Source organism: Alphaproteobacteria bacterium (assembly GCA_016699305.1).
Taxonomy (GTDB): Bacteria; Pseudomonadota; Alphaproteobacteria.
The window spans coordinates 1722428-1837770 of record CP064970.1; the positions used below are offsets into that span (position 1 = coordinate 1722428).

The 115343-nt window shown below is 53.8% G+C and carries 104 protein-coding genes, 3 tRNA genes, 3 rRNA genes and 2 pseudogenes (2 of these 112 running past the window's edge); 72 read left to right on the forward strand and 40 right to left on the reverse strand.

The genetic code is table 11. The features are described from left to right. A protein-coding gene (locus IPI58_08215) for an Mrp/NBP35 family ATP-binding protein (GenBank protein QQR70089.1) crosses the window boundary here: on the reverse strand, positions 1-613 show its 5' portion. The gene continues 146 nt to the left of window position 1, outside the view; 613 of the gene's 759 nt are visible here — the first part of the coding sequence; the start codon lies at positions 611-613; its stop codon lies off the left edge, out of view. A 456-nt stretch (positions 614-1069) separates the two neighbouring features. Between IPI58_08215 and hflK the strand changes: the two genes are divergently transcribed. Next, complete coding sequence (gene hflK, locus IPI58_08220) at positions 1070-2251, forward strand: FtsH protease activity modulator HflK (GenBank protein QQR68811.1); 1182 nt, start codon at positions 1070-1072, stop codon at positions 2249-2251. Positions 2252-2275: 24 nt separating this feature from the next. Then, on the forward strand, positions 2276-3169 hold the full coding sequence (locus tag IPI58_08225) for a protease modulator HflC (GenBank protein ID QQR68812.1): 894 nt from the start codon (positions 2276-2278) through the stop codon (positions 3167-3169). Between the two features lie 11 nt (positions 3170-3180). On the opposite strand, the gene IPI58_08230 is transcribed toward IPI58_08225, so the two are convergent. The 4 genes from IPI58_08230 to IPI58_08245 all read right to left on the reverse strand — a co-directional run bounded on the left by IPI58_08230 (position 3181) and on the right by IPI58_08245 (position 7330). Further along, on the reverse strand, positions 3181-3966 hold the full coding sequence (locus tag IPI58_08230) for a hypothetical protein (protein ID QQR68813.1): 786 nt from the start codon (positions 3964-3966) through the stop codon (positions 3181-3183). A 176-nt stretch (positions 3967-4142) separates the two neighbouring features. Beyond that, positions 4143-4958 (reverse strand): YmdB family metallophosphoesterase, encoded by an 816-nt coding sequence (locus IPI58_08235; GenBank protein QQR68814.1) that lies wholly within the window; start codon positions 4956-4958, stop codon positions 4143-4145. Between the two features lie 120 nt (positions 4959-5078). Next, complete coding sequence (locus IPI58_08240) at positions 5079-6716, reverse strand: HAMP domain-containing protein (protein ID QQR68815.1); 1638 nt, start codon at positions 6714-6716, stop codon at positions 5079-5081. Positions 6717-6826: 110 nt separating this feature from the next. Beyond that, positions 6827-7330 carry a Cache 3/Cache 2 fusion domain-containing protein gene (locus IPI58_08245; GenBank protein ID QQR70090.1) on the reverse strand — a complete coding sequence of 168 codons (504 nt, stop codon included), beginning with the start codon at positions 7328-7330 and terminating at the stop codon, positions 6827-6829. 567 nt (positions 7331-7897) lie between these two features. Between IPI58_08245 and IPI58_08250 the strand changes: the two genes are divergently transcribed. Next, on the forward strand, positions 7898-9184 hold the full coding sequence (locus IPI58_08250; protein QQR68816.1) for a hypothetical protein: 1287 nt from the start codon (positions 7898-7900) through the stop codon (positions 9182-9184). A gap of 66 nt (positions 9185-9250) precedes the next feature. On the opposite strand, the gene IPI58_08255 is transcribed toward IPI58_08250, so the two are convergent. Together IPI58_08255 and IPI58_08260 are read right to left on the reverse strand one after the other, a co-directional pair. Beyond that, the gene (locus IPI58_08255) at positions 9251-10711 is read right to left on the reverse strand and encodes a UDP-N-acetylmuramoyl-tripeptide--D-alanyl-D-alanine ligase (protein ID QQR68817.1); all 1461 of its coding nucleotides are present in this window, start codon (positions 10709-10711) and stop codon (positions 9251-9253) included. Between the two features lie 6 nt (positions 10712-10717). Continuing rightward, a complete protein-coding gene (locus IPI58_08260; GenBank protein ID QQR68818.1) occupies positions 10718-11623 on the reverse strand; it encodes a 4-(cytidine 5'-diphospho)-2-C-methyl-D-erythritol kinase in 906 nt (301 codons plus the stop codon). 136 nt (positions 11624-11759) lie between these two features. Here IPI58_08260 and IPI58_08265 point away from each other — a divergent pair, with 136 nt between their 5' ends. Further along, positions 11760-13076: an isoprenylcysteine carboxyl methyltransferase gene (locus IPI58_08265; protein ID QQR68819.1), complete on the forward strand. Its 1317-nt coding sequence runs from the start codon at positions 11760-11762 to the stop codon at positions 13074-13076. Positions 13077-13131: 55 nt separating this feature from the next. Here IPI58_08265 and IPI58_08270 read toward each other — a convergent pair whose 3' ends face one another. Beyond that, the gene (locus IPI58_08270) at positions 13132-15045 is read right to left on the reverse strand and encodes an ABC transporter substrate-binding protein (GenBank protein QQR68820.1); all 1914 of its coding nucleotides are present in this window, start codon (positions 15043-15045) and stop codon (positions 13132-13134) included. Between IPI58_08270 and motA the strand changes: the two genes are divergently transcribed. The 4 genes from motA (at position 15044) to IPI58_08290 (ending at position 18250) form a co-directional block, all read left to right on the forward strand. Beyond that, the gene (motA, locus tag IPI58_08275) at positions 15044-15907 is read left to right on the forward strand and encodes a flagellar motor stator protein MotA (protein ID QQR68821.1); all 864 of its coding nucleotides are present in this window, start codon (positions 15044-15046) and stop codon (positions 15905-15907) included. The two genes, IPI58_08270 and motA, sit on opposite strands and share 2 nt — an antisense overlap. Positions 15908-15921: 14 nt before the next feature. Further along, the gene (gene motB, locus IPI58_08280; protein ID QQR68822.1) at positions 15922-16920 is read left to right on the forward strand and encodes a flagellar motor protein MotB; all 999 of its coding nucleotides are present in this window, start codon (positions 15922-15924) and stop codon (positions 16918-16920) included. 238 nt (positions 16921-17158) lie between these two features. Beyond that, the gene (locus IPI58_08285) at positions 17159-17545 is read left to right on the forward strand and encodes a response regulator (protein QQR68823.1); all 387 of its coding nucleotides are present in this window, start codon (positions 17159-17161) and stop codon (positions 17543-17545) included. A 27-nt stretch (positions 17546-17572) separates the two neighbouring features. Next, positions 17573-18250: a chemotaxis protein CheZ gene (locus tag IPI58_08290; protein ID QQR68824.1), complete on the forward strand. Its 678-nt coding sequence runs from the start codon at positions 17573-17575 to the stop codon at positions 18248-18250. Positions 18251-18254: 4 nt separating this feature from the next. On the opposite strand, the gene IPI58_08295 is transcribed toward IPI58_08290, so the two are convergent. Both IPI58_08295 and IPI58_08300 read right to left on the reverse strand, forming a co-directional pair. Beyond that, positions 18255-18800, reverse strand: a complete 546-nt coding sequence (locus tag IPI58_08295; protein ID QQR68825.1) for a hypothetical protein — start codon at positions 18798-18800, stop codon at positions 18255-18257. A gap of 254 nt (positions 18801-19054) precedes the next feature. Then, positions 19055-20284 (reverse strand): LL-diaminopimelate aminotransferase, encoded by a 1230-nt coding sequence (locus IPI58_08300; GenBank protein ID QQR68826.1) that lies wholly within the window; start codon positions 20282-20284, stop codon positions 19055-19057. A gap of 337 nt (positions 20285-20621) precedes the next feature. Between IPI58_08300 and IPI58_08305 the strand changes: the two genes are divergently transcribed. After that, entirely contained in the window at positions 20622-21518 is an 897-nt protein-coding gene (locus IPI58_08305; GenBank protein QQR68827.1) for a cation diffusion facilitator family transporter, read from the forward strand. On the opposite strand, the gene IPI58_08310 is transcribed toward IPI58_08305, so the two are convergent. The 4 genes from IPI58_08310 to IPI58_08325 form a co-directional block, all read right to left on the reverse strand. Then, positions 21500-23143 carry a tetratricopeptide repeat protein gene (locus IPI58_08310; GenBank protein QQR68828.1) on the reverse strand — a complete coding sequence of 548 codons (1644 nt, stop codon included), beginning with the start codon at positions 23141-23143 and terminating at the stop codon, positions 21500-21502. The genes IPI58_08305 and IPI58_08310 overlap by 19 nt on opposite strands. Continuing rightward, positions 23140-24090: a (d)CMP kinase gene (locus IPI58_08315; protein QQR68829.1), complete on the reverse strand. Its 951-nt coding sequence runs from the start codon at positions 24088-24090 to the stop codon at positions 23140-23142. The genes IPI58_08310 and IPI58_08315 overlap by 4 nt, the downstream gene beginning before the upstream one ends. Before the next feature lie 21 nt (positions 24091-24111). Then, positions 24112-25602 carry an IMP dehydrogenase gene (gene guaB, locus IPI58_08320; GenBank protein QQR68830.1) on the reverse strand — a complete coding sequence of 497 codons (1491 nt, stop codon included), beginning with the start codon at positions 25600-25602 and terminating at the stop codon, positions 24112-24114. 105 nt (positions 25603-25707) lie between these two features. After that, positions 25708-25947, reverse strand: coding sequence for a hypothetical protein (locus tag IPI58_08325; GenBank protein ID QQR68831.1), 240 nt, complete (start codon positions 25945-25947; stop codon positions 25708-25710). A 476-nt stretch (positions 25948-26423) separates the two neighbouring features. Between IPI58_08325 and yajC the strand changes: the two genes are divergently transcribed. From yajC to IPI58_08345, 4 genes are all read left to right on the forward strand, one after another. Further along, a complete protein-coding gene (yajC, locus tag IPI58_08330) occupies positions 26424-26843 on the forward strand; it encodes a preprotein translocase subunit YajC (protein QQR70091.1) in 420 nt (139 codons plus the stop codon). A gap of 50 nt (positions 26844-26893) precedes the next feature. Next, the gene (gene secD / locus IPI58_08335) at positions 26894-28480 is read left to right on the forward strand and encodes a protein translocase subunit SecD (GenBank protein QQR68832.1); all 1587 of its coding nucleotides are present in this window, start codon (positions 26894-26896) and stop codon (positions 28478-28480) included. 4 nt (positions 28481-28484) lie between these two features. Further along, positions 28485-29756, forward strand: coding sequence for an insulinase family protein (locus IPI58_08340; GenBank protein QQR68833.1), 1272 nt, complete (start codon positions 28485-28487; stop codon positions 29754-29756). Between the two features lie 114 nt (positions 29757-29870). Beyond that, a complete protein-coding gene (locus IPI58_08345; GenBank protein ID QQR68834.1) occupies positions 29871-30338 on the forward strand; it encodes a cache domain-containing protein in 468 nt (155 codons plus the stop codon). Between the two features lie 23 nt (positions 30339-30361). Here IPI58_08345 and clpA read toward each other — a convergent pair whose 3' ends face one another. Then, positions 30362-32749, reverse strand: coding sequence for an ATP-dependent Clp protease ATP-binding subunit ClpA (gene clpA / locus IPI58_08350; protein QQR68835.1), 2388 nt, complete (start codon positions 32747-32749; stop codon positions 30362-30364). Between the two features lie 67 nt (positions 32750-32816). Further along, positions 32817-33152: an ATP-dependent Clp protease adapter ClpS gene (gene clpS / locus IPI58_08355; GenBank protein ID QQR68836.1), complete on the reverse strand. Its 336-nt coding sequence runs from the start codon at positions 33150-33152 to the stop codon at positions 32817-32819. Positions 33153-33657: 505 nt separating this feature from the next. Here clpS and IPI58_08360 point away from each other — a divergent pair. From IPI58_08360 to IPI58_08585, 46 genes and pseudogenes are all read left to right on the forward strand, one after another. Further along, positions 33658-35145 (forward strand): 16S ribosomal RNA (locus IPI58_08360). Positions 35146-35353: 208 nt separating this feature from the next. Beyond that, positions 35354-35430: transfer RNA gene (locus IPI58_08365), tRNA-Ile, on the forward strand. A 43-nt stretch (positions 35431-35473) separates the two neighbouring features. Beyond that, positions 35474-35549: transfer RNA gene (locus IPI58_08370), tRNA-Ala, on the forward strand. A 282-nt stretch (positions 35550-35831) separates the two neighbouring features. Next, positions 35832-38579, forward strand: a 23S ribosomal RNA gene (locus IPI58_08375). A 98-nt stretch (positions 38580-38677) separates the two neighbouring features. Further along, positions 38678-38792 (forward strand): 5S ribosomal RNA (rrf, locus tag IPI58_08380). The 16S, 23S and 5S rRNA genes sit together here with 3 tRNA genes alongside, the layout of an rRNA operon. Before the next feature lie 226 nt (positions 38793-39018). After that, positions 39019-39095: transfer RNA gene (locus IPI58_08385), tRNA-Met, on the forward strand. A 388-nt stretch (positions 39096-39483) separates the two neighbouring features. Further along, positions 39484-39921 (forward strand): DUF2924 domain-containing protein, encoded by a 438-nt coding sequence (locus IPI58_08390; GenBank protein ID QQR68837.1) that lies wholly within the window; start codon positions 39484-39486, stop codon positions 39919-39921. After that, a complete protein-coding gene (locus IPI58_08395) occupies positions 39918-41330 on the forward strand; it encodes a recombinase family protein (GenBank protein ID QQR68838.1) in 1413 nt (470 codons plus the stop codon). The genes IPI58_08390 and IPI58_08395 overlap by 4 nt, the downstream gene beginning before the upstream one ends. Further along, positions 41260-41685: a hypothetical protein gene (locus tag IPI58_08400; protein QQR68839.1), complete on the forward strand. Its 426-nt coding sequence runs from the start codon at positions 41260-41262 to the stop codon at positions 41683-41685. Before IPI58_08395 ends, IPI58_08400 begins: the two co-directional genes overlap by 71 nt. Positions 41686-42101: 416 nt before the next feature. Beyond that, positions 42102-42671, forward strand: a complete 570-nt coding sequence (locus IPI58_08405; GenBank protein QQR68840.1) for a sigma-70 family RNA polymerase sigma factor — start codon at positions 42102-42104, stop codon at positions 42669-42671. Between the two features lie 80 nt (positions 42672-42751). Further along, entirely contained in the window at positions 42752-42979 is a 228-nt protein-coding gene (locus tag IPI58_08410) for a hypothetical protein (GenBank protein QQR68841.1), read from the forward strand. Next, positions 42980-45085: an AAA family ATPase gene (locus IPI58_08415; protein ID QQR68842.1), complete on the forward strand. Its 2106-nt coding sequence runs from the start codon at positions 42980-42982 to the stop codon at positions 45083-45085. Between the two features lie 288 nt (positions 45086-45373). Continuing rightward, a complete protein-coding gene (locus tag IPI58_08420; GenBank protein QQR68843.1) occupies positions 45374-45784 on the forward strand; it encodes a helix-turn-helix domain-containing protein in 411 nt (136 codons plus the stop codon). A gap of 116 nt (positions 45785-45900) precedes the next feature. Continuing rightward, positions 45901-46275 (forward strand): DUF3489 domain-containing protein, encoded by a 375-nt coding sequence (locus IPI58_08425; protein ID QQR68844.1) that lies wholly within the window; start codon positions 45901-45903, stop codon positions 46273-46275. A gap of 109 nt (positions 46276-46384) precedes the next feature. Continuing rightward, positions 46385-46882, forward strand: a complete 498-nt coding sequence (locus IPI58_08430; protein ID QQR70109.1) for a hypothetical protein — start codon at positions 46385-46387, stop codon at positions 46880-46882. Positions 46883-46892: 10 nt separating this feature from the next. Then, complete coding sequence (locus tag IPI58_08435) at positions 46893-47120, forward strand: hypothetical protein (GenBank protein QQR68845.1); 228 nt, start codon at positions 46893-46895, stop codon at positions 47118-47120. 2 nt (positions 47121-47122) lie between these two features. After that, a complete protein-coding gene (locus IPI58_08440) occupies positions 47123-47443 on the forward strand; it encodes a hypothetical protein (protein QQR68846.1) in 321 nt (106 codons plus the stop codon). 120 nt (positions 47444-47563) lie between these two features. Then, complete coding sequence (locus IPI58_08445; protein ID QQR68847.1) at positions 47564-47887, forward strand: helix-turn-helix transcriptional regulator; 324 nt, start codon at positions 47564-47566, stop codon at positions 47885-47887. Between the two features lie 71 nt (positions 47888-47958). Continuing rightward, a complete protein-coding gene (locus IPI58_08450) occupies positions 47959-49167 on the forward strand; it encodes a HipA domain-containing protein (protein ID QQR70092.1) in 1209 nt (402 codons plus the stop codon). Positions 49168-49548: 381 nt separating this feature from the next. Further along, positions 49549-50064 (forward strand): annotated as a pseudogene (locus IPI58_08455) (DNA cytosine methyltransferase). Positions 50065-50870: 806 nt separating this feature from the next. Then, positions 50871-52127: a site-specific DNA-methyltransferase gene (locus IPI58_08460; protein ID QQR68848.1), complete on the forward strand. Its 1257-nt coding sequence runs from the start codon at positions 50871-50873 to the stop codon at positions 52125-52127. Positions 52128-52133: 6 nt separating this feature from the next. Further along, entirely contained in the window at positions 52134-52679 is a 546-nt protein-coding gene (locus tag IPI58_08465) for an elements of external origin (protein ID QQR68849.1), read from the forward strand. A 46-nt stretch (positions 52680-52725) separates the two neighbouring features. Beyond that, the gene (locus IPI58_08470; GenBank protein QQR70093.1) at positions 52726-54666 is read left to right on the forward strand and encodes a phage terminase large subunit family protein; all 1941 of its coding nucleotides are present in this window, start codon (positions 52726-52728) and stop codon (positions 54664-54666) included. Between the two features lie 11 nt (positions 54667-54677). Next, on the forward strand, positions 54678-54908 hold the full coding sequence (locus IPI58_08475; GenBank protein QQR68850.1) for a hypothetical protein: 231 nt from the start codon (positions 54678-54680) through the stop codon (positions 54906-54908). Positions 54909-54917: 9 nt separating this feature from the next. Continuing rightward, complete coding sequence (locus tag IPI58_08480) at positions 54918-56459, forward strand: phage portal protein (GenBank protein ID QQR68851.1); 1542 nt, start codon at positions 54918-54920, stop codon at positions 56457-56459. Next, complete coding sequence (locus tag IPI58_08485; GenBank protein ID QQR68852.1) at positions 56456-57664, forward strand: S49 family peptidase; 1209 nt, start codon at positions 56456-56458, stop codon at positions 57662-57664. Before IPI58_08480 ends, IPI58_08485 begins: the two co-directional genes overlap by 4 nt. 35 nt (positions 57665-57699) lie before the next feature. After that, complete coding sequence (locus IPI58_08490) at positions 57700-58074, forward strand: head decoration protein (protein QQR68853.1); 375 nt, start codon at positions 57700-57702, stop codon at positions 58072-58074. 38 nt (positions 58075-58112) lie between these two features. Next, positions 58113-59153, forward strand: coding sequence for a major capsid protein (locus IPI58_08495; protein QQR68854.1), 1041 nt, complete (start codon positions 58113-58115; stop codon positions 59151-59153). A gap of 11 nt (positions 59154-59164) precedes the next feature. Next, the gene (locus IPI58_08500; GenBank protein ID QQR68855.1) at positions 59165-59539 is read left to right on the forward strand and encodes a hypothetical protein; all 375 of its coding nucleotides are present in this window, start codon (positions 59165-59167) and stop codon (positions 59537-59539) included. Beyond that, positions 59536-59850, forward strand: coding sequence for a hypothetical protein (locus IPI58_08505; protein QQR68856.1), 315 nt, complete (start codon positions 59536-59538; stop codon positions 59848-59850). Before IPI58_08500 ends, IPI58_08505 begins: the two co-directional genes overlap by 4 nt. After that, positions 59840-60487, forward strand: coding sequence for a hypothetical protein (locus IPI58_08510; protein ID QQR70094.1), 648 nt, complete (start codon positions 59840-59842; stop codon positions 60485-60487). The genes IPI58_08505 and IPI58_08510 overlap by 11 nt, the downstream gene beginning before the upstream one ends. Beyond that, entirely contained in the window at positions 60484-60912 is a 429-nt protein-coding gene (locus tag IPI58_08515; protein ID QQR68857.1) for an acyl-CoA transferase, read from the forward strand. The genes IPI58_08510 and IPI58_08515 overlap by 4 nt, the downstream gene beginning before the upstream one ends. Before the next feature lie 29 nt (positions 60913-60941). Beyond that, positions 60942-61883, forward strand: a complete 942-nt coding sequence (locus tag IPI58_08520; GenBank protein QQR68858.1) for a hypothetical protein — start codon at positions 60942-60944, stop codon at positions 61881-61883. Further along, positions 61880-62218 (forward strand): hypothetical protein, encoded by a 339-nt coding sequence (locus tag IPI58_08525; GenBank protein ID QQR68859.1) that lies wholly within the window; start codon positions 61880-61882, stop codon positions 62216-62218. The genes IPI58_08520 and IPI58_08525 overlap by 4 nt, the downstream gene beginning before the upstream one ends. A 200-nt stretch (positions 62219-62418) precedes the next feature. Continuing rightward, positions 62419-62574, forward strand: a complete 156-nt coding sequence (locus tag IPI58_08530; protein QQR68860.1) for a hypothetical protein — start codon at positions 62419-62421, stop codon at positions 62572-62574. Then, positions 62571-65126 (forward strand): phage tail length tape measure family protein, encoded by a 2556-nt coding sequence (locus IPI58_08535; protein ID QQR68861.1) that lies wholly within the window; start codon positions 62571-62573, stop codon positions 65124-65126. The genes IPI58_08530 and IPI58_08535 overlap by 4 nt, the downstream gene beginning before the upstream one ends. Then, positions 65126-65725 carry a DUF2460 domain-containing protein gene (locus IPI58_08540; GenBank protein QQR68862.1) on the forward strand — a complete coding sequence of 200 codons (600 nt, stop codon included), beginning with the start codon at positions 65126-65128 and terminating at the stop codon, positions 65723-65725. Before IPI58_08535 ends, IPI58_08540 begins: the two co-directional genes overlap by 1 nt. Then, positions 65722-66564, forward strand: coding sequence for a DUF2163 domain-containing protein (locus IPI58_08545; protein ID QQR68863.1), 843 nt, complete (start codon positions 65722-65724; stop codon positions 66562-66564). Before IPI58_08540 ends, IPI58_08545 begins: the two co-directional genes overlap by 4 nt. Continuing rightward, positions 66554-67021, forward strand: a complete 468-nt coding sequence (locus tag IPI58_08550) for a peptidase P60 (protein QQR68864.1) — start codon at positions 66554-66556, stop codon at positions 67019-67021. The genes IPI58_08545 and IPI58_08550 overlap by 11 nt, the downstream gene beginning before the upstream one ends. Beyond that, positions 67021-70266 (forward strand): phage tail protein, encoded by a 3246-nt coding sequence (locus IPI58_08555; protein QQR68865.1) that lies wholly within the window; start codon positions 67021-67023, stop codon positions 70264-70266. The genes IPI58_08550 and IPI58_08555 overlap by 1 nt, the downstream gene beginning before the upstream one ends. Before the next feature lie 9 nt (positions 70267-70275). After that, on the forward strand, positions 70276-71007 hold the full coding sequence (locus tag IPI58_08560; protein ID QQR68866.1) for a hypothetical protein: 732 nt from the start codon (positions 70276-70278) through the stop codon (positions 71005-71007). Positions 71008-71017: 10 nt separating this feature from the next. Beyond that, entirely contained in the window at positions 71018-72031 is a 1014-nt protein-coding gene (locus IPI58_08565) for a hypothetical protein (GenBank protein ID QQR68867.1), read from the forward strand. Continuing rightward, entirely contained in the window at positions 72031-72867 is an 837-nt protein-coding gene (locus tag IPI58_08570) for a hypothetical protein (protein ID QQR68868.1), read from the forward strand. The genes IPI58_08565 and IPI58_08570 overlap by 1 nt, the downstream gene beginning before the upstream one ends. Positions 72868-72939: 72 nt before the next feature. After that, positions 72940-73173, forward strand: a complete 234-nt coding sequence (locus IPI58_08575) for a hypothetical protein (protein QQR68869.1) — start codon at positions 72940-72942, stop codon at positions 73171-73173. 15 nt (positions 73174-73188) lie between these two features. After that, positions 73189-73860 (forward strand): structural protein P5, encoded by a 672-nt coding sequence (locus IPI58_08580; GenBank protein QQR68870.1) that lies wholly within the window; start codon positions 73189-73191, stop codon positions 73858-73860. After that, entirely contained in the window at positions 73860-74099 is a 240-nt protein-coding gene (locus IPI58_08585; GenBank protein ID QQR68871.1) for a hypothetical protein, read from the forward strand. The genes IPI58_08580 and IPI58_08585 overlap by 1 nt, the downstream gene beginning before the upstream one ends. 155 nt (positions 74100-74254) lie before the next feature. On the opposite strand, the gene IPI58_08590 is transcribed toward IPI58_08585, so the two are convergent. From IPI58_08590 to IPI58_08655, 14 genes are all read right to left on the reverse strand, one after another. Then, a complete protein-coding gene (locus tag IPI58_08590) occupies positions 74255-76480 on the reverse strand; it encodes a copper-translocating P-type ATPase (protein ID QQR68872.1) in 2226 nt (741 codons plus the stop codon). 12 nt (positions 76481-76492) lie between these two features. Beyond that, the gene (locus IPI58_08595; GenBank protein ID QQR68873.1) at positions 76493-76777 is read right to left on the reverse strand and encodes a metal-sensitive transcriptional regulator; all 285 of its coding nucleotides are present in this window, start codon (positions 76775-76777) and stop codon (positions 76493-76495) included. A 144-nt stretch (positions 76778-76921) separates the two neighbouring features. Then, positions 76922-77152, reverse strand: coding sequence for a hypothetical protein (locus IPI58_08600; GenBank protein ID QQR68874.1), 231 nt, complete (start codon positions 77150-77152; stop codon positions 76922-76924). A gap of 115 nt (positions 77153-77267) precedes the next feature. Beyond that, entirely contained in the window at positions 77268-77495 is a 228-nt protein-coding gene (locus IPI58_08605; GenBank protein ID QQR68875.1) for a DUF2933 domain-containing protein, read from the reverse strand. A 12-nt stretch (positions 77496-77507) separates the two neighbouring features. Further along, positions 77508-77999 carry a hypothetical protein gene (locus tag IPI58_08610; GenBank protein QQR68876.1) on the reverse strand — a complete coding sequence of 164 codons (492 nt, stop codon included), beginning with the start codon at positions 77997-77999 and terminating at the stop codon, positions 77508-77510. 24 nt (positions 78000-78023) lie between these two features. Further along, on the reverse strand, positions 78024-78908 hold the full coding sequence (locus IPI58_08615; GenBank protein ID QQR68877.1) for a hypothetical protein: 885 nt from the start codon (positions 78906-78908) through the stop codon (positions 78024-78026). A gap of 11 nt (positions 78909-78919) precedes the next feature. Then, entirely contained in the window at positions 78920-79405 is a 486-nt protein-coding gene (locus IPI58_08620; protein ID QQR68878.1) for a hypothetical protein, read from the reverse strand. Between the two features lie 11 nt (positions 79406-79416). Continuing rightward, complete coding sequence (locus tag IPI58_08625; protein ID QQR68879.1) at positions 79417-82539, reverse strand: efflux RND transporter permease subunit; 3123 nt, start codon at positions 82537-82539, stop codon at positions 79417-79419. A 33-nt stretch (positions 82540-82572) separates the two neighbouring features. Further along, a complete protein-coding gene (locus IPI58_08630) occupies positions 82573-83565 on the reverse strand; it encodes an efflux RND transporter periplasmic adaptor subunit (GenBank protein QQR68880.1) in 993 nt (330 codons plus the stop codon). After that, a complete protein-coding gene (locus IPI58_08635; GenBank protein ID QQR68881.1) occupies positions 83565-84800 on the reverse strand; it encodes a TolC family protein in 1236 nt (411 codons plus the stop codon). The genes IPI58_08630 and IPI58_08635 overlap by 1 nt, the downstream gene beginning before the upstream one ends. Before the next feature lie 54 nt (positions 84801-84854). Then, positions 84855-85460 (reverse strand): sigma-70 family RNA polymerase sigma factor, encoded by a 606-nt coding sequence (locus tag IPI58_08640; GenBank protein QQR68882.1) that lies wholly within the window; start codon positions 85458-85460, stop codon positions 84855-84857. Then, positions 85438-85875: a periplasmic heavy metal sensor gene (locus IPI58_08645; protein ID QQR68883.1), complete on the reverse strand. Its 438-nt coding sequence runs from the start codon at positions 85873-85875 to the stop codon at positions 85438-85440. The genes IPI58_08640 and IPI58_08645 overlap by 23 nt, the downstream gene beginning before the upstream one ends. Further along, positions 85875-86219: a hypothetical protein gene (locus tag IPI58_08650; GenBank protein QQR68884.1), complete on the reverse strand. Its 345-nt coding sequence runs from the start codon at positions 86217-86219 to the stop codon at positions 85875-85877. The genes IPI58_08645 and IPI58_08650 overlap by 1 nt, the downstream gene beginning before the upstream one ends. A 47-nt stretch (positions 86220-86266) precedes the next feature. Beyond that, positions 86267-86467, reverse strand: coding sequence for a helix-turn-helix domain-containing protein (locus tag IPI58_08655; protein ID QQR68885.1), 201 nt, complete (start codon positions 86465-86467; stop codon positions 86267-86269). Between the two features lie 89 nt (positions 86468-86556). Between IPI58_08655 and IPI58_08660 the strand changes: the two genes are divergently transcribed. Genes IPI58_08660 through IPI58_08675 form a run of 4 tightly spaced genes read left to right on the forward strand, consistent with a single transcriptional unit; the run spans position 86557 to position 90373 of the window. Next, positions 86557-87471 carry a hypothetical protein gene (locus IPI58_08660; protein ID QQR68886.1) on the forward strand — a complete coding sequence of 305 codons (915 nt, stop codon included), beginning with the start codon at positions 86557-86559 and terminating at the stop codon, positions 87469-87471. Continuing rightward, the gene (locus tag IPI58_08665) at positions 87468-87920 is read left to right on the forward strand and encodes a hypothetical protein (protein QQR68887.1); all 453 of its coding nucleotides are present in this window, start codon (positions 87468-87470) and stop codon (positions 87918-87920) included. The genes IPI58_08660 and IPI58_08665 overlap by 4 nt, the downstream gene beginning before the upstream one ends. Before the next feature lie 7 nt (positions 87921-87927). Further along, positions 87928-89949 (forward strand): hypothetical protein, encoded by a 2022-nt coding sequence (locus tag IPI58_08670; protein QQR68888.1) that lies wholly within the window; start codon positions 87928-87930, stop codon positions 89947-89949. Between the two features lie 37 nt (positions 89950-89986). Next, complete coding sequence (locus IPI58_08675) at positions 89987-90373, forward strand: hypothetical protein (protein QQR68889.1); 387 nt, start codon at positions 89987-89989, stop codon at positions 90371-90373. Positions 90374-90764: 391 nt separating this feature from the next. Here IPI58_08675 and IPI58_08680 read toward each other — a convergent pair whose 3' ends face one another. The 10 genes and pseudogenes from IPI58_08680 to IPI58_08725 form a co-directional block, all read right to left on the reverse strand. Continuing rightward, positions 90765-91121: a hypothetical protein gene (locus IPI58_08680; protein ID QQR68890.1), complete on the reverse strand. Its 357-nt coding sequence runs from the start codon at positions 91119-91121 to the stop codon at positions 90765-90767. 12 nt (positions 91122-91133) lie between these two features. Further along, entirely contained in the window at positions 91134-91862 is a 729-nt protein-coding gene (locus tag IPI58_08685) for a hypothetical protein (GenBank protein ID QQR68891.1), read from the reverse strand. 4 nt (positions 91863-91866) lie between these two features. Beyond that, a pseudogene (locus IPI58_08690) lies at positions 91867-94409 on the reverse strand (N-6 DNA methylase). 14 nt (positions 94410-94423) lie between these two features. After that, positions 94424-96961: a DEAD/DEAH box helicase family protein gene (locus IPI58_08695; GenBank protein QQR68892.1), complete on the reverse strand. Its 2538-nt coding sequence runs from the start codon at positions 96959-96961 to the stop codon at positions 94424-94426. A gap of 183 nt (positions 96962-97144) precedes the next feature. Further along, entirely contained in the window at positions 97145-97684 is a 540-nt protein-coding gene (locus tag IPI58_08700) for a hypothetical protein (protein ID QQR68893.1), read from the reverse strand. Between the two features lie 196 nt (positions 97685-97880). Further along, complete coding sequence (locus tag IPI58_08705) at positions 97881-98573, reverse strand: hypothetical protein (GenBank protein ID QQR68894.1); 693 nt, start codon at positions 98571-98573, stop codon at positions 97881-97883. Beyond that, positions 98570-99142, reverse strand: a complete 573-nt coding sequence (locus IPI58_08710; GenBank protein ID QQR68895.1) for a hypothetical protein — start codon at positions 99140-99142, stop codon at positions 98570-98572. The genes IPI58_08705 and IPI58_08710 overlap by 4 nt, the downstream gene beginning before the upstream one ends. Beyond that, positions 99129-101699 (reverse strand): DUF927 domain-containing protein, encoded by a 2571-nt coding sequence (locus tag IPI58_08715; protein QQR68896.1) that lies wholly within the window; start codon positions 101697-101699, stop codon positions 99129-99131. The genes IPI58_08710 and IPI58_08715 overlap by 14 nt, the downstream gene beginning before the upstream one ends. Further along, entirely contained in the window at positions 101696-101998 is a 303-nt protein-coding gene (locus IPI58_08720; GenBank protein ID QQR68897.1) for a hypothetical protein, read from the reverse strand. The genes IPI58_08715 and IPI58_08720 overlap by 4 nt, the downstream gene beginning before the upstream one ends. After that, the gene (locus tag IPI58_08725) at positions 101988-102224 is read right to left on the reverse strand and encodes a helix-turn-helix domain-containing protein (GenBank protein ID QQR68898.1); all 237 of its coding nucleotides are present in this window, start codon (positions 102222-102224) and stop codon (positions 101988-101990) included. The genes IPI58_08720 and IPI58_08725 overlap by 11 nt, the downstream gene beginning before the upstream one ends. Before the next feature lie 1477 nt (positions 102225-103701). On the opposite strand from IPI58_08725, the gene IPI58_08730 reads away from it, so the two are divergent. The 9 genes from IPI58_08730 to IPI58_08770 form a co-directional block, all read left to right on the forward strand. Next, the gene (locus tag IPI58_08730) at positions 103702-107451 is read left to right on the forward strand and encodes an RHS repeat protein (protein QQR68899.1); all 3750 of its coding nucleotides are present in this window, start codon (positions 103702-103704) and stop codon (positions 107449-107451) included. Between the two features lie 3 nt (positions 107452-107454). Further along, positions 107455-107754 carry a hypothetical protein gene (locus IPI58_08735; GenBank protein ID QQR68900.1) on the forward strand — a complete coding sequence of 100 codons (300 nt, stop codon included), beginning with the start codon at positions 107455-107457 and terminating at the stop codon, positions 107752-107754. A gap of 35 nt (positions 107755-107789) precedes the next feature. After that, the gene (locus IPI58_08740; GenBank protein ID QQR68901.1) at positions 107790-109238 is read left to right on the forward strand and encodes a hypothetical protein; all 1449 of its coding nucleotides are present in this window, start codon (positions 107790-107792) and stop codon (positions 109236-109238) included. After that, positions 109226-109759, forward strand: coding sequence for a hypothetical protein (locus IPI58_08745; protein ID QQR68902.1), 534 nt, complete (start codon positions 109226-109228; stop codon positions 109757-109759). The genes IPI58_08740 and IPI58_08745 overlap by 13 nt, the downstream gene beginning before the upstream one ends. Positions 109760-109763: 4 nt before the next feature. Further along, positions 109764-111317, forward strand: a complete 1554-nt coding sequence (locus IPI58_08750) for a hypothetical protein (GenBank protein ID QQR68903.1) — start codon at positions 109764-109766, stop codon at positions 111315-111317. Beyond that, positions 111314-111862 carry a hypothetical protein gene (locus IPI58_08755; protein ID QQR68904.1) on the forward strand — a complete coding sequence of 183 codons (549 nt, stop codon included), beginning with the start codon at positions 111314-111316 and terminating at the stop codon, positions 111860-111862. The genes IPI58_08750 and IPI58_08755 overlap by 4 nt, the downstream gene beginning before the upstream one ends. Beyond that, complete coding sequence (locus IPI58_08760; GenBank protein QQR68905.1) at positions 111831-112703, forward strand: RHS repeat-associated core domain-containing protein; 873 nt, start codon at positions 111831-111833, stop codon at positions 112701-112703. The genes IPI58_08755 and IPI58_08760 overlap by 32 nt, the downstream gene beginning before the upstream one ends. Before the next feature lie 726 nt (positions 112704-113429). Beyond that, complete coding sequence (locus IPI58_08765; protein QQR68906.1) at positions 113430-115214, forward strand: RHS repeat-associated core domain-containing protein; 1785 nt, start codon at positions 113430-113432, stop codon at positions 115212-115214. A 1-nt stretch (position 115215) separates the two neighbouring features. Then, a protein-coding gene (locus tag IPI58_08770; protein QQR68907.1) for a hypothetical protein crosses the window boundary here: on the forward strand, positions 115216-115343 show its 5' end (the start). Its footprint extends 247 nt past the window's final position; only the first 128 of its 375 coding nucleotides appear in the window; its start codon is at positions 115216-115218; the stop codon falls past the right edge of the window.

The following is a 115343-nucleotide window of genomic DNA, read 5'->3' on the forward strand; positions in this document are numbered from 1 at the left end:
TGCCCAAACGCCGCGCCTCGTCCCGTACGCCGCCATGGCCGAAAATATCGCTGGTTTCCCCGCAATGCGGGCAACGAAAACCGCTCATATTTTCGACCAGCCCTAAAACGGGAATGCCCAGGCGTTCGAACATCCGCAATCCCTTACGCGCATCGGCCAGGGCCAGGTCTTGCGGCGTGGCCACCACCACCGCGCCGGATAGATTGGCTTGCTGACACAAGGTCAAGGCCGCGTCCCCCGTGCCCGGGGGCATATCCATAATCAACAGATCCAGATTTTCCCAGGCGACATCGCGCATCAATTGCACCAAAGCGCCTTGCACCATCGGTCCGCGCCAAATGACCGCCGTTTCTTCTGGCACCAGAAAGCCGATGGACATCACGACCACGCCATGCGCCTGCAAAGGGATGATGCGTTTATCCGAGTCGGCTTGGGGGCGTGCATCGCGCAAGCCGAACAGCATCGGCACCGAAGGGCCGTGAATATCGGCATCCATCAGACCAACCTTGAGGCCGTTTTTCGCCGCCGCCACGGCTAGATTCGCCGCCAAGGTGGATTTGCCCACGCCGCCCTTGCCCGAGGCCACCGCCACGCGAAATCGCACGCCGGGCATCTCAATGGGGGCGAGTTGGGCGCGGCGTTTATCCTGCGCCCCTGCCACAGGCGGCGCTTTTCGCTCTTGCGTCAACAACACGCGCGCCGCGCGTAAGCCTGGCAAAGCCTGAAGTGCGTTCTGGGCGGCGGCGCGTACGGATTCAAAATCTTCCGGGGACTGATCTTCGGGCACGGATAGGGCGACGGTCACCGCGCCTTCATGCGCGGTCAACCCGGCCACATGATCCTGCGCCGTTCCTTTTCCGACCGGAATGTCAGCCAAGGCCGCGCGAATGGAAGCCTCAAGCGCGGAAGATGAAGACTCGCTCATGCGCATAGTGTCCCTGGTTTTGCGTTGCCGGTTATCCTTGCCATCAAGGGGCGGAATATGTCTATCTTACGTCTAAGAACATGGCACGCATGTGCCCGAAAGCAAGGACTTCCTACCCGGACGACGATTGAACGAGGCAACGGCATGAGCGATCAACAAGACAAAGGTCCGTGGGGGCCATGGGGCAGCAACGGCAATAACGGCGCACAAGGTGGCGCGCCCAAGCCGCCGCCGCGTCGGCCCAGCAATGACGGTCCCGGACAACAGCCGCCTTTGCCGCCGGATATCGAGCAGTTGTTGCTCCAAGGCCAGGCGAAGCTGCGCCGCTTGATGCCCGGCGGACGTCCGCCGCGTTCCAATACAAGCTGGATTTTCCTGCTTTTGGGCGGATTGGCTGCTGCATGGCTGCTCAGCGGCATCTATTTCGTGCGCGAGGGCCAGCAGAGCGTGGTGCTGTGTTTTGGCAAGCCCATCCGCACCGAAGAATCCGGCATGCGCTATCATCTGCCCGCGCCCATCGAAATGGCGTTGACCGCCGATGTGTCCCGTTCGCGCGGCATCGAGATTGGCTTTAAAAGCGACAGCCGGGGCGGCGAGCGCGGCGTGCCCGAAGAAAGCCTGATGCTGACCGGGGACGAGAACATCGTGGAAGTCAAATATGTGGTCTTCTGGCAGGTCCAGAACCTCACCGACTTTCTGTTCAACATCCGTCCTCCTTTGGACAGTCGTGGTCCGGATCCGGACGCCACCATCAAAAAGGTGGCCGAAAGCGCCATGCGCGAGACCATCGCGCGCAACCGTCTGCAACCGGCCATGACCGATGCCCGCACGCAGATCGAGGACGACACCAAGCGCATGATCCAAAAGATCATGGATGATTACAAATCGGGCATCCTGATTACCCAGGTCCAGCTGCGTCAGGTGGACCCGCCCGCCCAGGTCATCGAATCCTTCAATGACGTGCAAAGCGCGCGTGCCGACAAAGAGCGTCTGGAAAACCAGGCCATGACCTACACCAACGACATCCTGCCCAAAGCGCGGGGCGAAGCGTCGCGTATCCGCCAAGAGGCCGAAGGCTACCGCGAACAGGTGGTGAATGTGGCCAAGGGCGAGGCCGAACGCTTTGCCAAGGTCTGGCAGGTCTATACCCTGTCCAAGGACACCACGTCGCGGCGCCTGTATCTGGAGACGATGGAGCAGGTATTGCGTCAAACGCCCAAGGTCATCGTGGATGGCAAGGCCGCTCCCGGTGCCGCGCCCTATATGCCCTTGGCTTTGCCTGCCGCCGCTCCCGCTCCTGCCGCTGCTGCGCGCGCCACCGAATAATTCTACATTGAACCGAGGCCTGACATGACTTCCACCTCTGCCAATCCCCGCCCGCCTGCGGCGTTCCTGATAGCCCTTCTGGTCGCCGCGCTGCTGTTCGTGGCGTCCAATACTCTGTTCGTCGTCGGGCCGATGAATCAGGTATTGGTGCTGCGTTTCCGCGAAGCTCAGCATGTGATCCGTGAGCCGGGACTGTATATGAAGATGCCCTTGCTTGAGGATGTCGTTTGGTTGGACAAGCGCGTGTTGGACTTGTCACCATCCGGCCAACAGGTGACTTTCGCCCAACAAAAGCGCCTGGACGTCGACGCCTTCGCGCGCTGGCGCATTACCGATCCTCTGGCATTCTATCGTACCTTGGGGATCGAGGAACGCGCTTTGAATCAATTGGGGACCATCGTCAACTCGTCCGTTCGCCGCGTCTTGGGCGGCCAGAAGATGGAAGACGTGCTTTCCGAACGTCGCGCCGGAATTATGGAGGCGATCCGCCAGCAGGCTACGCAAGAGGCCTCGCGTTTTGGCATTGAGATCGTCGATGTGCGCATCCGCCGCGCGGATCTGCCCGATGACGCCACCAAGGCCGTTCTAGCGCGGATGCGTTCCGAACGTCAGCAAGAAGCCGCCCTCACTCGCGCCTCAGGCGAGGAGGAGGCGCAAAAACGCCGCGCCAATGCCGACCGCGAACGCACCGTGATCCTCTCGCAAGCGCAAAAAGACGCCGTGGTCATTCGTGGCACCGCCGAAGCCGAGGCGTTGCGGATCGTCGCCGAGGCCACCAACCGCGACCCGCAATTCTATGCCTTCCACCGCAGCCTGCAGGCCTATCGTGAAGCGCTGACTCCCGGCACCACCACCTTGCTGCTGTCCCCCGAGGGCGAGTTCTTTCGCTTTTTCAAGGACGCGCCGGGAAAGCTTTAAACATTCATCGGCTAAGGCTTAAGAGACTTAGGCCGCGTCCAATGCGCCGGACAGGCGCGGTGCGGTTGGTTGCTTAGATTCCATTGGAGATAAGGCACGGGCTGGCCTTGTGAGTTTGTGGAAATTTTTTGATCCGCGCCACTCCATTTCAATGTGCTTGGTGGAATCGCGTCGCGGCAATGGGCGGGGATCGCCAGAACCGTTGTTGCGACATTCCGTTGGAACAATTCGTCTAGAACGAAACCCAGCATCGCATCGGCGGCTTGTGTATGGGGATAATGATCCGAAGGTTGGAACAAGAAATTCTCAATCAGGGCCGTCTGCCGCAACTCTGCAGTTTGATTGGGGGGACAAATGCCCTGTTCCACCAGAGTCCAGACAGGATGATTATCTAAGAAAAGTTTATGTCCCAAACGCGTAAGAGTACCATAAATTTCTTTGCGGTTTGGTGCGTGGGTATATTTAGGCAAGAAGCGTTCTGCCACGGTCGAGAAGGCTACAGCTTCATTACGCTCTTTCTGGTCCAATATCCGCAGACTCACCAAAGCATGGAACGTGCTTTGGTTTTGAGGGCACAAACCTATGGCCAGCAGAAATTTCTGGGCGTCTTTGCCCAACATGCTTTGATAGCCAAGGATGGCCGTATCACGCCGCCGGACGAGCGGGGATTGGCCCAAAGAAGTGGCGTTTTGGGCCAGTCTTATCTCCGCATCAGCAAAGGCCGTGGCGTGGCGCGCGTTATCCGCCCAATACGCCAACAGCGCGGGAATCTGCTTATGACGATGCTGCGTACCCATGATGAAAGTCTCCTTGATGGCCTTGAGGTAGGAAAGTGGCCGAATCTAGGAAAAAAATCAGCTCGTTGCCAAGACGATTATTACATTCGCTCTAGCGAGATAGTGTGGTCACGGAAATTAGAAACGTGAGAGGATGGAGCGCAGCACCCGACATTCGTAGGTCGCCAGTGGGACGTTTACCAATCCGGCATGGCGGGGGCCAATCGACCGCCCAGGCGGATGGGGGCGATGCGGGCGCATAGGCCGTCGGTGCGCGTTTCGATCAGGACGCCGCATAACGTGGCTGGGCCTTCGGCGGGTCGATAGCGTTCACCGGGAATCTTACGAATGAAACCGTGCAGCGCGATTTCCTTACGCACGCCGATGGCGCTGTCATAATCCCCGCACATGCCCGCATCGGTCTGGAATCCCGTGCCGCCAGGCAGGATTTGGGCGTCCGCCGTCGGGATATGGGTATGGGTACCGATGACGGCGGTGACGCGGCCATCCAGGAAATGGCCCATGCACATTTTTTCGCTGGTGGCCTCGGCGTGGATATCCACCAAAATGGCCTGGACCGTTTGTCCCAGCCGGTGCGCGCCAAGCAGGCGGTTCATGGCGGCGAAGGGATCGTCCACCAACGGGTCCATGGTCACGCGGCCAATGGCCTGAGCCACCAGGATGCGCTGACCGTCAGGCAAAGTGACCAGACAACTGCCGCGCCCTGGCGTGCCTTCGGGATAGTTCAAGGGACGCAGCAAGAAGGGGTCGGCGTCGATAAAGGACAAAATCTCGCGCTGTTTCCAGACGTGATTTCCCATCGTAAGGACGCTGATGCCCGCGCCGCGCAACTCGCGCGCGTTTTGCGCCGTCAGGCCCGAACCGCCCGAGGCGTTCTCGGCATTGGCCACCACCAGATCAAGGCGTAGCCTGGCTTTTAGATCGGGGACTGCGCTGGCCAAGGCTTCGCGCGCGGTGCGCCCGAATATGTCGCCAAAGAATAAGATTCTCATGCCGATATCCCAAGTGTTCTTGCGGCAGGTAGCTTAGCGTTTTTCCATCTGTGCCGATATAGCGCGGTTCAGATAAACCGATCATGACGATCCGATGGCTGGGTGCGTAGATTCTTCATCTCAGCCCTTCGATAATACACTCACCATGTTCTTCGTTTTCTCAATCTCGTTTTGCAAGACATCGCCTTGCTGGGATAGCGCCCCCGCCGACTTCAACACCTGTTCGGCGGCAGAGGTTGTCTCTTCGGCGGTATGCGACACCTGGCCGATGCTGCTCGAGACTTCCCTTGATCGGTTTGACGCCTCTTGCACATTGCGGGCGATTTCGTTGGTGGCCGTTTGTTGCTGCTCGACCGCCATAGCAAGGCTCGAATTGATCTCGTTGATATGGCCGATGGTGCCGGCAATATCCTTCAATGCGCCCACGGCATCCGAGGTGGCTGATTGGACTGCCGCGATATGGCGTCCGATCTCATCGGTCGCTTGCGCTGTTTGGCCCGCGAGCGTCTTAACTTCGTTGGCGACCACGGCAAAGCCTTTTCCCGCATCGCCTGCTCGGGCGGCCTCTATCGTCGCGTTCAAAGCTAATAAATTCGTCTGGGACGCGATGTTGTTGATCAACGCGGCGACCTCTTCGATCTTGCCAACCGCCTGAGCGAGCCCCGCCACCAGCTGATCCGTACGCGCGGCTTCACTCACCGCATCTTTTGAAATATTCCTGGACTGGGTAACCTGGCGCGATACTTCGCAGATGGACGAGGAAAGCTCCTCGGCGGCCGAAGCGACGCTTTGCACGTTCCTGGATGCCTGTTCGGACGATTCCGCCACGGAATTTGACTGCTGCTTCGTTTGCTGGGCGTTCGCGGACATGGTGTTTGCCGTTTTTTGCATCTGGGCCGAGGATTCGATGATGGAGACCACCACGTTCTTGACCGACGATTCAAAGTGCTTGGCCAATGTATCGAGCGCCGTCTTTTTGTCCTGTTCCGCTTTCTGGCGATCGATTTCCTGCTGTTGGCGCAACCGCTCGGTTTCAAGCCCATTGTCCTTGAACACCTGGACGGTTTTGGCCATGGATCCGATTTCATCGCCGCGTGTCAGGAACGGCACCTGCTCGGCGAATGATCCTTTGGCCAGACTGACCATCCTGCCTTCAAGCTGGCGCAGTGGGCGAACAATGGACAGGGTCAGTAAGGCGGCAAACGACACGCCCAACACGACCATCGCCAGGCCGAGGGCCACGACGATGTTTTGGGCCATGCGCGCGTGGCTCAACGTATTCTCTTTCACCTCAAGCGTTCTTTGGCCGACCTGTTCCAGTAAGAGGTCGAGTTGCTTTTCTTCCTCGATAGCGGCTTTGCGCATGGGAAGGGCGGCGACGATCCGCGCTTGGCCGGCAGGTGCTGCGACGGCGGTTCGAAACAGGTGTTGGTAATCGGCGGCGCTTTTTGTGAATTTATCGGCGATCTCGATCAAATCGGGGGCATGCGTGTTCGCGGCGAGTCCGCCGATCAGCTTGCCTTTTTCTTGTATTTTTTCCGCAAGATCGTTGATGGTTTTGACCAGACTGGCATCGTCGTTATAGAGCGCGTCTTTCTCGCGGCCTCGAGCCTGGAGCAGAGCGATCTTGGCCGCATTGCCATGTTGCATCATGGCAATTTCATTATCGACCAAGGCCGAGAACGTCGATACGGTGGACGAGACGGCGTATCCGGCCACAACGGATAGCAAGAGGACGCCGATCACAACAGCCAACATAACCAGGGAAATTTTTCGCGAGATAGAAAGCGTATCTAAGCGCATTGGCAATCTCCATCACATGTACGAACGGCACGAATCCCTGGCTATCATCTTGTCATCCTCTTGGCTTATTCCATGGGATAGCCGACATAGTAGATGCCGATTACATCTCCGGTCTCTGATTTGATGGGTTCGTATCCCGTGTCATATATCTTGCCCAAGATATCGACCATGCCATAGAAGCTGTTGCCTTGTTTGATCGCGGCATAGGCCGGCCCTGAAGCATCAAGCGGCGATCCGATGGCGCGCTTGTCGTCCCGCATCACATTCGTGCTGACGCGCACATAACCATCACCTTTTTTGGCGAACAAGGTCGCCGTGCCGCCGTGTTTGGCCTTGACCGCATCAACCACGGTAAAATCGCCGTTGACCTTGGCGGCACCAAAGAACAAATTTTCACCGTCAAGCTTAGGCTTGCCCAGCTCGGCGGTAAGCGCCTTCAATGTCTGCATGGATTCCTTGACTTTGGGGTTTTCGGCAGCGCCTGCCGTTAAAGGAAGCAGCGCGAAGGCAGCCAGAAGCATCACAAGCGCCGTGAGTCTTCCAAAGGCAAGGACGGCAGAACGCGGCATGGAAGCCATAACCATCTGAATGCTAAGATTCTTTTCCATATACGCTCTCCTGGATGGTTTGATGTCGGCAGATTCTATGCCGCCGCTACACAAGAATAACTCACACAAAAATGCTAATTTCTTATTAATGCTTCCTGTTCTTAGGCACTGCTAGTAAAAAATCGAAACCCCGATGTCCCTGTCATGCGATAAAAAATGGATAAACGGATGTCCGCTGAGGCCAGCAGATCGTCAAATGCGACGACAAGGGACGTGGCATGATTCGATGCTTTCGCGGACGGGACGCATATTTGGCCATAAAATGCCCGACAATTTCGACCAATCCCGGCATATTTGTTGCTTGGATGCCACAGGAGGCTTTCTGTCTCCATCAAGCCTGGCCGTATACTGGGGCGCAAGCGGTTAAGCGTCTTGTGACCGAGCTGTGCTGGCGTTAAACTCCGGCACGATCCGTTTTAGGACAGGGTGCGATTCCGTGCTCAGCCTAAAGCGTGGTTCTGCCGGTGCGGCCCCTTTATGGGACCCCGTTTCGGTGGGCCGAGAGATAAACAATGAGGGATCAAGCCCATGCGGACAGTCTGGCGTCGCCTGTTTTTGACCGGATTGCTGGCTTTTGCAGCCGGCATTTTGCCGCCTGCAGCCATGGCTGATGAGCCAAATGCCGCACCGCCCCCCACGCCCTTGCCTGCCATCGCCTCGCCTGTGGCCGATTTCGGACAACCTTCGGGATCGATGGTATCGGCGCGGGTCTTTGAATTGCGTGACGACGTATCCCGCTTCAAGGCCGCCGTGGACACCAGCGCCAGCGAATACAAATCGTTGCGCGGCGTCGGTGCGGCAGGTGCCGTCCAGTATCACAGCACTGTGGCCGCCATCGTGGCGCGCCTGCAGGCCGGCACCACGCGCAGCAACCCCATCTTGATGCGCCAATGGGAAGAGGCCGAAGCCAGCCTGGGTGAGGTCAACTCCTCGCTCTCGCGCCTCAACGCGTTGCTGAATCAGGTGTCGACCAATGGCTCGATGGCCTCGTTCCTGGTCGAATCCGTCCGCGCGGCCCTGACCTTGGGCGGTGCCGTGGACGAAGACCACGATCAGCTCAACGCCCTACGCGATGAAGTCAGCCGTCAGATCGTAGTGCTGGACCGTTTGCGCGACGAGATCACCGCCGACATTCAGCGTCAGACGCATTATCTGGTCACCGAACGCGCGAATCTGCAGGCGTTGGCCTTCCAGATCTCTCGTGGCCAAATGATCGGCTCCAGCTTTTCCAACCGCGCCATCACGGTGGATTCTTCGCCCTCGCCCTCGATGGTGACCCTGCCGACTGAGGCCCCTGCCCCTGCCGCATCGCCTGTGGAGCCTGTTTCCCGCGCACCGGTGGTGGATTCAAGCAAATCGCCGCGCAGCAAGAAGTCGACCAAGAATGAGCCGGTTGTCGAGGATGAACCTACGGCAGCAAAGTCCAGCCTACCTACCCAGGCAACGGCTCCCGCAGGTGACAGCGTGGCCATCACGAATGAGCGTGCCGCCACCGGTGTCGATGCGGCCAATATCGGCAAGCTTTTGGTCTTAATCCGCTTTAATCAGCCGCAGGTGGATTACGAGCAACCCTTGTTCGGTGCCATCAACAACGCCCTCGACCGTCGCCCTGAGGCGCAATTCACCCTGGTCGCGGTGTCCCCCAGCGTGGGCGATCCGGTGGCCGTGGCTCGCTCCAATGACGATGCACAGCGTTATGCCGACGATGTCCGCCGTTCCCTGGTCCAGCTGGGCCTGTCCCCCGCGCGCATCTCGCAAACCGTGGCCAGCAGCAACAACGCCCTGACCCCCGAAGTGCATGTCTATGTGCGCTAAGGCCTCTTAGGGTTATTCAAGAAAAGGGCGTCTTTCGGGACGCCCTTTTTTTGATATATCAACGCCCTAAACAGAGCCATTGAACTCCGGACAGGCCGAGCAGTGGATGTATTTTGTGCATCTGACTTTTAAACAGGTGCTGATTTGATCTTCAAGGGCCAAAGCGACTCGTTCGAGATGCGAGAATCGCGAGCCTTTGACGAATATATTCACCGGCCCAGAAGCATTAGATTTTTTAAGCTCGGCCAAAGCCTCGGACCAATTCGTCGTGACGCGCAGATGCTCCGGGTCGAAACCTGACTGCGCGGCGGCCTCTTGCCAATTCGCGCCGGTGCTGCCCACGGTGATAACTTGGCGCACGCCCTTTGCGGCGGCGGCGGCCAAAACCTGCCGATAGGATTCGGTCATAAAGGTGCCGACCTCGCCGATATCGCCAAGGACCAAAACCGCCGCGCCTGTCATCCCGGATACCCATTCAATGCCGTTGAGCATCGAGGCTTGGCTGGCGTTATAACTGTCATCCACGATCTGCCCGCCCGCAAAGGCGCGGATTCGCATGCGGCTTTCCACCGTCACTTGGCCAAGAATTTGGGCGATCCTGTCCGGCGCGATTCCCGCCGCCACCCCCGCCGCGACACAGGCCAAGGCCGCATACATGGTGCCTTGATCGCCGGGTGTTATATGCACATGGATGGTGGCCGCATCGGGCGACGTGGCAATCTCGATATCTTGCCCGTCCCCCACACTCTGGCGCGATACCGCGCGGATATCGGCCTCGGGCGACGTGCCAAACCACAAGGTTTTGAGTCCCTGCACCTGAAGCCATGCGCGTCGTGACGCCAATTTCTCGTCATCGGCGTTCAAGACGGCGGTGCCACCTGGGCGGATTCCATCAAGAAATTTGGCCTTTTCTTCTAAGATTCCGTCTTTCGAGCCGAAATGCTCGATATGCGCCATGCCGATATTGGTGATGATGCCGATATCGGGAGCCACCATCTGCGCCAGGGCCGACATTTCCCCAGGGGTGTTGATGCCGATCTCGATGCAGGCATAGCGCGTTGCCGCCTCGATCCCGCATAGGCTTAAAGGAACGCCGAATTCGTTGTTAAAGCTTTTCCGGCTATAGACCGTGGGCGCCAAGGCGGAAAAGACTTCGCCGACGAAATTCTTCGTGGTCGTTTTGCCCACGCTGCCGGTAATGGCGACCGTCAGCGGGTTATGCATCTGGCGCAAGGAATGCGCCAAGCCATGCAAGGCGCGCAACGGATCGGCCACGCGCACCAGACGCGTCTCTACCGCATCCTCATAAGCTTCGCAGACGACGGCCAAGGCCGCGCCCGCCGCCAATGCTTGGGGGACATAATCGTGGCCGTCCAGATTCTTGCCCCGAACCGCAAAGAAAATCTGTCCCGGCGTCACGGTGCGGCTGTCGATGCTGATCCCGACGAAATCCTGGCCAAGCACGGCCTCATCCGTCTGAACCTGACAAGCCCCCATTCCCGCCAGCGCGTCATTCAATGTCATCATGATATCTTACAATACTCCGTTGGGTGAGGGATGGGTGTGTACGGCGCGGACCCACCAGTCGGGACGGCTCTTGGCCAATTCTTGCGCCGAAGATTGGGCGGATTCACCGTGTTCGAAAATTCCGAAACAGGTCGTGCCGCTGCCTGTCATGCGCGATAACAGACAGCCTTTTTGCCCGCCAAGCGCCTGAAGAACCAAGTCCAATCCCGCGTTTAATGAGATGGAGGCTGGCGTCAGATCATTACCTGTCTCGTGTTCCAGCCATGCCATAAAGTCCTGTGCTTTGCTCGGATATGCCTTGATGGCCGAATCGTAAATCCTGTTGGCGGAAAAGACCTCTTTGGTGGACAGACCGAAATTCGGACGCGCCAAGACCATATGCAGCGCGGGAATGTCTGCGGCGAAACGCACATTCTCACCAATGCCGCTAACATATAAGGGAAGCGGGCCGTGCAGACACATCGGTACATCCGCCCCCAGCATGGGGGCCATTTTCAAGATGCGCGAGTCAAGCCGGGGCACGCCCCAGAAAGCCGCCAGAGCCCGCATGGTGGCCGCCGCATCGGCCGAGCCGCCGCCCAATCCCGCTTGCATCGGAATATTCTTGGTGACCTGGATCGCCATATCCAACGACTTGCCATAACATCCCGCCATCATCCGCGCCGCGCGGGTCACGATATTGCGGTCCGGATCCTCCTGCTGCAAAGCCTGGGCATAGGGGCCGTCCAGAGTCAGCGAATAGCCACAAGCAGGGCGGATGGTGACATCATCGCCCATATCGGCGGCAAAGACCGCCAGGGTGTTCAGCAGATGGTAACCCGCATATTCCCCGCTGCCTTTGCCCGTCACATGCAAGAACAGATTGATCTTGGCGGGTGCGGTTTGCGTGGCGGACTGTTCCGATTCGCTCATCTGTCTGTTTTTCCCGACCTTAACCGATGGTTTCTGATGAACTTTTCTAACCTATCGTGGCCAAGAATAACAGTTGCCAGCATGGGATGGTTTGCGCTGCAATAGATTCGCGTTTTTATCCTGACCTTGCAAGGGCATGACCGACTCTACTCCGCCCGCTCCGACCCGCATTCGTCGTCCTACGTCTTGCGTCAGTTTATGGGCCACGCCTATCGGCTTGGTCTTGCTGCTGGTCCTGGCCGCAGCGGCCATCGGCATCGGCGCGCCGCCTGTTGCGACTTGCGCCGTTGCCGTTTTGCTTTTGACCGTCGTTCTTGGCGGCATGGAGATAGGGCGGCATCCTCCGCCCGCGTATCGCCGTCGGATGAACCTGCCGCGCGTTGCCTGCAAACTGTTGGGCATGACGCTGACCCTGGCCGTTCTGGCCTTTGGTTATTGGCTTTTCCCGCTTTATCGCTGGCCGTTGTATCAGCCTTTTTTCGAGGCGCTGGAAATGTTCTGGCCGGTTTTTGCCGTGTTGGTCACGCCCTATTTCCTGGACGTCGATCGGCGCATGAAAGACCCTTATGACGCCTATTGGCTGATCGGTCGCATGGCGCTGGGACGCCTTCCCGAGCGCGGCTCAGGCCCGATTCTACGCCGTCATGTCCTAGGCTGGCTGGTCAAAGGCTATTTTCTGCCCTTGATGTTCGGCGATCTGGCTCATGGGGCCATATGGCTGTTTCAGTTCTCGTGGTCGCATCTCTTGTCCTATCCCTTCGTCACTTTCTTCACGGCCATCTTCCAGGCCTGTATGGCGATCGAACTGGCTTTTGTCGCCACGGGATATCTGGCCAGTTTGCGCCTATTCGACGCGCATATCCGCTCGGTCGATGAGACACTATTGGGTTGGCTGGCCGCCTTGGCCTGCTATGCGCCCCTGTTGGAGGTAACATTTACCCAATATCTCGGTTACCGAGACGGGGATGGATGGGCCTTTTGGCTGCAGGACCACCCCACTCTATTGGTCGTCTGGGGCAGTTTGATCTTGGTTCTGATGGTGCTGCACACATGGTGCGACTCCGTTTTTGGCGTGCGTTTTTCGAATCTTACCCATCGCGGCGTCATCACGAACGGTCCCTTTCGCCTGGGTAAGCACCCGGCCTATGTCATCAAAAATCTGCGCTGGTGGATGGTCTCTTTGCCCTTCCTGTCCATGCAAGGCGTCGATGGAGGGCTACGTCAAAGCGTGTTGCTGGCGCTTGTGGGGGCGTTATACGTCCTGCGCGCATGGACCGAGGAACGCCATCTCTCGCGCGATCCCGCTTATGTGGCTTATGCGCTATGGATCGACCGGCACGGCCTGTTGTCATGGGTCGGCACGCTCTTTCCACGCCTGAGCTATGCCCATATCCACCAAGACGCCGTTTTGCGCGCGCAGCGTCACCTTGACACCGCTCACAAAGATCTATGAAGCGGCATCAGCCGCTGTGATTGAGTTTACGGATTCCAAGCATTGTGAAGCATGCCTAACTCCCTCGCCTTTGCTTTTGCGCCACGCCTGCGGCCTTGGCGGGATCGGACCACCAACTGTCTTCGACTCCCAGGGCATAGGGGGCCTGGTTGGCGGGGCGGCCAAAGCGGTCCCAATGCGCCACGCGCCATAATCCGCTGTGCCAATGTGGGATGACATAGAAATTCCAGCCCAGGACGCGGCTTAGCGCCCTTGAATGGGCGATAAGGCCCGGGCTGTCCTGGGCGCGGGTCAGACCTTCTACCAACGCGTCGATCACGGGGTCCTTCACCCCTGCCATATTGCGGCTGCCTTCTTGATCCGCGCGGGCGCTGGTCCAGTATTCGCGCTGCTCGTTCCCCGGCGACAGGCTGGGCGGATAGATGCCGATTACCATGTCAAAGTCGAAGCCTTGCAGGCGTTTTTGGAATTGCGCGCTGTCCATCAGGCGAAAGCTCATCTCGATCCCTAGGCGCTTCAGGTTGCGCGCATAGGGCAAGATCCAGCGGCCAAAAAGCGGGCTTTGATCGATGATCTCAAAAGCAAAGGGGCGGCCATCGGCGGCGTTGACCAATCGGCCGTCTTTGACCACCCAGCCTGCCTCGTGCAACAGATCGCGCGCGCGTTTAAGCGCATCGCGGTTCCATCCGCTGCCATCGGTGACGGGCGGAGTCCAAGCGGGGCCGAAGACTTCGGGCGGCAGACGGTCGCGATAGGGTTCCAAAACGGCGATCTCACGCGCATCGGGCGGCTGCGTGGCCAGCATCTCGGTATTCGCAAACAGGCCTTTGGTCCGGCGATACAGCCCATAGGCCAGAATGCGGTTGGACCATTCAAAGTCAAAGGCCAGCCCCAAAGCCTCGCGCACGCGACGATCGGCAAAAAGCGGGCGGCGGGTATTAAAGACGAAGCCTTGCAGCGAAGCGGGCAGGGCGTTATAGATCTCCACGCGCCGGATCGCCCCGCTTGTCACGGCGGGCGCGTCATAGCCGGTGGCCCATTGCTTGGCCACGTTTTCGACCCGCAGGTCATAGCGCCCCGACAAGAAGGCTTCGAGAGCGACGGTGGAATCGCGGAAATATTCCTGGCGGATGATATCGAAATTCCACCGCCCGCGATTGACCGGCAAATCCGCGCCCCACCAGTCTTTGACTCGCTCAAAGATCACGCTGCGCCCCGGTATGGTGGCGCGGATGCGATAGGGGCCGCTGCCCACCGGCGGCTCCAATGTCGTGACGGTAAAATCGCGTTTCTCCCAATAATGCCGGGGCATCACGGGCAATTCGCCAAGGATCAAGGGCAATTCGCGGTTTTCGGGATGCGCCAAGGTAAAGCGCACGGTGTGCGGGTCCAAGGCCTCGACCTTGGCGACATCGTGATAATAGCTGCGCCAGGCGGGCAAGCCCTTATCGCGCAGAGTCTCAAAGCTCCAAATAACATCCTGGGCGGTGATGGGTGCGCCATCATGGAAACGCGCCCCAGGCCGCAGATGGAACGTCACAAAGCTGCGATCGGGTGCCACCTCGACGTTGTGGGCGAGATAGCCATAGGCCGCGCTGGGTTCATCCGCGCTCTTTTCCAGCAAAGTCGCGTACAGCATCGACAAGCCCGAAGCCGGATCACCTTTGATGATAAAGCCGTTCAAGCTGTCGAAGGTGCCCACCTCGGGCAGACGCAATTCGCCCCCCTTGGGCGCGTCCGGGTTCACATAGTCGAACTGCTTGAAATCCGGCGCATATTTTAGATCGCCATAAAGGCTCAGCCCGTGTCGAGCGGCGGGGAATTCGTCACCGCGAGATTGCAACGGTATCAGAATTATCAAGAAGATAGCGAGGATCAACACTCCACGCCTTAAACCGTCATTAAGGAAACTGCTGCACAGTCGGGCTGGAACCCTGTGCCAGGCAAAGCTCGAGGCAAGATCAGTCATGAATTTCATCCTTGGTGCCATTATCGTTATAGCCAGCGTGCTGGGCGGCTATGTGGCCATGCACGGTAAGCTATCAGCTTTGAACCAGCCTTTCGAGCTGGTCATTATCGGTGGCGCTGCACTGGGCGCTTTTATTATTTCGAACCAAAAACATGTCCTGAAGCGGTCCTTGAAGGCGGTCGGCATCGCCATTAAAGGCTCGCGACACAAAAAACAGGATTTTCTGGAACTGCTATCGATGCAATACCAGGTGTACAAACTGGCCCGTACCAAAGGCATGTTGGCTCTGGAACAGCATGTGGAAAACCCGCATGAGAGCAGCATCTTTTCCAATTATCCGCATTTCGTCAAAGAGCATCATGCGGTCATCTTTTTTTGCGACTATCTGCGCATGATCACACTGGGCGCGGATAAACCGCACGAGATCGAAGCCCTGATGGACGAGGAATTGGAAGTCCATCACGAGGATGAATTGGCTCTGTCCCACGCCTTTCAAACCATGTCCGACGGTATTCCGGCCCTTGGCATCGTCGCCGCCGTGTTGGGCGTTATCAAAACCATGGGCGCGATTACCGAGCCGCCCGAAGTGTTGGGCCGATTGATCGGCGGCGCCTTGGTCGGTACGTTCTTGGGCGTGTTCTTGTCCTATGGCTATATCGGACCGTTGGCCAATGCGCTCAAGGGCGTGGCGGATTCCGAGGCGCGCTATTACCTATGCCTCAAAGTCGGCTTGCTGGCGCATCTAAGCGGATGCGCCCCGGCCATATCGGTCGAATACGCCCGCAAGGCGCTGGAGCCGCATCTGCGCCCGACCTTCTACGAGGTGGAAGAAGCCGTCAACGCCTTGCCCTCCGTGGCTTAAAGGGGTTCTGACCGATGCCCCCGCCCAGCTCGCCGCCTGCCCAGCCGGTCATCATCATCCGGCGCAAGGGGCGTAAGCAGGCCGCTGGCCATCACGGCGGCGCATGGAAAGTCGCCTATGCCGACTTCGTGACCGCCATGATGGCGTTCTTCTTGATGTTGTGGTTGTTGAATACCTCCACGCGCGAACAGCTGCGCGGCATCGCCGATTACTTCGCGCCGGCCTCGGTCACTTCCACCAAATCCGGCGCGGGCGGCACGTTCGGCGGTTTGTCGGTCGATGCCGACGATGCGCGCATTTCCAGCGGCTCGCGCCCCAATAACAACGAAGTGCGCCCGGCACCGCCCAAGCAGGACATCGCGGGCGAGGACGAACAAAAAGGCAGTGGTCGCGCCAAAGACTCCGAGGAAGCCCCCAGCAAAGCCAACCAGAAAGAAGGCAAAGACGTTCAAGAGGAAGGTAAGCAAGGCGAGACGGCCGAGGAACAGCGTTTCCGCCAGACGGTGGAGGCCATCGAGCAGACCATCCAGAAAAGCCCCGAGCTGCGCGATCTGGCCAATAATCTGCTGATCGACCGCACGCCCGAGGGACTGCGGATTCAAATCGTGGATCGGGACCGTTATTCCATGTTTGCCCTGGGCAGCGCCGAGCCGCATCCGCAAAGCCGCCAATTGCTGCGCTTGATCGGCCAGATCATCGGCCGCCTACCCAACCATGTCAGCGTCAGCGGCCACACCGACAGCCTGCCCTTTAGCAGCGCCAGCGGTCGCAACAATTGGGACCTGTCCACCGAACGCGCCAATAGCAGTCGCCGCGAATTGGAAGCCGCCGGGGTCGCCCCTGAACGCCTGGCCAAGATCGTGGGCATGGCCGACCGCGAGCCTTTAAAGCCGCAAGACTCCAAAGATCCGTCGAACCGCCGCATCAGCATCGTCTTGTTGCGACAAAGAGGCAGCGCGCCCCAATCACCCCAGCGCCCGCCTGTTGAAAGCCAGAACCCGGCATCGCATTAAAAGACAGGCGAAGATAACTTGTTCTCGTCACTGTTTCTGGCATGCGCTGGAGCGGCTCGATATTGTTGGTGATTCCAGGAGATCAGCTCACCCCTTGCTCATGTCGATTCTCCAATAGTTTATTTTCGCGGTTTTTAAAAATAACAGCGTGTCGTCGGGTGTTAAAGGCAGCATGTAAACGAATTTTCAACTCTGGTGTGGTTGTTTAGACGATGAAAACTCTAAGGGATGAAGTGCCATGTCGATTAACCTGAGCATGAATGTGATGTTGGTGGACGACTCTAAGATGATCTTGCGCATCTTGGGCGATCTGATGCGCCAACTGGGCTTTCGCAACATCACTGATGCTGCGGATGGTGGACAGGCTTTGCGTCTGCTGCGTGAGCAGGATTACGGCCTGGTCATCTCGGACTGGAATATGGAACCTGTCAGCGGCTTGCAGTTGCTAAAAGAAGTCCGCGCCGACGAGAAGCTTAAGACCATACCCTTCATCATGGTCACGGCCGAAGGTAAGACGGAGAACGTTGTCGCCGCCAAACAGGCTGGCGTGAACAACTATATCGTCAAGCCCTTCACCGTGGACACCCTTAAGCAGAAGATCACCGCCGTATTGGGTGAATTCTAGGTTTTCCCCCTTCCGAGGAGATGAGGAATGACGATCAACGCAACCGAACTCGGTAATGGTGCCGATTTGGCGCAAGGTGGGAAGTCCGCTGGACCAAAATTGCCCTCGCATGAGCGCGTGGCACGGATCATTACCGAAGTCGTGCACGGAGGAGAGCGCAGCCGCGAGATCAAGACATCGGATCTTAAGTTATACGCGCAGCTGGTGTCCTTGGCGCGCTATATCCAAAACGCCAAGCACGACCTTGCCAGCGTGCGGCCGACCACTCTCAAGCGCGAAGAGATTCCTAATGCGACCGATCAGTTGGACGCCACGGTTCAATCGCTGGAGCGCACGACCAATATGGTCATTGACGGCTGCAACGCCTTATCCGCCCTGGCTCCCGAGATTCCTGAATCCGTAGCGGCCAAAATGCAAGGCATTATGGGTGGGATTTACGAGGCATGCACCTCGCAAGAAGTGGACACGCAGCGCATCAACAAAGTCGTCAAGATCCTCAAGCATATCGAAGAACGCGTCGAAGGCTTATTGGAGATTTTCGGCGGCGAGCTGGAAGGCATGAGCGAGATGGCCACGGAATCGACGCCTGCCGAGATAGGATCCCCTCAAGTCGATCCCGATCAACATCTCATGGAAGGCCCGCAACTGCCTTCGGATGCCATCAGCCAAGACGAGATCGACAAGCTGCTGGCCAGCTTCAATTGATCTCTTACGCTTTCGGTGTATAGCGATGATCCAGATAATGAACGCTGCCTGTTTTGGCTGCGGGGTCGGGACGCTGGGGAGCAGGTGGCTGTGTCGGATTTGGGGCGGCAATCTTTGACGTGACGTGAGAACAGAAGGTATAGGTCAACCCCAGAGTTTCCGCGCGGGAGGCATAGCTTTCTAAGATACGCGCGGTGCGGCTATCTACGCGACCATCGGAAAACGCCATCAAATGCGATGATGCCATAGCCAGCGCAAACAGAGTGGGCGGTATGGAAGGCGATCCACAGGCCAACCCTAGCCACACTTTGTATAGCATCTGGTGAGATTCGCTAAAATCTTGGACCATGCGCATTTCGTTAGTTTTGTTGAGGTCTGCCATGCGCATGAGAACGTACATATTCTCGTCGATCTGTCGGCGCTTGTCCTGACGACGTCCCACTGGCGTGTTTGGCATCATGCGGGGATCCAGCATTTCCGAATAGAAATCCTTGTGCCCCATTTCTTGAAAAGCGATAGCGGCCTGGTTCACCGTGACAACCGTATGCATCAGGCTTACATGCTTCAGATGCGGCGTATCACGATGTCTCTGGAGAAATTGATAAGACCATTGCGCGCGGCGCATCAGAAGCCAGGGGCTGCGTAGCCTCGAGTCGCTCTCAGTCCCGCCGTCATAAACCTGCAATGCTATCGAAGAATAAGACACATCGTCACCGATAAGTTCGGAGGGTTAACCAGTGAACAGTCTATCTTATAACCTTGAAATGGAAATTGTTGTGTTCATCTTGGTCCATGCATACCCCCTTATCTCTTTGAAATGCCACGGCGTGGGGAGCGGCCCGGGGCCTTACCTAAAAAGGTTTTGACGTTCCGGCAGGCTTGACGGAGGCGTTGGCGGTTTTCGACCAAGGCCAAGCGCACATAATCGTCGCCGAATTCGCCAAAACCCACGCCCGGCGCGACGGCCAATTGAGCCTCTTTCAGCAAAAGCTTGGAGAATTCCAGTGATCCCAGATGGGCGTATTGCGGCGGAATGGGGGCCCAGGCGAACATGCTGGCAGAAGGTGAGGGGACGTCCCATCCGGCGGCGGCAAGGCCGTTAATCAGCACATCGCGTCGCGCTTTGTACATTTGCCGCATGTCCTCGACGCAATCCTGCGGCCCGTTCAGGGCCGCCGTGGCCGCGACCTGAAGCGGCGTGAACGCGCCGTAATCCACATAAGACTTGATGCGCGCCAGCGCGCCGATCAGTTTTTTGCTGCCACAGGCAAAGCCCAGACGCCAGCCGGGCATGTTATAGGTCTTGCTCATCGATGTGAATTCGACGGCGATCTCTTTGGCTTCGGGTATCTCCAGCACCGAAGGTGGCTTGATCCCATCAAAGTAAATTTCCGAATAGGCCAAGTCCGAGATGATATAGATGCCTTTTTCCAGGCAGAAACGCACGATGGGACGATAGAAATCCAAATCCACGACTTGGGCCGTGGGGTTGGCGGGATAATTCAAGATCAAGGCCTTGGGTTGCGGCACGCTATAGCGCCAGGCGCGTTCCAGGTGATCCATGAACGAGCCGATATCCGGTTGCGGCCCCACGGGCATCGAACGCAACGCGGCTCCTGCCAATAGAAAGCCGAAAGGGTGAATGGGATAACTGGGATTGGGCGTCAAGATCACATCGCCCGGGCTGGTGATGGCCTGCGCCAGATTGGCAAGCCCCTCTTTCGATCCCAAAGTGACGCAAATCTCGTTTTCCATATCCAGCGCCACGCCAAAGCGCTTTTTATAATAGGCAGCGACTGCTTTGCGCAGACCGGGCACGCCCTTGGACATCGAATAACGGTGGGCACGCGGGTTGCGCGCGCTTTCGATCAGCTTGTCGATGATATGCTTGGCGGGCGGTTGGTCGGGATTGCCCATCCCCAGATCAATAACGTCCTCGCCCGCCGCGCGGGCCTTGGCTTTCATGGCGTTGACTTCGGCAAACACATAAGGCGGCAACAGGCGCAGACGAAAGAATTCGGGCTCGGTAGGCATGATGCGCTTTCCCTGATTATGAGGCGTGAGGGGGAACCAATAATCACCATCTCATTGACACATGATCATTATCATGGAGGTTTTCCGGATGCCAGAGGATGAAACGTCGTATGGAAAATCTTCCCCTCGGTCTGAGGGATGCCAGGGCTTCGAAAGATATGCGTGCCTGTGGAGGCAATCGCACCGATGACACCAAAAGTATCAAGGGTAAGCCTGATATGCCGTGGGTTCGAATGGGTTTGTGCGAGATTCCTATCCGAGTTCTTACGCCGACATCAGCCAGATCGCGCCAGTTTTTTTACTTGAGAAGCCGAGTATTGTCAGGCATGCATGGAATGTGAATCCGAATCATTCCTCCGCTAAGAAATTGCGCCTGATGGCGGTGCGTGCCAGTTTGGCCGTCGCTATTCTTTTGCTGGGCTTAAAATGGCTGGGCGTGATCCTGACCGGATCAACGGCGTTGCTAGCGACATTGATCGACTCGGGGCTTGATCTGTTGGCCAGCGCCATGGCGATGTTGGGCGTCATCACGGCGGCGCGTCCTGCCGATCACGATCATGGCTATGGACACGGCAAGGCCGAGTCCATAAGCGCTTTGTTGCAAGGTGGATTGATCATTGGCTCGGCGGGCATGTTGACCGTCGAGGCCGTCGAGCATCTGTTCACGCCAACGCCTGTGCAGGAACCTTTTGTTGGCATCGGTATCGCTGCGGTCGCCATTGTCGTGAGTTTGGCCCTGGTGATCTTGCAAAAATATGTCATTCGCCATACGCACTCGCCAGCCGTGACAGCCGACTCGTTGCATTATTCAGGCGATATAGCCTTGAACTTTGCGGTCATCGCGGCCATTGGTTTGGGACATCTGACGGGCCAGGATTTTTGGGACCCATTGTTTGCTATGGGTATTGCAGGAATCTTGGTAGTCGCGGCGGTGCGCGTGTTACGTCACGCGTTCGCCATACTGATGGATAGCGAATTGTCCGATAAGGAACGAAGCCGCATTCGTGAGATCGCTGCGAGCGATCCGTGCGTACAGTCTGTGCGCAGTTTGCGTACGCGCAGTGACGGACACAAGCCGTTCATTGAATTGACAGTCAGCCTGAAAGGCTCGTTGACCTTAAATGAGGCGCATGACATCGCCGATGCCATCGAATTGCGTTTAGAGCAGATAATGCCAGGGGCCGAGATCCATATTCACCAGGAACCGGAGAAGGATCAGGAATCCGTCGTTTGATCGTCGCGCCATTGGATTAACGCTGCGGCCACGTCCTTGGCCAGTTTGTCCCAGCCGTCAGGAGACGGGCAGTGGAAACTGCGTCGCTGCGGGTACCACGGACAAGGACCGTCACCGGCCATGCTCCACCGCCAGTCCAGCGCGTAATTGGCCATCAGCCACAAGGGGCGACCCAACGCGCCAGCTAGATGCGCCGCCACGGTATCGACGCTTAGCACAAGATCGAGACCTGCCGTTATGTTGGCGGTATCGGCAAAGTCGCGTGCCGATTCCACGCGCCTGTCAATGGGCAGACCGTCCAACATGGATTCGGCCTCTCCGCGCTGCAGACTGACGAAACGAATGCCCGGCACGGCCAAGATGCCGCGTAGAGCCGAAGCGGGCATGCGACGTAACATGGCAGGGTTGACGGGTTTGGGCGAGGCGGAAAAAGCCAATCCCACGGTGGGAAGATTGCCTTCATACCTATATGGCGTCGGGGCCTTGAGATAAGGCGGCCCCGGCCAGGAATAAGGATCGATCATCCCCAGGCATAGCGGCAATGATTGCATGGGAATCTGACGGTCGGCCTTGGGCGGCGGCGCGGCGGTGTCCGTGACCTCGATTCCCAAAGGCTCAAGATTATAGGCCAATAGGCGATGCAGGGCCGGGGGAACGCGCAAATGAACGCTTGCGCCACGCCTTGTCAGTTCGGGCAATAACCGCATGAATTGCAGCGTGTCGCCAAAACCTTGCTCGGCATAGACGACAAGGCGGCAATCTTGCGCCGATTCTCCCGGTCGCCATAGGGGGATGCCGGGCAGACGCGCGATATCCGTGTGCGCGCGTGCACCCTTTAGACGCGATTCATACAGCTCCCAGCCTTCCTCGAAACGTCGTTGCTGCAACAGGTTCATGCCCAGATCACAGCGTATGTCTTCGGAATGGGGGTTCAGAGTCAGTGCCTGACGATAGGCGGACTCCGCGCCTTTGATATCCCGCCGATCCATCAGCACGGCACCAAGATTGGCATGCGCCTCTACCATATCGGGACGGCGCTTGATCGCGCCACGCAACAGAGTCTCGGCCTCATCCCATGTGCCCTGATCGCGCAGCACAAGAGCTAAAGCGTTCATCGCTTCCGGCTCGCCCGACGATAGCGCCAATAACCGCCGAGCGGCGGCTTCGGATTCATCCAGGCGATACAGGCGGCGCAGACATTCGGCCCAATTGCCCAAGGCTGGCTGGCAGTCGGGCTGTGCGGATAGAGCGGGTTCAAGGATATTCGCGGCACGCTCGTAAAGATTCTGCGCCATCAAACTCACCGCCAAGGCATTGGCCAACAGGGCGTCTTGGGGCCGATCCAGCAAGGCCGCCTGCAAGGATTCCGCCGCCTGCCGATGATGCGCTTGGGATTGCAGCGCCAGTCCTTGGAGATGCAGGGCTCGCGCATCACCTGGATGCGCTTTCAGATACGACTCCAATGCCTGTAAAGCGCTCACCGAGTCGCCGCGCTGCATGCCAAGAAGAGCCAAAAGATACCAAGCGCGAGTCTCTCCGTTACGGGCAAGGTCGGCATAGGCCTTGGCCGCCTCGTCCCAGCGGCCTTGTTGGTGCAGGCTTTGCGCGGCGGCCAGATCGGTCATGTCAGGAAAGGCGGATAGACGCCGAACTTAAAGCCGTGCCGGTCTTCCCATTCCTTCAAAGAGGCCATGGAAAGCCTTTCGCGCATATCCGCAACGGTGGGATCGTTGATTTCTAAGGGCCGCTGCGGCTGAATCAGGATGCACGGCACCATCGCCACGCCCGCCAACAAAGCGGCGCTGAGATGCCGATGCCCATCCACCAGATACAGCTTGCCGCCCAGACGCAGCACATTGACTTGCCAAAGCGGGTCATAGCCGCGCAATTGAATGGCTTGGCGGATATGATCAAACTGTTCACCGCTTAGGCGCTCTAAAGTCCCCAGGGGATATGCCGCCTTGGTGGGAATCCAACGCCGTGGCAAAGCGCGACCGGCCCATAACGACTCGGCGCAACGAATAATGGTTTGGGCGGCATCTTCGGGCGTGGCGCGGGTGGTATCGACGATCAGATCAAAGTTGTTGTCGTCGGTGACATCAATCCCATAGGCCCGCGTGTAACGCGCGACTTCGCTGGCATAGCGTATCTGTAAGGCTTGGGCCGCCGCGTGATAATCATCATAGGATTCGCTGGCGCGGGTGTCGTCCTTCAGCACGCGATGGGCGGCCAGTTCGGCATCCACCTCTAGTCGTAGCTTGAACGATCCGGGGATAAAGTGCCATGCGGTGCGCGAGTCGACGATCATCGACCGCGATTCCTCGCCCAGACTGCGGATGAGATCGTCGATTTCCTCATCCACGCTGGGATCGGTCTGGGCGATGCTTGAAAGCTCGACCGCCGAAACGCCGCGCCGCGCCGCGATTTGCCGATAGATGTCCCCGCCCGAGTGGTAAGGCCATTTCCAGCGCTGCGTCAGCAGACGCGATACCGCGCTCTTTCCGCTGCCCAGCTCGCCGGTCACGGTGATCTTGTGGATGCCTGTCGTCGGATCATTCTTTGTGTGGGGCATGGGAAATCAATTCCAAAGAGGTTAGGGATGTTGCCGGTAATTAGGTGGTTCGGCGGTGATCTCCACGTCATGCACATGGCTTTCGCGCAAGCCTGCCGAGGTGATGCGCACGAATTGCGCGTTTTCTTGCATCCGGGGGATATTCGCCGCGCCCAGATATCCCATGGCGGCGCGCACCCCGCCCTTTAACTGGTGCAAGACCTGAATCACGGAACCGCGATAGGGTGTGCGGCCTTCGATGCCCTCGGGAATAAGTTGGCTGGGGTCGGTGCCGTTCTTCTGGAAATAGCGTTCCGCAGAACCGCTGGACATGGCTCCCAAACTGCCCATGCCGCGATAGCTCTTATATGAACGGCCTTGATACAGCACTACATCGCCCGGCGACTCGTCGGTCCCGGCCAGAAGCGAGCCGATCATCACGCATTGCGCGCCCGCTGCCAGGGCCTTGGCGATATCGCCCGAATACTTGATCCCGCCATCGGCGATCACCGGCACATGATGCGGTTTGCAGGCGGATGCCACTTGTTGCACGGCGGTGAATTGCGGCACGCCCACCCCAGCCACGATGCGTGTTGTGCAGATGGATCCCGGGCCGATCCCGACCTTCACGGCATCTGCCCCGGCATCAATCAAGGCCAGAGCGGCCTTGGCGGTGGCGATATTTCCGGCGATCACCGATATGTTGGAAGACAGTTTTTTCAATAAGCGGACCTGCTCGATCACCCGCGCCGAATGGCCATGAGCGGTGTCCACGATCAGTACATCGACTTCGGCCGCGATCAGCTCGCGGGCGCGATCCAATTCCGCCGGCCCCGTGCCCACCGCCGCGCCTGCGCGCAGGCGTCCCTTGGAGTCTTTGCTGGAATGCGGGTGCAGTTGCGCCTTTTCAAAATCCTTCACGGTCAGCAGTCCGACACAGCGACCCTGGGCGTCAACCACCGGCAGCTTTTCGATGCGATGGTTGTGAAACAGATGCATGGCCTCGTCGCGGGTCACGTTTTCGGATACCGTCACCAAGTTCTTATGCGTCATCAGATCAGCGACGCGCTGCAATGTATCTGTAGCAAAACGTACGTCACGATTGGTCAGGATTCCTACCAATCGCCCTGGCTGGTCGGCGGTCTGCCCTTCAACGACAGGAATGCCCGAAATGCGGTGGTCATGCATCAGGGCTAGCGCCTCATGCAAGGTCGCTTGCGGGGCGATGGTGATGGGCGCATAGACGATGCCCGACTCGAACCGTTTGACGCGCTGGACTTCGCGGGCCTGGACCACAGGCGGCATGTTGCGGTGGATGATGCCCAGACCGCCCTCTTGCGCCATGGCGATACCCATGGGGCTTTCGGTCACCGTGTCCATAGCCGCCGACAGAATCGGCATATGCATGGTCATGTCTCGGGTCAGGTGGCATGCCAGATCGACATCTGATGGCAGAACGCCCGAGGCCTCAGGCACCAGCAAGACATCGTCAAACGACAGCGCCTCGGGTAAAGAGGAACAAGAGTTGGTCATGGCATCCCTCGCTGTGCCAGCCTAAAGAACCGAAGGCAACTATAACGCCACGGACCAAATCGGGGGAGTCATTCCGCCAAACTTTCCTGATAACAGATTTATTGCTTATGAGGCCGCGCGTATCATGGCTCTGGCATCGTAGGCAGCCTTGCCCAACGACATGCCAAGATCGTCATCCGCCCATCCCGTGCATTCTTGAACCAGGATGCCGGTAGCCGGTTGACTGCACACAGCCATCCATCGCCAAGGACAAGGGCGCGCGGCAAAAAGGCGAACAGGGCCTTTCGTAAAAAAACGATCAGTCAGCTCTGGCAGGATCAGCATATTGTCTTGACGTGGTGTCATGATTGCTAATGCTCCTTTGCGAAAGGTCTTAACGACCGCTTGCGCAGGCAGACTGACAAATTGGTTAAGAGATGTTAAGGCGTTTTTTGGATATGTGGATAAATCTGTGGATGAAGTTGTGAATATGTCACACAAAGCCATCAGGTTTCTTTAGAAATATCTTTAAAGATCATCGTCTTTTTCTCATCCTCTGCATTCGCGAGGTTAGGCAACTGGGACAACCATCATCCGTCATTCGTGACTATGATTGATCATAGACCTTATTTCTAAACAACAGCGGTTGGCGCTGTTTCATCAGCCTTTGTAAGCGGCATCCAGTTCGCACTTAGCGACAATGCTATACGGGATTGATTTTTCGTTCGAATATGGACTGATTGGTGGCAAAGAGCGCCTGCAGCCTGACGCTTGCGCCGATACGCGCCACGCCCTACAGTGCGGGCCAGGGAATCAAAGATCTAATCCAAGGGAGAATCTATATGTGGGTGTCACCCGCCTGGGCGCAGACAGAGAGTCATGTTGGTACCGAGACGGTCATCCCCGCCGGTGCGCCGCAGCCGATGGGCGGGGGGGATAAGCTGATGTCCTTCATGCCTTTGCTGCTGATCTTGCTGTTGTTCTATTTCATCCTGATCCGCCCCCAGCAGAAACGGGCCAAGGATCATCAGTCCATGCTGGATGCATTGCGCCGGGGCGATCGTGTGGTCACCAGCGGCGGCTTGATCGGCTCGGTGGTTCGCCTCAGCGGCGACAACGAGGAAGTCACGGTAGAACTGGCCGAAGGAGTCCGGGTGCGGGTGCTGCGTAGCGCCATTTCCGAGATTCGGGCCAAGACGGAACCGGCTAAGGCTCACGACGACACCAAGACCGAGGATGAGGGCGATAAGAAGGCTTCGTAGCTTACGAAGCGTCGTCCAGTCTTATTCGAATCACGCAAGGAAGCACGATCATGGTTCATTTTACGCGCTGGCAAATCACGGTCATCGTGACGGTGTGTCTGTTGGGGGTGATCTATGCCCTGCCCAACATGTTGCCATCCCCCACGCGCCATTGGCTGGAGACTCATCTGCCCGCGTGGATGCCCGTTAATGCCGTGAATTTGGGCCTTGACCTACAAGGTGGATCGCATCTGTTGCTGCAGGTCGAAGCGGACAAGGCCATCGAAGAGCGTTTGGAAGGCTTGGTGGACGAAGCACGTAATAAGCTGCGATCCAAGAATCTGGGCTATAGCGACCTTGGCATGCAAGACGGCGCTTTGCGCGTGGTGCCCGCAACGGGCACATCGGCCGCCGAGATTGCCGATGTGTTGCGGCAGATCGACCGCGATATGGTGCTTTCCACCGAGGGCGGCACGGTGACGCTGAAACCCAACGAGGTTTATACCAACAATTTGCGGCGTCAGATTTTGGATCAGGCCATCGGTATCGTCGGCAAGCGCATCGACGCCACCGGCACACGCGAGCCGTCCATCCAGCGCCAGGGCAGCGACCGCATCGTGGTGCAGTTGCCCGGCGTCAGCGATCCGGACCGTATCAAGCGTTTGCTGGGCCAGACCGCGAAATTGACTTTTCATATGGTCAATGAAAGCGCCGATCCTGCCGCCGCCCGCGCGGGGCGCGCACCGCAGGGCTTCATGGTCGTACACTCGGCCGAGAATCCCGAACAGGTATTGGTGGTCGGTCGTCGCCCCTTGCTGGGCGGCGGGAATTTGCTGGATGCGCAAGTCAGCTTCCAGGATTCTTCCCTGAGCGTGTCGGAACCGGTGGTGACGTTCCGTTTCGACTCGGACGGCGCACGCAAATTCGCCGATGCGACGACCAAGAACGTGGGACGGCCTTTTGCCATTGTCATGGACAATAAGGTCATCAGCGCGCCCGTGATCCGTGAACCGATCCTGGGCGGATCGGGGATCATCTCTGGCCACTTCACCTCGCAATCGGCCAGCGACTTGGCCTTACTGCTGCGCGCGGGGGCCTTGCCAGCTCCGCTGACCGTGTTGGAAGAACGGACCGTGGGACCGGGCCTCGGCGCGGACTCCATTCGCGCGGGCGCGTTTTCAGCTTTGGCTGGCGCGGCGGCGATCGTGGTGTTGATCCTTGTCATTTATGGCATGTTCGGGCTGTTCGCCTGCTTGGCCCTGGTGTTCAACATCGCTTTGCTGTTCGCGGCGCTGTCGGTGCTGGGATCGACTCTGACTTTGCCGGGCATCGCGGGCATCGTGTTGACCATCGGCACGGCGGTGGACGCCAATGTGCTGATCTTCGAACGCATCCGCGAGGAATTGCGCCTGGGGCGTTCGCCCATCTCGGCGGTCGATACCGGCTTTCGTAATGCGTTATCGGCCATCGTGGATGCCAATATGACCACCTTGATCGCGGCGGGCATCTTGTTCGGCTTTGGCGGCGGACCGATCAAGGGCTTTGCGGTCACTTTGTCGTTGGGCACCATCATCTCGATGTTCACGGCAATCACCGTGACGCGCCTGATGGTCGTTACCTGGATGCGTCGCGCGCGTCCCAAGACTTTAAGGATATGAATTGATGGAAGATACGGTCCGCGTCTCCCGTCTGGCCAACGGCCTGACCGTTGCCACCGACACGATGCCCGGGATCGACTCGGCGGCGCTGGGGGTATGGATCGGCGTGGGTGCGCGGCACGAGCCGGAAGGCGCGAACGGCGTGGCGCATTTTCTGGAACATATGCTGTTCAAGGGAACGCAACGCCGCAGTGCCTTTGATATCTCGGCGCAGATCGAAAATGTCGGCGGCTATCTGAACGCCTATACCGGGCGCGAGATCACGGCCTATCACGCGCGGGTCTTGGCGGGGGACGTGCCTCTGGCCATGGATCTCTTGGCGGATATGATCCGCTTTTCGACCTTTGATCCGCAAGAGCTGGAGCGCGAACGCGGCGTGATCTTGCAAGAGATCGGCCAGTACCAGGATACGCCCGACGAGATCATCTTTGATCATGCCCAAGAAGCGGCCTTTCCCGGTCAATTGGTGGGCCGCCCGATTCTGGGCACGCCCGAGACGGTGGGGCGTCTGTCGCGTCAAGACCTCATCGACTATCGCGATCCGCGCTATCGTCCCAGCCGTATGGTGGCCGTGGCGGCGGGTAAGGTGGATCACCAGGCATTCCTTGATTTGGTCGAAAAATATTACGGCGATTTGCCCAAGGATGAGACGCCCTTCGCTGCGCCGGAAACGGCGCGGTTTAGCGGCGGCGATTGCATGCAATCGCGCGAATTGGAACAGCTGCATCTGATTATGGCGTTCGAGGGCGTCGCCTATGGCCGTCCGGAATATGAGGCGCATGCGGTGTATTCCAGCGTCTTGGCGGGGGGCATGTCGTCGCGTCTGTTCCAGGAAGTGCGTGAAAAACGCGGCCTGGTCTATAGCATCCATACTTATGGCGCGTCGCTGCGAGACGGCGGCTTGTTTGGCATTTATGCGGGCACCGCCGCCGACAAGGTTCAAGAACTGATGCCGGTGGTGTGCGAAGAGCTTAGCAAGATGACCTCGGGCGTCAGCCAAGAGGAACTGGACCGCGCCAAGGCGCAAATGCGTTCGGGCATCTTGATGGTCCAGGAAAGCACGTCCTCACGCGCCGAGAAACTGGCCAATCAAATCTTGATCCATGGCCGCCCCATCCCCCCCGCCGAACGCATCGCCCGCATCGAGGCCGTGACGGTGGATGACGTGCACCGACAGGCCAAACGCCTATGCGCCAGCCCCGCTTTGGTCGTCGCGCTGGGCGATGTCAGCGGCGTCAAGAGTTCCAGGCAAATTGCCTCACTTATTTCCTCCTGATAAGTTTTGATTGAATGGGGTGCGCGAGCCATCAGTCTGATGATTAAGCTTTCCTGAACAATTTTTTGCGTAAATGGCTTTTCTTCGTCATCCACTGAACAAAGGAGCCGCAGGATGCTATTCAAGAACTTGATAAGATTGGCCCTATTGGCTTGCGTGTGCACGATGCCGCTTGCCGCAAAGGCCCAGGATCGCGCGACCAAGGAAGAAGCGGTGGCCATGGTCACCAAGGCCGGCGAATACCTTAAGCAAAATGGAGTTGAAAAAGCTGCGGCTGCCTTTAACGATCCGAAGAATATGGAGTTCCGCAACAAGGACCTTTACATCTTCATGTTCCGTCTGTCGGATGGGACTCGGTTGGCCCACGGGACCAAGCAGGCCCTGGTGGGTAAGTCCATCGCGGATATGAGCGATGTCAAAGGCAAGGCCTATGGCAAAGAAATGATGGATGCGATGTCCAAAGCCGAAACGGCTTGGGTCGATTATTTCTTCCTTGATCCCATTCAAAACGAGATCAAGGAGAAAAGTTCCTATCTGATCAAAGTCGGCGAATACGCCGTCGCTGGCGGAGTCTATAAATAAAACACGGATGGCCGCCTGATCCCCTAGCCTACCACCACCTTTTCGCGCTTGCCGCCGCGCGTTGTGGTGGGTGGTATGGGCGCGGGGGGCGCGTAGGTGAAGGCAAGGCGCGGGGCAGGGGAGACGGCGGCTGAATCGGCAGCCATATCAACGGTGACCGTGCCGCCTTTGGCCAGTCGTCCGAAAAGGATTTCTTCGGCCAGAGGTTGTTTCAGATGCTCTTGCATGGCGCGCGCCAGCGGCCTTGCCCCGAATACGGGATCATAGCCTTTTTGCGCCAGGAATTCGCGGGCAGACTGGGTCAGGACGATGTTGACATGGCGTTCGCGCAATTGGCCTTCCAGCTCCAGCACGAATTTGTCCACGATGCGGCCCATGGTGTCGGGCGTAAGGCTGGCAAAGGGAATGATGGCGTCCAGGCGGTTGCGGAATTCGGGCGTGAAGAGGCGGTTGATGGCCTCGGCGTCTTCGCCTTCGCGCTTATCGCGGCCAAAGCCGATGGGCGCTTTGGCCATTTCCGCCGCCCCGGCATTGGTTGTCATGATCAAGACGATATGCCGAAAATCCACCGACTTGCCGTTATGGTCGGTCAGTCGGCCATGATCCATCACCTGCAACAACAGGCTGTAGATATCGGTATGCGCCTTTTCGATCTCGTCCAACAGCAGCACGGCATGCGGGTTTTGGTCCACGGCATCGGTCAGCAATCCGCCTTGGTCGAATCCCACATAGCCCGGCGGCGCGCCGATCAGCCGCGCGATGCTGTGCCGCTCCATGTATTCCGACATGTCAAAACGTAAAAGCTCGACACCCAGGGCATGCGACAATTGCCGCGCGACCTCGGTCTTGCCCACGCCGGTGGGGCCCGAGAACAGATAGCAGCCCGTGGGCTTATTGGGATCGCGCAAACCCGCGCGCGCCAGCTTGACGGCGCAGACCAGCGAGTCGATGGCATTGTCCTGGCCATAGATGGCCGATTTAATCTCACCCTCCAGGTTCATCAAGGCGCTACGATCATCTTGCGTCAGACGCTTGACGGGCATGCGCGCCATCTGGGCGATCACTTCCTCGACTTCGCGCGCGCCGATGACGCGGCGGCGACGGTTTTCGGTGCTCAGATGCTGTCTGGCTCCGGCCTCGTCCAGAACGTCGATGGCCTTGTCCGGCAAACGCCGATCATTCAAATGTCGCGCCGACAGAGTGACTGCCGCGCGCACGGCCTCGCTTGTATAGCGCACGCCGTGATGGCGTTCATAGCCGCCCTTGACGCCGGACAGAATCCGCACGGCATCGTCATGCGATGGCTCGGCCACGTCGATCTTTTGAAAACGCCGCGCCAGGGCGCGGTCTTTTTCGAAATGCGCCCGGTATTCCTTGTAGGTGGTCGATCCGATGCAGCGTAAACGGCCATCGGCCAAAGCGGGCTTCAGAAGATTCGAGGCGTCCATGCTGCCCCCCGATGTGGCCCCCGCGCCGATGATGGTGTGGATTTCGTCAATGAACAGCACGCTGTCTTTCAGGCGATTCAGCTCGCCCAGCACGTTTTTCAGCCGCTCTTCGAAATCGCCTCGATAGCGCGTGCCGGCCAACATGGCGCCCAGGTCCAGGGCGTAGATCGTCGTCTCGCGCAAAGCCTCGGGCACTTGCTTTTCCACGATCCGTCGCGCCAGTCCTTCGGCGATAGCCGTTTTCCCCACGCCCGGATCGCCGACATAAAGCGGGTTGTTTTTGGACCTTCTGCATAGGATCTGCAAAGTGCGGGCAATCTCGATATCTCGGCCGATCAGCGGATCAATGCGACCGTCGCGCGCCTTTTGGTTCAGATTGATACAATAGGCGGCCAGCGCGTCGCGGCCTTGCTTGATGACATGTTCGGTCGTGGCGTCTTCATCGGCACCGCTGATCCCGCCAGGACTGGGCGGCGCGGATTCGTCACTGGCCCGGGTGGGCGTTTCCGGCGCAGGGTTGGACGGCGGAGCCTTCATAATGCCGTGCGAGAGATAGTTCACGGCATCCAGCCGCGTCATGCCCTGGCTGTGCAGGAAATATACGGCGTAGCTTTCATGCTCCGAGAACATGGCCACCAAAACATGGGCACCGCTGACTTCTTGCCGCCGTCCGGTGGATTGGACATGCAAGGCCGCGCGTTGTAGGACTCGCTGAAACGCTGCCGTCGGCTGAGCTTCGCTGGACGATAATCCCAACAGACTGCCCAGGCCGTTCTCAAGATAGGTCTCGATATCTTGACGTAAGCGTCCAACCTCCACATTGCAGCCACGGATGACGGCGACTGCGTCGGCATCTTCGATCAACGCCAGCAGCATATGTTCAAGCGTGACGAATTCATGTCGCCGCGATTGGGCATGCGCCAAGGCGCGATGCAAGGATTCTTCTAGATGCCGGGTCAGCATGGGCTGTCCTCCTTCGCATATGCATGCAAGGCCGCAGCTATGCCACGATCAGTCAAAGCCGGCGCTTTCATGCCTTCTCCATGGTGCATTGCAAGGGGTGCTGATGTCGATGGGAGAAGCTCATCACCTGCGCCACCTTGGTTTCGGCGATCTCATAACTGTACACGCCGCATAGGCCTACGCCACGTCGATGCACATGCATCATGATGTGCAATGCCTCCTCATGCGATTTGGCGAAGAACTGCTCCAAAACATGCACCACGAAATCCATAGGTGTGTAATCATCATTTAATAACAATACGTTGAACATAGAAGGCTTTTGCGTTTTTGGGCGTATGTCCACATCCACATCGCTAACGGGCGAAGGCAGATTGGCCAAAAATTTGCCTAAATACGTGCGCATGATCCCTCGGACGACCTCTGCAACCCTGTTTTATCCACAGGCGGGCATGCCTGCGTCTGTAAAACACCTATCTCATAGGCTCAAAAATTCAAGCTCCGTCTAGGTTTCCAGGCATATCCGAAAAAAAATTAAAAAAAAGTAAATGACCTCAATTTTTTTCTGGACAGGGTGTGGGCACGATGCTAACTTCCGATCCGTCAGCAAGCCTCTGGCTCCGCTGGCAACCCCGAATGCAAGTGATACGCCGATCCGGCGATCTAGGCCGGACAGGAAGAATTTTCGGCTGTTGTGTGCATCTAGGGGTTTGCTCTTTGACATCGTGGATCATCGCGAGAAGGGATGCGCAGACGGCGGACGGCGTTCAAACGTTGGCTGGTTTTGTCTGGGCATCTCTCGCAAGATATGATGCCTTGTACGCAAAAAAAATCAGCCCGCGTTAATTCAAAGATACGGAGCAAATCAGGGAAAGATCGCAAGGTCTTTCCTCGAGCCAGGCTCCGAAATCAAACCTGAGAGTTTGATCCTGGCTCAGAACGAACGCTGGCGGCATGCCTAACACATGCAAGTCGAACGAGGGTAGCAATACCCTAGTGGCGCACGGGTGAGTAACGCGTGGGAACCTGCCCTATGGTACGGAATAACGACGGGAAACTGTCGCTAATACCGTATATTCCCGAGAGGGGAAAGATTTATCGCCATGGGATGGGCCCGCGTCGGATTAGCTAGTTGGTAGGGTAACGGCCTACCAAGGCGACGATCCGTAGCTGGTCTGAGAGGACGATCAGCCACACTGGGACTGAGACACGGCCCAGACTCCTACGGGAGGCAGCAGTGGGGAATATTGGACAATGGGCGAAAGCCTGATCCAGCAATGCCGCGTGAGTGATGAAGGCCTTCGGGTTGTAAAGCTCTTTCGACGGGGACGATAATGACGGTACCCGTAAAAGAAGCCCCGGCTAACTTCGTGCCAGCAGCCGCGGTAATACGAAGGGGGCAAGCGTTGTTCGGAATTACTGGGCGTAAAGGGCGCGTAGGCGGCGCATCAAGTCAGGCGTGAAAGCCCCGGGCTCAACCCGGGAATTGCGCTTGAGACTGGTGTGCTCGAGTCCGGGAGAGGTAAGCGGAATTCCGAGTGTAGAGGTGAAATTCGTAGATATTCGGAAGAACACCAGTGGCGAAGGCGGCTTACTGGACCGGTACTGACGCTAAGGCGCGAAAGCGTGGGGAGCAAACAGGATTAGATACCCTGGTAGTCCACGCCCTAAACGATGAATGCTAGGCGTTGGGGGATAGCCCTCAGTGCCGCAGCTAACGCATGAAGCATTCCGCCTGGGAAGTACGGCCGCAAGGTTGAAACTCAAAGGAATTGACGGGGGCCCGCACAAGCGGTGGAGTATGTGGTTTAATTCGACGCTACGCGAAGAACCTTACCAACTTTTGACATGTGGCTTGTGGGTTACAGAGATGTGACCCTTCAGTTCGGCTGGAGCCAACACAGGTGCTGCATGGCTGTCGTCAGCTCGTGTCGTGAGATGTTAGGTTAAGTCCATCAACGAGCGCAACCCTCATCTTCAGTTGCCATCAGGTAAAGCTGGGAACTCTGAAGAAACCGCCGGTGACAAGCCGGAGGAAGGTGGGGATGACGTCAAGTCCTCATGGCCCTTACAAGTTGGGCTACACACGTACTACAATGGCGGTGACAATGGGTAGCGAAAGCGCGAGCTGGAGCCAATCCCCAAAAACCGTCTCAGTTCGGATTGCACTCTGCAACTCGAGTGCATGAAGTCGGAATCGCTAGTAATCGTGGATCAGCATGCCACGGTGAATACGTTCCCGGGCCTTGTACACACCGCCCGTCAAGCAATGGGAATTGGTTCTACCCTAAGCCGGTGCGCCAACCGAAAGGAGGTAGCCGACCACGGTAGGATCAGTGACTGGTGCTAAGTCGTAACAAGGTAGCCGTAGGGGAACCTGCGGCTGGATCACCTCCTTTCTAAGGATAGCCCTCATTTGACTTGCAAAAGTCTATAAGGGCTGTACCAAAGAACACCGAATGCAGCTGGTTTGGCTACTCAGGTCTAAACCGCGTTCGCCGTCGGCGTATCCTTTCTCGCGATGCTAAGAAATGCCTATGTGGCGATGTGTCTGGCTTTGCCGCTCGCTATCGGCTTGCATCAAAGCAAGCAGATGATTGACGATCTGGGCCAGTAGCTCAGTTGGTTAGAGCGCGCGCTTGATAAGCGTGAGGTCGCAAGTTCAAGTCTTGCTTGGCCCACCACTTTCTCAATCGTCACATGGGTAATGAGCTGTAAGAGGATCGAGGGGCTGTAGCTCAGCTGGGAGAGCGCGTGCTTTGCAAGCATGAGGTCGTCGGTTCGATCCCGATCAGCTCCACCAATACTTCTAGTGCTGAATAGAAAGTTATGATTTTTAAAAAAATTATGTGGGGTTCGTGTTCGTTTGTCCCTTTGTGGATCCGTCGTAAGACGGTGGTCTTGTTCATCGTGAAGAGAGTCCGAAATGTCCGAGTCAGATCGGTCGTCGCAAGATGGCTGTGAGATATCGGGCATGTAAACCGATGCTGAGAAAAAAATGCGAGGTTCAGAAAGCATGAAACTAGGTCTTCTTGACGCAAGTCAAAAGGCACTGAAATTCCTGCTCTCTGTTTACTGAAGCAAAGATCAAGCGTCATAAGGGCATTTGGTGGATGCCTTGGCACTGAGAGGCGATGAAGGACGTAGCACGCTGCGATAAGTTTCGGGAAGCCGCGAGCAGGCATTGATCCGAAAATTTCCGAATGGGGAAACCCACGTCATTTGACGTATCGACGTCTGAATACATAGGACGCCGAAGCAAACCCGGGGAACTGAAATATCTCACGTACCCGGAGGAAAGGACATCAACAGAGACTCCGCTAGTAGTGACGAGCGAACGCGGACCAGGCCAGTCATTTGTGTCTTCAAACCTGAACTGTCTGGAAAGGCAGACCAAAGTAGGTGATAGTCCTGTAAGGATCGATGAAGATATAAATGCTTGAGTAAGGCGGGACACGTGAAATCCTGTCTGAACATGGGGGGACCACCCTCCAAGCCTAAGTACTCCTCAGTGACCGATAGTGCACTAGTACCGTGAGGGAAAGGTGAAAAGTACCCCAATGAGGGGGGTGAAACAGACCCTGAAACCGAATGCCTACAAACAGTCGGAGCCCGCAAGGGTGACGGCGTACCTTTTGTATAATGGGTCAGCGAGTTTGTTTATGCAGCAAGCTTAAGCCGCTAGGCGTAGGCGAAGCGAAAGCGAGTCTGAATAGGGCGCGAAGTTGCATGAACAAGACCCGAAACCTGGTGATCTATCCATGGGCAGGTTGAAGGTGCGGTAACACGCACTGGAGGACCGAACTCACGCCTGTTGAAAAAGTCGGAGATGACCTGTGGATAGGGGTGAAAGGCCAATCAAACTAGGAAATAGCTGGTTCTCCGCGAAATCTATTTAGGTAGAGCGTCGGATGATGACCATCGGGGGTAGAGCACTGGATGGGCTAGGGGGGCGCGAGCCTTACCAAACCCAACCAAACTCCGAATACCGATGAGTTTAATCCGGCAGGCAGTCCATGGGTGCTAAGGTCCGTGGACGAAAGGGAAACAGCCCAGACCAACAGCTAAGGTCCCAAAATCGTGGCTAAGTGGGAAAGGATGTGGGAAGACCATAACAACCAGGAGGTTGGCTTAGAAGCAGCCATCCTTTAAAGAAAGCGTAACAGCTCACTGGTCTAATAGTCAGCCTGCGCCGAAAATGTAACGGGGCTCAAGCCATGTACCGAAGCTTTGGGTGTATGCCGATAAGGCATACGCGGTAGCGGAGCGTTCCGTAAGCCAGTGAAGGATGACCCGTGAGGGCATCTGGAGGTATCGGAAGTGAGAATGCTGACATGAGTAGCGATAAAGAGTGTGAAAGACACTCTCGCCGAAAGTCCAAGGGTTCCTGCGCAAGGTTCATCCACGCAGGGTTAGCCGGTCCCTAAGACGAGGCCGAAAGGCGTAGCCGATGGGAACCACGTCAATATTCGTGGGCCAGCCGAAGGTGACGGAGATGCAAGGATGTTCAGGCTTAACGGATTGTCTGGGCGTCGATGCAACTTCCAGGAAATAACCTCGGCAATTGACCGTACCCTAAACCGACACAGGTGGACGCGTAGAATATACTCAGGCGCTTGAGAGAATGGTGTTGAAGGAACTCGGCAAAATCCCCTCGTAACTTCGGGAGAAGAGGGCCCTATCTTTGGGCAACCAGAGATAGGGGGCACAGAATCGGGGGTGGCGACTGTTTAGCAAAAACACAGGGCTCTGCGAAGTCTCACATGACGACGTATAGGGCCTGACGCCTGCCCGGTGCCGGAAGGTTAAGAGGAGGGGTGCAAGCTCCGAATTGAAGCCCCGGTAAACGGCGGCCGTAACTATAACGGTCCTAAGGTAGCGAAATTCCTTGTCGGGTAAGTTCCGACCTGCACGAATGGCGTAACGACTTCCCCGCTGTCTCCAACACCAACTCAGCGAAATTGGATTCCCCGTGAAGATACGGGGTACCCGCGGTTAGACGGAAAGACCCCATGAACCTTTACTACAGCTTTGCAGTGGTATGAGGGATTGCATGTGTAGGATAGGCGGGAGACTTTGAAGCCGGGGCGCAAGCCTTGGTGGAGTCACCCTTGAAATACCGCCCTTGCGATCTTTTATATCTAACCAGTCTCCACAATCGGGAGATGGGACCCTGCATGGCGGGTAGTTTGACTGGGGCGGTCGCCTCCCAAAGAGTAACGGAGGCGCGCGATGGTAGGCTCAGGCTGGTCGGAAATCAGCCGCTGAGTGCAATGGCATAAGCCTGCCTGACTGCGAGACCCACAAGTCGAGCAGAGACGAAAGTCGGTCATAGTGATCTGGTGGTCCCGTGTGGAAGGGCCATCACTCAACGGATAAAAGGTACTCTGGGGATAACAGGCTGATGACGCCCAAGCGTCCATAGCGACGGCGTCGTTTGGCACCTCGATGTCGGCTCATCACATCCTGGGGCTGGAGAAGGTCCCAAGGGTTTGGCTGTTCGCCAATTAAAGTGGTACGCGAGCTGGGTTCAAAACGTCGTGAGACAGTTTGGTCCCTATCTGCCGTGGGTGTAGGAATGTTGAGAGGAGCTGTCCCTAGTACGAGAGGACCGGGATGGACGCACCTCTGGTGTACCAGTTGTCACGCCAGTGGCATCGCTGGGTAGCTACGTGCGGACGAGATAAACGCTGAAAGCATCTAAGCGTGAAACTTACCTCGAAACTAGCATTCCCTGAAGAGCCGTGGTAGACCACCACGTTGATAGGCTGGGTGTGGAAGGATGGTAACATCTGAAGCTTACCAGTACTAATGGCTCGTTCGGCTTGATCTTCTTCAGTAGGCAGTGACCAGGAATGTCCGGACACGCTTGACTGATGTCGCGTGTTCTTTCTTGCATCGGTTTTCGGTTTCATCTGTCTATCCTGCTGACCTGGTGGTTGGAGCGAAGGGGTAACACCCGATCCCATCCCGAACTCGGCCGTGAAGACCTTCAGCGCCGATGGTACTGCGTCCTAAGACGTGGGAGAGTAGGTCACTGCCAGGTCAGTTGGATAGATGGTTGGAACTGAATGATGTCATGCATGATCGCATGACAAAATCGGACTCTCAAACGATGCGCCTTATCCTCTTGGACATGGTCGCGACAAAGCAGGTCATGAATAGTCAGTCTCTTCTTTTTGAAGTGTGCTGGGTTTCATGATCTTTTTTGTGCGCTATGAAAATGAAGAACGGCTCAGTGAAGGTTTCATAGTTCCGTTAGATTTCGGTGACGCGGGGTGGAGCAGCTTGGTAGCTCGTCAGGCTCATAACCTGAAGGTCGCAGGTTCAAATCCTGCCCCCGCAACCAATTTCATCAAAACAAACTTTTCTCAAACCGCCTTCGGGCGGTTTTTGCGTTTGGAAAACCCCATATTTTGTGGGCTTTCGCGCAATACCTGTTCCCAAACCTCTGCACAAACATGACGGTATTTTGCCCCCATTTGGGGTGTTTGGGGCGTTTTCTCTCAAAACCTGAAGGCTTTTTCAAAACGACCTTCAGGTTGTCATGTACTTGATTATCAAGGCTTTGAATGTCCGAACATTTTCGGGTTTTTCTGGGTTCGATTGCTCCCCCAATAATCAAAAAAACATCTTGCCATCGTCGTTTTCCTGCCTGACCGCATACCAGTCATTTGAGAGTTTTTTGCTGGACTAATCCCTCCAGCGAAGCATGTATGCGAACCCGAGGTAAAACGATGCAGAACAATGACTTAGAACAAAAAATAGCCGCCTTGCCCTTTGAATCCATGAAGGAGCTGAAGGCGCTGTGGCAAAGCTATTTCAACGAACCCGCACCGGTGTTTAACAAAGCTACGCTGGTGCAGAAGCTGGCCTACCGGATGCAGGAGCTGGAATATGGTGGCTTGAAACCTGATGTACGGGAGCAGCTGCGGGATCTGGCCAATGGGGGTAAGCTGAAGCCTGGCCGCAAATTCAAGATGAAGATCCGCCCGCCTGCTGGCACCCGCCTGATGCGGGAATATGATGGGCAGCAGCATTTCGTGACGGTTCTCACCAAAGGGTTTGAATACCAAGGCAGGGTTTACAGAAGTCTAAGCGGGATTGCATCGCTCATCACGGGCACGCGCTGGAGCGGTACAGCCTTCTTTGGCCTGGATGGAGGTGCGCGATGAACAAGCCCGTTGCCGAACAACCCCGCCGCCTGCGCTGCGCCATCTACACCCGCAAATCATCTGAGGAAGGGTTGGATCAAGAATACAACTCCCTGGATGCCCAGCGCGATGCGGGTGAAGCCTATATAGCCTCGCAAAAGCATGAAGGCTGGATGATGGTGCCGGAGTTTTATGATGACGGTGGGTTTTCTGGCGGCAATCTGGAACGGCCTGCGCTTAAACGCCTGCTCGATGATATCCGCGCTGGGAAGATTGATATTGTGGTCGTTTATAAGGTCGACCGTATTTCCCGCTCGCTTACAGACTTTGCCAGCATCGTGCAGATTTTTGATCAGCATAATGTCTCGTTCGTTTCCGTCACCCAGAATTTTAATACCACCAGCTCGATGGGGCGGTTGACGCTGAACATCTTATTGAGCTTTGCGCAGTTTGAACGCGAAGTGATCGGCGAGCGCATTCGGGATAAGTTTGCAGCCAGTAAACGTAAAGGGATTTTTATGGGCGGTGCATTGCCGCTGGGTTATCGCGTCGAAGACCGCAAGCTCTATGTTGTTCCAGAAGAGGCCGAGATTGTACGGCATGTTTTTGAACGCTTCGTCGCCATCAAATCGATTACCAAACTACTCAAAGAACTGCATATCGCAGGCTATCGCACGAAGCATTATACCAGCGGCACAGGCCAGATACGCGGTGGTCAAAAGATGGATAAGCAGTATGTGTACCGCATCCTGAAAAATCAGCTTTATCTGGGGAAGATCGTGCACAAGGATAATGTGTATGACGGTCAGCATGAGCCGATTATCGAGCAAGATTTGTTCGATAAAGTTCAGAAGATATTCAAAGATAGTCCTGTCAGCCGCGCCAATCACACCCGAAACCAACACCCCGCTTTGCTGCGCAGCCTGGTCGAATGCAAATGCTGCAATTGCATGATGACGCCGACCTTCACCAAGAAAAACAATCGTATCTATCGGTACTACACGCCGACCACCGTCAACCGACAATCTTATGCCGATTGCAAGGTGGGCAATGTGCCAGCATCGGAGCTGGATACATTGGTGGTCGCTCATATTCGCCAAATGATCCAGTCCCCTGAAATGCTGACCAAAATACAAGGGTTGATGAAAGAGAAAAAAATCAGTGATTTTGGTTTTGAAGAGGCGCGTCAGCAGATCAAAGATTTTGATGCGTTCTGGCAAAATCTGAAGCTTACCGAGCAACAGCGCATCGCAGAACTTTTGGTCAAACGCGTTTTTGTGAATACGGATGAGGTGAAGATTGATCTGCGCCTCGATGGATTTCTAACTCTTATCAATCAATACAGACAAGGAGATAGCGATGCAGTACCACCTGCACGAGGACGGAAACATCCTCAGCATTCGGATGCCCGTGTGCTTCAAGCGGCGTAGCTCCCGCAAGATGATCATTGCGCCTTCAGGCGCTGCGGCGTTGTTGAACAATATTGATCTGAAAGCACAAAAACCAGACCAGTCGTTTGTTACCGCGCTGGTGAAAGCCTTTCAATGGCAGGATCTTGTTGATCAGGGCGTTTACGCTAGTCCGAAAGAATTGGCCGAAAAAGAAAATATTGAAGTCACGCATGTCTATCGCCTGATACGCCTCACCATGTTGGCGCCGGACATTATTGAAGCGGTGCTGGACGGCACTCAACCGCGCTCGCTGACATTGCAAAACATTGTGCGCGGGTTTCCGATTTCATGGAAAGAACAGCGTGCGCTGTATGGGTTTTCTGAACCCCAATAATTTGTTCGAACAATCGTCATCTGCTTAGGCGATTGCATACCAGATCATCAAGCCAACAAGGAGGGCTTGATGATAGAGAGCAGAAAAAACCCCGACGAAATGACGAGTGATGAGCGCGTGCATGAGATAGCTGAAATCATTTTGCTATCTCTGCAGCGGGAAAAATTTTCCCACCGTTCTGTAAATATTCCTAAGTAAAAGACAAGCATACATAACTACGTATTCAGAACAGTAAATACGATTGTAGGTCTTCGTCATTTTCTGAATACGTTGATATGAACTGCGTGGCTATTACCAGCCAAAATTTGCGGTTTACGCAGTTGTAACTGGCGCGGTGTCTGCAATTATGGCGGGCATTTTTCTACTTTTTCTCTGGGCGAAGCGTGGCTTCGCGACAACAACCAGAGGAAAAGTAAATGTCGCAACATCGTTACCGCGGCGTAGATTTCTACGCCGCTTCTTTTGTGTCTTTTAAAGCTAAAGTTCTTATAAGGACACCTCATTACACCCACGATGACCTGGAAGATATTGAGCAAGAATTGATGCTTGCCTATCTGCTCGCCTGGCCAAGCTTTGATCCAGACAAGGGCCATTCCAAAAGCTTTATCAAAGCGGTGGTCAACAACCGCGCCGCAGAAATGCTCCGAGAAGCCGAAGCACAGAAGCGCTGGACGGGTTTAAAAACACTGTCTCTCTCCACGCCTATTGCCGATGACACGGATGCCACCATCGGTGATCAGATCATGAGTGATGAAAGTCTATGGGGCGATGTGTTCAGTGCGCAAAGTCAATCGGCAGCCGAACAGAGCATGGATACTCAAAAGCTGCTGGCGCAATTGCCGGATGACTTACGGCAGACCTATCGCCTCTTAATGGAATACAGCGTAACGGAAGCTGCCGAGCTTTTGGGTATTCCGCGCACGACCATGTCGAGCCGCTTGAAAAAGCTCAAAAAATTTATGGAGGAACATAAGAACGAAAAATAGTTGTTCGAACATCGTCGTTTTTGTCGTCGTCCGCATACCAGTCCTTCGTGAGGTCAATTTTAACCACGAGAGGAACAGTTATGACGATCACAATGACGGAAAACGAGGCCATGTTTAAGCACATTCGCCGCATGCCCGTGGGGCAGCTTAAAGCTATGCCGGATGATGAATTACAGAAAATACGAGAAGTGCTGGTCACGGAAGTCAGGGAAATCGCCCGCGCCCAGCAATGGATCGACGGGATTATCAAGCTCAAGGCCATCGAACGTGAGAAGCAGGCGGAATCTGATGAGGATGATAACGCTTAAATGGATCAGTCGCCGCCATCCAAAATCGTGTCCTTAAAACCGCCGGATGCTCAGCTGGTCAAAGCACGCTTGCTGCAAAACCTGCCAAGTGTTCTGCGGCACCTGCTGCCTGCAGGAACCATTCGTGCGGGTAAATTTATGGTGGGTAATGTCGCGGGTGATCAAGGCGATAGTTTGGTGGTTGAGCTAAACGGCACCAAGGCAGGCCTGTGGCATGATTTTGCGACAGGTGCTGGGGGCGATGTCTTGGATTTATGGGCGGTGGCCAGAGGGTTTGATCGGGCCACAAGCTTTCCGCAACTGCTGAACGATATTCAGGAACAGCAAGGCCTCGTGGATCGTGCGCCTCTGCCAGCAAAGTCTGAGCAGCGAGCCAACCCGAGACATCTGGGGAAGCCGACGGCCAAGTGGGACTATACCGATGCGGAAGGTAAAATCATCGCCTCGGTCTATCGTTATGATCCACGTCCAGGGCAGAAGGAATTCAGGCCGTGGGATGCTGTGCGCGGGGTGATGCGCGCGCCGGAGATCCGTCCGCTTTATAATCAGGTGGGTCTAAAAGCTGCTGATACCGTCTTACTAGTCGAGGGTGAGAAATGCGCCGCCGCGCTGGGTGATCTTGGCATTTGCGCCACCACGGCCATGAACGGCGCCAAAGCCCCGATTGATAAAACGGACTGGTCACCGCTCAAAGGTAAGCGCGTGATCATCTGGCCAGATAATGATGAAGCTGGGCAGATCTATGCGCGTAATGCCGCCAGTGCCGCCGCGCGCGCTGGGGCGTTATCGATTGAGATATTGAAAATCCCGCCTGATAAGCCTGCTAAATGGGATGCTGCCGATGCAGTGGCCGAGGGGTTGGATGTTCAAGCTATCTTGAATAATTGGGAACGGATGGTGGCCAAAGAAATTCCGCCGCCGCGCCAAACCCTGCCGCTTTACAGCATTGCCGAGCTGCAGCGAGATAACAGCCCGATACCGGATGATTTGATTACTCCGCGCGTGCTCACCCCAGGCGGGTTATTGGTGCTGGGTGGTGCGCCCAAGGTGGGGAAAAGCGACTTTCTTATTTCACTTCTTGCACACATGGCTGGTGGTGCGACGTTTTTAGGTTTGAGTTGTAAGCGTCCTTTGCGGATTTTTTATCTGCAGGCCGAGGTGCAATATCACTATCTGCGCGAACGCGTGCAGCGATTGGCTTTGAGCGATGCCGCCACACTTTTTCTTGATCAGAATTTTATCGTCACGTCGCAAATCTCGATCACCTTGAATGACGCTGGGATTGCGCTGGTGAGCGAGGCGGTCAAAGACCGCTTTAAGGACACACCGCCCGATATTATTGCGATTGACCCGCTGAGGAATGTCTTTGACGGCGGTGGCATGGGCGGCGAAAACGATAATGACGCGATGATGTTTTTTCTGGCGCAGAGATTGGAAGAACTGCGCCGCCGTATCAATCCCGATGCTGGAATTATTCTTGCCCACCATACGCGCAAGGCTTTCAAGAAAACGGCAGAGGAAGATCCGTTTCAAGCTTTGAGTGGCGCTGGAGCACTGCGGTCTTATTATTCATCCGGCATCATTCTGCACCGTGTGGACGAGAAACGGCCAGAACGGCTGTTGATTTTTGAGCTGCGTAATGGCCCTGAAATCCCTGCTAAAACTATTCTACGCCGTGCGCAGGGTTGGGTGGAGAGTGATGTTGATCTCGCAAAACTTATACATCAGCAGGAAGAATTACAGGCGCAGACCGAAAATATCCGTAAGACCGATACGATCATTCGCCTGATTTTTGATGAGGCTAAACATAGCCGAATTTATACCGCCAATCAATTCGCAGAGAGCTTTGAGAATAATGAAGGTTTGGGCAGTGCCCGCACCATTCGGGATCGCATCAGCACGCTGGCCAGTAAAGGCCATGTGAAGTTTTTCAAGAACGCTGATGCCTATGGCCTGCCGCTTCTGCCGCGCAGCCGCCAGGGGTATCTTTGCGTTGACGGCATGACGCTCAAAAGCGGCGCGCTGGTCATGGCCACGCACATGAAGCATCCCGACACGGGTGAAATCATCCCCACACCTGATCTCTTCAATGGGGGTGTGCTATGAGCTGCCGTCTCATTGCCGACTGCCGACTGAGTGCCAACTCACCGCCGACTGAAAGCTGCCCAAAGCCCAATAAAACATGGGTTTTGTCACAAAAATTCAGTCGGCAACTGCCGTCTCAATTTTCCAATCTGCCGACTGAGATTAAGCCAATTACTTCAATGGTTTATTTCAGTCGGCAAGTCGGCAACACCCCTCCCTCCTACGGAGGGGAGCTGACGCCGCCATCTAAATGGGCGGCGATCAGCTACCCCCATTTCTCCATCTACAAAAAAATGAAAGGAACTCTGCATGCACGACCATGAACCTGAAGAGAAAGTTTTGAGTAATGATGAAAGTTTTGTCGAAGACCGGATTCAATCTGCCGCCCGAACCTTGCGGCGTATGCCCGACGTGAAGGTGCAAGGATATTTTTCCACCTGGCCGACCATCATCCGTGAGCCGATGGAAATTCTGCAGATGGAGCCTGAAAAGATGCGCGTGCGTCCATCACAGCAGGACATCACCGATATGGAAGAAGTTTTGTTTACCTGGTTGCGCTGGATTGAACCAGAGGAACGCCGCCTTGTGTGGCTTCGGGCTGAGCGTGTGCGCTGGAAGCTGATCTGCGCCCGCATGGGCGTTGGCCGCACCAAAGCGTGGGAGATGTACCGCCGTGCATTGGCGCGGATCGCCGCGCGAGTGCCGCATATTCCTGGATAATCAAAATCAATCAACCACTGGCAAAAACAGCAATGAAATAAGCGTTTATTCAACTTGATGTTCTTGCCGAATGAAGCGTTCATGACATGAAAACCACCCGCAAAAGGAGCGATAAAATGCCTAAAAAACCAAGCAAATCCAAACCAAAACCTACCACCAAAAACAAAGTTAAAGCGGCGATAAAAACCAAAGCACAAGGCAATGGGCACCCGATTGATGAAAGCAAACTTTCTACTCCCATGCAGGCCGCGCTGGCAGGCGTTGCCGCCATGCCCGTGAAGCGGGAAACAAAGCTCACCGCACTAGTGGTCCTGTTGTCGCGGCCAGAGGGGGCAAATATTGAGGATATGATCGCCGCTACGGGCTGGCAAAAGCACACAATCCGCAGCGCACTCTCACATGCGCTGGCAAAGAAACATGGTTACCAAATCGTTTCTGAAAAGTCGGAAAACGGCGCGCGTATCTACAAAATTACGGGACGTGCACAGTGATACTAAAACAATCAACAAGCCTGATTATTCGCCATCTTTTCACGTCTTATTCAGTTGATAATCATCCGAAATGAAGCGTTCATAGAGATGTAAGCAAAGGAGAACGCCCATGAAAAACACAGAGATTTTACCGACCGAAAACAAAGAATGGGGCTTTTGGGGCACGGCTGAGCGCAACGGGTATGATGCTGAGCTGACCTGGAAAGCCGCCAGCAACTTTTTGATGGCAGAGTTTGAACTCACCACCGAACAAGCGCGTGATGTGCTGGATGCACGATTCGGTCGCCATCTTTCGGATGATTTGAGTTTTATCAAAGGCACGCTCACCGAAAAAACCATCACCGCGCATTTGAAATTGCGCATTGCCGATGCAGGTTGGCGCGAGAATTTTGAGAGTGCGATTACGGAAGTAACGGGCAAGACCTTCACCCGCAAAACACCGATGACTAAAGACGAGCTATTTACGCTGATTGCTCAGCGCCACCTCAACATTGAAACGTTAGAAACACGCAAATCGGATGGTCTGGATTTTCACGATGTTGCGGTTTGGAGCATCAAGGATGCGCTGGACGCCGCTTTTGAAGCAGGTCGCAAAGCCGAAAAATAAGGAGGAGAATATGAACCAGAGAATGCAGGAACGTGTGGATGCGTATTACAGCGGCAAAGAGCAGATCGTTGCCACTCTGATGCAAATTGCTAACCGTCTTCACAACCCACCACCAGCCGAACGCAAAATGCCGGAGCAGATTATCGCGCCCGACATCAGAAAACTCAAACAGGCGCATATGAAACTGCGCGAGATGGCCGACATCCTCGGTATTGAAACCCAAGCGTTGGAGATTTGAGCATGGCCAGAGAGATTATTCACGTTGTTTACGCCCGCAAGCCTGTCGATTGGCACGAGATTGAATCGGGTAGCCGACCTGATTGCGGTGAGGCCATCCCAACCCAAGTCTCTGAAATTCGGGAAATGACGGAAGTCGAATACAACGCCTTCATTGCCCGCCCGCTGGCAAAACGCGAATGGCTGGCAGGTAAAGGTGGTTATCAAGGCAATATCAAACAAGCCGTCGCGCTGGTCTGCCCAGGGCGCGAAACCCTCTATGTCGACCCCTCAGGCTCTGATTATGGTCGGTATGTTGGGCGTGCGGTGGCTGGCATTAATTGACGTATTCACGGCAAATACCACAATATCGGCATAACGGGCAAAAATTCCTTGATTCAATGGTCGTTATTATATACATTATTAACAGTTTTTGGATATAATAAAATACATTGGAGAATGTGAATGCCAAGGAAAACGGCCCCTTTATCCTCGACGCTGGAAGACATCCTGAGAGCGCTGGGGGAGAATATCAAGCTGGCACGCCTGCGCCGCAAGATCACGACCACGATGTTGGCTGAGCGTGCGGGCATGGGGCGTGTAACTTTGCGCAAGGTTGAAAGTGGTGACAGTGGGGTCACACTGGGCGCTTATGCAAGCGTTCTATTCTGTTTAGGGCTTGAGAAAGATTTGCTGCTGATTGGCAAAGATGATCCCTTGGGAAGGCGGCTACAGGATGCTGATATGACTCACACGAAAGAACGCGTAGCAAAACGGAAAAAACCATGAGTACAAAACGACAAACACAAAAAGCTATTCAGGTTTGTGGCCATTGGCAGGGTATGCAAGATCCCGTTGTCATGGGAACGCTCTATGCCGCTTCTGCGCGGGGCAAGGAAGTCTTTTCTTTTGAATATGATCCCGCTTGGCTGAAATCTCCATTTGCACAAATGCTAGATCCTGATCTTGGCCTGTTTTCTGGCCCGCAATATGCGCGGGATGGGCATGATAACTTTGGTCTGTTTCTTGACTCCTCGCCCGACCGATGGGGGCGTGTGTTGATGCAGCGGCGTGAAGCGCAGTTGGCAAAAGCTGAAAATCGTGATGTGCGCCCGCTCATGGAATCCGATTATCTGCTTGGCGTTTATGATGGTCACCGGATGGGTGCGCTGCGTTTCCGTCTGTCTGAGGACGGGGTTTTTCTTGATGATCAGGCCGAGATGGCGGCACCACCGTGGGCGAAATTGCGTGATCTGGAATATGCCAGTTTGCAGCTGGAGCGCGATGATGCAGAGAGCGATCAGGATTACATGAAATGGCTCAAAATGCTGATAGCACCTGGCGGCTCTCTCGGTGGTGCCCGTCCTAAGGCCAGTGTGCTTGATGAAAGTGGTCACCCTTGGATTGCAAAATTCCCCAGCCGTCGTGATGAAATCAATATCGGAAAATGGGAATATCTCGTCTACCAGTTGGCACAAGCGGCAGGTATTGAAGCAGCAGAGGCGGATGTGCGCCATTTTTCTGGCGAGTACGACACCTTTTTAACGAGGCGTTTTGACCGCACAGAAGATGGGCAGCGTGTCCATTTTGCCTCAGCTATGACTCTGCTGGGCAAGAAGGACGGCGATGGTGGTGATACTGGTGTTAGCTATCTCGATCTGGCTGATTTTCTAATGAAGAACGGCGCTCAGGTTAACAAGGACTTGGAACAGCTATGGCGACGCATCGTTTTTTATATCTGTGTATCCAACACGGATGACCATCTACGGAACCACGGTTTCCTATTGCAAGAACGTGGCTGGGTTCTTTCACCTGCCTACGATATCAATCCCGTTGCCACAGGTGGCGGGTTGGTTCTCAACATTTCTAGGGACGACAACAGCCAGAGCCTTGATCTTGTCCGCAGTGTTGCGCCTGTCTTTCGTGTCAGTAACGAAAGAGCTGAAGAGATTATCGGTGAAGTAGTTGGCGCTGTTCGTGGCTGGGTAGAGCTGGCAAAGCAACTCAAGATCTCCTCTCGCGAAATAAGCATTATGAAGAATGCATTCCGTATTGCTGAGGAAAAATAAAAAACGTCCGAACAAAAAAGATGCGGACACGGCGAACATTTTTTGGCACTCTGATCACTAGCATCGCGATACGTCCCCCGTTGTTCATCTATCCTTAAGGCTGCGCCCACAAAGCGTGGCCTTTTTGTATTCAATCGGCCCTCCCCAATCAAAAAAGGTACTTCCGGCGATTGAACCCAATGCGGCAGGCAAGTGCGCAGGACTTTGTTAGTTACAGATATTTTTTTTGGGTGCGCGGTGAACGCCCGTTTGTGGCCGAAACGGAGGCTTTACAGGGGATTTTGCCGCTCACCCGCCCGCGCGCACTCATCTGCGCACCCAGCCGCCTGAACGGCGCGCACCCTGAAATAAAACTTTGAAAAACGATCAAGGAAATCCCGTGTGGATCCACGTCCCTTTACCATTCTGTCCCTGTGCTCCGGCGTCGGGGGACTCGACCTTGGACTCCGCGTGGCGCAGCCAAATGCTCGCACCATCTGTTTTGTCGAGATCGAAGCCTTTGCCTGCGCCATCCTGGCAGCGCGCATGGCAGAAAACACCATGGATCCGGCACCTATTTGGACAAATCTTAAAACCTTTGACGGCAAGCCATGGCGTGGCGTTGTGGATTGCATCACTGCAGGCTATCCCTGCCAACCTTTTAGTGTTGCAGGAAAACAAAGAGGAAGCGAAGACCCACGACACCTCTGGCCAGATGTGTTTCGCGTGGTTCGAGAGATCAACCCACCACTCTGCTTCTTCGAAAACGTCGGTGGACATTTACGATTGGGATTTGAACAAGTCCACGATGACCTTCGATCAGTGGGTTACCGCGTTAAGGCAGGCTTGTTCACGGCGCAGGAAGTTGGTGCCCCCCATAAGCGAGAGCGATTATTCATCCTGGCTTACGCCGAGGGCACAGGAGAGCGGCGAGAAACAGGAAACATTCCTGAAACGCATGGGCGACCGGACAGATCGGTGTTCCAGTTCGTTGGCAGCGCAAGTGACTTTATGGCCGACAGCTCGTGTCTCGTCAGCGAACGGGCCGGCACAGAGCGAGATAGCGGCGGGCAATCCCAAGAGTCGATTGGAAGTGTCCGTGATGTGCTGGCCGACACCGACGGCGCAGGATTTCAAGAAGCGCGGCCCGAACTCCAGCCAGCATGGACTGGCCGAGAGTACGGTCAACTGGGCAACGCCGAACACGATGGATCATATGCCGCCACGCTCGTCGGAAGCGATGGAGAAAATGCTGGGGCCAGAGGGACAGCGGGCGGGCAGATCCCGCCCCAGCAATCTGCGCGAACAGATTGTCTGGCCAACACCGCGGGCACAGAAAACATCTTCCGAGAATCCAGAAAGCTGGAGTGCGCGAAGGCAGGCGGGACAAGTTTCAACACCGCCACTGGCGATGGCGGCGATCATGTGGCCGACCGTGACGACCCAGGATGCCAAGAACAATGCAGGACCGAGCCAGTTCGAGCGCAACACGAAGCCTTTGAATGTGGAAGCGACCTTACACTCTTCCCGCCAGGGCCAGAAGGAAACTGGGACGGGATCCCAAAAAGTCTTGAACCCGCGATTTGTCGAATGGCTGATGGGCTGGCCCATCGGGTGGACAGAATTCGTGCCTGCGGAAATGGTGTCGTGCCGCTGGCTGCCGCTTATGCGTGGCGCACTCTCATATCTCATGCACGCACAACAACAGATGGAGAATACTCAGAATGACCAATACGCTTGATTTGCATGTCGAATATCTATCCGTCGATCATTTGATCCCTTACACCCATAATGCCCGCACGCATTCGGATGATCAGGTGGCGCAGATTGCAGGATCGATGACTGAGTTTGGATTTGTGAACCCGATCCTGATTGGTGATGATGGCGGGATTATCGCAGGTCATGGCCGTGTGATGGCAGCGCGTATGCTGGGTGTTAAAGAGGTTCCTGTCATTCGTCTTAAACATTTGAACGATGTTCAACGCCGCGCCTTGATCATTGCCGATAATAAAATCACGGAGAATGCGGGATGGGATGAAAATCTTCTCCGGCAGGAATTGCAATCTCTCGAAGGGGAGGATTTTAATCTTGCTCTCCTGGGATTTAATGAAGATGAGCTGGATGAATTGCTGGATGATGGATCAGGGGCTGAAGGCCTGACTGATGAAAACGCTGCTCCCGAAGTTCCCGAAAACCCTGTCAGTGTTTTGGGTGACGTTTGGATCTGCGGTGATCATAAAATCCTGTGTGGAGATTCTACGCTGATTGACAGCTATCAAACACTGCTAGGCGAAGAACTGGCCGATATGGTGTTCACAGACCCACCCTATAACGTCAATTACGCCAACTCGGCCAAAGACAAGATGCGCGGTAAATCCCGACCCATTCAGAATGATAATCTGGGAGAAGATTTCGGGGCGTTTTTGTATGACGTTTGCACCAATCTGATGATGGTCTGTAAAGGTGCGATGTATATCTGCATGTCGTCATCGGAATTACATACGCTTCATGGTGCTTTCACCAATGCAGGTGGCAAATGGTCAACCTTTATCATCTGGGCCAAGAATACCTTCACACTGGGGCGTGCCGATTATCAGCGTCAATACGAACCCATCCTTTATGGCTGGAAAGATGGGCATGAACATTTCTGGTGCGGTGCGCGCGATCAAAGCGATATCTGGTTTGTGAACAAGCCTGTGAAGAATGATTTGCATCCAACCATGAAACCCGTGGAGCTGGTGGAGCGCGCCCTGCATAATTCCAGCAAGACCAAAGATATTGTGCTGGATGCGTTTGGCGGTTCCGGCACCACCATGATTGCCTGCGAAAAAACAGGTCGTCGCGCCCGTCTGATTGAACTCGAACCCAAATACGCTGACGTGATTGTCAAACGCTGGCAGGAATTCACAGGCAAGAAAGCGAGACTCGCAGCGACGGGTCAGAATTTTGCAGAACTTGAATCCGAACGCATTGTGAAGTGAGGATAAATGGGCGTTTCCATTCGTGCCTATGCCCGCCATCGCGGGATTGCGGATAATGCGGTGCGCAAGGCGATCAAGGCAGGGCGCATCACGCCAGAAGCTGATGGATCGATTGATATTGCTACAGCTGATGCGGCATGGGATGCCAACACCGATCACACCAAACGCCACATACCTTCTGAAATCCGTGAGGTGGATCCAGCGGCAGCCATGGAATCCATACGTCAGACATTAGCCGAGAATGGCCGCCCGCCACAGGGCATGAATAGCTTTACCCAAGCCCGCACTGCGCATGAAATTGCCAAGGCACATCTGGCGCGGCTCCGGCTACAGGAAAAGAAAGGGCAATTGATCAACAAGGACATGGTCAAGGCGCAGGTCTTTCGGCTGGGACGAGAATTCAGGGATGCATGGGTGAACTGGCCAGCCCGTGTGTCGTCACAAATGGCCGCAGAACTGCAGGTGGATGAACATGGCTTACACATGATTTTGGAGCGCTATGTGCGGGAGCATCTGAATGAAATTGGAGATGCCAAACTCGACACAGCATGATGGAGCCTATGACAGTTTAGAAATTGCAACTTTATGGCAGCGGGCGATTACGCCCGACCCGTTTCTGCTGGTTTCGGAATGGGCGGATCAATACCGCTTACTGTCCGCCAAATCGGCAGCCGAACCTGGACGATGGCGCACGGCGCGCACGCCGTATTTGAAAGATATCATGGATCAGTTGGCACCTGCCTCGGCGGTGCAGCGGATTGTGTTCATGAAAGGATCGCAGGTCGGCGGTACGGAATGCGGCAATAACTGGATTGGCTATGTCATTCACATCGCCCCAGGGCCGATGATGGCGGTGGCACCCACCGTGGAACTGGCCAAGCGTCATTCGAAGCAGCGGATTGATCCGCTGCTTCAGGATGTGCCAGAACTCAGGGAGCGTGTAAAGCCTGCCCGTTCACGGGATAGTGGCAATACGATCTTGAGCAAAGATTTTCTGGGCGGCCTGCTCATCATGACGGGTGCGAATTCGGCGGTGGGTTTGCGTTCGATGCCCGCCCGTTACTTGTTTATGGATGAAATTGATGCATACCCTGGCGATGTCGATGGTGAAGGCGATCCGATTTTGCTGGCCGAACGGCGATCTGCCACTTTTAAACGCCGTAGGAAAGTGTTCATGGTCAGCACACCGACCGTTAAAGGATTATCGCGCATTCAGCGTGAGTTTGAGAAAAGCGATCAGCGCTTTTTTCATGTGCCGTGTCCTGAATGTGAACATTTTCAGCCCTTGCGCTTTGTGCAATTGCGCTGGCCGGAAAATGAACCACAGCAGGCCAAATATGCCTGCGAAGAATGTGGGCACTTGATTGAGGAGCATTATAAAACCACGATGCTGGCCAAAGGTGAATGGCGAGCAACCGATGAAAGTCAGGACGGCACAATTGGATATCACCTGTCCTCACTTTATAGCCCTATCGGCTGGTTTTCGTGGGGAGATGCGGCGGCGATGTTTGAGGATGCCAAGCGCAACCCCGATTTGATGAAGGGGTTCGTAAATACGGTGCTTGGGGAGCCTTATGAGGAGTCCTCAGAAGCACCCGAATGGCAACGCCTCTATGAACGGCGTGATGTTTACGCCCAAGGTGTTGTGCCACTGGGTGGCCTGTTCCTCACCGCTGGTGTGGACGTGCAGAAAGATCGCCTTGAATGTGAAGTGGTCGCCTGGGGCCGAAACAAGGAAAGCTGGTCGGTTGATTATATCGTTCTGGACGGTGATACCGCACGACCTGATGTGTGGCGACGGCTGGATACGGAAGTTCTTCAGCGTGACTGGCCGCACAGCACGGGCCATACTATGCCGATCCGTGTCATGGCGGTGGATAGTGGTTATGCCACACAGGATGTTTACGGCTTTGTTCGCAGCCATCCGCAGGCCGTATGGGGTGGAAATGGCGCACGCGCCAGCCAACCACGCACGGTGGTGGCAGTTAAAGGGCAAGACCGCGATACGGCGCTAATATTAAGCGTTGGCAAGGCGGATACGGGCGGAAAACGTCGTGGCTTGCGGGTCTGGAACGTCTCTGGCCCCGTGGCCAAGATGGAGCTGTACCGCTGGCTAAAACTGGAATGGCCAACCGATAAAGATATTGAAGCTGGTGTTGTCTTCCCGCCTGGCAGTTGTCATTTCCCGCAATATGGCGAGGAGTATTTCAAACAGCTGACAGCTGAACGGCGGGTTATTCGGATTCACAAAGGTTTCCCCCATGCGACATGGGAGAAAGACCCAAGTCGTAACAACGAAGCACTGGATTGCCGTGTCTATGCCCGTGCCGCCGCCACGATTTACGGGATTGACCGGATGAGTGAATTCAAATGGCGCGGGTTGGAGCAGACGCTGGGGGTGGAGATTGAGATTCCAACGCGCGGGGTAGAAAGCCCCGTCACAGAGGAAACCAAGTCTTCGTCACCCAAACCACAAAGCAAAAAACGAATGAACATCACACCGCGCAAAATCGTGCGGGCGGATGATCCATATCTTTAGGAGAAAAACAGATGGCAGATGATCTTCTCGAGCTTGAAACCCGACTGGTGCAGGCCAAAGAGGCACGCCACCGTCTGCTGACGGGCACACAGGAAGTATCGGTCAGCCTGCAGGGCTATGGCAGTACGACCTATACCGCCTCTAATGTCGAGGCCTTAGAACGGTATATCAATGAACTGGAATTGCAGATTTCCCGTGCCAAAGGCGGCACACGGCGCGGGATTATCCGGACAAGTTTTTAAGGACAAACAATGGTTCAGCTTTTGGATTCATCCGGCCAGCCGATAAAATCTGGGCTGAGCTTTAAGGCGAGCGACACAGCTCATCGGGCGGCCTCAACCCGCGCCCGCGAGCTGGCAAGCTGGATGCCTCTGCTAGGATCAGCGGATAGCGATTTGCTATCAGAGCTGCCAACACTGGTCTCACGTTCACGGGATTTAACCCGTAACCATGGTGTGGCAGCAGGTGCCATCCAGACGCTGGTCGACAACGTCATTGGCACGGGCTTACGCCTTGCTGCCACTCCTGATTATCGCGCTTTGGGGCAATCGAAAGAATGGGCGGATAATTGGGCGCGAGTTGTTGAAAGCGAATGGCGTGCCTGGGCGGAAAGCACGGCGTGCGACGCAGCGAATGCGCTGACGTTTGCGGGCATGACGGCTTTGGTGTTCCGTTCCAGCTTGATTAATGGTGAATCTTTAGCTTTGCCTTTATGGCTTGATCAACGTGGAGCCTCGTATTCCACCACCATTCAACTGGTGGAATCTGACCGACTGTCAAACCCTGCGGGTGTGCAGGATAGTAAAAATTTGCGCTCTGGCATTGAAATTGATTCCTATGGTGGGGCGGTAGCGTACCACATCCGCAAAACGCATCCAGGCGATACCTATATTGGCTACGGCATGGAAAGTGATGATTGGCTGCGCGTGCCCGTGCGCACGGCTTTTGGCCGTATGCGTGTATTGCACATTCATGACAAAGAGCGCACGGGTCAGCATCGCGGCAAGCCACTGCTCACAAGCATCATGCCGATGTTTAAGATGCTCGATCATTACGAGCGTTCGGAGCTGCAGGCGGCGGTGGTGAATGCCATGATCGCAGCATTTATCGAAACGCCACTCGACGGTGAAGCGATTGGCGAGATGTTCGGTGGGTCGGTTGAGGATTATCTGGCCGCCCGCAATGAATGGGATATTCGCCTGCAGGGTGGATCCATTATTCCTGTATTTCCAGGCGATAAGGTTTCACCATTTACGCCCAGCCGTCCGAACAGTGGCTACGGTCAGTTTGTCGAGAATGTCCTGCGCCATATCGGTGCTGGGCTGAATATCCCGTTCGAATTGCTGATGAAGGATTTCAGCAAGACGAATTATTCAAGCGCACGGGCGGCTTTGCTGGAAGCATGGCGATACTTCAATGCACGCCGTCAATGGATGGCGACCTATTGGGCGAAACCTGTTTATGAGCTGTGGCTGGAAGAAGCGATTAATCGCGGGATTATCGAGGCACCCGATTTTTATGAACGCCGCGCCGCCTGGACACGCTGCAAATGGATTGGCCCTGGACGTGGCTGGGTAGATCCCGTCAAGGAAGCCAAGGCCGCGCAGCTTCGCATGCAAATTGGGCTTTCAACTTTGGAAGATGAATGCGCATCGCAAGGTCTGGATTGGGAAGAAGTGCTGGAACAACTCGCCCGCGAGAAAGCCAAAATTACTGAGCTGGGTCTGACTATCAACGATACCAACAGCATTATGAACACGAGTGAAGACAACACAGAGGAACAACAGTCATGAAAATCTGGAACCGCCTTTCGGGCGAGCCGTGGGCAATAACGGAAACAGCATTGCAAACCATTTTAGAGATTGCTGGCCGTGAAAATGAAAGCCCGCAGGCGGTCGCCGCCAAGCTCGGTCGGGATTTGCAAAACACCTATACGGCCACCGAACGAGAGGGCGTTGCGATTATCCCTGTGACAGGGCCGCTTTTCCGCTATGCCAATCTCTTCACCGCGGTCAGCGGTGCATCGAGCTATGAACTAATCGCCCGTGATTTTACCGCTGCGCTGGAAAACCCGCAGATCAAAGGAATCATTCTCGATATCGACTCCCCGGGCGGGGAAGTCAACGGCGTGTCTGAACTCTCCAACATGGTCTATGCCGCGCGGGGTAAAAAGCCAGTGGTGGCCTATGCCTCTGGCGATGCGGCATCGGGCGCTTACTGGATTGCCTCAGCCGCTGATGAAATCGTGGTCTCAGACACATCGGCGCTGGGATCGATTGGCGTCGTTGGCATGTATCGTGGCAAATCAGGAAAACAGGGGGAAGACGTAGAGATTGTTTCTTCGCAAAGTCCACATAAACGTCTTGACCCTTCAAGTGATGAAGGGCGGGCGCGTTTACAGATGCGCATCGACAGCATGGCTGATGTCTTTATTGAAACCATTGCCCGCAACCGCAAAGTTAGTGCGGAAAGTGTTCAAACACATTATGGCGGCGGCGATGTGCTCATCGGCGCTAAAGCCGTACAAGCTGGTCTGGCTGACAGGGTCGGCAGTCTGGAACAGCTGATACAAGAACTCTCGACCTCACCCCAAAGCCCTCCACTGGAGGGCTTTTTTGTAACCAAAACCCCCACCGCAAAACAGGAGAAAAAACCAATGGATCTTGAAACCCTTACCAAAGAACACCCAGGTCTCGTGACGCAGATCAAGCAGGACGGTGTTCGTGCTGAACGCAAGCGCCTGGACGATATTCTAAGTTGTTCAGAAGCAAAAGACCGTCAGAAGCTGGCCACAGAAATTGCACTGCACACGGATATCAGTGCTGTGGAAGCCCAGCATTTATTGGCCTGCGCAAGCCCTGAAGATGTCAAGCCTGTTGCAAGCACATCGTTTGAACGCGTGATGGCCAGCATCCCAAATCCTGCCATAACGCCAGCAAGCGACGATGCCGTGAATGATGTTGATGCGGTGGCAAGCCGCATCGCTGCCGCCGTTTAAGCCCCCAACCAGAAAGAGAAAGTAAGGAGACACACATGACACGCGCAGAAGGTTTTACCAATCAGGGCGATTATACCCCCGATAATTTACTGGCAGGGGAGTATCCCCGCATTGAACGGCTGGTGACGATTGCGGCTGGTGCCGATCTCGCCAAAGGCGCTGTTCTTGGACGAATTACCGCAAGTGGGAAGTTCAAACTCAGCGCATCGGCCAGTTCGGACGGTTCGCAAACGCCAGATGCCATTCTGGCCGAAAAAGCCAGTGCCGCCGGAGCCGATGTCCAGGCGGTGGTCTATTTCAGCGGCGAGTTCAATGAGAACGCTCTGACGCTGGGCGCTGGTCACACACTGGATGCCGTGCGCCTGACACTAAAAGCGAAAAGCATCTATCTACGCGCTAACCAGAAATAACACCCCCTCATCTTTAAACCCTCATAAGGAGAAACAGCATGTCTATCGATATTTTCAACACCCACGTCCTCTCCAAGGTCGTGGAAAAACTGGAGCGTCCTAGCTCCTTCCTGCTCGATGTGTTTTTCGGTCAGGAACAAACCGAAGAATCCGAAGAAATCCATTTTGATATTGATAAATCCAAACCGCGCCTGACACCTTTTGTGTCGCCGCTGGTGGCTGGAAAAGTAGTGGATGATGAAGGCTTCACGACCAAGAGCTTCAAACCCGCTTACGCCAAAGACAAGCGTCGTTTTGACCCGAGCCGTCCGCTCAAGCGTTCTATCGGCGAGCGCATTGGCGGCACGTTGTCACCGCAGCAACGCCTGGAAGCCAATGTCAACCGCACGCTTATTAAGCAGCTTGAAAACCTGACGCGCCGCGAAGAAGTGATGGCCTCCGAAGCCTTGCGCACGGGTAAAGTGACCGTGAGCGGTGATAATTACCCGACCGTAGTGGTTGATTTTCAGCGTGATGCCGCTTTAAGCGTGGCATTGGCAGGTTCCAGTCGCTGGGGTGAAACGGGGGTCAGTGCCCTGGATAATCTTGAGGACTGGGTTGGTCTCATTCAAGAAAAGTCAGGCGCCGTTGGGCGTACCGTGGTCATGGATGCTCTCGCTTGGCGGGTGTTCAAGTCTGATCCCAAGGTCGAAAAGCTGTTGGATATTCGCCGCATTGCTGACACCACCAATCTAACGCTGGGGCCGATTGCCTTTGGTCAGGGCAATGAGCTGGCGCGCTATGTTGGCACCATCGGAGATCTAGATTTCTGGGTCTATAACGATCGCTATGTCGATGACAATGATGTCGTTCAGAAACTCCTGCCCGATTATACGGTGCTGGTCGGTAGCACCAGTCAGCTTGAAGGCACGCGTTGTTACGGTGCCATTCAGGATGAAAAAGCAGGCTACCGCGCGCAGCGTTTTTTTTCAAAATCGTGGCTCGAAGAAGATCCTGCCGTGCGCTGGTTGTTGTTGCAATCGGCGCCGCTGATTGTGCCGTATCGTCCGAATGCGTCTTTCTGTGCCACGGTTCGTTAAGGAGGAATGACATGAAAATCAAAGCAAATATTACCCTTCATGCGAATGGAAAAGTTTACGCTCCTGGCAGTCTTGTCGATCTAGCGGATGAAGAAGCACAGCGTCTTTTATCCCGTGGTTTTGCTAAGAATGAGGAACAAGAGGTCGTTCCTTATTCACCTACGGCACAGGGTCAGCCCTCACCACATAAAGCAGTACCGACAATTGAAGATATTGTTGATGCGATTGCAGCTTTGGATCCAGCCAAGGACTTCGGCAAAAATGGTAAACCGAATGTTGATGCCATTGAAGATCTGCTTGATGCCAATATCACGGCTGCCCAGCGTGATGAGGCATGGGAGATTTTTCAAAAAGAACAGGCTGAGGAGAATGGCGGCGAAGGATGAGCTTTCAGGATGCAGCATTAAAGGCGGTCAATGTGCTGTTTGCTACCTTCGGGCAGACAGCACAGCTGGTCTTTGACGATAGCACAACGCTGGAGACAGTCGTTGTGCATCGTTTTCCTGACAAGGTTGTCGATTTTCTGGATTCAAAAGTGCAAACGGAAACAAATCTTTTTGAAGTTCGTTTAAGTGTCCTCAATCCCGCCAAGAAAATCGTTCAGATTATCAAGAATGGCAAAACATATATCGTACAGGGTGAGCCAGTGAAAGATCAGCACGGTCTTGTGCTGAGCGTTGATGCCTATGCGTCTTAATGCTGCCATTCAAGGTAATTTGAAAGCCATGATGGCAGCCGAAGTCAAAGCCGCAGAAAAAGCCGTCAGTGGCGGCGTACGGCAAGCCACGGATGGTTTGAAAAATGAATTGCGCGGCCAAGTCACAGGTGCTGGCCTTGGAGAACGCCTTGCCAAAACATGGCGCGGTGATCTTTATCCCAAGGGCGGCATGAGTATCAACGCTGCGGGATTTGTCTATACGAAAGCACCAGAGATTATTGGCGCCTTTGCTTATGGCGTCACCATCCGCAGTAAGCAAGGACGGTTCCTGGCGATCCCGACCCCTTACGTCACCCGCCGCCAGAATAAGAAGATCACGCCCGCTGATTTTGCCGAAGCTGGCATTCCGCTCCGCTATGTGCCGCCGAAAGGTGGGCGACGCGTGGGATTACTGGTTGCTGATGATTTCCGTGTCACCAGCAAAGGCAAAGCGCGGGTTGCCAGTGACCGAGCGAGAAAGACCGGACGCGGTTTAACCACCGTCGTCATGTTTATCCTCGTGCCGCAAGCGCAACTCAAGAAACGCTTCGATATCGACAGCGTTGCCAAAAAATGGATCGACCGTTTGCCGTCACTCGTCACGGGAAGCTGGCCGGATGAAAGGGAAGAGAAATGACCTATAGAGAATCAATCCTGCAGGCGCTATTCGCGCTTTTGCAAACCATTACGGATGTTACCGTTCTGCGGAATGAAGCCTTGCCTGAAAAGATACCTGATGGCGGGCTGATTATCTTACGCGATGGCGATCCAGGCGAACCTGAAACACTGCTTTCACCCTTATCTTATTATTGGCAGCACCGCGCGCTGGTGGAAGCTATTGTTCAGAAAGGCGATCAAGCCGCGCGCGATCTGGCATTGGATACAATCTACCGCAAGATTGCTTTAGCAATTGCCAGCGACCGCACGCTGGGAGGCCTGTGTGACCGCATCACGCCGCAAGCACCAGATAGCAATGTGCTAGCAGTCGAGGGGTCGTCGCAGATTAAGGGGGCGATCATCCCCATCGAATTCATCTACGTCACAACCGACCCGCTCGGCTGATTTTCTCAACCTAAACAAAGGAGGTAAACATGGCTCGTGCATACGGCGCCAATGCCCAACTATTGGGTAAATTCGAAACGGTGTATGGCACACCGCCATCGGGCAATTATATCAAATTTCCGTTCGTCTCGACCGATCTTGGCTCCGAACAGGGTTTGATTGCATCCGATTTGCTCGGCCAAGGCCGTGACCCATCCCAGCCGATCCGCGATGTCATTCGCGTGGAAGGTAACGTAGTCATTCCTGTCGATCTGCGCAATTTCGGCCATTGGCTAAAAGCTCTCTTGGGTGTGCCCACCACCACAGGAACAGGGCCTTACACCCATACTTTTACCTCTGGTGCGGCGAGCCTGCCCAGCCTTGCGCTGGAAGTCGGTATGCCAGAAGTGCCGATTTTCTTCACGGAAGCTGGCGTGCGGGTAAATTCAGCGCAGCTCACCTTCGCCCGTTCAGGCGCGGCCAACGCGACGCTGAATTGCATTGCCCAGGGCGAAACGGATGCTGGTGTGACAGGTGGTGGCACACCGACCACTGCTTCGCTCACGCGCTTTAATCAGTTTCAGGCATCGATCAAAAAGGACGGTCTGCAGCTCGGCAACGTCACAGGTGCGCAGCTGACCTACACCAACAATCTGGAGCGGATCGAAACCATCCGTTCGGACGGTAAGATTGATGGCGCGGATCCGACCATCGCGGCGCTCACCGGAAATATCGAGGTGCGCTTCGCCGATACCGCTCTGATCGACGCGGCGACCGACAATACGCCGCTCGAACTGGCCTTCGCTTACACCATCGATGCCGATAAATCTCTGACCTTCACGGCGCATGAGGTTTATCTGCCGAAACCGAAGCTGGCGATCAGCGGCCCAGGCGGTGTGCAAGCGACCTTTGACTGGCAGGCGGCGAAGGCGACAAGCCCCGCGCGCATGCTGACTGTTGTCCTCAAAAACGATGTAGCGAGTTACGCATGATTACCTTGAACCTGAAACGTGAACCTTACTGGCTGGATCTTCTTCATGGCGTGCGCGTGCATGTGCGTCCGGCATCCACCGCCATTGTTATGGCGGCGCGTGTCGAAGCTTTAAAAGAAGAAGCCGAACCCGCTCTGCGCAGCACGGCGCTGATCAAACGATTGGCGCAACTGGCCATTATCGAATGGGACGGCGTCGGTGGTGAAGATGGCAAATCACTTCCCGTCACGCCGGAAGGCATCTTTGCCCTTATGGATTTATGGCCGATTGCCGAAGCCTTCGAGCGTCTTTATCTCGGCCCCGCCTTGTTACTGGAACAGGAAAAAAACGTCTAACGGCTCGTTGCCGCTGGCATTTTGGCGGCGGGCCGGACTATTGCGCTTCTTGCCAGGATGCGGATTTGCCATGCGCACGCGGGGAAGCAAATGCCGAAGGCGAGCTTTGTCCGTATCGGCAGCATGAACCGCAAAGTTTTGAAGGATGGCAAGCGTGGGATTTGGCGCTCCGCTGCGGCGGGCAAATGCGCCTCAGTCAGATGGTCGCCATCGGCATGGACTTTTCGGCGGCGCTGCAAGTTGCGGCATCGCTCGGCCATGATGCGTGCGCTACAGCAGAATTCTTATCCGCTATCGAAGCGGGTATGACCAGTGCCTTTAATGAGAAACTATCAAGCGAGATGAAAAACCGATGACCGTACGCAACCTTGCCATTCGCTTAAGCGTGACCGAAGGCGGTAAGGTCAAGGCGGAGCTGCGCGATATTGGCGAGAGCGGTGAAAAATCACTCAAGAAAATTGAGCTAGCGGGCAAACCTGCTTCACGCTCACTGCTCGCCATCAACGCTGCCGCCAATGATGTGAAAGGCTCGGTTGCGGGGCTAACCAATAATCTGGGGCCGCTTGGCTCAGCCTTATCCGCCATTGGCCCCACAGGTCTGGCTGTCGGGGCAGCTTTGGCTATTGTCACGCTGGGATTAAAAGCCGCTTTACAAAATGCGGCGGAGGCCGAGCAGTCCTTTAACCGACTTTCTGCGGTGCTAAAAGCCACGGGCAATTCATCGGGGTTATCAGGCAAACAGATTGCAGGCTTTGCCGATGAGATTGAAGCCTCAACGCTTGCCACCGCCGAACAGGTGCAAAATGCGGCGGGCGTGCTGGCAACTTTCCGTTCGGTTGCAGGCGATACCTTCACCCGCACTTTAACGCTGGCGCAGGATATGTCGGCGGTGTTTGGGCAGGATTTAAGCTCATCCGTTACTCAGCTGGGCAAAGCCCTTGAAAACCCGACCGAAGGCTTATCGGCTTTGCGCCGTGTCGGGATCAGCTTTACCCAAACCCAGCGGGATTTGATTGACGGGTTTGTTGAAACAGGCCAGCAAGCCGAAGCTCAGCGGGTTATTCTCGATGCGCTGGAACAGCAAGTGGGCGGCGCTGGGGCGGCAGAGGCCACGGGGTTGATTGGCGCCACCAACCGTTTATCCGATGCTTGGGGCAATCTGCTCGAAGATATCGGCCAGACAGGCATTGTGGCAGGCACGGCGCAAGGGGCACTAAATGGGCTGTCGTCAGTGCTGGAGGGGATGCGCAATCTTCTCAAAGACGATCCTGTTGGCAAACAGCTGGTTGATGCACGGCTTAAGCTGCAGGAACAAGAAGAGCGGCTATCGCGCCTGCAAAACTTCAAAACCATTCCAGGCGGCGGGGTCAATCTTGGCCGTATGATTGAACGGCAGGAAGGCCGTGTTGCTGATCTGCGGGCTGAGGTTGAAAAGCTCATCGGCCAGGCACGGGCGGAAGCGCAAGCCTTTGAAGCGGAGCAGAAAAAACTACAAGCCGCGCAAGAACAAGTGGCGCGTGATCGCCGCGCCGAGCTTTTAAGCGGTGAGCGTAAAAAACTGGATCAAGCGGTTGATAAACTGGCGACCGATCCGGCTGATCGCATCGCCAAAGTGAATAAAGAACTGGAAACCACCAAGCAGCGCATCGAAGCCCTGCGTGAAAAAGACGGCAGTAATGCGGGCACAGTGAATACCGCCATTAAGCAAGCCGAAGATATCGCCCGCCGTCAGATTGAAGCGATTGAAAAACCCGCCCGTGATGCCGCCACCCGTGTCATGGAAACCAATAGCAAAGTGGTCGATGATCTGCAGCGGCAAATGATCGGCATGGGCAATAAACGCCAAGCCTTTATTGATCAGGCGGTGGGGCGTTTATCCAAAGATGCGAGTGAAGCGCAGCGTGCGCAGACCCGCAAACTGGCGGCGCAGATTTTTGATAGTCAGGCTTATTCCGAAGCGCAAAAGGTTGTTGAGGATCTCAATAATCAACTCGGTCGCTTGACCGATAAGCGGGCAGCGTTCATTCAGGATGCTGTTGGCCGCTTGTCGGATAATTCCACTTCTGCGCAGCGTGCTGAAGTCGAAAAACTGGCAGCCGCCCTCTACGATCAAGGCGAAGCTCAGCAAAAACTGAACAGACTTCAACAAGACGGCGAACAGGTCACCAACGCCACACGTTCAGCAACGGAATCTTATAACGCAGAATTGGAACGCCTGAAAAATCTGCTTGATGCTGGGGCGATCAGCCAGGAAACCTATAACCGCGCCGTTGCCAATGCTGAAAAGCAGCACCTCGACGCGCGCAAGGATGCCGAGGCCGGAGCCTTGCGCGCCTTCCGTAATTACCGTGAACAAGCCGAAGATGCAGCATCGGCTGTCGAGAAAGCCTTCACCGAAGGCATGAAAGCGACCGAGGACGCGATTGTCGACTTCGTGACGTCGGGCGGCAAAAGCCTTCAATCGCTCGGCGATCTCGCCAATTCCATTGTTGCCGATATCACCCGTATGGCCGTACAAAAATCAATCACGGGGCCGTTGTTCGATATGCTCGGCAGCAGCCTTGGAGGAAGCGGCGGCGGCGGTTTCTTGGATAGTATTTTCAGCAGCATCTTTCACGAGGGTGGCGAAGTCGGCGGATCCGCACCACAGCGTCGCGTGCCTGCTTATGTGTTCGCCACCGCACCCCGCTATCACACAGGCGGCGTGGCGGGTCTCAAGCCTGGGGAAATTCCCGCCATTCTGGAACGCGGTGAAGTGGTTCTCCCGAAGGACGGCACCCGTATGGGATCACCCGTCAACGTCGTCATGAATATCACCACGCCGGATGCCAGCAGCTTCCGCATGAGCCAATCGCAAATCACGGCTGAAGCAGCGCGCGGGATCCAGCGTGCCAAAAGGAATCTGTAATGGCTTTCCACGAAGTCCAATTCCCGAACGATATTGCCTATGGCGCGACGGGTGGGCCTGAATTTGCCACGTCCGTCGTTGCCACGGCCTCTGGTTATGAACAGCGCAATATCAACTGGTCAGCGGCGCGCGGGCGATGGGACGTGGCGTCCGGTCTTAAGAAGCAGACACAGCTCGATACGCTGATTGCTTTTTTCCGCGCCCGCAAAGGCCGCGCACATGGGTTTCGATTTAAAGATTGGACGGATTATAAGGCGACTGCCCAGGCTCTTGGAACGGGTAACGGGACGATCACTACTTTTCAGTTGATCCGAACCTATTCGTCGGGCGGCAGCACGGATGTGCGCACGATCACTAAGCCCGTGGCCGGCACGGTAAAAGTCTACCTTGCGGGCGTGCAGCAGATGTCGGGGTGGTCGGTGACCACCACCACGGGAATTATTACCTTCACGACCGCGCCAGGAAATGGTGTTGCGGTTTCAGCTGATTATGAATTTGACGTTCCTGTGCGCTTTGACACCGACCGCATGGCCGTCACCATTGAACAAATCAACCTTCACCAATGGTCGGGCATTCCGATTGTGGAGATACGTGTATGAAAACAGCAGGAAGCTCGTTGGCCACGCATATCGCAGGGGAAACGACCACTCTTGCGACCTGTTGGAAGGTCACGCGTCGCGACGGGTCGATATTTGGCTTTACAGATTTCGACAAAGATTTGACCGTGGAAAGCCTGCTGTATCAGGCGCGCTCCGGCTATACGCGCTCGGCCATCCACACCATCGCTAACCTAGCGGTGGATAACCTGGACATTGAGAGCGCCATAGATAGTGAAACCCTGAGCGCTGCCGATCTGCGCGCGGGCGTATGGGATGGTGCGACGGTCGAGATATTCCTCGTTAACTGGAGCAACCTTGCCAACGGCAAAATTATCCTGAAGCGCGGTACCATCGGTGAAGTAGAGCTTAAAGACACAGTGTTTCGCGCTGAGATGCGAGGGCTTTCACAAGCCCTCTCGCAACAGATCGTTGAGCTTTACACGCCAGACTGCCGCGCCGATCTCGGTGATACACGCTGTAAGGTCAACTTAGCGGCGTTGACCTTCACTGGCGCAATTACCGCCGTCACAGACAGGCGCGGTTTTACCGACACATCGCGTACTGAGGCCGTCAATCACTGGAACGGTGGTTTGCTGACTTGGACAAGCGGCGCAAATCTTGGCCGTAAAATGGAGGTGAAGGCCTTCGCCAGTGGTGCGTTCACGCTTTTCCTACCTATGTCGAGCGAAGTAGCAGTGGGCGACAACTACAGTTTGCGCCCTGGCTGCGACAAGAAATTCTCTACCTGCAAAGACAGGTACAACAACGTCAAAAATTTCAGGGGCGAACCGAACGTCCCTGGCAACGATCAGGTTTTAGCTTATCCCGATGGCAAATGACTCTTTAATCTTCTCTGGCACCCGTATGGACATCGTGCAGGAAGCACGCACCTGGCTTGGTACACCGTTTAGTCATCAAGGCTCCCTCAAAGGCGTGGCCTGTGATTGTATTGGCCTTATCAAAGCCATCGGTATGCAGCATAAGCTGATGGATTATGATCCAAATTCGCCGGAAGCTCTGTCTTACGCCAATTATTCGATGATGCCGGACAGCAAACGTATGCGCGAAGCTTTGAGCCGCTGGTTTGTGCCTATTCCTGTGAATGAGGTGCAAATTGCCGATTTCTATTTCATGGCATGGGGGCGTGAGCCACAGCATGTTGCGCTGATTACCGATCACGGTATCATTCATAGCTATTCAGGTGTCGGTAAAGTGGTCGAGCATGGGCTTGACGAACGCTGGCAACAACGCATTTCGGCGGCTTATCGCTTTCCTTATTTTGTGGAAGGTGCCTGATGGCTGTTCTTGCTCTCGGCGTAGTCGGATCCGCACTCGGTTCCGCTATTGGCATTGGTGCGTCCGCAGGATGGCTGGGCGGTGTTATGCTCGGAAATCTGCTGTTCGGTGGCGGCAAAGGCCAGAACATCGAAGGCCCGCGCATTGATGATCTATCCGTGCAAACCTCTACCTACGGCGCACCGATACCGCTGGTTTACGGCACGATGCGGATTTCAGGAAACGTCATCTGGTCAACGCCTCTTAAGGAAACAAAAACGGTCAAGAAGAGTAGTGGCGGTAAAGGTGGCGGCAAGAAATCGTCGCAGACAACTTATAGCTATTCGGCATCTTTCGCGGTGGGTCTCTGTATTGGTCCTGTATCTACCGTGCGCCGGATCTGGGCGGACACAAAAGTGATTTACGATGCGACCGCTGGAAACACGCAATCGACAGAAAAATATCCTGGCGTAGTGCGCATTCATCGTGGCGAAGAAACACAAGAGCCAGATAGCACGATAGAAATGCATCTTGGCGCTGGGAATATACCTGCTTACCGTGGACTTTGTTATCTGGTTTTGACGGATTTACAGCTGAAAGATTTCGCGAATCGCATTCCGAACATTAGTGCCGAGGTTGTCGCTGATGGCGACATGCAAAGTGATGCGCTTATTCTACCACCCGCAAATTCGATGACTTTTGAAGGGGGAATTTTAGATCAAGCGCGGGGTACGCTTATCGGAACGGGATCAGATTGCATTTTTAAATATGACGTTGTTAACAATCTCCTTGTATTGCAACGTGGCCTGGAAGATCCGAACTGGTCTGGTGCTTTTCCTGGAGCCAATGACGTTTATGGCGATGTGTGCGGTATTGATAGCCAAGGATATTATTATCACGCGGCGGACGCTTACGCCGTTAGTATGCGCTTGGTCAAACGTCACCCAGATACGCTTGGTATTGTGGCCCTCACTAGCCCGAAAGTACCGTTTAGTGTCAATGGCATTGTGCGACGGGATAAAATCTTCTGCTACGGCACACGGCTGGTATATGACACAAACTTGAAACAGATTGCTGATCTTTCGGACTATTTTCCGTCCGTACAATTTGGCGGCCCGATGTGTGATGATCCGTATGGTCGTTATTGGCAGGTGACGGGTGGTTACGTGCGCCGTTTTGTTCCCAATGGTCTGGGAACAGGTGAGTTAACCGAATGGAATAGCACAGCCTGGACGGACGGCGAGTTGCCGCGCACCGTTTTCTGGGATGATTTTACAGGGCATATTTATTTCACGCTTGGTTTGGCTGAGCGTGTCGTTAAGTGGAATCCAGATAACGGATATGCAGGCCATTGCGACGATGTTGCCATTCCCGCTGGCTGGGGCATTCAGTCTGATTTGAACCAGCCGATTAATGGAAAACTATGGGCTGCAGCAGGTATGGAGGTTACGCTGCTCAATCTCGTTACGATGCAAATAGAACGTCGGATCAGTCTTACGCCTTTTGCGCCGACCTATGCCACTCATCTTGGCGGCGCGTATGAGAAATTCACGCATTCCGCCGTTATCATGACCTATGATGGCATGTTTAAATATCCACTTGAGCGTTACGGAAACGATGCGGTAGCTCTTTCAGGTGTACTATCTGACATTTGTCAGAAGGCAGGAATGGCTCCAACCAGTGTCATTTCCAGTGCCGTAAGCCAATCCTTGCGCGGATATGTCGTCAGCCGCCGTATGGCTGCCCGCGAGGCGCTAGAGCCGCTCTTGGGGTCGTATTTCATTGATGCGGTGGAAACGGATGGTGTTTTGCGTTTCGTGCCGCGCGGGGGTGTTTCTGTCGCCATTGTCCCCAGGGACGATCTTGGAGCAGCAGAAGGCCAAGAGGGTAACCAGATCCGTCTTTCGGAAAGTCGTACGCAAGATATCGAATTACCACAAAGGCTGGATATTGTGCATGTAGACCCGACACGCGATCATCAGCCGAACACGCAGCATGCCTCCCGCATCGCGGATGCGATTGGTACCCGTGAAAAACAGACCAGAGAAATTTCAATTTCCCTGACCCCAGACGAAGCAAAGCAGATTGCGGAACGCACACTCTTCAACGCATGGGTGGAACGCAACCAGTATAAGTTCAGCTTGCCACCAAAATGGTTGCGCCTGGATCCGTCTGATGTTCTGACCGTCAATCTTGATGAGATTTCATTGAAAGTACGGCTTAACAAAGTGGATTTTGGTGCCAATAACGTCGTGTCCTGCGAAGCAGTTGCCGAAGATGAGATTGTTTATCTTTCAACGGCAGTTGGATCTGGCGGTGGCCTGCCGACCGTGCCGATCAGTATTGCGGGACCGATTCCGCTGTTACTCATGGATATGCCGATGCTGCGATATGAAGATGATACGCTTGGCGTTTACTTTGCGTTCGGATTTCGTGATGGAACTGTCAGCGGTGCATCAATGTATCGTTCGCCAGACGAATTATCCTGGGAGGTTCTTAGTACAGGTAATGATGGCCCTGTTTTTGGGTGGGCGGCAACATTATTGCCAAGCACCGCCAACTTTTGGACATGGGATGAGACCAGCAAGGTGCAGATCGCCCTGACACAAGGCACGTTGGACAGCAAAACTGCACTAGAAGTGCTTAACTGGGCGAACGTGGCATTACTAGGGGATGAAATTATTCAATGGCGCAACGCCAATGTGCTGGCCAGTGGACTTTACGAACTCTCAGGCTTGTTGCGTGGTCGGCGCGGTACAGAATGGGCTGTTGGATCACATACAATCGGTGAGCGTTTTGTTGTTTTGGCAGAAGACGGTGTTTATCGTGCGCCACTGCCTTCAACTGAAATCAGTAAAACAGCTTATTACAAAGCTATTCCAGATGGCGGTAATTGGGATGATGCGCCGTCAATCCCATTTATTTTCAAAGGTAATAGCTTGCGCTGCTTTTCCCCTGTGCAAGTCAAAGGTGCCCGTGACGGCAGTGGCAATTTAACCATCACATGGAAAAGGCGCACGCGCTGGTATGGTGAATGGCAGGATGGGGTTGATGTGCCAGTCTTTGAGGCTGCCGAACAGTATGAAGTCGATATTTTATCCGGCACCACCGTCAAGCGGACGATCACGGCCACTACGCCGATTGCTGCATATAGCGCCGCCGATCAGGTTGTCGATTTCGGCTCGATCCAGAGCGCAGTCACGGTCGCCGTTTATCAGATCAATGTGGTGGCTGGACGCGGTCAAGTCAGACAAGTCACAATTTAAGGATAGAAAATGACAACAACCCCAAATCTGCTCATTGAGCATATCGCCGCCAATCAAGCGCAGAAAGAAGTCACAGCTAATGCTGCTTTTGATGCGCTGGATAAAGCACTCTGTCAGCTGACCAATATTGCCATTCTTGACGTCGACACAGTGCTCACCGATGCCCAGATGCTTGGTGCACTGTCCATGAAGTTTTCTGGAACGCTGACGGCAGGTCGAACAATCACTATTCCTGCTAAGCCAAAATTATTGATAGTGGAGAATGGAACAACAGGTGGTTTTACGCTTTCGGTAAAAACACCATCCGGCACAGCCATTTCATTCGCGGTTGGTGATCGAAAGCTCCTTTATTGCGACGGGGTGACATTTCAAATTATCGCTGAAACCTCTGCTGGTTTGAGCATTCCATACGATATCGGTGGAACGCTGGGGGGAATACCTACGGGTGGATCCATCATTTTGCGGTATCCCTTGCCACGAGCGATACGCTTCCCAGCAGGCCTAACGAATAGTCAGGGTGTAGCCGGAACAGCATCTGGTGCAACCGCCACGTTTTCTATTCGCAAGAACGGTACGCAATTCGCCACGATGCAATTCGCGGCAGGAATCAGCACAGCAACATTTACAGCGGCAACGGCAACCGATTTTGCTGCTGGTGATGTTCTTACCATCATCGCCCCCAGCCCAGCAGACAGCACCCTTTCTGATGTTGGTTTCTCTCTCGCTGCCATTCGAATTTAAGGAGAAAAATATGACTTTACGCTTCATTGATGGGTTTGAACATTACACCATTCCTACGGATCTAAACCAAAAGTGGAACAGCTATGGACAGGCTACGACATCCACACCCATAGGGCCAACGACGGGTCGGCGACCAGACTCAACCGCACTGCGCATTCGCAACGATCAGGATTGGGTTTCCCTGACGTTGGATAACCAAAGCACATGGTATGTTGGCTTTGCTATGTATCTTTTTGGCAATGAAACGGGAGATGTGATCCGTTTCTATGACAGTGATGGCAACACGCAATGCTACGTCAATTTGACATCAGCCGGAATTTTCCAGCTATATCGTGGTACAACGCTCATTGCCTCCAGTAGTAATTCCATTCCAAACGGTAGTTGGAATTTTATTGAAGTGCGTTTGACCATTGCTAATTCTGGCGGTGTATTTGAAGTTCGTGTCAATGAACAGGTTTGGGTATCTTTTACAGGAGATACACAACAAGCCACATCAATCACCACAGCAAACCGCATCATCTTTTATGGCCGTGATGTTAATGTCGCATATGACGATCTTTATATTTGCGATGGCGCGGGTAGCACGAATAATACTTATCTCGGTGATGTCCGTATCGACACGGTACGCCCTAATGCTGCAGGAAATTATGCCGACTTTAGTCGCCAAGGTGGGGCGGCCAACTGGGAAAACGTTGATGACACGCTGATTGATGCCGACAGTACCTATAATTACAGCAATACAGTGGGACACAAAGACAGTTTTGATTGTGCTAATCTTCCCAGTATCACAGGGACAGTATTCGGTGTTCAAGTTTCCCTGAGCGCACGCAAAGATGATGCAGGATCCCGAACCCTTCGTGCGATCACACGACTGGCTTCAACTGATTATGAAGGGGGCGATCTTGCCCCTGGCACAGATTACCGTTTTTTCCGCCATATCTGGGAGCAAAACCCGAATACATCTGCGGCATGGACAGAGACGCAGATCAATGCTGCTGAATTTGGGTATAAGGTTCAGGCATAATGACAAAGCTCTATATTTCGAAGTCGGGTAGTGGTTACACGCCTGCGACCATTCGTGGGGCATGGGATAAGACCACTGATCATGTCGTGCGTGGATTGCATACAGCGCAGGATTTGGCTGGCATGGGCGGCCCCATCTCGGTTGCGTCACCTGAAGCTACCGCGACAGCAGATTACGAAAACCTACTTATCCGCGCGGTTTCATCGCCGCTTTCTGCTGATCATACTTTTGGCGGTACGCTAAATGTGATGTTAGGCGCGCAGGAATCTACCGCCGATGCTGATATGGCATTTTATCTGCATGCATTCGTTACCCAAGGGGACACTGATAATTTACGTGGTACGCTTCTGGCAAATTATGCCGACCCCAATACCAATGAATGGGGAACAACAGCCCTTGGTAAAGCACTTACGGCGGCACAGTCCTTACTGGCTGTTGCTGCGCTGGCAGGTGACCGCATTGTTGTGGAGATCGGCTACCGATCCCGCAATGTGACCGCGAGCAGCCGGACGGGAACTTTGTGGCATGGCGGCAATGGATCTGATCTAACAAGCGGTAGCAGCCCATCTGCAGGTATTGGCTATGTCGATTTCTCAGATACCTTTGCGCTGGTTAACAATCCGACAGTGCGCTTTAGCCAGGTTGCACTCGAAAGCATTCGCCGTCCTGCACAACCCAATCTTCATGTTACCCAGATGCCAATCGAGGTTTTGCGCCGCCCATCTACCCTGAACATGAGGGTTGGACAAATGGCCATAGAAGTCGTTCGGCGTAACGGCACACCACCTGCCAGTGGCGGAGGCCAAAACGGCATGCTGATTGTCGTCGCTGGATAATCACGAGGAGAACACATGAGTCCAAACAATATCAACCCTGCCTTCAACAGGCGGGAACAGGAGAATGTGCCCATGACAGAGCCAGAATACTTTCGTGCCATCGGCAGGCTGGAAGCCCAAGTCCAGACTCTGACCACGGCCATTACTGAACTGAAAACAAAAGTTGATGGCATGGATACGAAGTTGGTTGATCTCGACCGCATGGCTAACCGCTGGAAAGGCGGGTTTGCCGTAGTTCTGGCGCTGGGTGCTATTTGCGGTGCGCTGCTGGAACAATTTTCAAAGGCTTTTTTTATCAACCGCTGACAACAGGAGAGAGACATGACAGCAGAAACAAAAGGGCGTACACCACGTGGCATCCGCAATAACAACCCTGGCAATATCCGGCGCAATGGTGATCCTTGGCAGGGCTTGGCGGAACGCCAGGGAGATGTAGAATTTTTTACGTTTACATCCGCCATTTACGGCATCCGAGCTTTGGCACGCACATTGATTACCTATCAGGACAAGCACGGCCTGCACACCATTCGGCAAATTATCAGTCGCTGGGCACCTCCCGTTGAAAACAATACCAATGCCTATGTTCGGTCAGTTTCGGCAGATGCAGGGTTGGATGAAGACCAATCGCTCAATTTACATCGCTTCGACCATCTTTTTCTACTCACCAGGGCAATCATCTATCATGAAAACGGTCAGCAACCTTATACCGATGCCCAAATTACAAAAGCGCTGGTACTGGCTGGTGTAGAACCTGAAGCACCCAGTCTGCAGAAAACTCGCACCGTCAAGGGCGGACAGGCCGCCACAGCCGCCACGGCGGGCCTTGGTGTGGTCGAAGCCGTCCAGCAGACCATAGATCCTGCACGCGATGCGCTGGTGGGACTGGTGCCGTACCTGGAAGTTGCCAAATGGCTGCTGTTGGCCGTGACGCTTATCGGTATCGGCGTGATGCTGTGGGCGCGTATCGATGATCACCGCAAGGGGCTACGCTAATGTGGGCGATCATCAAAACCTGGCTTTCCGGAAATGCCCTGCGCCTTATCGGATGGAGCGTGGCGGTATTGTCGGTCAGTGCCGTTCTACTAGGTGTGCGCCAAGCTGGCCGTAATGCTGAACGTGTCGATCAACTCAAAAAATCATTGGAGATTAAAGATGCTCAATTGCGTGCCACGCTGGATGCTCCCCGTAATCGTAGCGAGCTTGTTGACCGCCTGCGCAGGGGTAAACTCTAACCCCGCCTGCGTTTGTCCACCGATCAAAGAATACAGCCGCGAGTTTCAACGTAAGTTGGCCGATGAAATTGAAGTTGTACCAGCGGATGCGGTGTTTCCAATAGCTATACAAGATTATTTTCTATTGCGACAACAACTCAGATTTTGCAAATAGATTAAATCTTAATCTTTCGTAGTCTTAGTGAGTTTGCAACTACCGACACTGAGCTGAGAGCCATCGCTGCCGCCGCGATGATGGGGCTGAGTAAAAGGCCGAACATGGGATACAAAACCCCCGCCGCCACAGGAACACCTGCCGCGTTGTAAATAAAGGCGAAGAACAGGTTCTGGCGGATATTGCTCATCACCGCTTCGGACAGTTTACGGGCTTTGGCAATGCCCATTAAATCGCCTTTAAGAAGGGTTATGCCCGCGCTTTCCATGGCCACATCTGTGCCTGTACCCATCGCAATGCCGATATCAGCGGCAGCCAATGCTGGTGCATCATTAGTGCCGTCACCCGCCATGGCAACGATGCGGCCTTGCTCGCGCAGTTGTTTGACGATGCGGCTTTTGTCTTCAGGAAGGACTTCGGCTTCCACTTCATCAATTTCTAGTTTGCGGGCAACCGCCTGCGCCGTTGTCTTATTGTCACCTGTCAGCATTACCACGCGGATTCCGGCATGGCGCAGCTCTCTTATCGCTTGATGGGTGGTTTCTTTAATAGGGTCTGCGATCGCCAAAAGCCCTGCTACCTTACCATCAACGGCGGCAAAGATAACCGTCGCACCGTCTTGTCTTAATTCATCTCCTTGTTTTTCAAGGGAGGCTACGTCGATCTTTAACTCGGCCATCATCTTGATGTTGCCAAGCGCAATCGCATGGCCATTTACCTTGCCGACCACGCCTTTTCCAGTCGGGGAGTCGAATTCCTCGGTCTTGGCGATGGGCAATCCTTTTTCTTTGGCGGCTACAACTACAGCATGCGCCAAAGGATGTTCGCTTGATTGTTCCAGCGATGCCGCATAGGAGAGAAGGTCGTCCTCGGATATTCCCACGGCGACGATCTTCGTCACCTTCGGCTTACCCTCCGTCAGGGTGCCTGTCTTATCGACGACCAGCGTGTCGATCTTTTCCATACGCTCCAAGGCTTCGGCATTCTTGATCAGGACGCCCGCCTGTGCGCCGCGCCCCACGCCAACCATAATCGACATCGGCGTGGCCAGACCAAGGGCGCAAGGGCATGCGATGATCAGAACGCTGACCGCCGCGATTAACCCGTAGCTTAAAGCCGGAGACGGGCCGAATATCGCCCAGACGACAAACGCCACGATAGCCACAAGCATGACGGTGGGAACGAACCATGCAGAAACATGATCGGCCAGACGCTGAATGGGCGCGCGGCTGCGTTGCGCTTCGGCGACCATCTGCACGATGCGGGAAAGCACCGTATCACCGCCCACGCGCTCCGCCTTCATGACGAAGCCGCCCGTTTGGTTCATGGTACCTCCGATCACGGCAGCATCCTTCTCTTTCATAACAGGCATGGACTCACCCGTTACCATCGATTCATCCACGGCGCTTTTTCCTTCGATAATGACACCGTCAATCGGCACGGCTTCGCCTGGGCGTACGCGTAAATGGTCGCCTACATGTATATGGTTCAGCGGCACATCTTCCTCTGTTCCATCAGCATTGATCCGCCGTGCGATTTTGGGCGACAGATTGAGGAGCGCACGAATTGCGCCACCCGTTTTCTCTCGCGCCCGAAGTTCCAAAACCTGTCCCAAAAGCACCAGAACAGTGATAATAGCGGCGGCCTCGAAATAGACCGGAACCGAGCCGTCCATACGCCGGAAGCCTTCAGGGAAAACATACGGCGCGAATGTCGCCATCATGCTGTAAAGCCATGCCATCCCCGTTCCGATGGCAATCAGCGTGAACATGTTCAGATTGCGCGAAACGATGGAAGCCCAGCCGCGCTCGAAGAACGGTTTTCCGGCCCACAGCACCACGGGCGTCGCCAGCGCCATTTGAATCCAGTTGGAAGTAGCGCCCGTCACAAAATGCATGTTTGTAAGGTGCGCGCCCATCTCTAACGCAAAAACGGGCAGAGTTAAAGCAACGCCAACCCAGAAACGGCGGGTCATGTCGATCAGCTCGTGGCTTGATCCTTCTTCGCCCGTCATAACCTCCGGCTCAAGCGCCATACCACAAATCGGACACGATCCAGGCCCAACTTGACGGATTTGCGGGTGCATCGGGCAAACGTAAATCGTTCCAGCCGGAGCCTTCGTTGCGAGTTTTTTGGGTTGATGATCGTGCATCGCGCAGCAAGATCCATGGATTTCTTTCTTTGCTGGCGCGTGATGCTCGCGATGATGGTGCGAATGATCGGTCATGGCTGATATTCCTTATTCGTCAAATTTTGAAAACAGGCTCGTCACTTCCTCGATGGATTTAAGGCGGCTGGCCTTGTCGCCGCCCTGCATGGCGCTGACAACACAGGACGACAAATGGCGGCGCAAGATTTCCGTTTCGATCCCTTTGACCGCCGAACGCACCGCCCGTAGCTGCGAGAGGATTTCAGGGCAATAGCGTTCTTCTTCGACCATCTTTTTGACCCCCTCGATCTGGCCCCCAATACGGTTTAAACGCTTGATCTCCGCTTCATGGGACGGGTGTTTAAGGTTTGCCATCGACTTTCTCCGCTCAATTAGTATACCTTATAGGGGTATATAGTATTGAATATCCTACAATCAAGCCCCAAAAAAACAGCCTGTCGAAGCTTTCCGGCAGGCTTTTCTTTCATTTAAGGAAGTACCATAGGAATTAAAGTTTAATCAGGATGCTTTGTTCATGGTGTCGAAAGGCTGCCCGTAAACGCATTTTTTGTACTGATCGAGATTGATCACGCCTCGTCCACGCATTTGCTTGCATTCCTGGCTATTATACTTAGGCATCTGATTATTGGTGGCGGTCGTAGTCGTCGTTGCGGCGCAGGCAGATAAGAGTGCTGTCATAGCCAGCAGCCCGCCGAAGCGAAGCGATGTAAGAGACAAGTTCTTAATCATGATGGACTTCTTTCTCAGTGAGTTGACTAGACGAGGTATTCGTCTAGTCAATAATACGTTTTGAAAGCATCAGCCCCTGAAGAAAGGCAAAGTATTTTTATGGCTGGACGCCGTATTAGTCTTCCTTCTTGTCGCCGTGATCGTGCCTATGTCCAAAAATGTGCATCAACGGACAGGCCAGCAGAATAAGATAAGGCAACGCCACCGCTAGATGTGCCAGATGCGCGGTCAAAAGATAATAGCTGACACCAGCCAAAGCCAAGATCAGAGCGACACCTTTCCATGAAAGTATCCACGATAAAAACCCTTTGTGGTCATGTGCGTAATGTTTTTTGTGGTGCATGACGCTTCCTCCTTAATGGTGTTGCTGGTGATTTTCATCGTTCTTTGAGGATGGATTCAGATCTTTTGGGCCCTCATGCATCATCATGCCGTCTTTCATATCCATACCTTCTATATGTTCATGCTTCATTTCCGGCATCGGGCTGCTAGCGAACTTGTCAAAGTTTTCTTTGCTTTCGAAGTAATACGTCATGCCATGCGTATCCGCGCCAATAACGGCGTTAGCCTTATCGACGGATTTTCCGCTCACGGGGTCGGTTGCCGTACGTAAAGAGATGTCGTTTTTTAGTTTATCGGCACACATTGGACAGCATCCATAATAGGTCTTTCCTTCGACCTCAATCGCAATTTGCGGCTTGTCGAAGACCTTATTGTTCATCATGCACACATATTGTGCCTCAGCTGGTTTTAGCCAATCCCCATCATGCGCATGGCCATTCTCTGCTGCCATGGCGGGAATGAATGTGGTTAAAGTTATTAACAATCCCAGTATAAACGTTTTCATGATTATTCTCCTTTGTCTGTTGATTTATTCCACGGTTATGCCGAATGGCGCGAAGATATCCTTCCCGCCGATGCGAACCTGGGCAAAGAGCTTCACGAAACCAGCTTTTTCAGGCTCTATATGAAACTCCAGCTTCGGCCCACCACGCTCGGCATCACTCGTCGGTTCCTTGCCCATAGGATGGACGTGGAGGACGGAATTATAATCCTCGGTGAAGCCGACGACATGAGCAAAAGCGCCCATCACAGGCTCCAATCCGGTGAAAGGCTGTCCGTCCTTAGTGATGACGACATTTGCCATCACGGGAGCGCCTGCTTTGGGTTCGCTATCCAAAGCCAGCGTAAAGGTATAGTCATCAACCGTTGTCACCATGCTCGTGGCTTTATCGATGCTGGCCTTTTCCTTGGCGGGCGCACCTATGTCGGTTCGCGCATATTCCTGTTTGCCCGTGACGACGGGGATCACATCCGCCCAGACACGATAACTGTCGTTCTTCAAAGGTGTGAAGTCGAAGACGTACTCGTCAGGATTTTTACCCGCAACAGGATGGATATGGTGGTAATCAGTCAGCGTCGGATCAACGATCAACAAATGCAGTTTTTTGGTATGAGCCTCTTTAAGGTCGTCGAGCGTCAGCGGCTTGCCATCAGCAATGGCATTCAGCTTTACAGTCATTTTCGTCGTCTTTCCGGCCTCTAAGGAGGTGGCAGGCTCAAGCGTTAGTTTAACGGAATTTTGCGCGGCCATGGCTTTCGTATTCTCGCCGCCATGCCCCATCGCATCGTGAGATATGCTTTCAGAGGTAGAGGATGCGTTCGGGCCGTGACTGCTCGCATGATCGCCAGCGGCATATGCTGCGGCTCCTGTGGTCAGAATCGTGGTGACGATTAATGCGTGAAGTAATTTCATTTTTGGTCTCCTTATTTTAAAGCAGCTTCGACAAGTTTTAGTGCACCCTGGCTTTTTTTAAGTTCAACCAAGGTTTTATCGATATTCCTATCGTGAGTGGCGACATGAAAATCTGTCGTCGTTTTTACAAGTTGTTTGAGCGCACTGGATAAACGAGTCTTTTTTTCTGGCTCGATATTTGCCGCATCGCTTTCAAGAAATTTAGCCGCTTCGTCGATGTGCACCGTGACATCATGTAACTGATCCATCATTTTTCCATCAGAAAATAAGTCAGCTCTATGCTTGCTGACAGCTTCATCCATAAACGACACGCCGTCACGCATTACTTTTAAAGCGTCGTCTTTGGTTGTTATCTGTGTTGCCATGTCATGAACAGCGGAGGGTTCATGTTGGCCGTGTTGCTCCGTTTTTGAGTGATCCTCGTCGCCATGAGAAAAAGCAGGCTGTTGTAATCCCGTTAGCGTGAGTATGGCGGTAGCAAGTAGTAGTTTTTTCATGATGGTCTCCTTCATTGAGTTATGGCTTGGGGTAAGAGGGTTGAGATTGGCTTTTTACCAAATTTCCAAAACACGAGCGGACGCACCGTCAAATCAAGCAATGTGCTGGAAAACAGACCGCAGAAAATAACAACGGCAACGGGATGCAGTAGTTCACGACCAGGTTCGTCGGCAGCGATTACAAGCGGGATGAGGGCCAAGGAGGCCGTCAGCGCGGTCATTAACACGGGGATGATCCGCTCGGACGTGCCGCGATAAACCATGCCCAGATCAAACTTCTCGCCCTCATGCTCCATCAGGTGGATATAGTGGGCGATCATCATGATGCCGTTACGCGCGGCAATCCCCGTCAGCGTCACGAATCCGACCATGGTGGCAATAGAAAACACCCCGCCCGACAACCAGACACCGATCACCGCGCCGATAAAGGCGAGCGGGATAGAAACCATGACCTGTAAGGCAAGATTGGCGCTCTTGAAATGGACATACAACACCATGAACATGCCAGCGAGCGAGAACAGGCTTAAAAGCGCGATCAGGCGGGAGGCGCTGGCCTGGCTTTCAAACTGTCCGCCATAAGTGACGTAATATCCTTGCGGTAAATGCACCTTACTATCAATGACCGATTGTACTTTTTGAACAACGCCTACTAAATCGCGGTCGGAAACATTGGCTTGAATGACGATGCGGCGCTGGGCGTTCTCACGGTTGATGATGTTCGGCCCCTTGGCCTCCTGCACCGTTGCGATAGCTTGAAGCGGCACGACATTCCCGTCTTTGGTATCGACTGGAATCTGCTTGATAGCCTCGACATCGTTGCGAGCAGCGTCCGATAGGCGCATGACGATATCATAGGTGCGCTGCCCATCCAGCACTTGGCCGACAGCCTTGCCCTGCATGGCGAGTTCCGCATATTCGGCGGCTTCGCCGGATAACAGTCCATAGGACGCCGCTTTTTCACGATCAAACAGCACATGAACTTGCGGGATCAGGACTTGTTTTTCCACGGACAGATCGACCACGCCTTCGACTTCGCTCATGGCTTGACGGATTTCTTCGGCCTTGGCGCGTAGCACGTCAAGATCGGTGCCGAACAGCTTGATGGCGATTTGGGCGCGAACACCGCTCATCATATGATCGATGCGGTGGGAGATCGGTTGACCAATATTGACGGCGATACCAGGAATTTCATCTAGACGGTTACGGATATCAGCCAGGATATCGGCGCGGGAACGCTCGGATTCCTTCAACTCAACCTCGATCTCGCTGGAATGCACTCCTTCCGCATGATCGTCGCGCTCGGCGCGGCCCGTGCGTCTGCCTGTTTCGGAAGCTTCTGGCACCTGACGGATCAGGTTTTCCGCAATCGTGCCGATGCGGTTTGACTCAGCCAGACTGGTGCCAGGCGGCGTCAGAATATTGATGGTCACGGAGCCTTCGTTAAATTGCGGCAAAAACTCTTTACCGAAGAACGGCACCATCGCCAGTACGCCAAAGGTTATTAAGGCCACAAATGTCAGCACCATCCGGCTATGAGGGAAAGCGAAGTTCAAGACACCCTTTTGCACCGCCTTGATTTTGCGTATCAGCCATCCATCATGTTCGTCGCCCATGCGTTTCATATTCGGCAACAGATAAGAGCAAAGCGCGGGCGTCAGTGTCAAAGAGACGAACAAGGACGCGACGATGGACGTGATGTAAGCAATACCGAGCGGCAGGAAAATCTTGCCCTCAATACCGCCCATCGCAAAGAGCGGGATGAAAACCAGCACAACGATGATGGTTGCGAAAACGATGGAGTTTCGCACCTCGCTGGAGGCTTCAAAGATCACTTGGACAGGGTTGCGGGGTTTTTCGGCATGGCGGTTTTCGCGCAGGCGGCGAAAGACGTTTTCAACGTCGACGATGGCGTCATCTACCAGTTCGCCAATGGCGACGGCAAGGCCACCCAAGGTCATGGTGTTGATGCTTAAGCCGAAATATTTGAAGACGATGGCCGTCAAAACAAAGGAGAGCGGAATGGCGGTCAAGGTGATAAACGTTGTGCGGAAATTGAGCAAAAAGAGGAACAAGACAATCGCCACCAGAATGGCACCGTCACGCAAAGCCTCTTCTACATTCTTGATCGCCCGCTCGATAAATGTGCCTTGTTTGAATATCTCGCTGTGGATTTTCACACCTTCGGGCAGAGTTTTCTGGATGCTTGCCAGTTCAGCCTCTACCGCTTCGGTGAGTTTGATCGTATCGGCACCAGGTTGCTTTTGAATGGATAGGATAACGGCGGACTGGCCATTGACACTGGCATCCCCGCGTTTGGCGAGCGGCCCGCCGAGCTTGATATCGGCGACCTGATCGAGGGTCAGCGGCGTCGGGCTGCCATTGTCCTGGGGTAGCGGCGACTTTGCCAGATCTTCGAGGGTCTTTACCCTAGCGACGTTGCGGATCAGACTTTCCTGATAATCCGATAGCAGAAATCCACCCGTGGCGTTGATATTCGAGCCTTCAATCGTGGCCTCGACGTCATGCAGCGTGACGCCGTAGTTTTTAAGCTTTAAAGGATCGACCAGAACTTGATATTGTTTGAGTTCCCCACCAATCACCGATACCTGAGATATGCCGGAGATGGAAAGAATGCGGTTGCGGATATCCCACTCGGCAATCGTGCGCAAATCCATGCCGCCGATCTTGGGGTTTTCACTGGTCAGACCCACTAGCATAATTTCACCCATGATGGACGAGATCGGCCCCATGACGGGTCGGACATCTTGCGGCAGGGTTTCTTGCGCCTGTTGCAGCTTCTCGGCAACGATCTGGCGGGCGGTGTAGATGTTCGTATCCCAGCCAAATTCAACCCAGACAATAGAAAGACCGATGGCGGAGGCCGAGCGTACACGCTCAACCCCCGTCGATCCATTGACCGCCGTTTCAAGCGGCCATGTAACCAAGGCTTCGACTTCTTCCGGTGCAAGCCCCTCGGCCTCGGTGAAAATCGTTACCGTCGGGCGGTTAAGGTCGGGAAACACGTCGACGGGCAGTTTGCTGATCACAAATACGCCATAGACCATCAGCAGAGCCGAGGCCGCGACGACCAACAGCCTGTTCTTCAGAGAAAAATGAATAATTGCGTTCAGCATTTTATAATCCTTTGGTCACAGGTCATGCGGAGATCAATGCTCATGACCGTGGCCGTCGTCTTCTTTTTTGCCTTCCGTCGCGGCGGGATCTTTTTTAGGTTCAGTCGATTTGGCGAATTGCAGCTGGTAATTTCCAACCGTCACGACCTCTTCGTCGGGAAACACGCCCTCCAGAACCTCGCGCTCGGCTCCGAATTTTGCACCCAATTTGACGCTGCGCCGCTCGAATTCATTGCCATTGCGAACGAATACGAATTGTTCGCCGCTCTCGCCGAGGATGGCTTTTACGGGGACGGTTAAAATATCGGCAGGCTCGCTGACTTCAATTGAGAGAACAACTTGCATATTGGCAAGTAGCTTGCGATCTGGATTTTCAACCAAGGCATAGACGTTGAGCGTGCGGCTGCCACGATCATAGGCACCATCCATGCGCTGCACTTTTCCCTTGAGCGGTGTAGCGCCGATCAGGCTGCTATTGACACTGACATTCTGGTCGACCTGAACCTTGGCGACATCCGGCGTTTCATACATGACGCCCCGCACTAAAACTTGGGAGGAATCCCCGATTTCCATCAATCCAGCCTCCGGCGTGACGGATTGACCCAGAACGACGTTCTGCTTGGTCACATAGCCATCAAGAGGCGACGGTATGGACACCGGAGAGCTGCCGACGAAAATCGGTTGGGTGGTCAGAAGGCTCTGGCCTTTGGTAACTTTTTCACCGACCTTGACGTGGATTTCCGAGATACGGCCCGCCGCCCGCGACGTGGCGATGGCTTGGCGTTCCGGCAAAAATTCGACGATCCCGTTTACATCGACCGTCGTTGCCCGTGGCGCGATACTCGCTTTCACCGTCTGGATGCCAAGGTTATTAATCGCCGTCTCGGATAATTGTATACTACTCGTTACCTGAACAGTTTCTTCCGTCCCTGGTGCGGCGGCATGGTCTTCGCCTTCATGGGCAATAGCGGGCGTAGACAATCCAATGACCGCGACAAGGGCCGATGTGATTAATAACTTTTTCATTATCTGACTTCCTCTATTTTGCCGCCCAGTTCCACTTCCAAAGCGCCGCGTGCATTGACGGCTTGCGCCAAGGCATCAAGTGCCTCATTTTCGCTGGAGAGCAGTTTTTCCCGCACCTGCCAGACTTCGAGCGCATCCGCCTGTCCCTGACGGAACATGTTGCGCGTCAGATCATAGGATTTGCGGTAGCCAGGCAGGATGCTATCAAAGTAACTATCTGCGCGAGCCTGAAGCGCCGTTGCGCTTTGCTGTAATTCGCCGATCACGTCCTGCTGAGGCAATCCGGCGTAAAGATCAGCCTCAAACTTCGCCTGGCGCAATTCGGCATTTGCCCGTTTGCGCTCTGCATCATTCTGGTTCCATAGCGGGATTCGTAAGGCGACACCAACCCCATAGGACTGCTCATCCCCATTAGGAGAACGCGAATAAAACACACGCGGCCCGAACTCCGGCATGGCGGCATCCTGCTGGGCAACGCTCAAACGATGCTCCGCCGCCTGGATACGGTTTTTGATCACGTTTCTAAGGTTGGATTGCGTCTGCGCGAAAGTGAGGAGGCGCTCTGTATCTTCTGGGACTGCCACAAAGGTTGGACGTTCCAGCTTCGCTTGCTGAAAACTGCGTCCCGTCAACCGCGCGAGTTCGGTGCGCACCTGGCGCAGCTCCGCATCAACCGCGTTGGCGTCCGCCCGCAACTTGGCAGCATCCGATGAAAACAAATGAGAAGCCGCTGGGCTGGTTTGGCCTTGTCCCGCCGACTCTTTTACCAATTTTTTCATCTTGTCAGCATCGTTCGCGTAACTCTCATAGAGTTTTTTGCGTTCGGAGAGCAGCCAGACCTGGGTGTAAAGCACCGTGGTTTCGTTGATGACCTTCAGGATTTCGTATTTCTGCTCTATGCTGGCCACATTCGCCAGAGCTTGGGCATAGCCGCCGCGTGCGCCGGATAGCTGGGAAAACTTCAAAGGCTGGGTGAATTCAAGATCCGTTCCTGTGCCACCTTCGCCTTTATCACGGACGACATCAACCTGAAGCTCAGGGTTATCCAGCAAAGTGGTTTCCGTGGCATCCGCCATTCGATCTTCGTAGTCGCGCTGGACGCGGAACAAGCTGGTGTTCTTTTGCAGGCTTTCCTTGATGACCTGATTAAGGGTCAATGCGGAGGTTTCAGCATAAGAAGGTGCGGAGAACAGGAGCGCCACAATCGCTAATTGCCATATCACTGATTTCTTCATGAATATTTCCCGCCCTTTTGCTGGTCTCATGAAGGTAATACGGCTTAAAAGGGGCTATCCCTCAAAAGAAAGCTGTAATTTTTCAGATAAAATCTTACGCGCCCGATAGACGCGGGTTTCTACGGTTTTTGCCGAAACATTAAGGATTGCCGCGCATTCAACCTGGGTTCTCTCCTCGACGGCGAACAGGATAAAGGCTTCCTTAAGGGTGTCGGACAGTAAATCGATTTCCTTCTGCAGCAAGGTCAGTTGTTGTCTTGACAAGAAACCCGCCTCAATATTTTCGTCGCTGCGCTGCCAATCACCAGCACCGCTTTCATTCAAAGCGTCGAGAGAAATGTTACGGGCGTGATTTTTATTCTTGCGGAGATGATCTCGGCATAGGTTGACCGCAATCTGAAAGACCCACGTGCTGAATTTATAGGCGGAATCGTATTTGTCGATGTTGAAATAGAGCTTCGTGAAAGTCTCCTGCGTCACATCGAGAGCGGAATCCTCATTGCCCATATAGCGCCAGGCTAGACGATAGACGCGCTCCTTATAGCGGTGCATGATCTCATTGAGCGCAAAATCATCCCCAGAGCGCAATCGTTTGACGAGCGCGACATCCTCATCGGCTGTATTTTCTTTGCCGATCCTATGGGTTCTGAACAAGGGCATCTGCGGCTAACTTATTGAGCTTTTCTGCCTGCTGGGGCGTTAATACTGTCTGCATGTCAAAAATATGCTCAATCGTCAGCTTTTGTAATCCGCCTTGCGCGTGATGGATGCGCTCAACGGCGGCAGCGACACGTTCGGAAAAGGCCTTGTCTTCCAGCATCGCGGCGGCAAGCTCCAGATTACCGACATGGATTTTTTCACGCAAAACTCGTTGCTTCTCGGCGAATTCCTTCTCGATTTCGGTGAGCTTTTGATCCTGCTCCGCAGTAATACCAATCTGCTCGTGCAGCCAGGCATGGGCGTCGATCTGGTTATGATGCGGGGCTTTGAAGAAATTTCCGCAGGCATAAAAAACGCCAAAGGCCACGAGTGCGATAACGATGAAATAAAGGATTTCCTTTTGATAGGAGCGCATCAGTTTTTATCCCCGTTCTTGGCAAGAATAACCGCAGAGGTTATACCATAACTTGAAGAAAATACGTGCAGGTTGAGCGCCTGCGCCGCATTGGCGGGCTGTGAGTTTGACACACTTAAGGTCGCAGCAAACACCCCTACGATTAGCGCAAAAGATAACGAGGCCAGGCGGTATTCGGGTGTAAACAGACTTGCCAGCCAGCCTTCTACAATGTTGCGCGGCATGTCCACCCGCCGCCTGTTGATGGATTGCCAGACGCGGCTTTCCATCGTCTGAAGCCGTTCAAAACGAGGCTGTGATATAGACAACCCTTTGATTAATTTATCAAGTTTTTCACCCGACATGATGTTCACCTCTTTCCAACTATACCAGTAATACGTTAGGAAAGTCGCTATCCCTCATTTTCTCTTTTAGCTGAACTTCTTTCTTGTTTCTTAATCCATCGGTCAACTTCTGCTTTACGGAACCTCCAAGCACCTCCAACCTTGAAACCAGGGAGCTTTCCGTCTGAAGCCAACCTGTAAGCCGTCTTCTCTGCCAGCTTTAGGTAGGTGGACAGTTCCTTGATGGTGAATATGTCGGCGTTATCCATTTGAGTGATTGAACCTCTGTCAATTTTGGGCTATTTTTAGAAAATAGAGGAAATTTAAGCATCCCGCAAGCGGGATAAAGGGGTAGGCGTTGAGTCTGGTCTGGTATAGCCAATACCACGGTGATGAATGGGAAAAGATGTGCGATGCGCTTCTTGCTCTGAAGCATGGTGCTGATTTTCAGCCGATATCGGACAAAGGTGGAGACCTTGGTCTGGATGGATTAGTTGTTTCCCAAGGCATCGCCTATCAAGCTTACGGACAGGAGCCAGAAAATCAGGATCCTGCCAAAGGAGTCAAATCTAAAATCCATACAGATTTAGCAAAACTCAAGAAAAACCAAGACGGTATTGTCAAACTTCTGGGAGGCAAAAAAATATCCCGTTGGGTTTTGCTATTAAACAAAGAAATTCCTCATAACAATATTCATACATATGCAAAGAGCAAGCAAGATGAAGTTGTGTCCTGGCAATTATCATTTGTAGGCGAAGGGTTTCAGGTTGTTATTCAGACGCCAACTTACTTCGAAACGGAATATCTTGAATATCAAAAAAGGCGTGATGATAGGGTTGAGGTAGACATTCCTCTACAAGCGTCGCCATCAATGGAAAACATAAGGCTAAATGAAAAGTTTATAGCGGTTTTTGATAAATTTAGACGTATCACTGATACGGATGAAGATGCCGAACGCTTCGCCTACAATGAGATAAGAAATTATATTGAGAATGCTATTCAGCTGGATGAAATACAAAAAAGAGAACCAGACTTTTATAGTGCCATTGAAGAGGTCAGATCTGATGTTGAATATGATGCAGATCAAGGCAGTATTCTCTCTGGCTCAAACGAATCTTATTCAAGCACAAAACAAACTTTGGAAGACAGGTTAACAAATAAAATTGGTGCCCGGCTTGGTACAACCACTCTTGCCAGGGTGCGTAAATATATTATTTCTGATTGGTTTGTTCGCTGCCCACTAAACTTTAAGAAAAAAGGTGGGGCACTATGATTGAACTAGAATTTCACCAAAGACCAGTAGATGTTCCCTCTGATCTTAGACTGTATCGCCGCTTAGCCATGCTGTGTGTATCAATGTCTGAATGCTGTAGGAGTGGTTCAGCTTCATTTAAACAGCTCCACTTTTTGAACTCATTGTTTATCGATGAGAAGTTCAGGGATTTATATCTCGATTTTAAACTAAAGAGATTTTCTTTAAAAATACTCTGCCCATCTGCTGATCCTTATTTAAATCGATGTGTCAATTATGCGATTGGTGCTCAATTGATTGAACAAAAACAAATTCAGAACGGATTCAAGGTGACGCTAACACAAGCGGGAAAAGATTTTGTTGCCCATCTCAAAGATCAGCAGTTGGCAAGTGATGTTTTCGATTTTTGTCGGCGTATTGGTAAAATCTCTGATACCGAAGTCCAAACCGCGCTAACGATGGGAAAATAAGATGTTCATGAAATATAATAGAGTTCGTTTGGATGCCCATCTGCTTAACGGAAAGCATGCAGTTACAAATATTGTATTCAAGGATGGTTGCAACCTCATTCTCACTGACTCTAATACTCAGGGAAAGAGCTCAGTCATAAATGCTTTGGCTGTAGGCCTTGGATTTGACGATCTCGTAAAGAGCAATGTTTCGGCACTTGTGAACGACTCAATCAAGGTTAATGGACAGGACGAAGCCATTACCAGTGCCGATATTTTTTTAGAAATTCAGAACGAGAAAGATGAGTTTTTATCGATTAAAAGAGAGGTAAAGCCGGATGTTTCTAAGGGAGTGCTTGTTAAGCGTGCCCAGCTTTCTGAATGGAATCACGAAGAGCTGGAAGAATACTATCTTGGCTCTGGATCTTATACAGACACCAAGGGGTTTCATCGGCTTTTGAGCGAGTTTATAGGGTTTCCTGAAATACAGGTTATATCTCAAGACGATGGTGCTATGCGGCTGTATCTTGAATATATATTTTCTGCGATCTTCATCGAACAGAAGCGTGGCTGGGCAGACATCATGTCAAATGCTCCGTACTACAGAGTGAGAGATCCGAAAAAATCCACTGTCTCTGAGATTTTAGGCATGGATTACATTAAAAATAACCTGCAAAGAAATGCTCTAAAGTTAGAAACAGACCGATTAAAAGCTAACTATGAAAGTAACCTTGAAACATTAGGACAGTATATTAACGGCAGGCACTTCTCTCTGAAAGGTATGCCAGACCTAAGCTCTGAAGTTTGGAACCCCCGTGTATATAGAAGCTATGAAGGGCAGGAAGATGTATCCCTTGACGCTTTAATTGTCAGTAAAAAAGACGAGTTATCAGGAAAGCAGGAGCCGCCAGATTCTGTCTCAGAAAACCCAGAACTGGAGAAAAAGGTTTTTGAAGTTTCTGAAAAAATCACGGCCCTTATTTCTAATAAAAATGAATTAGACAATACTATCTCTTCTTTAGATGGATCAATCAGAAGATACGAGCAGCGTATGATTGTCCTTGAAAGCGACCTAGAGAAAAACAAAGAAGAACAAAAAATTAGAAAGCTATTTTCTCGTGATCCATGGTCTACAAAAGCTCAATGCCCCGTTTGTGAGCAGCCTATTGATGAGTCTCTCCTATCTCAAGTCAGAAGCTTCCCAACAATGTCAATTGATGACAATGTAAAGTACATCAATGAACAAAAAAGCCTTCTTCAAGACGTTCTTTCTGTTGAAAAAGAGCGGCAATATAATGCCAATATTGAATCTCAGCGAATTTCATCTGAGATAAAAGATTTGATGAGGCAAATATCAGAATTTCAAAGAAGTCTTTCTGGTATGATCCCATCTGAATTAATGGCCTATGCAAGAGAGATCGCACGGCTAGAACAAGAGATTGACGACTTGGGCGAGTTATCTGGTTACAGCCAAAATATGTTTGAAAAAATGAAGGAGATTTTTGATCGCTATCAGTTAAGAAATAAGACGTTAAGCGGCTTAAAATCTGATCTATCAGATAGTGACAAGGGACTGTTAAGAAAATTCCAAGCGGCTTTCAGAAAGTATTTAGAAAAACTTGGCTATAACTCATATGAAATAGGGGCAATCTTTATTGATGAGGCAACTTTTTTGCCCCGTGTGACAGTTAATAGCCTAGATCAGAAAAAGCGTATGAGGGCCGATTTCGGTAGTTCCGCCAGTGATTGGATTCGGATTATTACGGCCTATACCTTGGCTCTTCATATCTCTAGGGGCAATTCTTCCAAAAGCAATCATCCAAATATTTCGGTATTTGATGAGCCTGCGCAACAGAACATGGATAAGGCAGATCACTTGGAGCTATATCCTCTGGTGGCGGAAGTATGTGATGCGGGTGGGCAGGTTATTATTGCCGCAACAGATAAAGACCATACTGTGCGTTTAAAAGCTGAGGCACTCGGTATGAATATAATTGATTTTGGATCAAATTATGTTTTAGCCGAAGAAGCTGATGTAGCATCTGAATAGTTTTTGAAAATTTCTCTGAGTTGGTGTAATTAAAACCATGAGCATTAATCTTGAAAAAACTATCGCGGGGCGGCTGGCAAAAACACTCACCGCCATGTGTGTGCGCAACACCGAGATTGAAGATATTCATGCCGGGACTGTGCCAGTTACAAAAACTGGTGATTATTCTGACGTTAAAGTGATTGATGCAGAGGGGCGTGAAATTCCCTGGAACGAGGTATCACGCATCTCTGATGACGAGATGAAGACTCTCATGAAGCGCATTGTCAATCGCCTGTACACCTTCTTTATCCAGGAAGAGGATCCGCGCTTTCAAAAGCAGGTAAACTATTTTGAGCGCGTTTCTGCCAAATGGGATGCACCAGAACCGCAGATTGATCCCAGCCTGGATTGTGAAAAAGAAGACCTTAATAAGCACCCATAAAAATACCCAATTACACCCAATTATTCAGGTCGCTGGTTCAATTGCCATGTCAGAATTTGAACTTGCTGACGCAATGTGGCTTAGGGCTACATTTGGCCTGATAACGCTGAAATTACTTGCCATGAAAGGCAACAAAAGATAATCATTTCGAGAGTTCGAACCGATGGTTCGGATACACAACCAATCTTTTCAAAGACTTATCATGTTTTTTTGGTGGGCGTGAATTTCTCGGTGCCGCACCGGTGCCGCATTTTCTGGCTTTTCGCGTCATTCGCACGAACATCAAACCGAAGCCTTCACGCTGATTTCCATTCGGGAGCCATGGCCAACAAGGCATCTTCGCCGCCTTTGCACTCATAGGCTGGATAGTCGTGCATGAGGCGCGTTAGGTTCAAATATGCCATAGCCAGCGAACTCGACGGACATGCTGCAAATCCCAGCCGTCAATATCACCAAATTCATCATGCCATTCATAAGAGCCAACAATCTGCCCAACGGCAAGAACGGTGGCGGTTCCAACGCGCAACACAACAAGATCGCCGTCCTGCATGTCTTCACCAAAGCGTTTCAGGTCAGTGATTTTCTTTGAAGACCATTCATCCGTCCGAAGGGGTTCTGCACAGCTTGGCCATGCGCCTGCGTATCTGGGGCCATTCAGGATCACATCCCATTTGATGCATAGCTCAGAGTAATTTCGATCTAAATCGCCTGCCGCTTGCTGCCATATTGTCTTGTTTGTGATGTCCATTTTCAGCCGCCCTCAGTTTTGCGAGTAGGATTTAACAAAATCATCAAACAGAAGCTTGATGTCATCAAAATGCTCGTGGCCGCTCAAGCTGTTGATGTCAAAGGTCAGGCAGGCTTCGATGTCTTTCTGAGAAAAATAGTTTTGGTGGATAAGGTTGGCCGTAATTTCATCCCCTGCGCCGATATTCTCTCGCGTCTCAGGGTCATAACTATGCAGCAAAAAGTCTTTCATAAGATCATGCAGCACGGGCGTCATATGACCTTGGATGTTGCCGAGTTCCTTGATGACTTCGGACAGGTAGCGGTCTAGCTCTGCCCCATCATTGAAAAACACGGTTCCGCTAGGATGCGCCATCCGGTTTCTGTTTTTAACGAAACGCGAATAGCTGCCCACCTGTTGATTATCGCAGCCGATCAGTTTCAGAAATCTGAATATCGTTGCCTCTTTAACCTTCTCATAGAAATCGAACGGGGTAGTTGCATTGGCCAGATGGTTTTCTGTGTCATTCGTGAAGCCGACCATAGCTTTGTCAAAATCCACTTTTCTTGCTAATTTAATTTGCCAGACCGAGAAGCAAAAGAAGCTCATATAAAGCAGGTGGAATGCCAGCCCCGCAAATTCAAAACTGCCGATCTCATAATTCTTCTCAAAAGCATTCTGTAGAAACTGGATGTATTTTTCTTCATCCTTATTGCGGAATGAGACAGGGAGAAATTCATAGAGCGAGAGCGCGTCGTCCATGCCTTTACTTTGCCTCATCCCATACGCGGTTGATGGCGGCTTTTACTTTGCCCTCAAATAGTTTGACCAATTGCTTGTTGTCGTCCACCAGTCGCAGTTCATTTTCAATATCGGCAACAATTATGTTCTGGGTTTCAAAAGGGGGAAGAGGAATTATTGCATCATTCAAACTTCTTATGGGAAGCTGCGGTTGAGCAGCCCCTGAAACAATAGCCTCTCTTTGCGCCCGAAAGTTTTCTGATTGAAAGAAATGGAACAGATACCTTCCAGAAAGTTTGTTTGCATCTGGTCTAAAAATGAGCATGCCTGAGTTGATGCGTATACGATCAAACTTAACTGCATCACCATAGAATGCTGTATTTCCAATTGTGCCGCGTGTTGTGAGCAGCACATCTCCGCGTTCCAGCCGCCCTTTTCGTAAAGCGTTATCTTTTTCCTCAGAGATAAACTCAAGATCATCCTCATTGAATCTAAATCCGTCCGAACGAACATTCTTCGTGTTAAGAAACAGGCAATGCCCTGACGGGGAAAAGTCCTCTTTGCTTGGGTAGTTTGCCCCTCTATCTCCGTCTATAATCTGAAATGGGGCATCTTCAAATTTTACCACCGGCCAATCTGATTCAACATGAATCCTCGACTGGTAGTTTTCGACCACCTGTCGTGCGCCGTCGATGATCTTCTGATAGCTTTCAATTTCTGCCACGATTTCTTTTTGAGCATCGAGCGGCGGGATGGGAATTTGAATAGCCTCGTAGACATCATTTCTGTTGAGGCCGGGTATACCGGCGCCTCCCTTTAGGTTAGGAAGATTAAGTTCTTTCAGAACATAATACAGATATTTAATATCGCAATTCTCTGGGTTGACGCGCTTAACGTAGTAAGTTGTATCGATTGGAAAGCAGTTTTCTGAAACGTAAACGACTTCGCCTGCAGATCCTTTTCTTCCTACAATTATTGTCGGCCCTTCCACCAGAAACTCATTGTGATGACCAGTAATGCCGTTTGAGCCAAGCACAGGATATGGGCCTTCAATTCTTTTATCTTGTGGGAGACTAGATCCATACTCAAGGGTGCAAACTGATTGAAATGGCATCAGGTCAAATACCGATTTTTTGGCATCTTTTTGGCGATACCTATCTCCACTCAGATTGTATTCACCATTTCCATTTATTATGACTTTTTCAACCAGTGTTAGATTGTTGGCAGCAGATAAATCGAAAGAGCCTTCGCTCTGTAAGCTATCCATCCACGCTTTGATATTGTGAGCGGCGGCAGGAAGGTCGTTTTTATCAATAGAACGGCGCTGTGCGCCAAGACCAAAGCCGTCATTTTCGATTTTAGCGAACAGGATGCTGTCTGTTTTCTGGGAAAGCCGTCGGTCAAGGATGATGATAGATGTTTTTACGCCACTGTAGGGATTGAACACGCCAGCAGGCAATGAAATAACGGCAACAAGGTATTTCTTGACCAGCATTTCACGCAATTGCTTATAGGCGGTTCCGCTCTGGAATATGATGCCTTCCGGCACAATAATGGCGGCGCGTCCGGTGGGCGTAAGATGTTCGGCAATATAATCCACGAATAGAACTTCTGACCGTGTGGCCTGCACCGAAAAGCGCTTGTGTGGCTTGATGCCGCCCTTTGGCGACATGAAGGGCGGGTTAGCAAGAATGATGTCGGTATATTCATTCCAGCGTTCTTCGCTGGTCAGCGTGTCGTATTCAATGATGCGCGGGTCGGTGAACCCATGCAGATACAATTGACCAACGACAAGCGTACCATGTCCGGCGAAATGTCATAGCCCCTGATATTGTTTGCCAGCCGCTTGCGGTCGTCCGGCGTCAGTAAGTCGCCTTTGTAATGCAGGGGGCTGTCCAGCGTTACATCTTCGAGAGAGACAGCTTTTTCATCATAAGCCTCGCGATCATTTTGTGGGCGATAGTCTTTCGAGTTATGTTTGAGGATGTGTTTATAGGATGAAATCAGAAAGCCCGCCGTACCGCAGGCCGGGTCAAGAATGGTTTCGTCTTTCTTTGGATCGAGAACCTCGACCATGAAGTCGATGATATGGCGCGGTGTGCGGAACTGTCCCGCATCGCCCTGACTGCCCAGCACCGAAAGCAGGTATCCAAAGGCGTCACCCAGACGCTCTGAATGATCATAAGTGAAGCTGTCGATCTCTTTCAAAAAGCTACGCAGGGTTTCGGGATCACGATAAGGCAGATAGGCATTCTTGAAAATATCCCGAAAGAGCGCCGGAACACCGGGATTCTCGTTCATCTTCTGGATGGCTTCGGAATACAGTGCCAAAACATCAAAGCCCCCCATGTTGGGAGCCATCAGTTTAGGCCAGCCATATTTAGCAAACTCACCTGCAAAGAATTTACGCGCACCGCCAAACTCTTCGGCTTCGGCATCCATGTCATCCATGAATTTGTAAATCAGCGCGATGGTTATTTGCTCAACCTGAGACTTGGGGTCTGGCACCTTGCCGACAAGAATGTCACGACAGGAATCGATGCGGCGTTTTGTGTCAGAATCAAGCATGATGGAAGGCTTTCTTACATAAACTGATTGAGAGAGACGTAATCCTTGACGTATTCAGGGATGCGGTTGCGCCATTCGGACGGCACAGCCTTAAAATCCCCCATGCCAAACGTCGGGTTTACGTTGAGATCGGTGAAGTCTTTATTGTCGATGATGCTGCGAAGTTTCCCATCGGTGGCGTAAGCCTTGAAAAAGTATTTCATGGGAACGATAGCTTCGGCCTCGCTCGGCTGACAGTCCAGAACAAACTTTTGAAACTCGTCATCCAGCAATTCATCTTTCGATTTGAAGCCGGGTATGCGGTCAAAAACCTTCTCAAGGATTTCTCGCAACGACAGGCGACGATCCACGCCAGCGGCTTTGCGTAACTTGTCCAAATTGAAATGTTCGTTGGGCTTGTCGAACAGGTTTGTCGTCACATATTCAACGGCCTGATCCCAGTTTTCGGACTCGATTTTCCCTTGCAACACAGGATCGGCTTTCGCCTTGCTCTCGAATTTCTCGAAGAACATGCGGTCAATTCTCATGCCTTCCAGACCTATGGCCGTCTCCGTCGATGTGGCCACGGCATCAGGCAGCGTGCTGATATGGATGCCGTCAGGAGGTGGGGGCGGCGGTGGTTCCGGCCCTTCTTCTCCACCGCTTTTAGGACGCGGCAGCATCAAAATCTCGTCGTAATTGAATTTGTCCTCGAAATACTCACAGTTGGCGAAGAAATCGAAAAGTTTATATCGAGTCTTGTGAGGTTCCTTGACCAAGGACTTCAATTCAGGATCGAACAGTCCTTCCAAGAAGTTATGTTTGCGTGTGCCGCGCCCTTTAATCTGCACAAAATCGGATGGTGAGAACACCGGACGCATGAGCGCAAGATTAAGAAGGTCAGGGCAATCATAACCTGTGGTCATCATGCCGACCGTTACGCATACCCGCGCCTTACTGGTCTTGTAGGTTTCAATAAAATTGGCCGATCCCATCAAGTTGTTGTTGGTAAAATTGATGGTGTATTGCTGCGCATCGGGAATAAGCGACGTAACTTGAACCGCAAAATCGGACTGATATTTACCGGGAAAAAGTTTGTCAGCCAGTTCGTTAAGTATCTGGGTGATTTTCAGGGCATGGTTTTGGCTGACGGCAAAAACGATGGTTTTACCTATTTCTCCACTGATCGGATCGCGCAACGCATTTTTGAGAAAGGTTTCGCAGAATAGGCGGTTGGTATCTTCGGAGAAGAATTTCTTCTCGAAATCCTTTTGATAGAAGGTTTGCTCTGCGTTTTCTTCGTCCTCACTCACGGCAAGAACCGCATAGCCTTCTTCCGACAACAGCTTGGTGGTGATGTCAGTACGCGCATCCACCACGATGGGATTGATCAGGAATCCATCGCGCACGCCATCCAGAAGTGAATAGCGGAAAGTCGGGTCGCCGGATTCGCAGCCAAAGGTTCGATAGGTGTCAAGTAATAGGCGTCGCTCTGCCTCACGTGGATCACGGGTTGTCGGCTTAGCCTTATCAAACTTCTTCAAATAATCTCTTGGCGTGGCGGTTAAGCCCATTTTGTAGCCAACAAAATACTCAAACACAGCGCGTGCATTGCCGCCGATTGAACGATGGGCTTCGTCAGAGATCACAAGATCAAAATCTGTTGGCGAAAACAGGCGTTTGTATTTGGCATTAAACAGCAGCGATTGGACGGTGGTGACAACTATTTCAGCCCTACACCAATCATCCCGACGCTCTTTATAGATGACCGACTTGTAATCATTTTTGAGCATGAAAGTCAGGGCTTTGTTGGCCTGATCTTCCAGTTCAAGCCTATCAACCAAGAACAGTACCCGATGGGCGTTGCCCGTGCGCAGAAACAGCTTGATGACGGCAGCAGCGGTCAGCGTCTTACCCGTGCCAGTCGCCATCTCGAACAGGAAGCGACTTTTCCCCTCTTTCACGGCCTGTTGGATGGAGCATACCGCACGCTGTTGATACTCCCGCATAAAGCGCAGTCTGTTCTTTTCAATAAAGGCATCGCGCTCGCCTTCATTTTTCCACCCCGCTTCATTGGCATAGGTGGGCATCTGTGTCAGCGTGATGTAATCTTTGCTGACATGTTCACTGATAAGTTTTTCAGGGTTTGGCTGAAAACGATGCAACCCCTGAACAGAGTCTGGTGCTGGGAAGCGCGTAATGATGCTAGGGTTTCCCTGCTCCAAATCCCAAAAATAATGCAGGTTGCCATTGGAAAGGATAATGAAGCGGCAATTCTGCGATTTTGCGTATTTGCGAGCCTGCTCCTTGCCAATCAAGGGGTTTTTATCCTCGGCTTTGGCCTCTAATACGATGAGGGGAAATCCCTGCTCATCAAGCAGAAGAAAATCGATAAAGCCATTGCTGGTCGTTTCAAAATTCTCACCGAGAGCGTCGATGGTCGATTGGGTTAGCTTGACTTTGGGTTCCAAGGCAATGTTGGCTTTACCTTTGCTGTCATCAAAGAAGCGCCAGCCAGATTCTCCCAGCATTTTGTTAATTTTTATTCTAGCCTTAGCTTCCTTCGCCTGCATCCTTTGCGCTCCGCTTATTGCGTACATGCCTTGTTAGGCTGCCAAAACAGCAGTCAATATCAAGATATGCACATATAAGCCGATAAATTGCTGAGCGACAATCCAATGTTTACAGATTCTTGGGCTAAACGCCCGACAAACAGTCGATTTGCTCATGCCTTTTCGTGTATTGGGCTGCCGGGACTATCCAAATCGCGCAAAAAGTCCGGCGAATGATCGCTGCTCAGCCCACTGCAACCTTTCACAAAGACGATCAAAAGTCTTCCAGTGCATCCCCTTGGGCTTCTCACCGTCGTCGCCAACCCGCGCCCGCAGTTTATGCATCAGATTTGTACCGCGCATTCTCGGCGCTTCAAGCTGGCTGTAGTAGCAAAGATTATAGCAGCGCCGACAAGCGAAGATTTTGCCTGCCCCGTACAGGTTGCCAACCCGCTGCCCGCAATAGCGGCCATTCTTCCATGCAGGACAGATAAACCAAGGTCGCTCCCCGCCATAATGGCAGGCCGTCCATTCAAGCGTGATGTTTTGCTCTACCGGTTCATCGTTGCAACGATAATTCAAGGTGACCTGATGACGGGAATTGCAGGTGTGCCGAATATCGCCGCTCGGCTCCCCGGCATAACTCCAATGAACCGAAGAATAACAGCCGGGACTGAGCCTGCCGGTGCGATACAGCCAATTTATGTTAAGGGCTTTGATAGCCTCGCACGCGCTTTTTCCCATTGATTTATCCTCCCGTCAGAATATCGAAATCATTTGGCAAATTCAGAAATGCCCATTGATTTTATTGGGTTCAGCCAACCCATCAATCAGCATTTCTTTTTGCTGGCGCATGGTCTGATTCAGCAGTTTAAAAAGTTCCCGCGTTTCTCGCCAATGGCCGCCCTTGTCGGCGTTGCGGGCGGCGCGGGCTTTGCCGTCAGGGCTGCGTGGGCCGGTGGATTGCGCCCAGGGTTTCCATCGCCGGATCGCCTTGGCCTGCTGCGCACGGCGCTTTGATGTCCATCCGCTCTGTCTCATGGCTCTTATCCTCCAATAGTTCGTTCTGCGCGGATTTTAAATTTCCCGCGCCCGCATGCGCGATGGGGACTGCGCCATTGTTCACCTGTTGCGGACCATGCGCGATATTCGCCTGCCTTGCGACGACGACAGGCGGATTCTTGATATTGGCCAGCGTTTCAAGCGTGGCGCGGCATTGCCCCTGCGCCTTCAGGGCAAGCCGCATATAACGGTCGGCGGCGTCCAAATATTCCCCCATATTCAGCTGTGCCCGATGCGCCAGGGACATAAAAATCGTGTCCAGCGCAAAGGCTTGGGCGGTCAGAAGCGTTTCGGCATCCTTCAAATCGCCTTTGTGAACGTTGCGGGCTTTCTTGTTCAACGCGCTGATGCAATCGGTCAGGCTTAATTCCCCATAGGTGCCCTTTGAAAAATCCACGGCCAGCGTCGCGCCATTAACGACGCCGCCCATAGCAAGTTCAGCCATCATGGCGTCCCGCGACTTATCCGGCTTCTCGGCGACTACAATGTTTCTTGATTTATCTGTCTTCGTTGCCTTGGTATCTCCGGCCATGTTCTTTCCTTTCTGAGGATGGGAATCTTTCTTATTCATGGCTCGCACCATGAAGCCCAGACATGCCATTTGGGGACTGTCTCACCGGAGAGAGCCTTAAAGCGGATGGTGTTGAATTGTTTTCGGCTGGTGGCGCGGATGACCGCCGTCTTTTCACATACGGCCAGAATATCGCCGCCTTCGATCAGAGGGATCAGACCGTCGGGGATGGCAAAAACAGAATCCGGATTCCACCCCAGAGCCGCGACCTGTGAACCCCATAAATCACAAAACGATTTTGCATCCGCCTGAAACTGTGCCCAGCGTTCCGCCGAATAAATTTCAGGACGCGACATGGCACAGAACCTGTCCACACAGTTCAAGAAATCTTCTCTGATATGGTGCTTTGTGGGTGTTTCCGGTGTTGCAGGTGTTTTGCGTATCTGATCCCTTTGAGTTTCCTTGCTTTCCTGTGCAACACCGTCGCGGCTGCCCGTGTTGCACGGGGTGTTTTGTTCGTTCTCGCTGGATTTACGGCCAAATTCTGGCGTTGCAACACCTGAAACACGCGCAACACTCTTCACGGGCGCGGCGGAAAACAATCCTGAAAAACACTCATGCATCGGCATGGGCATCCTCCATGGCAAGGATAGTTGACGGGACATGATAAAGGCGCATCTGTCCATGCCCCGGCACTCGGATGCTTGGCGTGTACTTACCTGCCGTGTCGCGCAAGATCAGCCCCGCGCTGGCAAGATGCCCTTTGACCAGCGTTTTGTTTAGGTCGGCGATCACCTCTTTTTCAAAGACGCTGGGCAGGACAAAATATTCCCACGCACCGGCTTCGGTCATGCGCTTGAACCCGGCGCGGTTGATGGTCTTGCGATCCGGTGGATCACCTGCCGCCTCCAGCCATACCGGCTCAAACCTTGCCCCGCCATGCTGGGCGATGAAGGCGCGAAGGCGATGCTCAGCATTTTGGGTCTCATGGGCTTTCGTTCCGCCGCGCGCCTTCAGCCAATCATTTAAAAGATCTGCGCAGGCTTTCTCTGCGGCTCCTGTGGGCCAAGGAAGGATGCCTGACGCGATGGCCAACTCGCCAACAGCGGCCACCAGCGCGAATTTCTGCCCCACGCGATGCACCTGGCCATCGACAGCAGGAGGGACATGCTCGGCGACCCAGCACGTTCTTGCATTCATCAGACTTTGAATAACGGCATCCCGATGGGCGCACATCATGGTCAGAAAGGCATCTGCAACGGTGCCGGTGAATTGGCCGGTATGATGTTTTAATTCTATGGAAAATCGGTTGCCGTCCTCATACCCATGCAGGTCATCAAAAACGCCATGGCCTTTCCCGGCATCGGCCTGAATTTCGATAAAGCGGACGGTCTGACCGGCCTTGGTCTGCCTGCCGCTTTCCTGCACCTTCGACGCCAACCCCGTCTCACCGGAACTGAGGAAGGCCAAGCGAAAACGCTCCACCGGTTTGGCCACACCATCGCGGCGCGACCGCGCTTTGCCTGCGCCGTTGCCCAGCATATAGGCCATGGCATCGGCGGCAAAGCCGTCCACCTGTGACAATTCATCAAGAGCAAGGAACCCATCATTCGCTTGTCGCGCCAAACCTTCGGCGGCGTTGTCGGTCGTGCGCCAGCTTTGAACCGCTGATCCCCAGACTGACGCAGCGATATGCAATAAGGTTGTTTTGCCGATAGACGATGGCCCCTCGACATGAAAGCCGAAGTTTTCTTCCCCCAAAGGCTCAAGCACAATGCCGGACAAGGCAACGCATACCGAGAAAATCAGACGGCTGTTATTCTCGCATAAGACTCCGATGTTTTGCTGCCAATCGGCCAACGAACCCTTAAGAGCGTTATGCCGGACGCCGCCAAGGTTCTGCAAAACGATCCGTTCACCGGAAACACGCCCATAAATTTTGTTCGGCATGACATAGCACGCCCCATGCCATCCGCATTTAAGGACGCAGGTGGCGCGGGCTTTCGGGTTTGCCGTCGTGATATAGCTGTGCAGCAACGGCTTTCCGTTCGGCGCAAGGCGCAGGCCGAGGGATAACAATTCCTCTCGATACGCCACCCCATCACCTGCCAGCGCGGACATAGGCAAGACATATTCCTTGCGCCTGCCGTCATTGTCGATGATGTTGCACACGCACCCCCAGTTGCGAGCCTGCCCATCGCGGGTCTGATGCGTAATCGCCAGCCATGAACAGAACCACGTCCATTCGGTCGTCGGGTTGCCGTCATCATCCTTGACAGGTTTGGCATATTCCACGCCGTTTGGTGTCAAACGAAAGGTTGATCCCAGTTTTTCGTTCAGATCGATAAGTTCTGATCTCTTGATATAGGGGGCCATGGTGGCGAGGTTAAGAAACCGCTCCATATCCTGAAACGTCCAACCTTCCTCAAAGGCATCGGCCAGATCATAACCTTGCGGCACATCGCTGCCACGCGGCTCAAAACCGGTTTCGACCGGACGCCGTTTCCCGATTGCCTCGGCGGGCAGATGAAAAACGCTATCCGCGCCTGCGGCCATGCACAGATCATAAACGGCATCGCCAAACTGACCGCCGGCCTCGTCATGATCGGTGGCGATGACAACGCGCCGTCCTTTGACGGCAGACCAGGCGGTCTTTTGCGGGGATTTCGCCCCGTGCATTGGCGTGGTGGCGACATAATCAGGGAAAAGGATTTTGGCCGCATCGGCGGTCTTCTCCCCTTCGCAGACGATGATGGATGCGTCCTGACGTGACAGGATTTCCGGCAATCCATAGAGGGGGCGCGGCGTCGGCATGCCCGCGCTGCGCCATGCCTTTTTGCCGCTGCTGAGGTCACAATAGCAAACCGGCAAGATTTTCTTGTCGCGGTCGCCTGTGTCGGGATTGATCATATCCCAACGCGCCATATATCCGATCAGCTGGCCGTCGGCTTGGTGATAGGGGTACAGCTTTGCGGGCTTGCCTCCAAGATCGGGCAGGGCAAAATTGCAGGGTGGAGCATCGGCGGGAACAGGGATTATGGGCGCTTTGGCGGATTTCTCATGCGCCCCGTTCTTGCCACCGTTTTGCGCTGTCGCTATTTCTTTAGGTTGCAAGGGGGCCGTTAGCATGTCCGGCGGTGTTTGAACCGTGTCGCATGGCTGCGGTTGTCGCTGCGGCGCGATCATGGCGCACCCCCGATCATGCGCATGACAGCTCGTGCCGCGTCGCTTTGAGATAGACGCAGAACATAAGCGACCAGCGATGTCACATCCCCGCCGGATGCGTCCACCGCAAAATCCGCCCATTTGCCGGTCAGCAGATTGACCTTGAAACTTCCAAGCGCGGAATCGGCGCGGCGCGGATTCAAAGCCACATACTCATGGCCATCAATCTTGCCCTGTGGCAACAGGCGGCGCAGGATCGCAGGCAGGAACGGCATCGCCTGCTCATGCACACGCAAAAAATCATCACGATCAATCCGCATGGCCGCCCTCCGCACCGATACGGTTTTCAAGAATGAAGGCATCAAGGTCTTGCTGCCGGTATTTGACCAAACGCCCGACACGCACGAAGGGCAGGCGATAACGCCCAACACAGGCCCAGCAGGCCAACGTTTGTTCCTTAACGCCCAGATAGCCCGCCGCCTCTTTGCGGGTCAGCAGATTGGAGCGGTTGATGGACGCCGCTTCTCGTAAAACAGAACTTGTCATCGGAGACCTCGTTCAAAGTTGATTTAACGAGGTCGATGGTAAGGCAAGAGGGCGAAGCAATTTCGGGGGTCAGGTCTGCTGGGGGGTGCCCCCTTGTGCTGGGCATGACCCCCTTGTAACAAAATGATAAATAAAGAAGATTGACCGCTTTTCTGCTGGGGGCCACCCCGCCGCACCTGATTTTATAGGGTCCTTCCAGCCATAAACCCTATGCGGGCAGGCAGGGCGCGGTTTTGATGACGAACACAAAATAAGCCAATAAAAACAAGTTGTAATAAAGAAAGCATTTTTGCCCGTTGACGGCGTGCCGGGGGAGGGCGTACAGGTCTGTGCAATAAGAACGGATAAGTATCAACTCCCCTGTTGTATTTCCGGATACTTGTTCGCTCTTTGGGTCAAAGACATTCAACCAGTCCGTTCTTGTCCGTGTTTCAGGCAATCAGTTTCGCATCCATGGCGAATGCCTGCACGCGATATTCAGGACGGTATTGATACAGGAGTATGTGTTATGGCGCGTCCCACCTGGTTTGCAGCGAATCTGCTTTCACATCATTCCGATAACGATCTGTCTCGGACAGACGTTCCCCCGGCTTCGGCCCCATCTTTGCGCACCGCCTGGCAAGACAACCGCAAGCTGGCCGTTTGCTCCGCCGCTTTGGCCGCTGTGCTGGCGGCTGGGAGTGTACATGGCGCAACATTAAATCTGACGATTACAAAGTATAATCTGAAACCATGCACACCTAGGTCCGAAACAACTGTAGTGAAAGGTAAAAAAATAATTTACACGGATGTATGTGGTACGGGATCTATAAACGTTTCTCTTGCTATACCAGGAATACAAAAAAATTATACTGGTGCAATTAGCGGGTATACGAGTTATAACTCGATAGCAGAGCTGGACAAGGCCACGGTTGTTAGATCTGGCAACGGTGCTGTACTCAATTTTAATGCATCAGGAATTTCAGCATCATCTGAAGACAATTCATATACAGTTTATGAATACAAAAGAGATTATCCTGGATTCTATAAAGGTGGTCGCACTTCCACATCTTGGTCAGTTAATATGATAAACGGTCAGGTGGATTCATTTAACTTAGGAATCGACAGAGAAAGACGATCTTGGACACAGGAAGGAAGCACGCTTGATGGTAAAATACTGCATGAGGAACATCACGATAGATCGGAGCAATTAGGAATCTCTGGCAATAAGCAAATGACGTCTTTTTCTTTATCTTCAGGTGAAACAAACAGTAATGAAAATTGGGATCATACCAACCCCGATCCGAACAAATGGACTTATGATGGAACAGAAGATCACGTACAATTTACAATAGGGGGTAATGTCACGAACTCAGTTGTTTGGACCGTCACCAATGATCCACCTCCCCCTCCCCCCGCCACTCCCACACTAAACCCCGCGCAAAAGAATCTCGGCGGGTGCAAGCCGGTGCCCAGCAGTTGTGGGAATCCGATTGAGGTGAGCACAGGAAATAAGTTTGAGACGGCGGTGGATATTGCTTTGCCGGGGCATACGGGGTTGTCTTTGGCGCGGTTTTATAACAGTCAGGATTCGCGTCAGGGGCTGGGTGATGGCGGGGGATCGTTTGGGGCGGGGTGGCGCAGCGGCTTTGACGTGTCGGTGGTGGCTTCGGGCAGTTCGGCTCAGGTGGCGCGGGCGGACGGTATGTCGGTTATCTTCACCAAGAACGGCTCGGGCGCGTGGGTTTCAGAGGCGGATGTGCATTCCACCCTGGCGCAAAACGCCGACGGCACATGGCAATGGCAGGGCGAAGACGACAACACCTATCGCTTCGACGCCAAGGGCCGTCTGACATCGATCGCCACGCGCGGCGGGTTGACCACCAGCATCGCCCGTACGGCTTCGGGCGCGTTGGCCTCGGTCACGGGTCCGTTTAACCATAAGCTGACCTTCGCCACCGACGCGCAAGGGCGCGTTACCTCGGTCACTGGTCCGGATGGGGCGGTGACCGGTTATGGCTATGACGCCAATAACAATCTGGCCTCGGTGTCTTATCCGGGCGGCGCGTCGCGGCGCTATGTGTATGAGAATGCCAGCTTCCCCCACGCTTTGACCGGGATCATGGACGAAAACGGCGCGCGCTTTGCGACGTGGAGCTATGATTCGAAGGGCAAGGCGATCTCGTCCGAACATGCGGGCGGGGCCGAGAAGGTCACCGTGGCCTATGGCGCGAACGCCGCCACGATCACGACTCCCAAGGGCAGCTATAGCTATGGCCTGACCACGCAGTTCAACGTCACCAAACCCACGGCGGTGACGGGCACGCCTTCGGCGCAGGTGGCGGCCAAGAACGCCACCTATGACTCGAAGGGGCATGTGGCCAGCACCACGGACTTTAACGGCAACACCACCACCTATACGCATAACGATCGCGGCCTCGAAACCTCGCGCACCGAAGCCTCGGGCACGGCCTTGGCGCGCACCGTGACCACGCAGTGGCACCCGACCCTACGCCTGCCCACGCAGATTGACGAGCCGGGGCGCAGCACGCGCATGGTCTATGACGGCAAGGGCAATATGACCAAGCGCACGGTCTCGGCGGGCGGGCAGAATTGGACCTCGACGGCCACCTACACGGCCAAGAACCAGCTGGCCAGCATGACCAGCCCGGGCGGGCGCACCACGCGCTATGAATATGACGCGGCGGGCGGCTTGGCCAAGATCACCAATGCGATGAATCATGTGACGCAGATCACCAATGACGCGGCGGGGCGTCCGATACGCATCACCGATCCCAACGGCCTGGTGACCACGCTGGTCTATGACGGAAAGGGCCGCTTAACCTCGCGCAGCGAAGGCGCGGCCAAGACCGTGTATGCCTATGACGCCGCCGGTCAGATGGTGCGCACCTCTCTCCCCACGGGGGCCAGCTTTACCCACAGCTATGACGCGGCGCATCGTCTGGTCCGCACCACCGATGCTTTGGGCAACAGCATCAATCTGGGCTATGACGCGGCCAGCAACATCACCGCACGCGAGGTGCGCGACGCCAGCGGCACGGTGGTGACCAAGCGAGCCTTTGCCCATGATTCGCGCGGCCTGATGACGCGCGAGATCGGGGCCTATGGTCAGACGACCCTCTATGATCGCGACGGCAACGGCAATCTGGAGCTGATCACCGATCCGCTGAATCAGCCGACGGATTTTGTCATTGATCAGCTGAACCGCACGGTGCGGCGCACGGACGCGCTGGGCTATAAGACCGACACGGCGTTTGATACCAACGACCTGCCGGTGCATCAGATGGATCCGCGCGGCCTGGTCACGGAAATCCAGCGCGACGGCATGGGCCGAGTGATCGCAGTGCACAGCCCGGATTCGGGCACGACCACCTATACCCGCGATCTGGACGGCAACATCCTGACCAAGACCGACGCGCGGAACATGACCTCCCGATTTGAATACGATCCGTTGGATCGCCCCACGCGCATCACCTATGGCGATAACCAGGTCGAGACGTTGCACTACGATCAAGGCGCGAACGGCAAGGGTCGCTTGACGGGGGCGCAATACGCGGCGGGCAGCACGACTTATGCCTATGACTCCCAAGGCCATCTGTCGCAAGAGTCTCAGATCGTGGACAAGGTGACATTGACGACCACCTATACCCGCAACGCGGCGGGTCAGGTGGTGCGTGCGGTGTTGCCCTCGGGCAAGGTGCTGAATTACGCCTATAACGCCAACGGCCAGGTGGCGCAGATCAGCCTGAACGGCGCGGCTTTGATCACGGGGATCACCTATCAGGCCTTTGGTCCGGCCTCGGGGTGGAGCGCGTTGGGGCAGGCGCATCGGCGCAGCTTTAACCTGGACGGGCATGTCACGGGGATCACGACTCCCGATTTGAATATCACCATGGGCTATGACCAGGCCGAGCGGTTATCCACTTTGCAAGAAGGCAAATTGGGTCTGCAGCGTTTTGGCTATGCGGGGAATGGGTGGTTGGACCGCTACACCTTTACCGACGGCATCACGGGGCGCTATGATTTCGACCCATCGGGCAATCGCACCGCGCAGCGCGACGGTGTGAAGGGCACGGTGACATCGGTGATTGCGGGAAACAGCAACCAAGTGACCAGCGTGACGAAGAACAACGGCAAGACCGTGCCGATGCGCCATGACTTGGCGGGGAACCTGACCTTTGACGGCGTGCAGGACGTGGAGCTTTCTTATGACGGCGCGAACCGCACCTCGGGCGTGAAGAATAAAGGCACACAGTATCGCTATAACCACGCGGATCAGCGGGTGGAGAAACTGGGCCCCGGCACGCGCGGCGTGGGTAAGGAGATCTACGCCTATGACCTGTCCGGCTTGATGGGCGGCGTGTATGGCCCCGACGCCAAGCCTTTATGGGAAACGGTGCGCCTGGACGGCGCCCCCGTGGCGGTGCTGGGCGGCGACGGCAAAGCCTATGCCGCGCATCCCGATTATCGCGGCGCGCCCATTCGCCTGAACGGCGCGAACGGCGCGATGGTCTGGGACTGGCAAGCCTCAGGCCCCTGGGCCGACGTGTCGCCCCTGCACTACACACCCGGCCTCAGCGCCGCCTTTCCCTTCCACTATCGCGAACGCCTGCCCGGCCAGTTCTATGACGACGAAACCGACATGAACTATAACGGCGCGCGCATCTATAACATGCATCTGGGCCGCTTTAACCAACCCGACCCCGTGCTGCAGCTGGATGGCCTTAACTCGTATAATATTGACAATAACAATCCGGTGGGGTTTGTGGATCCGGATGGACGTAAACAGGTGAGTGTGACATTTGGAGGTGGGGCATTGGTCAATATGTGGGGAGGCAGCATAGACACGGGGGTTGGTTTTGATACGACCGGAAATGTATGTCTTGTTACTAACCTTTGCACCCCGCTTCCTCAGATCACGATCATACACCAAGATACCAACAACACTCAGGAAATAGGGGTTCTGGGGGGAATGATTGGCCTTGGAGGAAACATAGGTATTGAGAAAAACAATTTTTGTAGAGGCTATTCAGAATCAACATCAAACCAGATGACCTTAGATTTGGGCGTGATAGGATTGGGAGCTATCTCGGCTTCGGCTCCAGAGAATGAGAGAGAAGTAACTGGGTTTGGCAAAGCATTCATGGGTGTTGGGGTAGGTGCTGGGGCAGCACGCATGAAGTGTACTACGAGGAGCGTATGCGTAAATCTCTTCTCACCGAGGTAAGCAATGATGGCCATCGTGAAACATATCAAGACTATATGGCACAGTAAGCATCGTGGCCTCCAAATCATGGCATTTGGATTTCTGCTGGCTTTGCCTGCGACTCTTTGTGCCATGCTGCTAGCACTTATTATCCCTCACATTGGGAGCGCCTATATATCTGAACCTTTGAGAGTAGTGATGCTATTTGGTGGGGCGGTTCTAGTTATTGGCACAGGAATCTCAGCATGCGGCCTGCTTATTGGTTGGTGGGATATGTTCAACGGGTTTCTAGGCTTATTTTCGAGGCGCAAAAAAGGTGAATAAAACCTTCAGCGCAGATCAGCCTGAATGGCGCGGCTTTGATCACAGGGATCACCTATCAGGCCTTTGGTCCGGCCTCGGGGTGGAGCGCGTTGGGTCAGGCGCATCGGCGCAGTTTTAACCTGGACGGGCATGTCACGGGGATCACGACTCCCGATTTGAATATCACCATGGGCTATGACCAGGCCGAGCGGTTATCCACTTTGCAAGAAGGAAAACTGGGGCTTCAGCGTTTTGGCTATGCGGGGAATGGGTGGTTGGACCGCTACACCTTTACCGACGGCATCACGGGGCGCTATGATTTCGACCCATCGGGCAATCGCACGGCGCAGCGCGACGGTGTGAAGGGCACGGTGACCTCGATGATTGCGGGAAACAGCAACCAAGTGACCAGCGTGACGAAGAACAACGGCAAGACCGTGCCGATGCGCCATGACTTGGCGGGGAACCTGACCTTTGACGGCGTGCAGGACGTGGAGCTTTCTTATGACGGCGCGAACCGCGCCTCGGGCGTGAAGAATAAAGGCACACAGTATCGCTATAACCACGCGGATCAGCGGGTGGAGAAACTGGGCCCCGGCACGCGCGGCGTGGGTAAGGAGATCTACGCCTATGACCTGTCCGGCTTGATGGGCGGCGTGTATGGCCCCGACGCCAAGCCTTTATGGGAAACGGTGCGTCTGGACGGTGCCCCCGTGGCCGTGCTGGGCGGCGATAACAAAGCCTATGCCGCGCATCCCGATTATCGCGGCGCGCCCATTCGCCTGAACGGCGCGAACGGCGCGATGGTCTGGGACTGGCAAGCCTCAGGCCCCTGGGCCGACGTGTCGCCCCTGCACTACACACCCGGCCTCAGCGCCGCCTTTCCCTTCCACTATCGCGAACGCCTGCCCGGCCAGTTCTATGACGACGAAACCGACATGAACTATAACGGCGCGCGCATCTATAACATGCATCTGGGCCGCTTTAACCAACCCGACCCCGTGCTGCAGCTGGATGGCCTCGGCTCTTATGCTTATGCCAATAATGATCCGGTGCAGTACACCGATCCAACGGGGATGATCCCCAACCCAGCCGAGGCGGCGTGTATCATGGGACCTAATCCCGTCTGCGTTGGTGGCGTGGCGGCGGATATTGCGACCAATATCGCTGTTGGGGCCGCAGGATTTGGTGCTGGAATGACCATCGGCAATGTCTGTGCAGGCCAGGGCATGAAACCGCCGGGGGATTGCGAGCCTGGTTATCAGAAACATCTTCAAGAACAAGTTGACACCATATGCAAACCGCAGCCGAGGATTTGTCGTCCTGGGGAATCATGTTCATCCATGAGACAAAAAATTCAGCAATTCTCTGACTGCGGAGATGCTCGTCAGCAAGTAATGAGAGAGTGCTTTAGAGGGGGAGATAAAGGCCATCAGAGAAAATATGTTGACATGAAAGTTGGCCAGTTCACATGTCAAGGACTCTTACCAACATGCACGCCATGATCACAGATATCCTGCTCACGCAGGCGATAAAGGAGGCGTTCCCCGTCTCTCCTATGCCTAGGTCTTTCTTTCAAAGTGAAGAAGATTCTGCGTCACTCCTGGAGCTACCTTCGGATTTGAGAGGACGTGTCATGGGAAAAAAATGGCATGAAGTCACTCATGATGATTGGGCATGGCTGGGCGGACTGTCTCATTTCCGTGATTACATGACCACTGAGGCATATATTTATTACGTTCCGTCAGTGCTCTTAGATTCCATACACAGCAATTATTTTCAACATGGTGTTGAAGTAGTGCTTCCAGATAACCAGCAACATATGCCGCGCGGTGAATGGTGGAAAGATTTTGTGGGAAGCCTTAACGGTAAGCAGAAGGAGGCCATTCGGCTGTTCTTGCAGCGGGTGCGAGCGTTAGCAACCAATGACCCATCGTCTCTTTTCTGGGCTGAACATGGCCTAAGTATAATATGGCCCGAGTCATCTCGACCCAGCCCATCCAGCAATAATTCACCACGCCCATAACGCGGTGCGTGCGGTGTTGCCTTCGGGCAAGGTGCTGAATTACGCCTATAACGCCAACGGCCAGGTAGCGCAGATCAGCCTGAACGGCGCGGCTTTGATCACGGGGATCACCTATCAGGCCTTTGGTCCGGCCTCGGGGTGGAGCGCGTTGGGGCAGGCGCATCGGCGCAGCTTTAACCTGGACGGGCATGTCACGGGGATCACGACTCCCGATTTGAATATCACCATGGGCTATGACCAGGCCGAGCGGTTATCCACTTTGCAAGAAGGCAAATTGGGTCTGCAGCGTTTTGGTTATGCGGGGAATGGGTGGTTGGACCGCTACACCTTTACCGACGGCATCACGGGGCGCTATGATTTCGACCCATCGGGCAATCGCACGGCGCAGCGCGACGGTGTGAAGGGCACGGTGACCTCGATGATTGCGGGAAACAGCAACCAAGTGACCAGCGTGACGAAGAACAACGGCAAGACCGTGCCGATGCGCCATGACTTGGCGGGGAACCTGACCTTTGACGGCGTGCAGGACGTGGAGCTTTCTTATGACGGCGCGAACCGCGCCTCGGGCGTGAAGAATAAAGGCACACAGTATCGCTATAACCACGCGGATCAGCGGGTGGAGAAACTGGGCCCCGGCACGCGCGGCGTGGGTAAGGAGATCTACGCCTATGACCTGTCCGGCTTGATGGGCGGCGTGTATGGCCCCGACGCCAAGCCTTTATGGGAGACGGTGCGCCTGGACGGCGCGCCGGTAGCGGTGCTGGGCGGCGATAACAAAGCCTATGCCGCGCATCCCGATTATCGCGGCGCGCCCATTCGCCTGAACGGCGCAAACGGCGCGATGGTCTGGGACTGGCAAGCCTCAGGCCCCTGGGCCGACGTGTCGCCCCTGCACTACACGCCCGGCCTCAGCGCCGCCTTTCCCTTCCACTATCGCGAACGCCTGCCCGGCCAGTTCTATGACGACGAAACCGACATGAACTATAACGGCGCGCGCATCTATAACATGCATCTGGGCCGCTTTAACCAACCCGACCCCGTGCTGCAGCTGGATGGCCTCGGCTCTTATAATATTGACAATAACAATCCGGTGGGGTTTGTGGATCCGGATGGACGGCAAGCACAGGCTGTCTTACCTCTTTGTGTCGCGCAGCCATATTTGTGCGTAGCTATGGGTATTGGAACAGGCATAACAATCGCGGCATCGCCGCAAGGGCAACAAGCGATTTCTGATGCTTGGCATTACGTCAAAGATCAATGCACTTCTCTGGCAGGCCAAGGTATAAGGCCCCCGGGGGATTGTGAGCCAGGACGCTACCGTGATCTAAAACAGCAAGTAGATTCCTCCTGCAAACCTTCTCCAAAAATTTGCAGGTCAGGAGATGCTTGCACTTCAATGGAAGAAAAGATTGCCTTCTTTTCTGATTGCGCTGCTGCACGCAAACAGATTATGGACGAATGCTTCCACGGAGGGGACGTGGCCCATATCAAAGAGTATGCCCGAGTGGACAACTATGCATCTGGCTGCAGAAACCTACTGCCGACGTGTACGCCATGACGACCGAATCGGTGTTTGAAAATATCTTGACGCAGGCATTCCCTATAGAGCCTGTCCCGGAGTGTTTTTTCCAAAACCCGGAAGACGCAACATCAGACCTTGAGCTTCCGCTTGACCTTCGGGAGAAACTCATGGGACGGCGTTGGACGGACGTAGCATTTGAAGATTGGAGATGGATCGGCGGACTATCGACAAAGCGCTGTTACATGACTCCTGAAGCGTATCACTATTATCTTCCCTCTTTATTGCTACAGATATCCAAAAATAAGGATTGGGTCGTATATGGTGTCGATGCCCTTCTCCCAGGAGAGAAATTCATTCCAGAATTACAGACGTGGTCAGAATACAGCTCTGTATGGTGGAAGAATTTCACAGAACGATTTAATGTCCATCAGAGAGAGGTGGTTAGGATATATCTAAAAGATGTCGAACTAATTGAACCAGCCGATCTTGAATCAATAGCTCGTGCAAAGTATGCCCTCGACAATATTTGGATAGAACGTCCCCAGGGAAGTGTTACGCATAATCCTCCACCACGGCCATGAATGTGGCGGCGACGGCAAAGCCTATGCCGCGCATCCCGATTATCGCGGCGCGCCCATTCGCCTGAACGGCGCGAACGGCGCGATGGTCTGGGACTGGCAAGCCTCAGGCCCCTGGGCCGACGTGTCGCCCCTGCACTACACACCCGGCCTCAGCGCCGCCTTTCCCTTCCACTATCGCGAACGCCTGCCCGGCCAGTTCTATGACGACGAAACCGACATGAACTATAACGGCGCGCGCATCTATAACATGCATCTGGGCCGCTTTAACCAACCCGACCCCGTGCTGCAGCTGGATGGCCTTAACTCGTATAATATTGACAATAACAATCCGGTGGGGTTTGTGGATCCGGATGGACGGCAAGCACTTGCAGCCGGAGCCATCGCTGCTCGTGCAGCCGTTGTTGCTGCAGGTCGGTGCGCCGCCAGTACAGTATGCCGTGCCATTGTCGGAGGCTTCATAGCCAATCGCGCATCGGTGCAATCACTGCAGCAGTATGGACAATTTGTCGGCTCACCCTTCTATAAGGTGGCTACGGATCCTAATAATCCTGCTGGCCAAGCCGCCAATTTCTGCTTGGGGATGGTTAAATCTATGGTTCTGCCAGAAGGTATGAACTTAGAAACACCAGGATTTGGAAACCCCGCATATGAGAAATCTGGAGAAGCATTTATGCTTGGTGTGGGGCGGTTTATGGATGGAATCATGGATTACACAAATCCGAATGATAACGCTCAAAAACAGAGCACCTCTCCATCAAAGCTACAAAGTGCCCCTCCTCGTCCTGCTATTAACGACTTTGGCGACCCGAGACCTTCTTATCCTGTGCCGATTCATGGTTAGGAGGGGTTTACTTAGAAAGGCGATGGAAATTTTTTTCCATCGCCTGTTTGAGCGCAACGACGCTGAAGCAACAAGAAATAAGCACGTAAATTTTACCAAAATGGGCAGAGACGATCGAATACATATTCGAGTCGATATGCCCTTGCATTAAAAATATTTTTAATGCAACCACAACAAAAGATGCTACACAGTGTGTATAAACAGCCCATCTCCATATTGTACTCCAATACAAGGTGGAGATATCCATATTGCTATACATTTTATTTTTGGTATCAACATCTTCATTTATGACAATTATATCTTCAGAAGTTAATTTTTCTGACGGTGTAGAAATAAAGACAGACGGATTCTGAATCCTATGGGAGTGCTCTCTCATTATTTTATTAAGAGCGATGAAATAAGATACAAAATAGAAGACATATGTAGTGACATACGATAAATATTTATGCGAATGAAAGAAGTTTTGTTCTATATTGATGCCCGGTATGCGCACTAATAAATTCCAAAAAATGTTAAATATTACAGACATAATAATAACGTAAAAAGTACTCCTCAATATCACACCCCACCAGATTATGATTGTATCCTTCCAAGTTAGCTGCTGTGTCATTGGGGTATGCCTTCTCGTGATTCCGCAAACAATTCCGGAATTTATCATAATGCCCATGATGATTCGACTAATTTCGTCCCACGCGCATCACCTATGGCGATAACCAGGTCGAGACGTTGCACTACGACCAAGGCGCGAACGGCAAGGGGCGCTTGACGGGGGCGCAATACGCGGCGGGCAGCACGACTTATGCCTATGACTCCCAAGGCCATCTGTCGCAAGAGTCTCAGATCGTGGACAAGGTGACATTGACGACCACCTATACCCGCAACGCGGCGGGTCAGGTGGTGCGTGCGGTGTTGCCTTCGGGCAAGGTGCTGAATTACGCCTATAACGCCAACGGCCAGGTGGCGCAGATCAGCCTGAACGGCGCGGCTTTGATCACGGGGATCACCTATCAGGCCTTTGGTCCGGCCTCGGGGTGGAGCGCGTTGGGGCAGGCGCATCGGCGCAGCTTTAACCTGGACGGGCATGTCACGGGGATCACGACTCCCGATTTGAATATCACCATGGGCTATGACCAGGCCGAGCGGTTATCCACTTTGCAAGAAGGCAAATTGGGTCTGCAGCGTTTTGGCTATGCGGGGAATGGGTGGTTGGACCGCTACACCTTTACCGACGGCATCACGGGGCGCTATGATTTCGACCCATCGGGCAATCGCACCGCGCAGCGCGACGGTGTGAAGGGCACGGTGACATCGGTGATTGCGGGAAACAGCAACCAAGTGACCAGCGTGACGAAGAACAACGGCAAGACCGTGCCGATGCGCCATGACTTGGCGGGGAACCTGACCTTTGACGGCGTGCAGGACGTGGAGCTTTCTTATGACGGCGCGAACCGCACCTCGGGCGTGAAGAATAAAGGCACACAGTATCGCTATAACCACGCGGATCAGCGGGTGGAGAAACTGGGCCCCGGCACGCGCGGCGTGGGTAAGGAGATCTACGCCTATGACCTGTCCGGCTTGATGGGCGGCGTGTATGGCCCCGACGCCAAGCCTTTATGGGAAACGGTGCGCCTGGACGGCGCCCCCGTGGCGGTGCTGGGCGGCGACGGCAAAGCCTATGCCGCGCATCCCGATTATCGCGGCGCGCCCATTCGCCTGAACGGCGCGAACGGCGCGATGGTCTGGGACTGGCAAGCCTCAGGCCCCTGGGCCGACGTGTCGCCCCTGCACTACACACCCGGCCTCAGCGCCGCCTTTCCCTTCCACTATCGCGAACGCCTGCCCGGCCAGTTCTATGACGACGAAACCGACATGAACTATAACGGCGCGCGCATCTATAACATGCATCTGGGCCGCTTTAACCAACCCGACCCCGTGCTGCAGCTGGATGGCCTTAACTCGTATAATATTGACAATAACAATCCGGTGGGGTTTGTGGATCCGGATGGACGCACCGCCGACCCCATCGGCTATGGTGCCAGCATGACAGGATCACGGGCTGAACAGGCGTATAGGGAGGCTGCGCAGGCATACACCCAGCCACAAACAGAAACGTCATGGGGGGAAGTCGCTGCCCAGGGATTTGGAACAGGCGTTATGGCGGCAGCGGATGGAATGAACCCATTTGGCAATCCCTTCTATGACGCCGGTGCATATAGCGATTCAGACCCAGGAGCTGAAGGAGCTTATTTTATTGGGCAAAGAACTGTTGATGTAGGGTTGGCCTTACTGCTCAGAAACCAATATAATCTTGGTCGAGAAATCTGCATTGGTAAGAATCTAAGGATAGCACCGTTCGGCAATAGAACAGGTCATCCGTTGGGAGAGTTACCGCATTATCACAGAAGAGGCGCACCTGATATCAATGGGGAAACGCCGAAAGGTCAGGGAATCAAAAGGCATCGGCCATGGGAAAGAAAAAGCTCGGATACAAACTTCATGAACAGGCTGTGATATGAAGACTCCTCTTATTCTTTACGAGAAAGACTCGCGCGATGTATGCATGTTTTCCAGTGCTGCAGCGTTGGAAAGATATGTGGAACCCATTGACGTTGAAAACGGTGAATATCAAGCCTACGACGC

What these genes read in the sequence shown, in the direction of transcription:
- hflK (QQR68811.1), top strand. Translation starts at nt 1,070, where the DNA reads ATGAGCGATCAACAAGACAAAGGTCCGTGGGGGCCATGGGGCAGCAAC.
- IPI58_08225 (QQR68812.1), top strand. Translation starts at nt 2,276, where the DNA reads ATGACTTCCACCTCTGCCAATCCCCGCCCGCCTGCGGCGTTCCTGATA.
- IPI58_08230 (QQR68813.1), bottom strand. Translation starts at nt 3,966, where the DNA reads ATGGGTACGCAGCATCGTCATAAGCAGATTCCCGCGCTGTTGGCGTAT.
- IPI58_08235 (QQR68814.1), bottom strand. Translation starts at nt 4,958, where the DNA reads ATGAGAATCTTATTCTTTGGCGACATATTCGGGCGCACCGCGCGCGAA.
- IPI58_08240 (QQR68815.1), bottom strand. Translation starts at nt 6,716, where the DNA reads ATGTTGGCTGTTGTGATCGGCGTCCTCTTGCTATCCGTTGTGGCCGGA.
- IPI58_08245 (QQR70090.1), bottom strand. Translation starts at nt 7,330, where the DNA reads ATGCCGCGTTCTGCCGTCCTTGCCTTTGGAAGACTCACGGCGCTTGTG.
- IPI58_08250 (QQR68816.1), top strand. Translation starts at nt 7,898, where the DNA reads ATGCGGACAGTCTGGCGTCGCCTGTTTTTGACCGGATTGCTGGCTTTT.
- IPI58_08255 (QQR68817.1), bottom strand. Translation starts at nt 10,711, where the DNA reads ATGATGACATTGAATGACGCGCTGGCGGGAATGGGGGCTTGTCAGGTT.
- IPI58_08260 (QQR68818.1), bottom strand. Translation starts at nt 11,623, where the DNA reads ATGAGCGAATCGGAACAGTCCGCCACGCAAACCGCACCCGCCAAGATC.
- IPI58_08265 (QQR68819.1), top strand. Translation starts at nt 11,760, where the DNA reads ATGACCGACTCTACTCCGCCCGCTCCGACCCGCATTCGTCGTCCTACG.
- motA (QQR68821.1), top strand. Translation starts at nt 15,044, where the DNA reads ATGAATTTCATCCTTGGTGCCATTATCGTTATAGCCAGCGTGCTGGGC.
- IPI58_08270 (QQR68820.1), bottom strand. Translation starts at nt 15,045, where the DNA reads ATGACTGATCTTGCCTCGAGCTTTGCCTGGCACAGGGTTCCAGCCCGA.
- motB (QQR68822.1), top strand. Translation starts at nt 15,922, where the DNA reads ATGCCCCCGCCCAGCTCGCCGCCTGCCCAGCCGGTCATCATCATCCGG.
- IPI58_08285 (QQR68823.1), top strand. Translation starts at nt 17,159, where the DNA reads ATGTCGATTAACCTGAGCATGAATGTGATGTTGGTGGACGACTCTAAG.
- IPI58_08290 (QQR68824.1), top strand. Translation starts at nt 17,573, where the DNA reads ATGACGATCAACGCAACCGAACTCGGTAATGGTGCCGATTTGGCGCAA.
- IPI58_08295 (QQR68825.1), bottom strand. Translation starts at nt 18,800, where the DNA reads ATGCATACGGTTGTCACGGTGAACCAGGCCGCTATCGCTTTTCAAGAA.
- IPI58_08300 (QQR68826.1), bottom strand. Translation starts at nt 20,284, where the DNA reads ATGCCTACCGAGCCCGAATTCTTTCGTCTGCGCCTGTTGCCGCCTTAT.
- IPI58_08310 (QQR68828.1), bottom strand. Translation starts at nt 23,143, where the DNA reads ATGACCGATCTGGCCGCCGCGCAAAGCCTGCACCAACAAGGCCGCTGG.
- IPI58_08315 (QQR68829.1), bottom strand. Translation starts at nt 24,090, where the DNA reads ATGCCCCACACAAAGAATGATCCGACGACAGGCATCCACAAGATCACC.
- guaB (QQR68830.1), bottom strand. Translation starts at nt 25,602, where the DNA reads ATGACCAACTCTTGTTCCTCTTTACCCGAGGCGCTGTCGTTTGACGAT.
- IPI58_08325 (QQR68831.1), bottom strand. Translation starts at nt 25,947, where the DNA reads ATGACACCACGTCAAGACAATATGCTGATCCTGCCAGAGCTGACTGAT.
- yajC (QQR70091.1), top strand. Translation starts at nt 26,424, where the DNA reads ATGTGGGTGTCACCCGCCTGGGCGCAGACAGAGAGTCATGTTGGTACC.
- secD (QQR68832.1), top strand. Translation starts at nt 26,894, where the DNA reads ATGGTTCATTTTACGCGCTGGCAAATCACGGTCATCGTGACGGTGTGT.
- IPI58_08340 (QQR68833.1), top strand. Translation starts at nt 28,485, where the DNA reads ATGGAAGATACGGTCCGCGTCTCCCGTCTGGCCAACGGCCTGACCGTT.
- IPI58_08345 (QQR68834.1), top strand. Translation starts at nt 29,871, where the DNA reads ATGCTATTCAAGAACTTGATAAGATTGGCCCTATTGGCTTGCGTGTGC.
- clpA (QQR68835.1), bottom strand. Translation starts at nt 32,749, where the DNA reads ATGCTGACCCGGCATCTAGAAGAATCCTTGCATCGCGCCTTGGCGCAT.
- clpS (QQR68836.1), bottom strand. Translation starts at nt 33,152, where the DNA reads ATGCGCACGTATTTAGGCAAATTTTTGGCCAATCTGCCTTCGCCCGTT.
- IPI58_08390 (QQR68837.1), top strand. Translation starts at nt 39,484, where the DNA reads ATGCAGAACAATGACTTAGAACAAAAAATAGCCGCCTTGCCCTTTGAA.
- IPI58_08395 (QQR68838.1), top strand. Translation starts at nt 39,918, where the DNA reads ATGAACAAGCCCGTTGCCGAACAACCCCGCCGCCTGCGCTGCGCCATC.
- IPI58_08400 (QQR68839.1), top strand. Translation starts at nt 41,260, where the DNA reads ATGCAGTACCACCTGCACGAGGACGGAAACATCCTCAGCATTCGGATG.
- IPI58_08405 (QQR68840.1), top strand. Translation starts at nt 42,102, where the DNA reads ATGTCGCAACATCGTTACCGCGGCGTAGATTTCTACGCCGCTTCTTTT.
- IPI58_08410 (QQR68841.1), top strand. Translation starts at nt 42,752, where the DNA reads ATGACGATCACAATGACGGAAAACGAGGCCATGTTTAAGCACATTCGC.
- IPI58_08415 (QQR68842.1), top strand. Translation starts at nt 42,980, where the DNA reads ATGGATCAGTCGCCGCCATCCAAAATCGTGTCCTTAAAACCGCCGGAT.
- IPI58_08420 (QQR68843.1), top strand. Translation starts at nt 45,374, where the DNA reads ATGCACGACCATGAACCTGAAGAGAAAGTTTTGAGTAATGATGAAAGT.
- IPI58_08425 (QQR68844.1), top strand. Translation starts at nt 45,901, where the DNA reads ATGCCTAAAAAACCAAGCAAATCCAAACCAAAACCTACCACCAAAAAC.
- IPI58_08430 (QQR70109.1), top strand. Translation starts at nt 46,385, where the DNA reads ATGAAAAACACAGAGATTTTACCGACCGAAAACAAAGAATGGGGCTTT.
- IPI58_08435 (QQR68845.1), top strand. Translation starts at nt 46,893, where the DNA reads ATGAACCAGAGAATGCAGGAACGTGTGGATGCGTATTACAGCGGCAAA.
- IPI58_08440 (QQR68846.1), top strand. Translation starts at nt 47,123, where the DNA reads ATGGCCAGAGAGATTATTCACGTTGTTTACGCCCGCAAGCCTGTCGAT.
- IPI58_08445 (QQR68847.1), top strand. Translation starts at nt 47,564, where the DNA reads ATGCCAAGGAAAACGGCCCCTTTATCCTCGACGCTGGAAGACATCCTG.
- IPI58_08450 (QQR70092.1), top strand. Translation starts at nt 47,959, where the DNA reads ATGGGAACGCTCTATGCCGCTTCTGCGCGGGGCAAGGAAGTCTTTTCT.
- IPI58_08460 (QQR68848.1), top strand. Translation starts at nt 50,871, where the DNA reads ATGACCAATACGCTTGATTTGCATGTCGAATATCTATCCGTCGATCAT.
- IPI58_08465 (QQR68849.1), top strand. Translation starts at nt 52,134, where the DNA reads ATGGGCGTTTCCATTCGTGCCTATGCCCGCCATCGCGGGATTGCGGAT.
- IPI58_08475 (QQR68850.1), top strand. Translation starts at nt 54,678, where the DNA reads ATGGCAGATGATCTTCTCGAGCTTGAAACCCGACTGGTGCAGGCCAAA.
- IPI58_08480 (QQR68851.1), top strand. Translation starts at nt 54,918, where the DNA reads ATGGTTCAGCTTTTGGATTCATCCGGCCAGCCGATAAAATCTGGGCTG.
- IPI58_08485 (QQR68852.1), top strand. Translation starts at nt 56,456, where the DNA reads ATGAAAATCTGGAACCGCCTTTCGGGCGAGCCGTGGGCAATAACGGAA.
- IPI58_08490 (QQR68853.1), top strand. Translation starts at nt 57,700, where the DNA reads ATGACACGCGCAGAAGGTTTTACCAATCAGGGCGATTATACCCCCGAT.
- IPI58_08495 (QQR68854.1), top strand. Translation starts at nt 58,113, where the DNA reads ATGTCTATCGATATTTTCAACACCCACGTCCTCTCCAAGGTCGTGGAA.
- IPI58_08500 (QQR68855.1), top strand. Translation starts at nt 59,165, where the DNA reads ATGAAAATCAAAGCAAATATTACCCTTCATGCGAATGGAAAAGTTTAC.
- IPI58_08505 (QQR68856.1), top strand. Translation starts at nt 59,536, where the DNA reads ATGAGCTTTCAGGATGCAGCATTAAAGGCGGTCAATGTGCTGTTTGCT.
- IPI58_08510 (QQR70094.1), top strand. Translation starts at nt 59,840, where the DNA reads ATGCGTCTTAATGCTGCCATTCAAGGTAATTTGAAAGCCATGATGGCA.
- IPI58_08515 (QQR68857.1), top strand. Translation starts at nt 60,484, where the DNA reads ATGACCTATAGAGAATCAATCCTGCAGGCGCTATTCGCGCTTTTGCAA.
- IPI58_08520 (QQR68858.1), top strand. Translation starts at nt 60,942, where the DNA reads ATGGCTCGTGCATACGGCGCCAATGCCCAACTATTGGGTAAATTCGAA.
- IPI58_08525 (QQR68859.1), top strand. Translation starts at nt 61,880, where the DNA reads ATGATTACCTTGAACCTGAAACGTGAACCTTACTGGCTGGATCTTCTT.
- IPI58_08530 (QQR68860.1), top strand. Translation starts at nt 62,419, where the DNA reads ATGGTCGCCATCGGCATGGACTTTTCGGCGGCGCTGCAAGTTGCGGCA.
- IPI58_08535 (QQR68861.1), top strand. Translation starts at nt 62,571, where the DNA reads ATGACCGTACGCAACCTTGCCATTCGCTTAAGCGTGACCGAAGGCGGT.
- IPI58_08540 (QQR68862.1), top strand. Translation starts at nt 65,126, where the DNA reads ATGGCTTTCCACGAAGTCCAATTCCCGAACGATATTGCCTATGGCGCG.
- IPI58_08545 (QQR68863.1), top strand. Translation starts at nt 65,722, where the DNA reads ATGAAAACAGCAGGAAGCTCGTTGGCCACGCATATCGCAGGGGAAACG.
- IPI58_08550 (QQR68864.1), top strand. Translation starts at nt 66,554, where the DNA reads ATGGCAAATGACTCTTTAATCTTCTCTGGCACCCGTATGGACATCGTG.
- IPI58_08555 (QQR68865.1), top strand. Translation starts at nt 67,021, where the DNA reads ATGGCTGTTCTTGCTCTCGGCGTAGTCGGATCCGCACTCGGTTCCGCT.
- IPI58_08560 (QQR68866.1), top strand. Translation starts at nt 70,276, where the DNA reads ATGACAACAACCCCAAATCTGCTCATTGAGCATATCGCCGCCAATCAA.
- IPI58_08565 (QQR68867.1), top strand. Translation starts at nt 71,018, where the DNA reads ATGACTTTACGCTTCATTGATGGGTTTGAACATTACACCATTCCTACG.
- IPI58_08570 (QQR68868.1), top strand. Translation starts at nt 72,031, where the DNA reads ATGACAAAGCTCTATATTTCGAAGTCGGGTAGTGGTTACACGCCTGCG.
- IPI58_08575 (QQR68869.1), top strand. Translation starts at nt 72,940, where the DNA reads ATGACAGAGCCAGAATACTTTCGTGCCATCGGCAGGCTGGAAGCCCAA.
- IPI58_08580 (QQR68870.1), top strand. Translation starts at nt 73,189, where the DNA reads ATGACAGCAGAAACAAAAGGGCGTACACCACGTGGCATCCGCAATAAC.
- IPI58_08585 (QQR68871.1), top strand. Translation starts at nt 73,860, where the DNA reads ATGTGGGCGATCATCAAAACCTGGCTTTCCGGAAATGCCCTGCGCCTT.
- IPI58_08590 (QQR68872.1), bottom strand. Translation starts at nt 76,480, where the DNA reads ATGACCGATCATTCGCACCATCATCGCGAGCATCACGCGCCAGCAAAG.
- IPI58_08595 (QQR68873.1), bottom strand. Translation starts at nt 76,777, where the DNA reads ATGGCAAACCTTAAACACCCGTCCCATGAAGCGGAGATCAAGCGTTTA.
- IPI58_08600 (QQR68874.1), bottom strand. Translation starts at nt 77,152, where the DNA reads ATGATTAAGAACTTGTCTCTTACATCGCTTCGCTTCGGCGGGCTGCTG.
- IPI58_08605 (QQR68875.1), bottom strand. Translation starts at nt 77,495, where the DNA reads ATGCACCACAAAAAACATTACGCACATGACCACAAAGGGTTTTTATCG.
- IPI58_08610 (QQR68876.1), bottom strand. Translation starts at nt 77,999, where the DNA reads ATGAAAACGTTTATACTGGGATTGTTAATAACTTTAACCACATTCATT.
- IPI58_08615 (QQR68877.1), bottom strand. Translation starts at nt 78,908, where the DNA reads ATGAAATTACTTCACGCATTAATCGTCACCACGATTCTGACCACAGGA.
- IPI58_08620 (QQR68878.1), bottom strand. Translation starts at nt 79,405, where the DNA reads ATGAAAAAACTACTACTTGCTACCGCCATACTCACGCTAACGGGATTA.
- IPI58_08625 (QQR68879.1), bottom strand. Translation starts at nt 82,539, where the DNA reads ATGCTGAACGCAATTATTCATTTTTCTCTGAAGAACAGGCTGTTGGTC.
- IPI58_08630 (QQR68880.1), bottom strand. Translation starts at nt 83,565, where the DNA reads ATGAAAAAGTTATTAATCACATCGGCCCTTGTCGCGGTCATTGGATTG.
- IPI58_08635 (QQR68881.1), bottom strand. Translation starts at nt 84,800, where the DNA reads ATGAAGAAATCAGTGATATGGCAATTAGCGATTGTGGCGCTCCTGTTC.
- IPI58_08640 (QQR68882.1), bottom strand. Translation starts at nt 85,460, where the DNA reads ATGCCCTTGTTCAGAACCCATAGGATCGGCAAAGAAAATACAGCCGAT.
- IPI58_08645 (QQR68883.1), bottom strand. Translation starts at nt 85,875, where the DNA reads ATGCGCTCCTATCAAAAGGAAATCCTTTATTTCATCGTTATCGCACTC.
- IPI58_08650 (QQR68884.1), bottom strand. Translation starts at nt 86,219, where the DNA reads ATGTCGGGTGAAAAACTTGATAAATTAATCAAAGGGTTGTCTATATCA.
- IPI58_08655 (QQR68885.1), bottom strand. Translation starts at nt 86,467, where the DNA reads ATGGATAACGCCGACATATTCACCATCAAGGAACTGTCCACCTACCTA.
- IPI58_08665 (QQR68887.1), top strand. Translation starts at nt 87,468, where the DNA reads ATGATTGAACTAGAATTTCACCAAAGACCAGTAGATGTTCCCTCTGAT.
- IPI58_08670 (QQR68888.1), top strand. Translation starts at nt 87,928, where the DNA reads ATGAAATATAATAGAGTTCGTTTGGATGCCCATCTGCTTAACGGAAAG.
- IPI58_08675 (QQR68889.1), top strand. Translation starts at nt 89,987, where the DNA reads ATGAGCATTAATCTTGAAAAAACTATCGCGGGGCGGCTGGCAAAAACA.
- IPI58_08680 (QQR68890.1), bottom strand. Translation starts at nt 91,121, where the DNA reads ATGGACATCACAAACAAGACAATATGGCAGCAAGCGGCAGGCGATTTA.
- IPI58_08685 (QQR68891.1), bottom strand. Translation starts at nt 91,862, where the DNA reads ATGGACGACGCGCTCTCGCTCTATGAATTTCTCCCTGTCTCATTCCGC.
- IPI58_08695 (QQR68892.1), bottom strand. Translation starts at nt 96,961, where the DNA reads ATGCAGGCGAAGGAAGCTAAGGCTAGAATAAAAATTAACAAAATGCTG.
- IPI58_08700 (QQR68893.1), bottom strand. Translation starts at nt 97,684, where the DNA reads ATGGGAAAAAGCGCGTGCGAGGCTATCAAAGCCCTTAACATAAATTGG.
- IPI58_08705 (QQR68894.1), bottom strand. Translation starts at nt 98,573, where the DNA reads ATGAATAAGAAAGATTCCCATCCTCAGAAAGGAAAGAACATGGCCGGA.
- IPI58_08710 (QQR68895.1), bottom strand. Translation starts at nt 99,142, where the DNA reads ATGCCGATGCATGAGTGTTTTTCAGGATTGTTTTCCGCCGCGCCCGTG.
- IPI58_08715 (QQR68896.1), bottom strand. Translation starts at nt 101,699, where the DNA reads ATGATCGCGCCGCAGCGACAACCGCAGCCATGCGACACGGTTCAAACA.
- IPI58_08720 (QQR68897.1), bottom strand. Translation starts at nt 101,998, where the DNA reads ATGCGGATTGATCGTGATGATTTTTTGCGTGTGCATGAGCAGGCGATG.
- IPI58_08725 (QQR68898.1), bottom strand. Translation starts at nt 102,224, where the DNA reads ATGACAAGTTCTGTTTTACGAGAAGCGGCGTCCATCAACCGCTCCAAT.
- IPI58_08735 (QQR68900.1), top strand. Translation starts at nt 107,455, where the DNA reads ATGATGGCCATCGTGAAACATATCAAGACTATATGGCACAGTAAGCAT.
- IPI58_08745 (QQR68902.1), top strand. Translation starts at nt 109,226, where the DNA reads ATGCACGCCATGATCACAGATATCCTGCTCACGCAGGCGATAAAGGAG.
- IPI58_08755 (QQR68904.1), top strand. Translation starts at nt 111,314, where the DNA reads ATGACGACCGAATCGGTGTTTGAAAATATCTTGACGCAGGCATTCCCT.